Genomic DNA, 110330 nt, shown 5'->3' with positions numbered 1-110330 from the left:
TGGGAAAGTGATAGCAATACGTCCGCACTCAGATGCCGAACATTTGTTCGATGTGTACTTCTGCCACCAACTACTTCGGACCATTGACCTGAATGACCCTGAGTGCAGTCCATAATGCGTCAACCATGTCCCCGTACATGTGTCCACCATGTCTCCGGTCCGTACACAATCGTTGAAAAGGAACCAAAAAACTTGCCCCTGCATCCGGCCCGACTGCGTCGGGTCCCCTCGCTACATCGCCGTTCCAGGGGCCCGCGCTGACGGGCCATCCATGGCCCGGCAGCGCTCTCGCGACATCCATGTCGCTCAACCCCTTCCACGACGATTCCACTCGGCCTCCTGAAGGGGCACTGGCCCCGCCCCGCCATTCGGAGTCAGGCAACAGTGCAGCGTGCGCTCACAAATTGCTTACCTTTCCGTCTCGGTCGCAGCCCTCGTAGCCTGGGCTTCAAACCCAGGGCCACGCCGACATTCCCGGTGAAATGCCCAAGTGATGCACTGGCTACCGCCCTCCCCGGGCTGAAGCCCGGGCTACGGCCGACCACGCCCACGCCCACGCCTCTGGGCGGATGAATTCGCCCCTACGGGTTTGCGCCATTGGCCGGGTGCACGATCACCGTGGCGGTGATGCCGGCGGCGAGGAGTACGCCCTCGGGCACCTTGTCGATGTGGATGCGCACCGGCACCCGCTGGGCCAGGCGCACCCAGTTGAAGGTGGGGTTCACGTCGGCCACCAGCTCGCGGCTCTGGGGGTTGTCGCGGTCGTAGATGGCGCGGGCGATGCTCTGCACGTGGCCTTCCAGGCGCTCGCCGCTCATCAGTTGCAGCTCCGCCGGGTCGCCCACGGCGATGTGCGGCAGCTTGGTTTCCTCGAAGTAGCCGTAGACCCAGTAGGACGCCTCGTCCACCACCGCCAGCTTGGCCTCGCCGATGCGCGCGTAGTCGCCGGCGTGCACGGTCAGGTTGGTCACGTAGCCGTCCACCGGCGCGCGCACGTCGGTACGGGCCAGGTTCAGCCGGGCCGCCTCCAGGTTGGCCTGGGCCTGCTGGTAGTCCGCCTCGGCGGCCAGCGCGGTGTTGCTGGCGTCGTCCAGGCTCTCGCGGGAGACCACCTGCTCGTCCATCGCCGCGCGGCGGTGGGCGCTGAGCCGGCGCATGTCCAGCACCGCCTTGCGGGCGTTCACTTGGGCTTCGGCCTGTTTCACCGCCAGGCGGTAGTGCTCGGGGTCGATGCGCATCAGCAGGTCGCCCTTCTTCACCCGCTGGTTGTCGGCCACCGGCACCTCCACCACCACGCCGGACACATCCGCCGCGACGTTGATGATGTCGGCGCGCACGCGGCCGTCGCGGGTCCAGGGGCTGTCCATGTAGTTCACCCAGAGGGTGCGGCCGATGAACACGGCCAGGAGCAGGACGAGAAGAGTCGCCAGCAGGCTGAAGACGGATTTGAGGGTCATGGTGGGCTCGATCAACGGTAGACGAACAACGAAAGCCCGCCGAACAGGCAGGCGAACAGGCTCACCCGGAACAGCACCGGGTGCCAGGCGAAGCGGTACAGGCCGGCGGCGGCCAGCACCCGGTCCAAGGCCCAGCAGGCCAGCGCGGTGGCGATGAACAGCAGGGTCAGGGTCGGCATGTAGACGCCATGGAAGGCGATCTCGCGGGGCAGGCTGTCAGGCAGCATGGGCAGGCGCTCCGGCAGGGGCGGAACCGCGCAGGGGCGACTGCGGGTCCAGCAGGGAGGTACGGATGAAGTGCAGGTAGCTGAGCACGCGGCGCAGGCGGGACTGCTCGAAGTCGGCGCCACCGGGCTCCTCGGTGGCGCGCACGGCGTCGATGGCCTGTTCCACCGCCAGCCGGGCCCGCTCCAGGTTGCCCAGCCCCGGTTTCATGAACAGCCGCGCCAGGGCCCGGCCCATGGCCCGCACGGCCTGGCGCCAGGGCTGGTCCTCGGCGTAGCACGGCGCCGCCGGCAGCAGCGCCTGCTCGCGGCGCAGCTCCAGCACCGCGTGGCCCACCTCCAGCACCTGGAAGGTCCAGCGCAGCAGGCCGCGCTGCACCTCGGGCCGCCCGCTGGCGACGCCGTAGGCCTGGTTGAGCAGGTCCCGCGTGCCGCTGTCGAACGCCGCCGGCAGCAGTTCGCCGCGCTCGCTGGTGGCCAGCACCACGCGCTGGCGCAGGTCGCGCTCCAGGCGCCGCCAGAGCCAGGCACTGGTGGGCGGCAGGATCACCGCCGTGACCACCGCTGCCAGGGCCTGGGCGAGGATCAGCGCCAGGTACTCGTTGAGCATGCGCCCCGGGTCGTAGACCGTGAGGTTGGCCGGGATCGCGCCGAAGCTGAAGAACACCAGCAGCCCCAGGCCGTAGCCCGCCCACTGCGGGCGCACCGAGAGGAAGGCGCCGAAGGCGAACACCGGCGCCACCGCCAGGGCCAGCAGCGGGAAGCCGTCCAGGTGCGGCAGCACGAAGAAGGTCACGGTGAAACCGAGGATGGCCGCCAGCACCGTGCCCATGGCCATCTGCATCGCCATCCGCGCCGGATTGGGCGCCGCCGAGACCAGTGCCGCCACGGCGGCGGCGTTGAGCACGAAGCTGCTGCCGCTGGGCCAGGCGGTCTCGATCCAGAACAGGCCGAACACCAGCACCATCAGCGCGGTGCGCGCCCCGGCCACCAGCGCCGCCAGGGAGCTGGCCTTGGCGGCGAAGGACGGTTTCCAGTTCTCCCGCTCGTGGCGGTGGGACGCCAGGGACGCATGGGTGCGGGTGTAGCCCTGCAGCTCATCGGCGAAGCGGTAGAGCAGTTCGGCGGCGGTGTCGAAGTCCAGCCGCTGGGCCTCGTCGGCACCCGCGGCGAGCAGCCGGGCGCGGGCATCGCGGATGCGCTGCTTGAGCTGCTGGCGGCGGTCTTCCAGGCGCTCGGCCAGGGCCAGGGCGTCCTGGTCGGTGAGCGGGCGTTCGCGCCAGGGCCCGAGCACCTCGCGTACGCCGGCCAGGCAGGGCTCCAGGGCCTGCAGCACCGTGCCGTCACCCTGGGCCCGCAGCCGTGCGAGCAGCTGGTGCAGGGCGTGGTAGCGGGTGGTCAGGGCCATGAACTCGCTGTTCAGGCGTGACAGCCGACCGCTGCGCAGGCGCATGTGCGGGTCCTCGAAGCCGGTGGCGCTGCGCAGCGCCTCCAGCCCCACCGCCTGGCTGGCGAAGGCCACGTTGGACGCCTCGAAACGCTGGCGGTCGCCGCCGTCCAGGTGCTCCAGGACGAACGCGGCGAAGGCACCGAAGCGCTGGTAGAGGGCGTTGCGCATGGCGGCGCTGGAGGTCTGCGGGAGGATCAGCGCACTCACCAGGCTGGCGCAGCCGATGCCCAGGGCGATCTCCAGGATGCGCCACAGCGCCTGCATGAATGCCGCCTCCGGGTGGGTGGTGGCGGGCAGGCCGATGAGAGTGGCGGTGTAGCCGGCCAGCACGCAGGCGTAGGAGCGGAAGTCGCGGTAGCGGGTCGCGCCCACGGTGCACAGGCCGATCCACAGCGAGGACACCAGCAGGAACAGCACCCGCTCCTGGGCGAACAGGGCGATCAACGCCACCATCACCGTCAGCCCCACCAGGCTGCCGAGGATGCGGTAGAAGCCCTTCGCCAACACCTGGCCGCTCTGCGGCTGCATGACGATGAACACCGTGATGGTCGCCGTGCTCGGCTGCGGCAGCTCCAGGCGCATGGCCAGCCACAGGGTGACCAGCGCCGCCAGCAGCACCTTGCCGATGTAGACCCAGGTGACGCCGTCGCTGCGCGCCCACTCGAAGAAGGCCCGGCGCCAGGCATCGGCATCCGGCAGGCGCAGGCCGCCGTGGGAAGCGGCCATCAGCGTGCCTCCGGGGTGCGCAGCGGCACCCGCTCGGGCAGCAGGTGGGCGTCGTCCGGCGCCTGGTCCGGCTCGCCCAGGCCGCCGCCGAGGGCGATCACCAGGCCGGCGTGGGCTGCCAGGCGACCGGCGTGGACCTGCTGCGCCACCTCCTGCTGCTGGAACAGGCGGGTCTGGGCGTTGAGCACGTTGAGGTAGTCGGTCAGCCCACCCTGGTAGGCCTGTGTGGCCAGTTCGTAGGTGTGCTGCGCGGCAGCCACCGAGTCATCGGCCAGCTGCTGCTGGCGGGCCAGGCTGCGCACGCGGATGAGTTGGTCGGACACGTCCCGCAGGGCCTGCACCAGGGTGCCGTTGTAGCGCGCCACGGCCGCGTCGTAGGACGCCGAGGCTTCGCCCAGCAGGGCCCGGCGCCGGCCACCGTCGAAGATCGGCAAGGACAGCGCCGGGCCGATGCCGTAGTTGAATTTCTGCTCCTGGAGGAACTCCAGCATGCCGCCGCCCACAGCGTTGTAGCCGACGCTCGCCACCAGGTCGACGTTGGGGTAGAAGTCGGCTTCTGCCGCGTCTACCCCGCGGGCTTCGGCGGCCACCTGCCAGCGGCTGGCCACCAGGTCCGGGCGGTGCCCCAGCAGCTCCACCGGCAGGCGCGCCGGCAGGCCCGGCTGGGCCGCCAGGGACAGGCTCGGGCGGCGCAGCTCGGCCGCCGCACCGGGCCCTTTGCCGGCCAGGGCCGCCAGTTGGTTGCGGCTGAGGGCGATGGCCTCCTCCACCGCTTCCAGGCGGCGGCGGGTCTCCGGCAGGGGCACCTCGGCCTGGCTCACCTCGAACTGGGTGCCGAGGCCCCCGCCCAGGCGCCGCCGGGCCAGGTCGAGAATGGCCTGCTGCTGGTCCAGCAGCGCCTGGACGATGTCCCGCTCGGCGTACTGCAGGGACAGCTGCACGTAGGCGCGCACCACGTTGCCCTCCAGCTCCAGCTGGGCCATGCGCGCCTGGGCGGCGCTCATGCGGGCGAGGTCCTGGTAACGCTCGGCGATGCTGGATTCGCGCCCCCAGAAGTCGAAGGCATAGCTCAGCCCCAGGGCGGCATCGTTGTTCCAGGTGGTGGTGCGGGCCAGCTCGCCAGGGCCGTAGAAATAGTCCGTGGGCCAGCGGTGGCGGCTGAGGGACGCCTTGGCGTCGACCTGGGGCGACTCCACCGCCTCGGCGGCGCCGGCCAGGGAGGCGGCCATGCGCACCCGCGCGCGGGCCTCGGCCAGGCTCGGGCTGCCGGCCAGGGCCTGGTCGACCCAGGCGTCCAGCTGCGGGTCGCCGAAGGCCTGCCACCAGCGCTGCCGGGGCCAGCCGGCATCCTGCCCGGCCTGGGCGATGGCGGCATCCAGCTGCAGGTGGTCGGGGGCCAGGCGTTGTTCGGAGGGGGCGATGCCCTGGGTGGAAAGGCAACCGGCCATTGTTGAAAAAATGACAACGGCGCTGGCGGACCTCAGTCCTCTGGCGAGACGACGCGGCACGGTGGGGTGTCCTGGGATGGTGTGGCTGGATTGGAGCGGAGAGCGGGCACCGACGGGGGCCCGGTGGAGCAGATTCTAGGGATCGGCCCGCACCGGCATAAGCGGGGCATTCGGTGAATGACTATTACCGGATCAGTAACAATCCGCCGGCCCGGCCGCGTGATAATGGCGCCCCCAGCCCTCACCCCGAGCCGCCCCATGGACACCCTGCAGACCATGCGCGCCTTCAGCTGCGTCGCCGACACCGGCAGCTTCACCGCCGCCGCCCAGCAGCTGGGCACCACCACCGCCAACATCTCCCGCGCCGTGGCCCACCTGGAAGGCCACCTGAAGGCGCGCCTGCTCAACCGCACCACCCGGCGCATCGCCCTGACCGAGGCCGGCCAGCGCTACCTGCTGCGCTGCCAGCAGATCCTCGCCTACGTGGAAGAAGCCGAAGCGGAGGCCGGCGACGCCCATGCGCGCCCGGCCGGGCGGCTGCGGGTGCACTCCATGACCGGCATCGGCCAGCACTACGTGATCCGCGCCATGGCCGGCTACCGCCAGCAGTACCCCGACGTGAGCTTCGACCTGACCCTGGCCAACCGGGTGCCGGACCTGCTGGACGAAGGGCTGGACGTGGCCATCGTGGTCGCCACCGAGCTGCCCGACTCGGGGCTGGTGTCCCAGCGCATCGGCGCCACCTACAGCATCCTCTGCGCCTCCCCCGGCTACATCGCCGAGCGTGGCGCACCGCGCACCCCGGCGGACCTGGCCCAGCACGAGTGCCTGCTGCTGATCAGCCCGGTGATGCCCTTCGACCGCTGGCACTTCGTCGGCCCCGACGGCGAACAGATGATCACCCTCGGCAACCCCAGCTTCCAGGTGAACGTGGGCGATGCCATGACCGAGGCCATCCGCTCCGGCATGGGCATCGGCGTCCTGCCGCTGTACTCGGCCATGGACGGGCTGCGCGACGGCTCCCTGGTGCCGGTGCTGCCCCACTACCGCCTACAGTGCCTGAACATCTACGCGCTCTACCCCTCGCGCCAGTACCTGGACGCGAAGATCAAGACCTGGGTGACCTACCTGCGCGAGACCCTGCCCGACGCGCTGCAGGCCGACGAGGTGGAGCTGGCCGGGATTCGCGCCCGCGCCGGTTGAGCGGCGCGGGCGACGGGCTCAGGCGCCCGCCTTCTCCAGCACCAGGTCCGGCGCGGCGGCGGGCTTGAGCAGGGCGTAGAGCACGGCGGTGAGCAGGCTGCCGGCGACGATGGCGAGCAGGTACGGCAGCACGTGGTTGATGGCGTTGGGGATGAGCAGCACGAACAGCCCGCCGTGGGGCGCCATCAGCTTGCAGCCGAAGTACATGGACAGCGCCCCGGTGAGCGCACCGCCGGCGATGCTGGCCGGGATGACCCGCAGCGGGTCCTTGGCCGCGAAGGGAATCGCCCCCTCGGAGATGAAGCACAGCCCCAGCACCAGCGCCGCCTTGCCCGCCTCCCGCTCGCTCTGGGCGAACTTGCGCCGCGCCAGCAGGCAGGCCAGTCCCAGGCCGATGGGCGGCACCATGCCGGCGGCCATGGTGGCGGCCATCGGCGCGTAGCTCTGGGACGCCAGCAGGCCCACCGAGAAGGCGTAGGCCGCCTTGTTGATCGGCCCGCCCAGGTCCACGCACATCATCCCGCCCAGCAGCACGCCGAGGAGGATGGCGTTGGTGGCGCCCATGCCGTCGAGGAAGCGGGTCAGCGCGGCGAGCATGCCGGCCACCGGCGTGCCCACCACGTAGATCATCACCAGCCCGGTCACCAGGCTCGCCAGCAGCGGGATGATCAGGATCGGCTTCAGCGCCTCCAGGCTCTGCGGCAGGTGCAGCCAGCGGTTGATGGCGCGGGCGCAGTAGCCGGCGATGAAGCCGGCGACGATGCCGCCGATGAAGCCCGCCCCCAGGGTGCCGGCCAGCAGCCCGCCGATCATCCCCGGCGCCAGGCCCGGCCGGTCGGCGATGGAATAGGCGATGTAGCCGGCCAGCAGCGGCACCATCAGCTTGAAGGCGGTGTCGCCGCCGATCTGCATCAGCGCGGCGGCCAGGGTGCCCTGCTCCTTGAACGCCTCGATGCCGAAGACGAAGGACAGGGCGATCAGCAGGCCCCCCGCCACCACCATCGGCAGCATGAAGGACACACCGGTGAGCAGGTGCTTGTACAGGCCCTTGGCCTCGCCGCCCTTCTCCGCCGCACGCGGTGCAGGGCCGGAGGAGGCCTCCGCCTGCAACTCGCGGGCTTCGGCCAGGGCGCGCTCCAGGGTCGCCTCGGCCTGTTTGAGGGCCACGCCGGTGCCGCAGCGGTAGACCCGCTTGCCGGCGAAGCGCGCCAGGTCCACCTCGATGTCGGTGGCCAGCAGCACCACGTCGGCGCGGGCGATGGCGTCCGCCGGCAGCGGATCACGGGCGCCCACCGACCCCTGGGTTTCCACCAGCAGGTCGTAGCCCAGGCGCTGGGCGGCCTGCTTGAGGGCCTCGGCGGCCATGAAGGTGTGCGCCACCCCGGTCGGGCAGGCGGTCACCGCCACCAGGCGCGGACGCTGGACGCGGGCGCCGACCTCGGAGGGCTCGCGCAGGGCCGCGCGGGCCTCGGCGCGGCGCAGGAAGTGCTCGGGCGCCTGCAGCGCCTCCACCGGGCTGGAGAGGAACACCCGCTTGCCGCTGAAGCGCGACAGGTCCACCTCGCCGGTGGCCACCACCAGCACCCAGTCGGCGGCGGCCAGGTCGGTGGCGGACAGCGGCGCCCCGCCGGGCATCTCCACGCAGGTGCTCCAGCCCAGGCGGCGGGCGGCGGCGTCCAGCAGGCGGGCGCTGATCAGGCTGGTGACGGCCCCGTTGGGGCACGCCGTGACTAGGGCGAGTTTCATCGGGAGACCTCGTGCTGTGCGGGGGCATCGACCAGGGTGACGGCGCCTTCCAGCGCGGCCAGCTGGGCCCGGTCGTGAATGCCGAAACCGATCTGGGTGACGGCCTGGGCGGCAATGGCGGTGGCGTGGCGCAGGGTCTGCTGCGGCGACCAGCCGCTGAGCAGGCCGTGCAGCATGCCGGCCAGCAGCGAATCCCCGGCGCCGACGGTGCTCGCCACCTGCACCCTGGGCGGACGGGCCGCCAGCACCCCGCCCGGGTTGAACCAGCGCACCCCGTCGGCGCCCAGGGACAGCACCAGGTGCTCGATGCCCATCGCGTGCAGGCGCTGGGCCTCCAGGGCCTGGGCGGCGGCGTCATCCAGGGGGTGGCCGCAGGCGTCCGCCAGCTCCTCCTGGTTCGGTTTCACCAGCCAGGGCGCGGAGTCGAGCCCGGCACGCAGTGCCGCGCCGCTGGTGTCCAGCGCCACCCGGGCACCGAGCCCGCGCAGGCGCTGCAGCAACGTCCGCAGCCAGTCCGGGTCCACGCCCCGGGGCAGGCTGCCGGCCACCACCACCAGGTCGTGGCCCGGCACCAGACGGTCCAGCCGCTCCAGCAGCGCGGCCCTGGCGGCCGCGTCGACTTCGGGGCCGGGGCCGTTGATGTCGGTGATGCGGCCGTCGTCCTCAGCCAGCTTGAGGTTGCTGCGGGTCTCCCCGTCGACGCGGACGAAGGCATCGTGGAAGCCGCGCCGGGCGAACAGCGCCTCGAACGGCTGGGCATTGTCGGCACCGAGGAAGCCGGCCACCGACAGGCTGTGGCCGAGGTCGGCCAGCACCTGGGCCACGTTGAGGCCCTTGCCGGCGGCATGGGCCACCAGGGCATCGCCCCGGTTCACTGCGCCCGGCACCAGCTGGCGCAGGCGCAGGGTGAGGTCCAGCGCGGGGTTGAGGGTCAGGGTGAGGATGCGTGCCATCAGAATCGCTCCGCCAGTTCGCGCACGGCTTCGGCGCTTTCGGCCTGCAGGGCCACGGCGGCCAGCTCCTGGGCGGCCGCCTGGCTCATGGCGCGGATGCGCGCCTTGATTTCCGCAATGCTGCGCGCGGACACGCTCAGCTCGTCCACCCCCAGCCCCACCAGCAGCGGCACCGCCAGCGGGTCGGAGGCCAGTTCGCCGCACACCCCGACCCACTTGCCGTGGGCATGGGCGGCGCGCACGGTCATGTCGATCAGTTGCAGCACAGCCGGGTGCAGCCCATCGGCCTGGGCGGAAAGGGTCGGGTGGCCACGGTCGATGGCCAGGGCGTACTGGGTCAGGTCGTTGGTGCCGATGCTGAAGAAGTCCACCTCGCGGGCCAGCACCGGCGCCAGCAGGGCGGCGGACGGCACCTCCACCATGATCCCCAGCTGCACGTCGGCATGGGGCAGCTCGCCCAGTAGCTCACGGGCCATGTCCCGCGCCTGGCGCCACTCGCCGACGCTGCCGACCATGGGGAACATGATGCGCAGCGGCCGGTCCTCGGCGGCCTGCAGCAGTGCGCGCAGCTGGGTGCGCATCACCTTCGGGCGCTGCAGGGTCAGGCGCACGCCGCGCAGGCCGAGGAAGGGGTTCTCCTCGGTGGGGATGGGCCAGTAGGGCAAGGGCTTGTCGCCGCCCACGTCGAGGGTCCGCGCCACCAGCGGGCGCCCGTCCAGGGCGTCGAACACGCGGCGGTAGTCGGCCTCCTGGGTGGCCAGGTCGGGAGCCTGGGCGTGGGCCATGAAGATGAATTCGGTGCGCAGCAGGCCGATGCCTTCGGCCCCCTGGGCCACGGCCGCCGCCGCGCCCTGGGCGTCGCCCAGGTTGGCGCAGACCTCCACTGCATGGCCGTCGCGGGTCACCGCCGGCTCCAGCTTGTGGGCCTCGGCCTCGCGCAGCAGGCGCTCGCGTTCGCTGCGCTCCTGGCGGGCACGCTCCAGCAGCGCTGCCTCGGGTTCCACCACCAGGCGCCCTCGCCCGCCGTCCAGCAGCAGCATGGCGCCCGGCGCCAGGGCCAGCACCCGCGCCCCCGCGCCCACCAGCGCCGGGATGCCCAGCGCTCGCGCGACGATGGCGCTGTGGGAGGTGGCGCCGCCCCGGGCGGTGAGGATGCCGGCGACCCGCTCGCGGTCCAGGCGGGCCACGTCCGAGGGGGCCATTTCGTCCAGCACCAGCACGTAGGGCTCGCGGGGCTCGGGCACCTCCTCCACGCCGCACAACTGGGCCAGCACGCGCCGGCCGACGTCGCGCAGGTCGGCGGCACGCTCGGCCAGCAAGGCATCCTGCAGGGCTTCCTGCTGCCGGGCCGCCTCGCCGATGACCGCATTCCAGGCGGCGGCGGCACTCTCGCCACGGGCCAGGCGCGCGTCCACGTCCTCCACCAGGGAGGGGTCGGCAAGCATTTCCAGATGGGTGACGAAGATCTCGCGGATGGCCTTGACCTCGCTGCGCGTCACCAGCGCCTCGATCTCGCCCCGCACCTGGGCCAGGGCCTGCTCCAGGCGCTGGCGCTCCTGCGCCGGGGACTCGCCCCGGGCCGGGTAGTCGAAGGCCCGCGCCACGCGGACATGGGCCGGGCCGATGGCGATGCCGGGGGACGCCGACACGGCCGCCAGCACCTCGCCGGGCTGCGGTGCGGTGGGCGCGGCGACGGGCGCCTCAGGCGCTTCCGAGGGCGCCTCGGGTCGCGCTGCGTCCAGCGGCTCCACGGTTTCGCCGAGGCCGGCCAGGATGGCGTCGCGCAGGGCCGGCAGGGCCTCGTCGGCGATCGCCGGTTCGGCCAGCAGCTCCAGCACCTGCCCTCGGCGCACGCCCAGCGCCAGCAGTTTGCTCAGGCTGCGGGCGCTGACGGCAGGCTGGCCGCTGTCGGCGACACGGATGCGGATCTCCCCGGCAAAGGCCTTGGCCGCCTGGGCCAGCTCCTTGGCGGGGCGGGCATGCAGGCCGTGGGCGTTGGCCAGGGGCACGCGCAGGCTCGGCCAGTCGGCGATGGAGTCACCGCCGAGGGTTTCCAGCAGCGCACGGCTGGAGACGGCGTGCACGATCTCGCCACCGCGCCCCTCCACCAGCAGGCTGCACAGGCGCTCCAGCAGCGCCTGGTGGGCATCCCCCAGGCTCGCCAGGCAGAACAGGCCGGCCAGGGGCTGGCCCTGGTACTGCAGGGCCGCCGCCGGGGCGACAAAGGCCAGGCCTGGCCGCTCCACGGCCTGGTCGGTGTCCAGCCACCAGAGGCCGTCGCCCAGGGGCAGCGGCTCACGCTGCAGCAGGGCTGCCGCAAAGCCCTTGTCGACGCACCCGGCGCGGCGCAGCAGGCGGGCGCCTTGCAGGGCCAGTTCGTCGAGGTCTTCGGCCTCGCTGCCGAGGGCGATCAACTGGTCGTCCAGCGCCAGGTCACGGGGGGCGCCCTGGAGCAGTTGGAGGATCGCCTCGGGGCTCTCGGCCGCGCGCAGGGCCTCGCCCAGTTCGCCCTCGCCGAGGGCGCGGGTCAGCAGTTGCAGCAGGCGCAGGTGCTCGTCGGACTTGGCGGCGATGCCGATGGCCAGGTACACGCGCTGGCCATCGCCCCACTCCACGCCGCCGGGGAAATGCAGCAGGCGTACGCCGGTGGCGTGCACCAGGTGGCGGGTCTCGGGGGTGCCGTGGGGAATCGCGATGCCCTGGCCGAGGCAGGTGGAGCCCTGCGCTTCGCGGGCCTCCAGCGCAGCCAGGTAGCCGTCGGCGGCCAGGCCGTCCGCCACCAGCCGCTGCGCCACCTGGCGCAGGGCGTCGGCCTTGTCCGTCGCGGCCAGGCCCATGGACACCTGTCCGGGGGTCAGTTCGAGCATGCGTGCCTCCAAACGGGCCTCGGGGCCCTCTTGTCGTTGTGCCATCTGCATCAGCTTAGGTGCTGCCTTCCGTCACGCCGGGCAGGTGCGTGCGGTCCGTGACCACGCCAGGCAGGACGTGGAAACATCTGGACAAGGGCCTTGCTGAATCGTTTCACTAAGCGTGGGCGGCACGGTAACCGATATCCTTCGCCGCTTGAAGTGCCCGGCGGACGAAATGTGCATCCGCCCGCCGCGCCCCAGTGAGGACCCCGAACGTGAAACTCAGCGACATCGCCCGCCTGGCCGGCGTCTCCCTCACCACCGCCAGCTACGTGGTCAACGGCAAGGCCGAGCAGAAGCGCATCTCCCCCGCCACGGTGGCGCGGGTGCAGGCGGTGGTGGAGGCCCACGGCTTCCGCCCCGACCCCCAGGCCGCCGGCTTGCGCCGGGGGCAGACGCGCACCCTGGGGTTCATCCTCCCGGACCTGGAGAACCCCAGCTATGCGCGCCTGGCCAAGCTGCTGGAGCAGCGGGCGCGTGCCCAGGGCTACCAGGTGCTGATCGCCAGCTCGGACGACGACCCGGCCAGCGAGCGCCAGTTGCTGGAGCTGTTCGCCGCCCGTCGCTGCGATGCGCTGGTGGTCGCCAGTTGCCTGCCGCCCGAGGACCCGACCCTGGCCGACCTGCTGGCCGAAGGGCTGCCGGTGATCGGCGTCGACCGGGTGCTGGACCCGACGCGCTTCGGCTCGGTGGTCAGCGACGACCGACCGGCCAGCCAGCAGCTCACCCACAGCCTGCTGGCGCCCGGCCTGCGCCAGGTGGCGCTGCTGGGCGCGCGCCCGGAGCTGAACATCAGCCGCGAGCGGGAGGCGGGCTTCCGCCTGGCGCTGGAGGGGTTCGCGGGTGAGGTGCGGGTGATGCAGGGCGCGCAGTTCAGCCGCGACTGCGGGCGCCAGATGATGGAGTCCCTGCTGGACGAACAGGCCCACCTGCCGGACGCCCTGGTGACCACCGCCTATGTGCTGCTGGCCGGGGTGCTGGATGTGCTGCGCGAGCGCGGCGCCTGGCCCCGGGCGTTGCGTGTCGGCACCTTCGGCGACACCCAGTTGCTGGACTTCCTGCCCCTGCCGGTGAACGCCATGCGCCAGCAGCACGAACTGATCGCCGATGCCGTCCTGGCCCAGGCCCTGCGAGCCATCGCCGGGGACTACCAGCCCGGCGTCACCGCCGTCCCACGGCAATTGCATGTGCGGCGTAACGGCTGACAGGTCGCTCGGACTTCAGTCCGGGGCATGCCCCAACCTCCGCGCCCTGGGCTGAAGCCCAGGCTACGGGGGCCGGTAAACGACTGCGGGCTCGAGCGCTGGGTAGCCCGGACTTCAGTCCGGGGCATGCCCCAAACTCCGCTCCCTGGGCTGAAGCCCAGGCTACGGGTGCCGGTAAACGACTGCGGGTTCAAGCACGGGGTAGCCCGGACTTCAGTCCGGGGAGTGCCACAACCTCCGCTTCCTGGGCTGAAGCCCAGGCTACGGGTGCCAGTAAACGACTGCGGGTTCGAGCACGGGGTAGCCCGGACTTCAGTCCGGGGAATGCCGCAACCTCCGCTTCCTGGGCTGAAGCCCAGGCTACGGGTGCCGGTAAACGACTGCGGGTTCGAGCACGGGGTAGCCCGGACTTCAGTCCGGGAACGCCCGACCTCCGCACCCTGGGCTGAAGCCAGGCTACGGACGGTCAGGGTTCTTCGAGGAAGAGGGTGACGCGGACGTGGAAGCGGTCGATGCGGGTCCAGTCCTTTTCCAGGGTTTCGCCGGAGCCCATGCCGATCTCGTAGCCGTAGGGCCGGCCGGCGGGATGGGGGGCGTAGACGGACGGGGCCTCCCAGCCGCAGCAGACGAAGCGCAGCGGCTGCATGCCGAAGCGCTGTTCCAGCCGGGCTTCGAGCGCTCGGGCGTCGCGTCCGGGGATGCTGTACTCGGCCACCCGCTGGCGCAGCTGGCCGCCCTCCTCCAGACGGCAGCCGTCGAACTGCAACCCGGGCGCGCTGACGCCGAGGGCCGCCAGGTAGTCGCCGCACCCCGGCTCCTCGCCCCAGGCCAGCAGCGGCAGCAGCGCCACCGCCAGCAGCACACCGCGACGCATCAGAAGATGTAGTCCGTGCTGATGAAGCTGGATTCGCGGTTGCCGAGGATGCGGCTGACCAGCGCCTTGTTGTCCGCGTTGAAGCGGGTCGCCACCAGGGTGCGGATGGAGAAGGTGCGCAGGGCGTCATGCACCGACAGGGTGCCTTCGGCGGAGTTCTTGCGGCCGTTGAAGGGGAAGCTGTCCGGGCCGCGCTGGCACTGGGCGTTGATGTTGATGCGCCCCACCTGGTTGGCGAAGGTGTCCACCAGCCGCCCCACTTCGGCGGGGTCGTTGCCGAAGATCGACAGCTGCTGGCCGTAGTCGGAGTCCAGCACGTAGTCGATCACCGTCTGCAGGTCGCGGTAGGGCACCACCGGCACCAGCGGGCCGAACTGCTCCTCGTGGTAGACCCGCATGGCCGGGGTCACCGGGCACAGCAGCGCGGGGTAGAAGAAGCTCTGGTGACGCCGGCCGCCGCCTTCGTTGACCACCTGCGCGCCCTGCTCCAGGGCATCGCGCAGCAGGCCGTCGAGGTAGTCCACCTTGCCCGGTTCCGGCAGCGGGGTCAGGGCCACGCCGTCGTCCCAGGGCATGCCGGGGCGCAGGCGTGCCAGGCGCGCGCTGAACCGGGTGAGGAAGGGTTCCAGCACGTCCTCGTGGACGAAGAGGATCTTCAGTGCGGTGCAGCGCTGGCCGTTGAACGAGAGCGCGCCGGTGACGGCCTCTTCCACGGCGTTGTCCAGGTCCACCTGGGGCAGCACGATGCCGGGGTTCTTCGCATCCAGCCCGAGGGCGGCGCGCAAGCGGTGCGGGCGCGGGTGCAGTTTCTTCAGGTCGGCGGCGCCGGAGTGGGTGCCGATGAAGGCGAACACGTCCACCTTGCCGCTGGCCATGATGGCGCTGACGGTCTCGCGGCCCTTGCCGTAGATGATGTTGATGACGCCGGGCGGGAAGCTGTCGCGGAACGCCTCCAGCAGCGGGCGCATCAGCAGCACGCCGAACTTGGCCGGTTTGAAGACCACGGTGTTGCCCATGATCAGCGCCGGGATCAGCGTGGTGAAGGTTTCATTCAGCGGGTAGTTGTACGGCCCCATGCACAGCGCCACGCCCAGGGGGACGCGGCGGATCTGTCCGAGGGTGCCCTGCACCAGCTCGAAGCGGCTGGAGCGGCGGTCCAGCTCCTTGAGCGCCTCGATGGTGTCGACGATGTAGTCGCAGGTGCGGTCGAACTCCTTCTCGGAGTCCTTGAGGTTCTTGCCGATCTCCCACATCAGCAGCTTCACCACCGCCTGGCGCTGCTCGCGCATGCGCGCCAGGAAGCGTTCCACGTGGGCGATGCGCTCGGCCACCCGCAGGGTCGGCCAGGCGCCCTGCCCCTTGTCGTAGGCACGCACGGCGGCGTCCAGCGCCTGCAGGGCGGCCTCGGCATCCAGCAGCGGGGTGCTGCCGAGCACCACCTGCTCCTCGCCCTGCGGCCCCTTGAGGTAGACCGGGCTGCGCACCGGGGCCAGGGGGCCGGCCCAGCGGCGCAGTTCGCCATCCACCAGGTAGTCGCGTTGCTCGACGGGCTCGCCCAGGCGCCAGGCCTCGGGAATCTGGTCGGCGTGGGGGAACAGGGTCTCGGCGGTGAACAGGGACATGGCGCGCTCCGGGTAGGGGTTCAGGCCAGCAGGGCCAGGGCTTCGGCGGTGGTGCGGGTGATGCGGTCCCAGTCGCCGGCACGCTGCCAGGCGCTGTCCAGCATCCAGCTGCCGCCCACGCACATGACGTTGGGTTGGGCCATGTACTGGACCAGGTTGTCCGGCCGCACGCCGCCGGTGGGGCAGAAGCGCACCGCCGGGAACGGGCCGCCGAAGGCCTTGAGCGCGGCGACGCCGCCGCAGATCTCCGCCGGGAACAGCTTGAAGCGCCGGTAGCCACGAGCGTGGCCGAGCATGATCTCGGAGGCGCTGCCCACGCCCGGCAGCAGTGGCAGCGGGCTGTGCAACGCGGCATCGAGCAGTTCGGCGGTGCAGCCGGGGCTGACGAGGAACTGGGCACCGGCGGCCTCGGCCTCGGCCAGCATCGCTTCGTCCAGCACGGTGCCGGCGCCCACCAGCAGGTCCGGGCGCTGCGCCCGCAGCAGGCGGATGGCGCCCAGGCCGTGGGCCGAGCGCAGGGTCACTTCCAGCACCTTGAGGCCACCAGCGGCCAGGGCGTCGGCCAGCGGCAGGATGTGGGCTTCGTCTTCGATGGTGATGACCGGCAGGATGCGCGCCTCGGCGCAGAGCCGGTCGATCATCTCCACCTTCTCGGCCATGCTCGGCACGCGGCGAACGGCGGTTCGCGGCTTGTGGATGGTGGTCATGGCATTACTCCCGTTGCGTGAGCCCTTGAGACGGATGGAGCCTCAGGGGCACCAGTAGATCGACAGCGGCCGGCGCAGGAAGGCGCGGATCGGCATGGCCGCCACGTCCTCGCCCTGCAGCGCGGCGGCCAGGGTGTCCAGCTTGCCGCGCCCTTGCAGGGCCAGCAGGGTCAGGCGGCTGCCTTGCAGCAGGGCCAGGGGCAGCGTCAGGCGCTGGTGGGGCACGCTGGGTGCGCGGGTCGCCAGGCACCGGGCGCGGCAGGCCGGGTCCAGGGCCTCGGCCAGGTTCGGGCTGCCGGGGAACAGCGAGGCGGTGTGGCCGTCTTCGCCCATGCCCAGCACCAGCACGTCGATGGGCTGCGGCAGCGCTTCCAGGGCCTGGTCGGCCAGGCGCGCAGCCTCCTCCTGGGTGGCGGCGGCCTGGTAGAGGCCGACGAAGCGGGCCTTGGCGGCTTCGCCCTGGAGCAGGTGGCGCTGCACCAGCCCTTCGTTGCTGTCCGGGTGGCTCACCGGCACCCAGCGCTCGTCGGCCAGGCCGACGGTCACGGCGGACCAGTCCAGCCGCGCCTGCGCCAGGCGTTCGAAGAAGGCCACCGGGCTGCGCCCGCCGGACACCACCAGGGTGGCGCTGCCGCGTGTGGCCAGGGCCTCGCGCAGGGCCTCGGCCACGCGCTGGGCCAGGTGCCCGGCCAGCTCGGCGGCATCCGCCAGGGCTATCGGCTCCACGGCCGGGGGGAATCGGAGGTCAGAGATCGCCATACCAGCTCCTTCCGTCTCGGGTGATCAATGCAATGGAGGCCACCGGGCCCCAGGTACCGGCGGCATAGGGTTTGGGGGCATCGCCCAGCTGCTTCCAGCCTTCGATGAGCTGGTCGCACCACTGCCAGGCGTATTCGATTTCGTCCTTGCGCACGAAGAGGTTCTGGTTGCCCTGCATCACCTCCAGCAACAGGCGCTCGTAGGCATCGGGGATGCGCGCGCTGCGGTAGGTGTCAGAGAAATTCAGTTGCAGCGGGCCGCTGCGCAGCTGCATGCCCTTGTCCAGGCCCTGTTCCTTGGTCATCACCTGCAAGGAGATGCCTTCGTCCGGTTGCAGGCGGATGATCAGCCGGTTGCTGATCAGCGGCCGCTGCTCGGGGGCGAAGATGTAGTGCGGCGGTTCCTTGAAGTGGATGACGATCTGCGACAGCTTCTGCGGCATGCGCTTGCCGGTCCGCAGGTAGAACGGCACGCCGCTCCAGCGCCAGTTGCGGATGTCGGCCCGCAGGGCGACGAAGGTCTCGGTGTCGCTGTGGGTGTTGGCGTTCTCTTCCTCCAGGTAACCCGGCACCGCGCGGCCCTGGCTGCTGCCGGCGATGTACTGGCCGCGCACCACCTGCTGCGCCACCTGGGCGGCGGTGATGGGCGCCAGGGCCTTGAGCACCTTGACCTTCTCGTCGCGGATGCTGTCGGCGGAGAGGTTGCTGGGCGGGTCCATGGCGATCAGGCAGAGCAGCTGCAGCAGGTGGTTCTGCACCATGTCGCGCAGCTGGCCGGCCTCGTCGAAATAGCCCCAGCGCCCTTCGATGCCCACCTGCTCGGCCACAGTGATCTCCACGTGGGAGATGTGGTGCTGGTTCCACTGGGTCTCGAACAGGCTGTTGGCGAAGCGCAGGGCGATCAGGTTCTGCACCGTCTCCTTGCCCAGGTAGTGGTCGATCCGGTAGATGCGGCTCTCCGGGAAGTGCACCGCCACGGCGTCGTTGATCCGCCGGGAGGACTCCAGGTCATGGCCGATGGGTTTCTCCAGCACCACCCGGGTGTTCTGCACCAGGCCCACCTGGGCCAGGCCTTCGCAGATGGCGCCGTACACCGAGGCCGGGGTGGCGAAGTAGGCGATCAGCGGCTCGTCCGCCCCCACCCGCTCGGCCAGCTCGCGGTAGCCCTCGGCGTGGAGGAAGAAGTCCATCGACAGGTATTCCAGCCGCGCCATGAAGCGCACCACCTGGTCGGGGTCGATCTCGCGCTCGGGCACGTGGCGCTCCAGGTGCTCGGCGATGGCGGCCTGGCGGGCGCCGTTCTCGTCGCTTTCACGGGCCAGGGCGAGGATGCGGGTGCGCGGGTGCAGCAGCCCCGCGCGGTCCAGCTGGTAGAGCGCCGGGAACAGCTTGCGCAGGGCCAGGTCGCCAAGGGCGCCGAACAGGGCAAAGGTGCAGGGTTCTACAGTGATGGCAGCCATGATGTTTTGTTCTTCTACAAGGTTGAGAGAGATTTACACCGCCAGAATTCGCAACACAAGAAAAAATGTAGTAATAAACACAACATTTAGTCACGCCCCTGTTACCTCTGGCTGGCGACTGTGGCCCTCAGTACGATAGGCCACCGTTTCCGCAGGCCCTGCTAAGGAACCCCATGGACCGCATGCGCAATCTCCTGGAGCAGATCCAGGGCCGTCTCGACGAACTCAACAAGGCCGAACGCAAGGTCGCCGAGGTGATCCTGCAGGACCCGCAGCAGGCCACCCGCTTCAGCATCGCCGCCCTCGCCCAGGCCGCCCAGGTCAGCGAGCCCACGGTGAACCGCTTCTGCCGCTCCTTCGGCGTCAACGGCTACCCGGAGCTGAAGATGCAGCTGGCCCAGAGCCTGGCCAGCGGTGCGGCCTACGTCAGCCAGTCGGTTTCGGCCGACGACGGCCCCGAGGCCTACACGCGGAAGATCTTCGGCAGCGCCATCGCCTCCCTGGACAGCGCCTGCCAGAGCCTCGACCCGCAGCTGATCAGCCGCGCGGTGGACCTGATGATCCAGGCCCGGCAGATCCACTTCTTCGGCCTCGGTGCCTCGGCCTCGGTGGCGCTGGATGCCCAGCACAAGTTCTTCCGCTTCAACCTGGCCGTCTCGGCCCACTCCGACGTGCTGATGCAGCGCATGCTCGCCTCGGTGGCCCACACCGGGGACCTGTTCGTGATCATTTCCTACACCGGGCGCACCCGCGAGCTGGTGGAGGTGGCACGCCTGGCCCGGCAGAACGGCGCCTCGGTGCTCGGCCTCACCGCCGCCGGCTCGCCGCTGGCCAAGGCCAGCACCATCAGCCTCAACATCCCGTTGCCGGAGGACACCGACATCTACATGCCGATGACCTCGCGGATCATCCAGCTCACCGTACTCGACGTGCTCGCCACCGGCGTGACCCTGCGCCGGGGCATCGACTTCCAGCCGCACCTGCGCAAGATCAAGGAAAGCCTCAACGCCAGCCGCTACCCGGCGGACGAAGAGCCGGCCTGAGAGGGCACGGCGTACATTCCGCACCTCGTCCCGGGCTGAAGCCCGGGCTACGTCGTGTGCCACCCTCTTGTTGGGCAGACCCGCCTGGGCGTGATTGATTCGGGTCCGATGGCCAGGCGGTAGCATCACGGGCGTGACACGGTGGCCTGGGTTGTACCCCGTGCCTCGGGCGACGCCCCCGATCAGGAACGTAGCCCGGACTTCAGTCCGGGGAATCCGCGCCAACCGTTCCCGGGCTGAAGCCCGGGCTACGCCGCTCATGCAATGCCCGGGCTACCCCGCAATCCAGGCCTTCAGCGCCAACCTGGCCTTGTCCCCCGGTGCCAAGACCCGCCCCGGTTCGCCGCAGGCGGCGGCCTGCACCGACAGGAACCCCAGGCTCTCCGACCAGCTCACCTCGGGCAGCGGCCGGCTGCCGGGGTGCCAGACCACGGTGTGGGGGTTGTCGCCACCGTCGACGCACAGCCGCCGTTGCCAGCCCGGGTCCTGCAGGGTCAGCGCCCCGCCCCGCTGGAAGCGCCTGTGCACGCCCTCGGTGACCCGCAGCTCTCCGGTTTGCCGACAGGGCTCTCGGGCCAGCAGGTCGTGCCCGTCGGCGCCATCCAGGCCGAGCAGTGCCACCCGCGCCACATCCGACACCCGCCAATAGGCGTGCAGGGCCTGGCTGAGGACGCACGGCTCGCTGTCTTGGTGGGTCGTCACCAGTTCCAGGCTCAGGGCATCCCCCAGGCAGGCCCGCAGCTCCACCTGCCAGTCGTGCAACTGCAGGCGCCACTCCAGGCGCACACCCTGGGCGTCGGCGTCCTTGCCGACCAGCCGCCAGTCGGAGAGCCGCGCCCAGCCGTGGTGGGGCCAGCCGCTTTCCACCGGATGGCGCCCGAACCAGGGCCAGCACACCGGCACGCCACCGCGAATGGCGCCCACGCGCGGCCAGTGACGGGCGCACCAGAGCAGCGGGCGCTCGCCGCGCAGCTGGTAATGCAGCAACTGCCCACCCTGGCGGCTGAAGACCGCCGAGCAGCGGGGATGCTCCACCAGCAGCAGCTCGCGCCCCTGGTGTTCACACCAGCGGAACAGCTGCCCGCTGGCCGGCCGCAGCAGGGCGTCGAGGGGATGTGCGCCGCCCTCCCCCGCCTGCCCTGCGCGGTGCGCCCCGTCGCGCTCAGCAGCCGCCACGGGCCGCTCCCGTCACTTCCACCAGTACTCCACCTGCACGCCGAAGTTGGAGCCGTGCAGCGCATCGCCGAAGGCCCCGGTGTCGGACAGCGCCGAGCCGGCGGCCAGCTCGCTGGCGGCGCGCTGGGCGGCCTCGTTCCAGCTGGCGTAGGTGTAGTAGAGGCGGAACTCCGGACGCTGGGAGAACCCCGGCCCGGACGGCGACCAGGTGGGCGCCACGGTGAACTTGGTGAGCTTGCGGGTGCCGCCGGGGGCCTCCACCTGGTCGCGGCCCAGCTCGGTCACCAGCTTGAACTGGTCGGTGAAGGCGTAGACCGGGCGCACGCCGATGGACAGCCAGTTCTGGTCGTCTCCATCCGGGCGGGTGTCCTTCTGGTAGACCACCTCGAACTGCCCGCCGAAATGCGGCGTCACCTGCCAGTCGAAGAACTCCACCAGGCGCCAGCTCTTGTTGGCGTTGTCCAGGGTCGGGTCGCCGGTGTAACCCAGCGCCGTGCCGGGCCCACGCCCGTATTGCAGGGCCACGGTGTTGACCCCGCCGAGGAAGGCCTGCTGCTTGTGCTGCGCCGAGACCGACCAGCCGCTGTGGGCGCCGGCGCTGTCGGGCTTGTCGATATAGCTGACGCCCAGCTCCACCTCGCCGCCGGGGTTGGTCTGGAAGCCGCCGACGTTGAAGTCGTGGCGGTTGATGTAGGGCTTCTGCTCGTAGTTGTCCTTGCGCGAGAACACGTAGCTGTACTTCAGGTCGCCGATGGCCACTTCGTCGAAGCCGAAGCCGGTGGCGCTCTGGTTCCAGTAGTAGAAGTCGGAGATGTGGATGTCGTTGCGCTTGTAGAAACGGCGCCCCGCCCAGAACGAACCGCCGTTGAGCGCGGGCATGTTGCTCCACTCGGCGTACATCTGGTTCATCCGCGCGAAGCCGTAGTCACCGGTGAACTTCGGCGTGTGCCCGTACTGGTTGTACAGCTGCGCCATGCCCTCGATGCTGACCACCGAGCCATCGTCCAGCTTGAGCAGGTCCTGGCGCAGATCCAGCTCCATGTACTGCTCGCACTCGTTGCCCAGGCGGTACTTCGACTGCGCCCCCGGCAACTGGAAGCAGGACTGCGTGCCCCCTTCGCTGGAACCGCCGGCGCCGCTGCGCACGTACCCGCTGAACTCGACCGCCTGAGCCAGCCCGGAGGCGGCGAACAGCGTGCAGGGCAGTACCCACAAACCTCGGATCTTCGTGTTCATGTCCACTCCATTCTTATTGTTGTGTTGCGATGGAACGTTCCCTTGGCGCCCTCGCAGGGTGGGCTTCAACCCACCACGGGGCGATCGGCAGGGCTGCGACGAAGCACCCTGCCTGCCGTGGCCCGGCGTTGCCGGGCCATGGTTCAACGCCCCTTCAGCTGCGCCACGTTGGCGGGCAGCCCGGGGCTGCTGGAAGGGCCTGCCGGGCGCAGCCGCTCGCCGCTGTTGGCGTCGAACAGCAACACCTTGCTCGGATCGATATGCAGCGTGAGGGTTTCACCTGGCCGAGGAACGGTATCCGGACCGAGGCGGCAGCAGACCTTGGTGCGGTTCAGGCTGGTGAACACCAGGGTGTCCGGGCCGGTGGGCTCGACCACCTCCACCTCGACCCGCACGCCCGGGGCGCCACGGCTGTCCGGCGCGGCGCCGAGGATCTGCTCCGGGCGTATCCCGAGGATCACATCGCGCTCCTCGAACCCCACCCCGCGCTCGCCCAGGGGCAGCTCGCAGCGGTCCTGGCCGCTGTCCAGCAGCGCCCACAGCTGCCCGTCGCGGAGCTGCAGGCGCAGGGGAATGAAGTTCATCGGCGGCGAGCCCATGAAGCCGGCGACGAAGAGGTTGGCCGGGTCGTTGTAGATCTGCTGCGGGGTGCCGAACTGCTGGATGACGCCGTCCTTCATCACCGCCACCTTGTCGCCCAGGGTCATGGCCTCGATCTGGTCGTGGGTGACGTAGACGGTGGTGGTCTTCAGCCGCTGGTGCATCAGCTTGATCTCGGTGCGCATCTCCACCCGCAGCTTGGCGTCGAGGTTGGAGAGCGGCTCGTCGAACAGGTAGATCTTCGGCCGCCGCGCCAGGGCCCGGCCCATGGCGACCCGCTGCTGCTGGCCGCCGGAGAGCTGGCCGGGCTTGCGCTCCAGCAGGTGCTCGATCTGCAGCAGCTTGGCCACGCGGCTCACCTCCGCCTCGATCTCGGCGGGCGGCAGCTTGCGGATCTTCAGGCCGAAGGCGATGTTCTCGCGCACGCTCATGGTCGGGTACAGGGCGTAGGACTGGAACACCATGGCGATGTCCCGGTCCTTGGGGCTCATGCCGCTGATGTCCTGGCCGTCCACGAGGATGGCACCGCCGCTGATGGCTTCAAGCCCGGCGATGCAGTTCATCAGGGTGGATTTGCCGCAGCCCGAAGGCCCGACGAGGATCAGGAACTCCCCCGAGTCGATGGACAGTTCGATGTCCCGGAGGGTGTCCGCCAGGCCGCTGCCGTAGCGTTTGTTCACGTTGCGCAGTTCGAGAGTTGCCATGTCGATCTCCACTAATCAGAAGCGCCGCGAACGGGCGCAGCCGCTTTTCAGCCCTTGACCGCACCGGCCGTGAGGCCGCGCAGGAAGTACTTGCCGGCGAATACGTAGACGAGCAGGGTCGGCAGGCCGGCGATCATCGCGGCGGCCATGTCGACGTTGTATTCCTTGGCCCCGGTGCTGGTGTTCACCAGGTTGTTGAGGGCCACGGTGATGGGCTGGCTGTCGCCGCTGGCGAACACCACGCCGAAGAGGAAGTCGTTCCAGATCTGGGTGAACTGCCAGATCAGGCAGACCATGATGGTCGGCACCGACATGGGCAGCAGGATGCGCCCGAAGATGGTGAAAAACCCCGCGCCGTCGAGCCGCGCCGCCCGCACCAGGGCATCGGGGATGCTCACGTAGAAATTACGGAAGAACAGCGTGGTGAAGGCCAGGCCGTACACCACGTGCACCAGCACCAGGCCGCCGGTGGTGTTGGCCAGCCCCAGCTTGCCGAGGGTGAAGGAGGCCGGCAGCAGCACCACCTGGAACGGCAAAAAGCAGCCGAACAGCAGCGCACCGAAGAACAGCTGCGAGCCACGGAAGCGCCACATGGACAGCACGTAGCCGTTGAGCGCACCGAGCAGCGTGGAGATCAGCACCGCCGGCACGGTGATCATCACCGAGTTCCAGAAGTAGCCGCCGACGCTGGCCCAGGCCTTGGTCCAACCGATCAGGGTGAAGGCATCCGGCAGGGACAGCAGGTTGCCGGCGCGGATGTCGTCGGGGGTCTTGAAGCTGGTCAGCAGCATCACCACCAGCGGCACCAGGTACAGCGCGCAGGCGACGATCAGGGTGGCATGGATGGCCAGGCGGCTGACGCTGAGCGGGGACTTTCCGGCCAGGCTAGTCATGGCGCTTGTTCCTCAGTTCGGAATACAGGTAGGGCACGATGATCGCCAGCACGGCGCCGAGCATGAGCATGGCGCTGGCGGCACCTAGGCCCATCTGCCCACGGGTGAAGGTGTGGGCGTACATGAACATCGCCGGCAGGTCGGAGGCGTAGCCGGGGCCGCCGGCGGTCATCGCCGCCACCAGGTCGAAGCTCTTGATGGCGATGTGGGCGAGGATCATCAGTGCGCTGAAGAACACCGGGCGCAGGCTCGGCAGGACGATGCGCAGGTAGATGGTCGGCAGGCTGGCGCCGTCCACCTGGGCAGCGCGGATGATCGACTGGTCGACCCCGCGCAGGCCGGCGAGGAACAGCGCCATGACGAAGCCGGAGGATTGCCACACGGCGGCGATCACCAGGCAGTAGACGACCCGGTCCGGGTCCACCAGCCAGTCGAGGCGGAAGCCTTCCCAGCCCCAGTCGCGCAGCAGCTTGTCCAGGCCCAGGCCGGGGTTGAGCAGCCATTTCCAGGCGGTGCCGGTGACGATCATCGACAGCGCCATGGGGTACAGGTAGACGGTGCGGATGAAGCCTTCGCGGCGGATGCGCTGGTCCAGCAGCACGGCGAGGAACACGCCGATCACCAGGCTGATGGTGATGAACAGCCCGCCGTACACCAGCAGGTTCTGGCTCGCCACCCACCAGCGGTCGTTCTCCCACAGGCGCTGGTACTGCTGCAGGCCCACCCAGTTGTAGCTGGGCATGAAGCGCGAGTTGGTGAAGGACAGGACGAAGGTCCAGAGGATGTAGCCGTAGAAGCCCACCAGCACGATGAGCATGCTCGGTGCCAGCACCAGCTTGGGCAGCCAGCGCTGCAGCGCATCCAGCGGTGAGGCCTTGGCGAAGACGGCGGTCGAACTCATGGGTCGCTCCGGGTTGGCAGGTGGCGCGCTGAGGCGCGGGAAATTCGGCACGGCCGGGCCCGCAGCGCAGGCAGCGGGGCCTGCGCCGTGGGCGGGTCAGTCGGCGGTTACTGGACGGCCTGGATCGCGGCAGCCAGTTGCTGGGCGGCCTTTTTCGGGTCGGCGGCGGGGTCGTTGAAGAAGTTGGTCACCACATCGAACACCGCGCCCTGCACGTAGCTGGAGGCGGCCATGCCGTGGGACAGGCTGGGCTGCAGGCCGCTGCCGGCAGCGGCGGCCTTGAAGTCCTTCATGGACTGCTGGGCGCAAGCGTCGAAGCTGGACATGTCCTGGTCCAGGCGCACCGGGATCGAGCCCTTCTCCTGGTTGAAGAACTGCTGGAACTGCGGCTCCATCACCGTCCGCGCCAGGTCGTTCTGGGCCTTGCGGTTCTCCGCATCGCTCAGCTTGAACATGGCCAGGGAGTCGATGTTGTAGGCGAAGCTGCCCTGGGTGCCGGGGAACGGCAGGCACTGGTAGTCCTTGCCCGCCACCTTGCCGGCGGCGGTCCACTCGCTCTTGGCCCAGTCGCCCATGATCTGCATGCCGGCCTTGCCGTTGATCACCAGGCCGGTGGCACTGTTCCAGTCACGGCCGGCGGCGTCGGCGTCGATGTAGCCGCGCAGCTTCTTCAGCGCGGCGAAGGCCTGGACCATGGGCTCGCCGGTGAGGGTCGCCTTGTCCTGCTCGACGAAGGCCTTGTGGTAGCCCTCGGGGCCGAGGATGGCGAACACCAGGTCCTCGAACACGGTGCCGTCCTGCCAGGGCTGGCCGCCGTGGGCGACGGGGATGAAGCCGGCGGCCTTGAGCTTGTCCGCGGCGGCGAAGAACTCGTCGAGGGTGGTGGGCGGCGTGGCGCCGGCCTTCTTGAACACCTCGGGGTTGATCCACAGCCAGTTGACCCGGTGCACGTTCACCGGCACCGCCACGTAGTGGCCGTCGTACTTCATGATGCTGGCCACCTGCTTGGGCAGGAGCGTGTCCCACTGGCCCTCCTCGGCCACCTCGTCCATCTCGGTGAGCAGGCCCAGCTCGCCCCATTCCTGGATGTCGGGGCCCTTGATCTGCGCCGCCGAGGGCGGATTGCCGGACACGGCGCGGGTCTTCAGCACGGTCATGGCCGCCTCGCCACCGCCACCGGCGACGGCGAAGTCCTTCCAGGTGTGGCCTTTCTCTTCGACGAGCTTCTTCAGGGTGTCGGCCGCGCGCTTTTCGCCGCCGGAGGTCCACCAGTGCAGGACTTCCACTTCGCCGGCAAGGGCGGACAGGGGGAACAACGAAGCGAGGGAGATGACAGCAGTCAGGCGAGACAGAGCATTCATGGGCAATACCTTGTTGTTCTTATTGGTCATGCAAGTCGGTGCTTGCGCTGACCAGCAGTCTAAACACGCCCCGAAAGGCCCTGGGTAACAAAGGGATTGTCGATGGTCACGGGGCCGTTACAAAGCGCAGTGTGAACGCAAACGCCTGACCGGCTTGGCAAAATCCGCAACCCGACACAGAAGCGCCGCACCTCCACGTTCCCTCCCCCGGCGCCCGTCGGTACGCGACCGGGTGCCCCGCCCCCTGCCAGCACCCCTAGGGGCCCTAGGGGGAATCCCTATATCGAGCCCCCCAGGCGCGACCTATCTTTGCGCTCAATCCGCATCTCACAGGACGTGTCCCGTGCTGGCCTACTCCCTCCTCTGCCTCGCCCTCCTCCTCGGCTTCGCCGGCCTCGGACTCGGCCAGCCCTGGGTCACCGGAGCCGGCCTGGCCCTGGCGGCGGGCGCCGCCGTTGCCTTGCGTCCACGCAGGGCGCCGCCGACTCGCGCCCCTCAGCTGGATGACCTGCCGAGTACGCCGGTGCAGGCCGATTGCGTGCCGCTGCTGACCAGCGTGCTGCCGGCCTGGGGGCAGAACCTCGGCCAGGTGCGCGAACTGGTGTCCAGCAACATCGGCCAGCTGTTCCAGCACTTCTCCAGCCTCGCCCAGCGCCTGGACCAGACGCTGCAACGCTCGGAGAACGTGGTGGGCGGCTCCGGCGTCGCCGACAACCTGCGCCATGCCCAGCAGCGCCTGGACGAGGTCACCACCGCCTTCCACAAATCCGCCGATCGCAAGACCGAACTGCTCAACACCATCGGCCACCTGGACAGCTACGCCACCGAGCTGCAGAGCATGTCCAAGCATGTTCAGGACATCGCCAGCCAGACCAACCTGCTGGCCCTCAACGCCGCCATCGAGGCCGCTCGCGCCGGTGACTACGGGCGTGGCTTCTCGGTGGTGGCCGACGAGGTGCGCAAGCTCTCCAGCCTCTCCGCCGAGACCGGCCAGCGCATGGTGGAGAAGGTCGGCGAGATCAACCAGGCCATCCGCGGCACGGTCAACGCCGCCGCCGAGCTGTCCAGCAGCGAGGAAAACAACCTGCGCTACCTGGACCAGGTGGCCGGGGAAATCATGAAGGACCTGGGCGCCAACCTCGACGAGCTGGCCGAGAGCGCCATCGCCCTGCAGCAGGACGCCCGCACCACCCAGGGCGACATCCAGCAGATCATCGTCGGCATGCAGTTCCAGGACCGCACCGACCAGATGCTCGACCACCTGCAGCACGACATCGAGCGCCTGCGCCAGGCCGTGCAGAGCCAGGACCCGATCCTCGGCGAGCCCCATCGCTGGCTGGCCGAGCTGCGCCGGCAGTTCACCACCGACGAAGAACGCACCGGCCGGCGCGCCAAGCCGGCCGACAACGAAGTCACCTTTTTCTGATCCGGGAGCCACACATGAGCAAGACCATCCTCATCGTCGACGACTCATCCTCGATGCGACAGCTGGTGAAGATGACCCTGGGCGGCGCCGGCCACCAGGTCATCGAAGCCGTCGACGGCCGCGACGCCCTGACCAAGCTCAACGGGCAGAAGATCAACCTCATCATCAGCGACGTGAACATGCCCAACCTGGACGGCATCAGCCTGGTGAAGGAGATCAAGAACAGCAAGGACTACCGCTTCACCCCCATCGTCATGCTCACCACCGAGAGCGAGCAGGCGAAGAAGGCCGAGGGCCAGGCCGCCGGCGCCCGTGCCTGGATCGTCAAGCCGTTCCAGCCGCAACAGCTGCTGGCCGCCGTCGAGAAGCTGGTGGGTTGAGATGCTCACGGTCCATGTGAAAGCCCCGGGGCACCTCGAACTGGAGGGCAGCCTGACCATCTACGAGGTGGCCGACGCCCACGCCGAGCTGACCGCACGGCTGGCCGAGCAGGCGGCCGACCAGCCCTGGCGGCTGGACCTGCACGCCCTGGAGGACCTCGACAGCGCCGGCCTGCAACTGCTGCTGGCGCTGCGCCGGCAGGTGCTCGGCAACGGCGCCATGCTGGTCATGGAAGGTATCCAGGGCGGCCCCCTGGAACTCATCACCCTGCTGCGTCTGGAGCACCTGCTCCCGGCCGCCGCCGCACCCACGGCCTGAGCGGAGACCGCCATGCTCAACGGAGACCAGTGGAGCCAGCTGCTGCAGGGGTTCATCGAGGAAGCCCGCGACCTCAGCCAGCAGGCCGAGGGATACCTGCTGCAGCTGGACCAGCAGCCCGACGACGCCGAAGCCATCAACGGCCTGTTCCGCGCCATGCACACCCTCAAGGGCTCGGCCGGGCTGTTCTCCCTGACCCCGCTGGCCAGCTTCACCCACCACCTGGAAAACCTGCTGATGGCGGTGCGCGACGGCCAGCGCCGCCTGGAGCCGTCGCTGGTCTCGCTGATGCTGCGCTGCCTCGACGAGATCGTCTCGATGATCGCCCTGATCGATGCGGAAACCGGCGAGCTGCCGGTGGACGAGGCGCACCAGGCCGAGCTGCTGGCCGCCCTGGCGACGCACCTGGGCGAACCCTTGAGCACTGCGCCCGAAGCACCCGAAACGCCGGCAGCCGCCCAGGAGGCGCGCGGCAGCGGCGCCTGGCACCTGTCGCTGCGCTTCGACGGCGACCTGCTGCGCAACGGCTTCGACCCGATGTCGTTCATCCAGTACCTGGGGCGCCTGGGCACGGTCACCGCCCTGGAAGTGCTCGACGACAGCCTGCCGCCCTTCGCCGAAATGGATCCGGAAACCTGCTACCTGGGCCTGGAGATCGACCTGGACACTCCGGCGAGCAAGGCCGAGATCGAGGACGTCTTCGAGTTCATCCGCGACTTCTGCACCCTGCGCATGCTGCCGCCGGCCAGCACCCTGGACGACTGCCTGCGGCTGATCCAGGCCCTGCCGGAAGCCGACGAGCGCATCGGCGGCATCCTCGTCGCCGCCGGCCTGCTCACCGAACACGAACTGCAGCAGGGCCTCGCTGTCCAGGCCAGCGCCCCGGCGGAGAAACCGCCCCTGGGCGCGGTGCTGGTGGAACAGGGCCTGGTGGCGCCCCAGGCGGTGGACGCCGCCCTCGCCCGCCAGCAGAAGACCCGCCGCGACGGCGAGCGCCGCGCGCCGAATACCGAAAGCACCCTGGTGAAGGTGGCGGCCCACAAGCTCGACGAACTGATCAACCTGGTGGGCGAGCTGGTGATCAGCGCCGCCGCCGCCCGCATGCAGGCCCAGGAGCATGGCAACCCGCAGTGCCAGGAGAGCGCCCAGACGGTGAACCAGCGCGTGGAGCAGATCCGCGAGGCGGCGCTGAAGCTGCGCATGATCGAGATCGGCGACACCTTCAACCGTTTCCACCGGGTGGTGCGCGACGTCAGCCAGCAACTGGGCAAGGACATCCGCCTGGAGATCCGCGGCGCCGACACCGAGCTGGACAAGACGGTGATCGACAAGCTCGCCGATCCCCTCACCCACCTGGTGCGCAACGCCATCGACCACGGCATCGAACCCGCCGAACAGCGCCTGGCCGCCGGCAAGAGCGCCGAGGGCCACCTGGGCCTGAACGCTTTCCACGAGTCCGGGATGATCGTCATCGAGGTCAGTGACGACGGGCGCGGACTGAACACCGCGCGCATCCGCGAGAAGGCCATCGAGCGCGGCCTGCTGGACCCGCAGGCCAACCCGCCGGAACACGAGGTGCAGCGGCTGATCTTCGCCGCCGGTTTCTCCACCGCCGACAACGTCTCCGACCTCTCCGGCCGGGGGGTCGGCATGGACGTGGTGCGCAGCGCCATCGAGGCCCTGCGCGGCAGCATCGAGATCGACTCGCGGCCCGGCCAGGGCTGCGTCTTCCGCATCCGCCTGCCGCTGACCCTGGCCATTATCGACGGCTTCCTGGTGAGCCTGGGCGGCGAGCATTTCGTGGTGCCGCTGAACCTGGTCACCGAATGCCTGGAGCTGGACGAGGCGCGCCTCGGCCGCCGTGCCTACGGCCACATCGAACTGCGCGGCCGGCCCCTGCCCTGTATCGACCTGGCCGCCCACTTCGACCTGCCCAGCAGCCCCCACGGTCGCCGCAACATCGTGGTGGTCAGCCTCGGGCGGCGCCAGGCCGGGCTGATCGTCGACGAGCTGCACGGCGAGCTGCAGACGGTGATCAAGCCCCTCGGCCTGCTCTTCGAACACCTGCGGGGCATCAGCGGCTCCACCATCCTCGGCTCCGGCCAGGTGGCGCTGATCCTCGATATCGCCAGCCTGCTCCAGCACCTGCAACAGAACGCGGACGCAGAACCGCGCGCCCTCGCCAATCCCGTACCAGCACGGCCCGATCTCGCGGGCCAGTAGGAGAGCCTCACCATGCAATTCGTCCGCAACATGAAAATCGGGGTCCGGCTGATCGCCGGCTTCTCCCTGGTGGTGCTGCTCACCGCCGCGGTGGGTGGGCTGGGTATCGTCAACCTGTCCAAGGTCAACGACCTCACTGACAAGATGTACCTCGGCGAGGTCGGCGCGCTGAAGACCATGATGAAAGCCAACATGGACCTCATCTACACAGGCCGTCACTTGCGCAGCAACCTGCTGGCCACCACCCAGGACGACCGCCAGCGCACCGCTGACCAGGTGGAAAGCTCGCTGAAAAGCCTGCACCAGAACCTCGACAAGGCCCGCGACAGCTTCAAGAGCGAACAGTCCATCGCCAAGCTGGCGCAGATGGAGGCGAGCCTGAACGAGTACGAGGATGTGGTGCGGCGCATGCTGACCCTGAACCGCAATGCGCCGCTGGCGGAGGCCACCGAGCTGACCGCGCTGATGCCCGAGCTGCGCCAGCACGGCAATGCGGCCGACAAGCTGCTCACTGACCTGGTCGACCAAAAGGACGCCCGCGCCAAGGAGGCCAACGACACCATCACCGAGATCTACCTCGGTTCGCGCACCCAGCTGATCGTCCTGATGGTCATCGCCGCCGTGATCGGCTTCGCCATCGGCATCTTCGTCACCCGCTCCATCACCCGCCCGCTGAACCGCGCGGTGGCGGTGGCCGACAACCTGGCCGAGGGTGACCTGTCCACCGAGATCGAGGTGGACAGCCGCGACGAGACCGGCCGCCTGCTGGCCTCCATGCAGCACATGACCGAGCGCCTGCGTACCGTCATCAGCGACGTGCGCAGCGCCGCCGACTCGCTGTCCTCGGCCTCCGAGGAGGTCAGCGCCACCTCCCAGTCCCTCAGCCAGGCCGCCACCGAGCAGGCCGCCAGCGTCGAGGAAACCACGGCCTCGGTGGAACAGATGTCCGCCTCCATCGCGCAGAACACCGAGAGCGCGCAGATCACCGACGGCATCGCCGGCAAGGCCGCCAACGACGCCGTGCAGGGTGGCCAGGCGGTGGGCGAGATGGTTCAGGCGATGAAACAGATCGCCAACAAGATCGGCATCATCGACGACATCGCCTACCAGACCAACCTGCTGGCCCTCAACGCCGCCATCGAAGCCGCCCGCGCCGGGGACCACGGCAAGGGCTTCGCGGTGGTCGCCGCCGAGGTGCGCAAGCTCGCCGAACGCAGCCAGGTGGCCGCCCAGGAGATCGGCGGCGTGGCCAGCAACAGCGTGCAACTGGCAGAGCAGGCCGGGCACCTGCTGGACGAGATCGTGCCGAACATCCAGAAGACCTCCGACCTGGTGCAGGAGATCACCGCCGCCTCCCGCGAGCAGAGCACCGGCGCATCGCAGATCAACATCGCCATGGGCCAGATGAACCAGATCACCCAGCAGAACGCCTCCGCCTCCGAGGAGCTGGCCGCCACCGCCGAAGAGATGAACGCCCAGGCCGGGCAGTTGCTGGAGCTGATCAACTACTTCCGCCTCGAAGCCAACGCTGCGCGGTCGGCGGCGCCGACACGGGCCGAGCGCCCTGCCGCCGCCGTGCGCGAATTGCGCAGGCCGACCACTGCCGTGGCCCGCAAGCCCCAGCCGGTGGCCGACGAAGGCCACTTCGTGAACTTCAACTGAGGGGGACGGCATGAGCGAACTCCAGGCAGTCCTGGCCAGCGAGGCGGAGGAAAGCGTGCAGCACCTGTCGTTCCGGGTGCGTGACGCGCGCTACGCGCTGCCCATCGACCTGGTGCGGGAGATCATCGAATACGGCCAGGTCACCACCGTGCCGATGATGCCGGTCTTCATCCACGGGGTGATCAACCTGCGCGGCAACGTGGTGCCGGTGATGGACCTGGCAGCGCGCTTCGGCCAGGACCTGAGCGTGCCGAACAAGCGCACCTGCATCGTCATCATCGAGCTGGACCTGGACGAACAGCACCAGCGCATCGGCCTGGTGGTGGACGCGGTGGACGCGGTGCTGGACATCGAGCCCGACCAGGTGGAGCAGGCGCCCCCCTTCGGCGCCGGCATCCGCACCGACTTCATCGCCGGGATGGCGCGGGACGAGCGCGGCTTCACCATCATTCTCGACGTGCGGCGCGTGCTGTCGCTGGAGGATATCCGCCAGTTGAGCCTCGCCCAGCAGGCCGGCTGATGCCCCACCAGCACCTGCCCAAGCTCAGCGACGCCGACTTCCGGCAGTTGCAACAGCTGATGCTGGAGGCTTCGGGCATCCACATGACCGACCAGAAGCGCATCCTCATGGCCGGCCGCCTGATGGGCCGGCTGCGGGCGGTGGGCGCGGGCACCTTCACCGATTACCTGCGCCTGCTCGGCGATCCGGCCAACCAGGACGAGCGACGCCTGGTGGTGGACCTGCTGACCACCAACGAGACCTATTTCTTCCGCGAGCCGCAGCACTTCAAGGTGCTCGGCGAATGGGCCGCCCACCAGCGCAAGCCGCTGCACCTGTGGAGCGCGGCCAGCTCATCCGGCCAGGAGGCCTTCAGCATGGCGATGACCCTCGCCGAACATGCCCGGACCAAGGACTGGTCCATCTTCGCCAGCGACCTCAGCCTGCGCATGCTGGAAAAGGCCCGCAGCGCCACCTACCCCATGGAGCAGGCCGAGCACTTCCCCCCCGGCTGGCTGCAGCGCCACTGCCTGCGCGGCGTGGAGGAAAGCGCCGGGCTGTTCCGCATCAGCCAGGCGCTGCGCCACCGGGTGATGTTCGCCGAACTCAACCTGACCCGGCCGATCCCCCGGGAGATCGGTCCCTTCGATGTGATCTTCCTGCGCAACGTGCTGATCTACTTCGGCCAGGACGAGAAGCGCGGCATCGTCGAGCGGCTGGTGGAGCGCTTGCGCCCGGAGGGCCTGTTCTTCATCGGCCACGCCGAAAGCCTGCACGGCTTCAAGCTGCCGCTGCGGGCGGTCCGCCCCTCGGTCTACCAACGCACATGAGTCCGGCCAGGGGGAACGCCGCCATGATCAAGGTCTTCATCGTCGATGACTCGGCCCTGGTGCGCCAGGTGCTCACCGCCTGCCTCGACAACCACCCCGGCATCCAGGTGATCGGCCAGGCCGCCGACCCGCTGTTCGCCCTGGACAAGATGCGCAAGCAATGGCCCGACGTGCTGGTGCTGGACGTGGAGATGCCGCGCATGGACGGCATCACCTTCCTGCGCAAGATCATGGCCGAGCGCCCGACCCCGGCGATCATCTGCTCGACCCTGACCGAGAAAGGCGCGGCGGTGACCCTGGACGCCCTCGCCGCCGGTGCCGTGGGGGTGTTCACCAAGGCCCGGCAGGGGTTGAAGGACAGCCTGCAGCAGATGTCCGGCGAGTTGATCCGGCAGATCGAGGCCGCCGCCCGCAGCCGCCCGCATGCCATGCCCAGCACCGCCGTGCCGGCCGCCGCCCCTCCCAGGGAGGCGCCCGCTCCCCGTCCCACCGCCCTGTCCACCACCGACCGGGTGGTGGCACTGGGCACCTCCACCGGTGGCACCCAGGCTCTGGAAGTGGTGCTGCGCCAACTGCCGGTGGACTGCCCGGGGATCGTCATCGTCCAGCACATGCCGGAGAAGTTCACCGCCGCCTTCGCCCAGCGCCTGGACAGCATCTGCGCCATCGACGTGCGCGAGGCAAAACACATGGATCGGGTGCGCCCGGGGCTGGCGCTGGTGGCCCCCGGGGGCAAGCACATGCAGCTCAAGCGCAGCGGTGCCCAGTACCTGGTGGAGGTGCTCGACGGCCCGCCGGTGAACCGCCACCGACCTTCGGTGGACGTGCTGTTCCGCTCGGTGGCGCGCCACGCCGGGCACAACGCCATGGGCGTGATCATGACCGGCATGGGCGACGACGGCGCCCGTGGCCTGCTGGCCATGCGCGAAGCCGGCGCCCGCACCGTGGCCCAGGACGAGGCCAGTTGCGTGGTGTTCGGCATGCCCAAGGAGGCGCTGCGCATGGGCGCGGCCCAGGTGACGGAGCCGCTCGGCCGTCTGTCGGAAGTGATCGTGCAGTACGCCCGCGGTCAGCCCAGCGCCCGCGCGCACGAAAGCGCACGCTAGGGCCTTCCGCTCCCCGGCCATCGATGATGGCCGGTTGCTACCGTTCGTCCGGACCAAAGAGGCGAACTTTTGCGAACGGTGCTACTCCGTAGCTGTACGGCCTGCCCTTTTTCAGGGCACGCCGCACGTCTGGAGTACCCGAGTCTCGCAATGAGCAAGGAGCGCCCATGACCTGTCGACTGCTATTGGCCGACGACCACGCCCTGATCCGCGTGGGTGTCCGCGCCATGGTCAACGAACTGGAAGGCTACGAAGTCGTCGGCGAAGCGGAGGATGGCGAACAGGCCGTCGCCATGGCCGAGCGGCTGCGACCCGACATCATCCTCCTGGACATCTCCATGCAGGGCCTCGACGGCCTCGAAGCCCTGCAGCGCCTGGGCCACCAGGTGCCGGAATCCCGCGTGTTGATGCTCTCGATGCACGCCGAGGCGGAGCTGGTGCTGTCCGCCCTGAAGAAAGGTGCCTGCGGTTACCTGCTCAAGGATGCGGCCATGTCCGAACTGCACATGGCCCTGAAGGCCGTGGACCGGGGCCAGTGCTACCTGAGTTCCGCCGTGGCGCAACCGGTGATCGAACAGGCCCTGGCGACCCACGACGAGCTGGACGCCGAGCTGACCCAGCGCCAGGTGGAGATCCTCCGGCTGATCTGCCGGGGCGCCTCGACCCGGGCCATCGCCGACGGGCTGGGTCTGAGCGTGAAGACGGTGGAGGCGCACCGGGCGCAGATCATGAAGCGCCTGGACATCCACGATGTGCCCGGGCTGGTCCTCTACGCGGTGCGCAAGGGCATCATCCGGGCGGACGACTGACCCTCACTGCACCTGGGTGTCGCCCTGTTGGGCGAGCCCGAAGGTCTGCCGCCACCACTGCCCCACCTGGCAGGTGGCCAGGGCGCGGGTGCTGCAGGCACCGCTGGAGAGCGCCTGGCGCAAGCCGTCGATGTCGGCGCGGTTCACGTAGGCAATCGCATCCTCCATGTCCATCGGGTCGCCGAAGCCGCCGGCACGCATCTCTTCCAGCGCCTGGTTGCGGCTCCAGCCCTGCAGCAGGATGCGGTACATGGCCGCCATCAGCCCGGTGCGGTCACGCCCGTGCTTGCAGTGCATCAGCACCGGGCCACGGCCTTCGGCCTGCTGCACCACGCGCATCACCTGCAGCACGTCGTCATCGCTGACCCGGTCGGCGTGCAGCGGGATGCTCACCCGCTCCACCGGGCTGTCGCCCAGCCATTCGCGGTCGTCGTCCTTGATGAAGCTGATCACCGTACGCACCCCCAGGCCATTGAGCTGGGGCAGGTCGCCACGGCTCGGCAAGGCGCTGCGGTAGAGGGTCGGGGTCATGCGGTAGAGGTTGATCGCCGGGTTCACCGGGGTGGCCCAGGTGGGGCCGGGGATCGGGCTGCCGGGGGTGTCCAGGGATAGCGTACGGGCCTGGGCGGCGGTGACGCAGAGCAGCAGGAGCGCTGCCACGGCGGCGAAGGTGAGGGAGAAGTGGGGGCCTCGGGACATGGGCGCTTCCTCGTTCAGGTCGCGCACAGACTGGCCAATGGGCCGTAAAGCGCCCATCAAAAGATCGTGAAAAAAACGTTGACCCACCTGCGGACCGATGGGTGCCACGGAGGGGGGTGGCTGGTCTAGAATCCCTACGCATAAATCCGACTGCGCCCTATCAGTCCATGGATATACAAAGCCGTACCCAGCTCCTGCGTGCCCTGATCGACCAACTCAGCGAGGAACACCCTCGCGATGCCCGCCACCTCGACGGCGACCCCCAGCGGGTGCTGATCGGCCTGCGCGACCTCGATGAACTCGGCCTCATCCACGCCCAGCTCGACTGGTCCGACACCTGTGACGCCCAGGGTCGCCTGCTTGTCGATGCACGGGCCATCACCCTCACCCGCCGAGGCATCGCCTTCCGCCAGGGTTGAGCCCTACTCCACCGCTGACAGTTCGGTGTTGAGCGACATCGAGGTGTAGGGGCGGTCGTCGAAACGCCGGTACTTCTCCAGCCACGCCGCATAGGCCTCGCCGTCCCCTGCGTAGCGACCGCTGCTGCGGTAGCGCAGGCCGTCCACCAGGCGCCGCTCGATCACCGCCGGGTGTGCCGGGTGGCGCTGGGTGGTGAACAGGTACACGGTGCCGTCGCGCTCGTTCTTGATGATGGTCACCTGGTTCGACGAGGAATAACGGATCGCCGGCAGGGTCAGCGCGCGGTTGTAGTCGGCCCGCCATTGCTGCTCGCTGATGGGCGCCGGCAGGCTCGGGGTTGCCTGGGCCTCGGCGGCGTTGTCGCCGGCACCGAACAGCCCGAGCAGGAATGCGAAGATCGTGTCCATGATGTGCCCCTCGTGAGGTCCCTACCTGGGTGAGAGGCGCAGCGCCCTCCCCGGTTCAGTAAATATATGTGCCGCCCGCTTGCGGGCCCCTTCTGCTCAACCGGCCTGAACCAATCCCGCCTCCGGGGTTCGATCTTTCATCACCGCCCGGCAGCCAGGCCGGGTCCCGTCGATGAACCGGAGGCCCCATGCACACCCCCCACGCCCGCAATGCCCTGCTCCCTCGTATTCTGGGCGTCGCCCTGCTGGCCATGGCCATTGCGCTGGTGGTGGGTGGCGGCCAGCTCATCGGCCTCGGCGGCTCCTGGTACTACCTGCTGGCCGGGCTCGGCGTGGGCGCCAGCGCCCTGCTGCTGCTCACCCATCGTGGCCAGGCGCTGCTGGTATTCGCCGCTGTGCTGGCGGGCTCCACTGTATGGGCCTGGTGGGAAGTACGCCTTGACTGGTGGCAACTGGTGCCGCGCCTGGCGCTGTGGTTCGTCGTCGGCCTGGTGCTCTGGCTGCCCTGGGTGCGCAACAGCCTGGCGGATGCCGGGCGCCTGCCGGCCAACGCCCTGCTGGTGGCCCTGGTGCTGGCCGGGGGCACGGCGCTGGCCGCGCAATTCACCGAGCCGCATCGCTTCCCCGGCATGATCGACCGCGCGGCGCCGGCCAGCGCCACGGCGACGCCGCCTGCCCAGCCCGCCGGAGACTGGCAGGCCTACGGTCGCAGCAACGCCGGCGACCGATATTCGCCCCTGGACCAGATCACCCCGGAGAACGTCGACCAGCTGGAGCTGGCCTGGAGCTACCGCACCGGCGACCTGCCCGGCCCCGACGACCCGCAGGAGACCACCGCCGAGAACACCCCGCTGAAGGCCAACGGCCTGCTCTACGTGTGCACACCCCACAGCCAGGTGATCGCCCTCGACCCGGACAGCGGCCGGGAGATCTGGCGCTTCGATCCGAAGATCAGCACCCAGGACGCCGACAGCTTCAAGGGCTGGGCTCACATGACCTGCCGCGGCGTCGCCTACCACCAGCAGGACACCCCCGGCAGCGGCCAGCGCTGCGAACGCCGGCTGTTCCTGCCCACCGCCGACACCCGCCTGATGGCCCTGGACGCCGACGACGGCAAGCCCTGCGAGGCGTTCGGCGACAAGGGCTCCATCGACCTCACACGAGGCATCGGCCGCTTCACCCCCGGCGGCTACTACTCCACCTCGCCGCCCGGCGTCAGCCGCGACCTGGTGATCATCGGCGGGCACGTGACCGACAACGTCTCCGAGGACGAGCCCTCCGGCGTGATCCGCGCCTACGACGTGCGCGACGGCCACCTGGTGTGGAACTGGGACCCGGGCCGCCCCGACGACACCGCGCCGCTAGCCGAGGGCCGCACCTACACCCGCAACTCGCCGAACATGTGGTCGGTCATGAGCCTGGACGAGGAGCTGGGCCTGCTCTACCTGCCCATGGGCAACCAGACGCCGGACCAGTGGGGCGGCCGCCGCACCCCGGCCTCCGAGACCTACAGCGCCGGCGTCACCGCCCTGGAGATCGCCACCGGCAAGGTGCGCTGGACCTTCCAGATGACCCACCACGACCTCTGGGACATGGACGTCGGTGGCCAGCCCACCCTGGTCGACCTGCCGGGGCAGAAGCCCGGCGACGCCCCGCGCCCAGCGCTGATCGCCTCCACCAAGCAGGGCAGCCTCTACGTGCTCGACCGGCGCACCGGCCAGCCCATCGTCCCGGTGAAGGAAACCCCGGTGCCCCAGGGCGCCGCCAAGGGCGACTTCACTGCCCCCACCCAGCCCATGTCGGCCCTCAACCTGATGCCGCCGCCCCTGCGCGAGCGGGACATGTGGGGCGGCACACCGTTCGACCAGATGCTCTGCCGCATCCAGTTCCGCTCCCTGCGCTACGAGGGCATCTACACCCCGCCCTCCGAGCAGGGCAGCCTGGTCTATCCGGGCAATTTCGGCGTGTTCGACTGGGGCGGGATCGCTGTCGACCCGGTGCGCCAGGTCGCCTTCCTCAACCCCAACTACATGGCCTTCACCTCCCGGCTGATCCCCGCCAAGCACGCCCGGGACGAGCCGGCGCGCAAGAGCGAGATCGAAGGCGTGCAACCCAACACCGGCGCGCCCTTCGGCGCCGTGCTGGCGCCCCTGCTCTCGCCCCTCGGCCTGCCCTGCCAGAGCCCGCCCTGGGGCTACGTGGCCGGGCTGGACCTGACCACCCTGGAGATCGCCTGGAAGCACAAGAACGGCACCGTGCGCGACAGCTCCCCGCTGCCGTTGCCCTTGCCCATGGGCGTGCCCAGCCTGGGCGGGCCCATCGTCACCGCCGGGGGCGTCGCCTTCCTTGCCGGCACCCTCGACCAGTACCTGCGGGCGTACGACCTGCGCACCGGGGAGCAGCTGTGGCAAGGCCGCCTGCCCGCCGGCGGCCAGGCCACCCCCATGACCTACACCGGCAAGGACGGACGCCAGTACGTGCTGGTGGTGGCCGGCGGCCACGGCTCGCTGCACACCCGCCAGGGCGACTACGTGCTGGCCTTCGCCCTGCCCCGGCGTTGACCATGGGGCGCCTGCTCGGCCTCGCGGCCCTGGCCTTGCTCACGGGCTGCACGCTACGGCCGCCCGCCCCGCTGCAACTCGTGGTGGGCTGCAGCGGCCCCACCTGCCCGGGCCTGCTGCGCTATGCCTTCGATCCCCAGACGGGCCGCCTGGAGGCGAGCCCGGCGCAGCGTCTGCCCCTGGCCAATGCCACCTGGCTGGTGGTCGCCCCTGGCCGGCCCCTGCTGTTCGCCGTCGACGAGCAGCCCCTGGGGCGCGTGAGCAGCCTGGGCATCGGCGCCCGGAACGAGCTGACGGTGCTCGACAGCGTCGACAGCGGCGGCGCCGAACCCACCTACGCCAGCCTCAGCGAGGATGGCCGTGCCCTGTTCGTCGCCCACTACGCCAGCGAACCCCGGCCCGGCGGCAGCCTGTCGTTGCTGCCGGTATCGGATGAGGGTCGCCTGGGCCCGGTGCGACAGCGCTGGCACCAGCCCTTCGAGCAACCGGGTTCGCTGCGACAGGGTTCCTCCCACCTGCATGCCGCTGTGGCCATCGACCGGCAGCTGCTGGTCACCGACCTGGGGGCGGACCGGGTGTATGCCTTCGACTACCGCAGCACCGCGAAGGGCCCGACGCTGATGCCTGCCGATCCCCCCTACCTGGCCGTACCGACGGGCAGCGGCCCACGCCACCTGGTGTTCGACGCCCGTGGCCGGCACGGCTACCTCAGCCTGGAACTCGGCAACCAGGTCGCCCTGCTGGAGCGCCAGGGCATACGGCTCACCTACCGCGGGCAGGTGGACCTCGACCCCGCACCGGCTGCCGGCGACAACCGCCTGGGGGCCCTGCACCTGTCGCAGGACGGGCGCTTCCTCTACGTGGCCCGGCGCGGGGTGCACAACCAGATCGTGGCCTACCGGGTGCGCGAAGATGGCGGCCTGGACGAACTCCAGCGCCACGACAGCGGCGGCGAAGAGCCGAGGGAGTTCACCCTCTCCCCCGACGGACGCTTCCTGCTGGTGGCCAACCAGCGCAGCGACCGCATCACCGTCCTGCGCCGCGACCCGGCCAGCGGGCGCCTGCAGGACGTGGTGCAGCAGCTGCAGACACCGGCGCCGGCCACCTTGCGCTTCCTGCCCTGATCAGGCAGCGCGGGCCACGCTGCCGCACAGCTGGGCACAGGCCTCGCAGGCATCGGCACAGGCCAGGCACCAATCCGGGTCATGGCGCTGGCACTCCTGGGCGCAGAGCCGGCACAGCGTCGCGCAGAAGTGGCCGAACGGCGCCGCCTGGGGGCTCTCCGCCGCCACCAGCTCGGTCATCACCAGGCAGGTGTCCGCGCATTCGCGGCCTAGTTCGACGCAGCGTTCGAGGTCCTCGCCGCTTTCGTCCAGGCGGCTTTCGCTGACCAGCCGGGAACAGGCTTCGATGCAAGCCCGGCAGGCTTCAAGACAGGCTTCGCGTGGTGTTTCCATGGGCATTCTCCTGGGTTCGATACAGGTTCGGTGCCTGCAACACTCCCGGGTTCCCGTCGGCCGACCGGCTGTCACGCCACGCAGGGCCAGGGACGTCTAGCATTCAGACGTGATGGGATTCACACTTCGCTTCCCTTCTGGAGAGCCTGCATGGACACCCCGACCGACCGCCCAAGCCCCTGCGCCCACTGCCGTGACGGCAACGCACTCGACTTCGACTTCAGCATGGCGTTCCAGCCCATCGTGGACCTGCGCGACGGCAGCCTGTTCGCCTACGAAGCCCTGGTGCGCGGGCTCGACGGCCAGGGCGCGGGCAGCGTGCTGGAGCAGGTCACCGACGCCAATCGCTACGCCTTCGACCAGGCCTGCCGGGTGAAGGCGGTGGAGCTGGCCGCGCGCCTGGACGTGCCCTGCTTCGTCAGCATCAACTTCCTGCCCAATGCCGTTTACCAGGCTGCCACCTGCATCCGCGCCACCCTTGAGGCCGCACGCCGCTTCGGCTTCCCCACCAGCCGGCTGATCTTCGAGATCACCGAGGGCGAGGAGCTGGTGGACAAGGCCCACCTGAAAAGCATCATCGCCGAGTACCGCAAGCAGGGCTTCAAGACCGCCATCGACGACTTCGGCGCCGGCTATTCCGGCCTCAACCTGCTGGCCGAGTTCCAGCCGGACATCATCAAGCTGGACATGGCGCTGATCCGCAACATCGACCAGGACCCGGTACGCGAGGCCATCGTCCGGGGCATTCTCGGCGTCTGCCAGGCACTGTCCATCGAGGTCATCGCCGAGGGGGTGGAGACCGACGAGGAGCTGGCCAAGCTCCGGGCGTTGGGTGTTCACCTCTACCAGGGCTTCCTGTTCGCCCGACCAGCGTTCGAGCAGTTGCCGGAGGTGAGGTGGCCGGCGGCCTGACCCGCTGCGCAGAAGCCGAGCAGTTCTTCCTCCAGGGCGCGGCCCGGGCTTCATGAACAGTTGCCGGGTGACGCTCTACTAGGCTGTAGCAAGGCCAAGCGACCCCGGACACCCATGAGCAACGTTCAACACGAATCCGAACGCCTCCAGCTGCTGCGCAGCCTGGAAATCCTCGACACACCGCCGGAGCAGGTGTTCGACCGCATCACCCGCGTGCTGGCCAGCGCCCTCGAGGTGCCCATCGCCCTGGTGTCCCTGGTGGACGAGCACCGCCAGTGGTTCAAGTCCCGGGTGGGGCTGGACGTGCAGGAGACGCCGCGCGACGCCGCCTTCTGCGTCCACGCCATCGGCGGCAGCGGCACCCTGGTGGTGGAGGACGCCCGCACCGACGCCCGCTTCCGCGACAACCCCATGGTTGTCGGCGCCCCTCACATCCGCTTCTACGCCGGCACGCCGATCCGCACCCGCGACGGCTTCGCCCTGGGCACCCTGTGTGCCATCGACGACCGCCCCCGGCAGCTCACCGACGAACAGCGCCGGGTGCTGGAAGACCTGGGGGCTCTGGTCGCCCGCGAATTCCACCTGCGCGAGGCGGCCCTCGACTCGCGGCGCCTGGCCCGGGAGGCCGAAGGCCGCTTCGAGATGCTCTTCGAGCGCGTCGGCTCCGGGCTCGCCGTGGTCAGCCCCGAAGGCCGCTGGCTGCGGGTCAACCAGGCGCTGGTCGACGTGCTCGGCTACAGCCGCGAGGAGCTGGCCGGCATGAGCTTCGCGGATGTCACCGTGCCCGAGGACCTGGATGCCGACCTGGTCCAGGTGGAGCGGTTGATCCGTGGCGAGATCGATCGCTACGAGCTGGAGAAGCGCTACGTGCGCAAGGATGGCCGCCCCATCTGGGCGAGCATCACCGTGACCAAGCAGCTCGACCGCCGTGGCGCCCTGGCGCACTTCCTCGCGGTGATCAACGACATCGATGCACGCAAGCACACCGAAGCCCACCTGGCGGAGCTGCAACGCACCCTGGAACAGCGCGTCCACGAACGCACCCAGGCCCTGGCGGAGCGCGAGATGGAGCTGCGCGCGGTGCTGGAGCACACCCAGGACGCCTACGTGGCGATGGACAGCGAGGGCCGCATCAGCGCCTGGAACCGTGCCGCCGAGGCGCTGTTCGGCTGGACCCGGGACGAAGCCATCGGCCAGGCCATGCACGACCTGCTCATACCCGAACCCATGCGCCAGGCGCACCTCGACGGCCTGCAGCACTACCTGCGAACCGGTGAGCACCAGGTGCTGGGCCGGCGCATCGAACTGGACGCCCTGCACAAGGACGGCCGCCTGATGCCCCTGGAGGTGCACATCGACGCCCTGCGGGCCGGCGGCAAGGTGCTGTTCAACGCCTTCCTCCACGAGATCAGCCAGCGCAAGCAGCGCGAAGCCCGTCTGCGCCGCGAAGCCCTGCAGGACCCGCTCACCGGCCTGCCCAACCGCCGCGCGCTGTACGACCACCTGCCGGCGCTGATGGCGCGTGCCGATCGCCACGGCGAGGCCTTCGCCCTGATGTTCCTCGACCTGGACGGCTTCAAGCAGGTCAACGATGCCCTCGGCCACGACGCCGGCGATGCGCTGCTGCGCGAAGTGGCCCGCCGCCTGCGCGCCAGCCTGCGCAGCGCCGACCAGGTCTACCGCCTGGCGGGCGACGAGTTCACCCTGCTGGTCCACCCCCTGGGCGACCGCCCGGCGGTGCATGCCGTGGCGGAGAAGGTGCTGGCCGCCATCCGTACGCCCTACCAGCTGGAGGGCCGGAGCGCCGAGGTGCAGGTGAGCATCGGCGTGGCGCTGTTCCGCCCCGGTGACGGGCGCAGCCACGCCCAGCTGATCAAGGACGCCGACGCGGCGATGTACCAGGCCAAGCAAGAGGGGCGCGACCGCTACCGCATCGCCAAGGCCGACCTGGCCTGGGCCAGCAGCACCTAGCCGCGCGAAACCAGGCGACAGCACCACGCGGATCGTTCAGCATGCGGGCTCCCTCCACGGCACCGACACAGGAGACTCGCCGATGGACCCGACCCGCATCGCCGGCTTCCTGCTGGACCTCGACGGCACCCTGGTGGACACCGAGACCCTCAACCTCGCCTGCTCCCTGCATGCCCTCGAATCCCTGGGCCTGCCGGACGCCGCACAGCTGTGCGAAGGCCTGGTGGGCATCGACTGGCCGGCCTACCGCCAGCGCCTGTTCGACCACTACGGCGAAGACTTCCCGCTGAACGATTTCGGCGCCGCCTACCTGCGCCACAAGACCCTCATGCTGCAGGACGGCCTGCCGCTCAAGCCCGGCGTCGTCCCCCTGCTCAGTGCCATGCGCGAAAGCGGCCGGCCGATGGCCATCGCCACCTCCTCCCACCGCCGCTCGGCCCACGAGCACCTGGCCCTGGGCGGCATCGACGGCTTCTTCGACGTGGTGGTGACCCGCGACGACGTCGACCTGGGCAAGCCCGACCCGGCGCTGTACCTGCTGGCGGCCCAGCGCGTGGGCCTGGCCCCGGCGGACTGCCTGGCGGTGGAGGACTCCATCCCCGGCGTGGCCGCCGCCCATGCTGCCGGCGTACCGACGCTGATGGTGCCGGACATGACCCAGCCCCCCGAAGACACCCGGCGCCGTTGCCTGGCCGTGCTGCCCGACCTGCACGCGGTGCTCGACCTGCTGCGCCGCGAAGGCGTGCTGGGCGGAGCCGGCTGACGCGTCGCAAGGTGAACGAAGCTCCACTCCCTGCGCTCTGAACTGGAGGACGCCGCGATCGGCGCGGCGCACCGGTCCGGAGGAGCGCCATGCACGACCCCGAGTACCTCGACTGGCTGAGCCAGCGCTCGATGCTGGAAAGCGCGCGCCAGCGAGCCCGTCTCTACGCCGGCCAGCCACGCCTGTGGCAGCAGCCCTACGCCCTCACCCGCCCCCGCAGCGTCACCGCCGTGGCTTCGGTGTGGTTCACCGCCTACCCCGCCTCGATCATCGCCCCCGATGGCATGAGCGTGCTCCAGGCCCTGGCAGACGAACGCCTGTGGAGCGCCCTCTCGGAACTGGGGGTGCAGGGCATCCACACCGGCCCGTTGAAGCGTGCCGGCGGCCTCTCGGGCCGCGACTACACCCCGACGGTGGACGGCAACTTCGACCGCATCGGCCTGGACATCGACCCGCGCTACGGCAACGACGAGCTGCAGGTGCACCTCAGCCGGGTGGCCGCCGCGCACAACGCCGTGACCATCGACGACTGCATCCCCGCCCACACCGGCAAGGGCGCCGACTTCCGCCTGGCAGAACGCGCCGTGGGCGACTACCCCGGCCTCTATCACATGGTGGAGATCCCCGAGCAGGACTGGACCCTGCTGCCGGACGTGCCGGAAGGCCGTGACGCGGTCAACCTCCCACCGGACGCGGTGGACGCCCTGCGCGAGCGCAACTACATCGTCGGCCAGCTGCAGCGGGTGATCTTCTTCGAACCCGGGGTCAAGGAAACCGACTGGAGCGCCACGCCACCGGTGGAGGGCGCGGACGGCAAGCGTCGGCGCTGGGTCTACCTGCACTACTTCAAGGCCGGCCAGCCCTCGCTGAACTGGCTGGACCCGAGCTTCGCGGCCCAGCAGCTGATCATCGGCGACGCCCTGCACTCCATCGACGTGCTCGGCGCGCGGGTGCTGCGCCTAGACGCCAACGGCTTCCTCGGCGTGGAGCGCCGCGCCCAGGGCACCGCCTGGTCGGAGAGCCACCCGCTGTCGATCACCGCCAACCAGCTGCTCGGCGGGATGATCCGCAAGGCCGGGGCCTTCAGCTTCCAGGAGCTGAACCTGACCCTGGACGACATCGCCGCCATGTCCCGCGGCGGCGCCGACCTCTCCTACGACTTCATCACCCGCCCGGCGGCCCAGCACGCGCTGCTGACCGGCGACACCGAGTTCCTGCGGCTGATGCTGCAGCAGATGCACGCCTACCAGATCGACCCGGCCTCGCTGATCCACGCCCTGCAGAACCACGACGAGCTGACCCTGGAGCTGGTGCACTTCTGGACCCTGCACGCCACCGACACCTACCAGTACAAGGGCCAGAGCCTTTCCGGGGCGCTGCTGCGCGAGCAGGTACGCGGCGAGATGTACGAGCGTCTGGCGGGGCCGGAGGCCCCCTACAACCTCAAGTTCGTCACCAACGGCGTGGCCTGCACCACCGTCAGCCTGATCACCGCCGCCCTGGGCCTGCGTGACCTGGAGGCGCTGACGGCGGACGACATCGCCCGCATCCGCCGGCTGCACCTGCTGCTGTTGATGTTCAACGCGCTGCAGCCCGGGATCGTCGCGCTGTCCGGCTGGGACCTGGTGGGCGCCCTGCCCCTGGCGGCCGAACAGGTCGCGCCGCTGATGGCCGATGGCGACACCCGCTGGATCCATCGCGGTGCCTACGACCTGGCCGACCTGGCGCCGGACGTGGACCGCTCGACCGAAGGCCTGCCCCGGGCGCGCAGCCTCTACGGCAGCCTGGTGACGCAGCTGCGCGACCCGGACTCCTTCGCCGCCCAGGCCCGCCGGCTGCTTGCCGTACGCCGCGCCTACGGCATCGCCTCCAGCCACCAGCGCCCGTTGCCGGAAACCCGCCATCCGGGGCTGCTGGTGATGGTCCATGACCTGCCGGCCGGGCGCGGCACCCAGATCACCGCACTGAACTTCAGCGGCGAGCCGCTCAGCGAAGTGCTGACCCTGGCGGACGTGCCGCCGGGGCCGGTGGTGAACATCCTGGATGAGCGCCTGGAGGGCGACCTGTCGGAACGGGGGGAGCTGCTGATCGAGCTGGAGGCCTACGAGGGGCGCGCCCTGCGCATCGCCACCAACGCGCCGATGCTCTAGCTCAGGCGCGCTGGTCGATGCGCTCGCGCAGGGTGCGTAGGTCGGCGGCGTCCTGGTGCATGCGCTGGATGATCTCCAGCAGTTGCTGTTTGAGGTGGGCATCACCGATGCGTTCGGCGGCCTTCATCACGGCGATGGCGGCGTCTTCGTTGTTCATGGCGATGGTGTCCAGGAGCTTGCGGCAATCACGTACGGCACGGGTCACGGCGGGGGTCCGAGGGGAAACTGCGCGCATCCTGCCGGAGGGATGTTGCGATCTGATGTCAGGAGCGGCCTGAGGGGGTAGCGAGGCGTCAGACCATGCCTCTCGCACCAGGATGCATGCCTCAAACGCACGGCCTAGGGTCGCGACTTTCTCTGAAGGGTATAGAAGCCAAGCTGATTATCGAGCGCGGCTGAGGTCACCTGTTTCGCCTTCCCAGGCGAGTCACTTTTCTCAATCGTCGGAATGCCGCCCACAGAAAAGTAACCAAAAGGGCTCGCCCCTGCATCCGGGTCCCGCTTCGCGGGACTCCCCTCGCTCCATCGTTGCTTCGGGGGCCGGCGCGATGGGCTATCCATGGCCTGGCGCGCCTCTCGCGGCATCCATGCCGCTCGTCCCCCTGCGCAACAACTCCGCTCGGCCTCCTGAAGGGGCAGTTTCGCTGCCCCACCCTCTCAGCCACACAGAACTTCACAGTGCGCTTTCAGGTCGGGAAACCTCAGCAGGGCGCGCAGGCGAAAAAAAACCGACCCTTGAAGGTCGGTTCCTGCCCAGCAAGGGCACGATCGATGTGGAAACCACGATATGCACGCACCCACTGCCCGTTGGGTGCAGGGGCATGATCGCGCCCCGCGATGACGGGCTGATGACAGTCGCGTTTCAGTCCGGCGAACGCGAGCGGATCGGCAGCGCCTGGAGCTGCTCCAGCATCCACGCATGGGCGTCGCGGCCGGCGTAGCGGGCGTGGCTGTAGAGCCGCAGGGTGTAGCGCGGGATGGCGAAGGGCGCCGGGTAGAGGGCGATGCCGGCCACGTCCCGCAGGGTCTCGGCGGCGTGGCCGGGGGCGGTCATCAGCAGGTCGCTGGCGCCGATGATGAAGGGCGCGGCAAGTACCGACGGCAGCCACAGCGCCACGTCGCGGCGCAGCCCCATGCGGGCCAGCACCTGGTCGATCACCCCGCTCGGTTCGTTCCACGGCGTCACCACCGCGTGGCGTTCGGCCAGGTAGGCGTCCAGGTCGGGCGCGCCCTGCACGCGGGGGTGGTCGCGCCGGGCGATGACCTGGTAGGCGTCGCTGAACCAGTCCAGCGCCTGGATGCCGGCCGGCAACTGGTCCTGCTCTTCGCCGTAGCCCAGGGCGAAGTCGATACGGCCGCTGGCCAGGTCGTCGATGGAGACCTTGCGCTCGGCGTGCACCAGGCGCAGCTGGATGCCCGGGGCGAGGCGCTGCAGGCGCTCCACCAGGGCCGGCATGAGGGCGAAGGCGGTGTAGTCGGTAACGGCGAAGACGAAGGTGCGCTGGCTGCGCGCGGGGTCGAACGGGTCCCACTGTTCCAGCCCCTCGCCGAGGGTGCGCAACGCGGCCGCCACCGGGCCGGCGAGTTGCTCGGCCCGCTGGGTCGGCTGCATGCGGTTGCCCTGGCGCAGGAAGAGTTCGTCGTCCAGGGCCTGGCGCAAGCGGGCCAGGGCATGACTGAAGGCCGAGGCGCTGATGGCCAGTTCGCTGGCGGCGGTGCTGACGTTGCGGTGACGATGCAGGGCGTCGAAGGCCAGCAGCAGGTTGAGGTCGAGGCGGCGCAGCAAGTGATGCACAGCATTCAACTCCTGATGACATAAATGCACTTCATGCAGCTTACCAGCGCCGCTAGCATGGGCGCCCCTTTACTGGAGAGCCCCATGAACATCGAGATTCGCCCCGCCCAACCCGGCGACGCCCAGCAGATCCTGGATTTCATCATCGAACTGGCCGACTACGAGCGCGCCCGCCACGAGGTGATCGCCAGCGTCGAGGACATCCAGCGCACGCTGTTCAGCGAGGACGCGCCGGCCAAGGCGCTGATGTGCCTGTGCGACGGCCAACCCATCGGCTACGCGGTGTACTTCTACAGCTACTCCACCTGGCTGGGGCGCAACGGCATCTACCTGGAAGACCTCTACATCACCCCGGCCAAGCGCGGCGTGGGTGCCGGCCGCGACCTGCTGCGCGCCCTGGCCCGGGAGGCGGTGGCCAATGGCTGCGGTCGCCTGGAGTGGAGCGTGCTGGACTGGAACCAGCCGGCCATCGACTTCTACCAGGCCATCGGCGCCAAGCCCCAGGACGAGTGGGTGCGCTACCGCCTGGATGGCGAGGCGCTCAGCGGCTTCGCCGCCGGCGTCTAGGGCGCGTCAGCGCCTGTCCGGGGCAGACGCAGGGTGACCCGCAAGCCACCCTCGCGCAGGTTGCGCAGGCTCAGCTCGCCGCCGTGGCTATGGGCCAGGCTGCGGGCGATGCCGAGGCCCAGGCCGTAGCCCTGCTGCTGGCCGGCCAGGCGGAAATGCGGTTCGAACACCTGCTCCAGCTTCTGCTCCGGCACCCCCGGGCCCTCGTCGTCCACGTGCAGGACGAAGGCCTCGGGGCCGTCCTCCACCCGCAGGTGGGCGCGCTCGCCGTACTTCAGGGCGTTGTCCAGCAGGTTGCCGATGCAGCGCCGCAGCGCCAGCGGCTTGCCGGGGTAGCGCTCGAGGGCGGCGCCGTCGAGGGTGACGCGACCGTTGGCCAGGTAGGGCTCCACCAGGCCGTGAAGCAGGTGGTTGAGGTCCACCTGCTCGATGTTCTCGTGGATGTCGGTGTCCTTCACGCACTGCAGCGCGCCCTTCACCAGCAGCTCCAGCTCGTCCAGGTCGCGGTTGAACTTGGCCTGCTGGGCCTCGTCCTCCAGCAGCTCGACCCGCAGGCGCAGGCGGGTGATGGGGGTGCGCAGGTCGTGGGAGATGGCACTGAACAGCTGGCTGCGCTCGCTCAGGTAACGGCTGATGCGCTCGCGCATGGCGTTGAAGGCGCGGCTCACCTCCACCACTTCGCTGCCACCGGCCTCGGGCAGCGGGCGCACCTCGGCGCCCAGGTTCATTTCCCGCGCGGCGGCGGCCAGGCGCTTGAGGGGGCGACTCTGCCAGCGCACCAGCAGGCCGATGAACAGCAGCAGGAAGGCGCTGGTGATGAGGATGAAACCCCATTGCTGGGCTGGCAGACCCTGGTCTTCCAGCCCGGCGTAGGGCTCGGGCAGCAGCGAGGCGAGGTACAGCCACTCGTTGGGGCTGATGCGGATCTGCGTCACCAGCACCGGCGGGTCGAGGGGCTCCAGGGTCAGGGCGTAGTGGGCCCAGGAGCGCGGCAACTCGTCCAGCTTGAGGCCGCTGTTGAAGAGCCGCAGGTCCTCCGGGTCGACGAAGTGCAGCGACATCTCCACCGGCTTGCCCAGGCGCTCGCGCAGCACCGCCTCCACCTCGGCGAGCACCGCCTGCTTGCGCGGGGTTTCCGGCAGCACACGCATGGCCAGCGGCTTGTCGTTGAGGGAGACGAAGAAGCGCGTGCCGCCCATGCTGCGCAACTGGTCCAGCACCATGGGCCGGTAGCCCAGGGGCAGCGAGCGGATGTAGCTGACGCTGGCGGCCATGGACTGGCCGAGGCTGCGGGCACTGATCAGCAGGCCCTCCAGCTGGCTGGCGCGCAGTTGGGAGACCCAGATCAGGCTCGACAGGGCCTGGGCCAGCACCACCACCAGCAGGGTGAGCAGCAGCATGCGGGCCAGCAGCGAGCGCGGCACGGCCCTAAGCACGGCGGGAGGAAACCTGGGCGGCGAGCAGGTAACCGGCACCCCGCACGGTGCGGATCAGCCGGGGCGCCTTGCCGGTGTCGCGCAGGCGTTGGCGCAACCGGCTCACGGCCATGTCGACGATGCGCTCCAGGGGCATCACCTCGCGGCCACGGGTGGCGTTGGCGATGGTGTCGCGGTCGAGAATCTGCTGCGGGTGGTCGAGGAACAGCTTGAGCAGGGCGAAGTCGGCGCCGGAGAGGATCACCTCCTCGCCGTCGCGGTGGAACAGGCGGTGGCTGACCATGTCCAGGCGCCAGGCGTCGAAGCTGACCACCTGGGCCTCGCGCTCCTGGCCGAAGCCGACGCGGCGCAGCAGGGCCTTGACCCGGGCCTGCAGCTCGCGGGGGCTGAAGGGCTTGCCGATGTAGTCGTCGGCGCCCAGCTCCAGGCCGATGACCCGGTCGGCCTCGTCGGAGCTGGCGGTGAGCATGATGATCGGAACCTGGGCCAGGCGCGGGTGCTCGCGCACCCAGCGGCAGAGGCTGAAGCCGTCCTCGTCGGGCAGCATCACGTCGAGGATCGCCAGGTCGGCACCGGCCTCGTCCATGGCGGCACGAAAGCCCGCGCCATCGGCCACGGTGCGCACCTGAAAGCCGGCGCGGCTGAGGAAGGCTTGCAGCAGTTCGCGAATTTCCTGGTCGTCATCCACCAGGAGGATGTGCTTTCCGGAAGGGCTCATGTCGGCCGTCCTTTGTTGTTATCGGTCATGTCCGTTTGGATGCGAGGCGTTGAGGCCGCAATCTTTCATCCCGCTGTCGGCGTCGGCGCATCGCCATCGGCGGACCGATGAAGCGCGGTCCACCCTACAACAGGTCGCCTGCCGGGAACGTGCCTCGCGTCCGCTTCCCGTGATTGCGCCTCACGCCCGCATCGCCTGCTGCAGCGCCACGCCGGCACCTTCCAGGCCCGGGTACTCGGCCGTCACCAGCCACACGGGGATGCCCTCCAGATAACCGCTCATGCAGCCCTTGCTGGCGAAGGCGCGGGCGAAGCCGCTGGCCTTGAAGAACTCGGCGAAGCGCGGCACCACGCCGCCCACCACATAGACCCCGCCCCGGGCGCCGAGGGCGAGGACGTTGTTGCCCGCGACGCGGCCGAGCCAGGTGCAGAACTGCTCCAGCACCGCCCTCGCCTCGGGGTCGCCGGCCAGGGCCGCCGAGGTGATGGCCGCCGGGCTGTCCAGGTGCGGCGCGCTGCCATCCAGGGCGCAGCTGGCGCGGTAGAGCTGCAGCAGGCCGTTGCCGCTGAGGACGTTCTCGGCGCTGACATGGCCGAGGCGCTGGTGCAGGTGCTGCCACAGGGCGGCCTCGCGGAGGCTGCCCACCGGCAGGTCGACGTGCCCGCCCTCCCCCGGCAAGGCCGTCCAGCGGCCCTCGCCCAGGGGCAGCAGGGTGCCGACGCCAAGCCCGGTGCCGGGCCCGATCACCACGGCGGGGCGATCCGCTTCGGGGGTGCCGGGGCACACCTCCTGGCGCTCCTCGGGGCGCAGGCGGGTCATGCCCAGGGCCATGGCGGTGAAGTCGTTGACCAGCAGCAGGCGCTGGATGCCCAGGCGCTGGCAGAAGGCGGTCCGGTTGAGCCGCCAGTGGTTGTTGGTGAAGCGGAAGTCTTCCCCGCCCACGGGGCCGGCACAGGCCAGGCAGACGGCCTCCAGCTCGGCGAGGGGCAGGTCGAGCCCGGCCAGGTAGTGCTGGATGGCCGACTCGGGGTCCGGGAAATCAGCGGTGGCCAGCACCTTCACGGCGTCGAGGCGCTGTTCCCGCCACAGGGCGAAGCGGGCGTTGGTCCCGCCGATGTCACCGACCAGCGCCAGGCTCACTTGAGGCCCTCCAGGCTGCGGGTGAAGGCACTGGCGCCCTCTTCGGCGGAGCTGAAGGCGGCCCGCATGAAGGCGAACAGCTCACGGCCACAGCCGACTTCGGCCTGGTGCATGGGCGGCGCGGGCTCGCGGGCGGCGAACTCGGCGGCGTCCACCTTCAGTTCCAGGGTGCCGGCCACGCCATCGACGCGAACGATGTCGCCGTCGCGCACACGGGCCAGGGGGCCGCCGTCATAGGCTTCGGGGGTGACGTGGATGGCGGCGGGGATCTTGCCGGAGGCACCGGACATGCGCCCGTCGGTGACCAGTGCGACCTTGAAGCCACGGTCCTGCAGGACGCCGAGGAAGGGGGTCATCTTGTGCAGCTCGGGCATGCCGTTGCAGCGCGGCCCCTGGAAGCGCATGACCGCCACCAGGTCGCGGTCCAGCTCGCCGGCCTTGAAGGCATCGGCCAGGGCCTGCTGGTCGTGGAAGACCCGCGCCGGGGCCTCCACCACACGGTGTTCGGGGGCGACGGCAGAGACCTTCATCACCCCGCGGCCGAGGTTGCCCGTCATCACCCGCAGGCCGCCCTCCGGGGAGAACGGCCGCGCAGCGGGCCGCAGGATGTTCTCGTCCAGGCTCGCGGCGGCGCCTTCGCGCCAGACCAGGCGGCCGTCCTCCAGGAAGGGCTCCTGGGTGTAGCGCCGCAGGCCACGGCCGGCGACGGTCTCGACATCTTCATGGAGCAGGCCGGCATCCAGCAGTTCGCGCACCAGGAAGGCGACGCCGCCGGCGGCCTGGAAGTGATTGATGTCGGCCTTGCCGTTCGGATAGACGTGGGCCAGGGTCGGCACCACTTCGGACAGCTCGGCCATGTCCTGCCAGTCCAGCTGGACACCGGCAGCGCGGGCGATGGCCGGCAGGTGCAGGGTGTGGTTGGTGGAGCCGCCGGTGGCGTGCAGGGCGACCACGGCGTTGATCAGCACGCGCTCGTCGACGATGTGCCCCAGCGGCACGAACTGGCCGGCCTGGCGGGTCAGGCGGGTCACCTGGCGCGCGGCTTCGGCGGTCAGGGCCTCGCGCAGGGGCGTGCCGGGGTTGACGAAGGAGGCGCCCGGCAGGTGCAGGCCCATGATCTCCACGAGCATCTGGTTGGTGTTGGCGGTGCCGTAGAAGGTGCAGGTGCCGGGGCTGTGGTAGGCCTGCATCTCCGCCTCCAGCAGCTCGTCGCGGGTGGCCTTGCCTTCGGCGTAGCGCTGGCGGACCTCGGCCTTCTCCTTGTTGGAGAGGCCCGAGGGCATGGGGCCGGCGGGTACGAACAACGACGGCAGGTGACCGAAGCGAAGGGCGCCCATCATCAGCCCGGGGACGATCTTGTCGCACACGCCGAGGAACAGCGCGGCGTCGAACATGTTGTGGGACAGGGCGATGGCGGTGGACATCGCGATCACTTCGCGGCTGGCGATGCCCAGCTCCATGCCCGGCTCGCCCTGGGTGACGCCATCGCACATGGCCGGTACGCCGCCGGCCACCTGGCCGACGGAGCCGATCTCGCGCAGAGCCTGGCGCAGCACCTCGGGGTAGGTCTCGTAGGGCTGGTGGGCGGAGAGCATGTCGTTGTAGGCGGTGACGATGGCGACGTTGGCCGAGTCCATCAGCCGCAGGCGCTGCTTGTCGATGCCGCCGCAGCCCGCCACGCCGTGGGCGAAGTTGGCGCACTGCAGGCTGCCCCGCTGCGGGCCCTTGCTGGCCGCTTCCTGGATCATCGCCAGGTAGCGTTCGCGGGTCGGTCGGCTGCGGGCGATGACCCGCTCGGTGACTTCCAGGATGCGAGGATGCATGTCAGGGGCTCCAGGGGATATCTTGTTTTAATTGCATCAAGATAACGCAGAGAAACAAAATATCACCACATGCGCATGGGTATTTTGTTATTCGAACAACATTTTCAGCTTCAGTCTGTCGTTCTGGTCTGACCGCACACCCCGGCCGAGGTGCCGGTCTGGCGACGGACGCGCGATCCGGGCCGCGCGCCCCTGCAGAGCGGATGGAGCGGCGCCAGGGGTCAGCCCCGGCGCGGCGTTTCAGCGGGGGAAGATTTCCTTGAAGAAGCCCTGCATGTCGGCCCAGGAGTTCTCGTCGGCCACCTTGCTGTAGGCCAGGTCCGGGCCTTTCTCGCTGCCGTGGCCGGCGTGGCTGAGGCGGTCGGCATCGGGGTTGGTGAAGCCGTGCTTGGCCTTGGGCTGGAGGACGAAGCGGTAGTTGGCCTCGGCGGCGTCCATCTCGTCCTTGAAGGCGGCGACGTCGGCCTTGGTGACCATGCTGTCGAGCCCGCCGTGCTCCACCAGGATGCGCGCCTTGACGCTGCCCTTGGTGGCGGGGGTGGCGGTGGCGAGGGCGCCGTGGAAGCTCACCACGCCGGCCAGCGGGACGCCCTGGCGGGCCATGTCCAGCACCACCTTGCCGCCGAAGCAGTAGCCGATGGCGGCCAGGCGGCTGTTGTCGGTCAGGGGCTGCTGCTTGAGCAGGTCGAGGCCGGCGAGGAAGCGCGCCTTGGCGGCGGGGGCGTCCTTGAGGGCGGCCTGCATGAAGGCGGCGGCGTCGGCCGGGTGCTCGGTGTTCTTGCCCTCGCCGTACATGTCGATGGCCAGGGCGCTGTAGCCCAGCTTGGCGAGGTCGCGGGCACGGCGCTTGGCGTAGTCGTTCAGGCCCCACCACTCATGCACCACCACCACGCCCGGGCGCTTGCCCTCGATGGCGTCGTCGTAGGCGTAGTAGCCCACCAGGGCGGTCCCGTCGGCGGCCTTGTAGTGGAGCTCCTTGGTCTTGACCTCGGCCTGGGCGATGCCCGCGAAGGCCAACAGAGCGAACAACAACGACAATCTGGGCATTTCGATTCCTCTCCGGGTTCAGCGAAGCTGGGCAGCGTGCAAGTGTCGCGGTTTTTCCGGGCTTTCGCCAACCGCCATTGCCAGGTGAAATAGCGCTCCCCCATGCCTTGCCGAGGTTGCCATGCGTCGTTCGTCGGTCCTTCTGCTGTTCGCCCTCGCCTGCCCCTGGGCCCTGGCCGATGGGCCACGGGCGGGGAGCCTGGAACTGGGACCAGCCTGGAGCCGGGCCTCGACCTGGGACGCCACGGCGCGGGAGGTCTACCTGGACATCCACGACCGGGGCGGCGATGGCGACCGGCTGAGCGGTGCCAGCTCGCCCCTGGCCTGGCGGGTGGACCTGCAGACCACGGTGCGCATCGGCGAGGCCCGCCGGGTGATGACCCTGGTGTCGTTCGGCATCCCCGCCGGGGGCACGCTGGCGCTCAAGCCGGACGGCAGCCACCTGACACTGGTGGGGCTGCGCCAGCCGGTGACGCCCGGCCAGCGCATCCCGCTCGTCCTGCGCTTCGAGAAGGCCGGCGAGGTGCGCGTGGAGGCGACGGCGCAGTGACGGCTCAGGCGAGGTAGCGGCCGATCTCGATCAGGTTGTCGTCCGGGTCGCGAACGTACACCGACTCGATGGGCCCGAGGGCGCCGGTGCGGCGCACCGGCCCCTCCTCCACCGCCACGCCTTCGGCGGCCAGGTGGGCCCGCAGGCGATCCAGGGGCCAGGTGGTGACCAGGCACAGGTCGATGGCCCCCGGCAGCGGGTGCGCGGCCTTGGGCTCGAACTCCCGTCCGGCCTGGTGCAGGTTGAGCTTCTGCTGGCCGAAGGCCAGGGCGCTGCGGCCCTCGCCGAACACCTCGTGACGCATGCCCAGCACGCGCTGGTAGAAATCCACGGTGCGGGGGATGTCGGCGACGGTGAGGACCAGGTGATCGATGCGTTCCAGCATGGCTCAGTGCCTGTCGAGGAGGTGGAAACGGGGTAGCGAGAGCCCCCAGCGGATGGCGGCCAGGCGGGTGCCGAGCACCACGGCCATGGCGATGCCGGTGTCGAGCCAGCGCGGCAGCCCGACGGCCAGCAGCCCGATGAACACCAGGGAGCCGGCGATGCAGGCGATGGCGTAGATCTCCTTCTGGAAGATCAGCGGGATCTCGTTGCAGATCACGTCGCGCATCACGCCGCCGGCGACGCCGGTGATGACGCCCATGATCACCGCCGTGCTCAGGGGCACCTGGTGCTGCAGGGCGACCTCGGTGCCGTAGACGGTGAACACGGCCAGGCCGAAGGCATCGGCCACCAGCAACCCGGTCTCGTGGATGGGCCGGGTGAGGCGGACCCAGAGCACGGTGCCCACGGCGGCCAGGGAGGCGACGAGGATGTAGGTGTCGTCACGGATCCAGCTGACCGGGTGGTTGCCGAGAATGACGTCGCGCAGGGTGCCGCCGCCCAGGGCGGTGATGATGGCGATCACCAGCACGCCGAACAGGTCCATGGACTTGCGCCCGGCCATGAGCGCGCCGGTGATGGCGAAGACGGCGACGCCGAAGAGGTCGGACAGGTAGAAGAGCTGCTCCATGGACCGATCAGTTCCCCACCGGGGTGCGCATGGTGACGAATTCCTCGGCGGCGGTCGGGTGCACGCCGATGGTCTCGTCGAAGATGCGCTTGGTGGCGCCGGCCTTGAGCGCCACGGCCAGGCCCTGGATGATCTCGCCCGCCTCGGGGCCGACCATGTGGCAGCCGAGCACGCGGTCGCTCTCGGCGTCCACCACCAGCTTCATCAGGGTGCGCTCCTGGTTGTCGGTGAGGGTCAGTTTCATGGCGCGGAAGCGGCTCTCGAACACCTTGACCTTGTGCCCACGGCCACGTGCCTGCTCTTCGGTCAGGCCGACGGTGCCGATGTTGGGCAGGCTGAAGACGGCGGTGGGGATGTTGTCGTAGTCCACCGGCTGGTACTCGGCCGGGCGGAACAGGCGGCGGGCAACGGCCATGCCTTCGGCCAGGGCCACCGGGGTGAGCTGCACGCGACCGATGACGTCGCCCAGGGCGAGGATCGAGGGTTCGGTGGTGCGGTACTCGTCGTCCACCTTGATGAAGCCGCGCTCGTCCAGCTCGACGCCGGTGTTCTCCAGGCCGAGGTTGTCCAGCATCGGTCGCCGACCGGTGGCATAGAACACGCAGTCGGTCTCCAGGCTGCGGCCATCCTTGAGGGTGGCGAGCAGGCTGCCATCGGCCTGCTTCTCGATGCGGGTGATGTCGGCGTTGAACTGCAGGTCGAGGCCCTTGCGGGTCAGCTCGTCACGCAGGTGGGTGCGCACGGCGCCGTCGAAGCCACGCAGGAACAGGTCCTGGCGATAGAGCAGCGAGGTCTTGGCGCCCAGGCCGTGGAAGATCGAGGCGAATTCGACGGCGATGTAGCCGCCGCCCACCACCAGCACGCGCTTGGGCAGTTCGCGCAGGTGGAAGGCTTCGTTGGAGGTGACGGCATGCTCGCGGCCGGGAATGTCCGGCACCTGGGGCCAGCCACCGGTGGCGATGAGCAGGTGCTGGGCCGTGAAGCGCTGCTCACCGACCGCCACGGTGTGGGCGTCGAGGATGCGCGCATGGCCTTCCAGCAGGGTGACGCCGGCGTTGACCAGGAGGTTGCGGTAGATGCCGTTGAGGCGGTGGATTTCCTTGTCCTTGTTGGCGATCAGGGTCGCCCAGTCGAACCCGGGCTCGCCGACGGACCAGCCGTAGCCGCGCGCCTGCTCGAAGTCTTCGGCGTAGTGGGCGCCGTACACCAGCATCTTCTTCGGCACGCAGCCGACGTTGACGCAGGTGCCGCCCAGGTAGCGGCTTTCCGCTACCGCGACGCGGGCACCGAAACCGGCGGCGAAGCGAGAGGCACGTACGCCGGCGGAACCGGCGCCTATGACGAAGAGGTCGAAATCGTAGGCCATGGCAGGGGGTCTCCAGAAACAGGCGGCCAGCATACCTGAACCCGTGCCCCTGACCAGTTGCCGCGCCTATCCTTGAGCCTGGTACGCCGAAGGAGGAGCACCATGCGCCCTACCCTCACCCACCTTGCCCTGCACGTGCCCGAGCTGGAGCCGTGCATCGCCTTCTACGAACGCTATTGCGGCATGCGGGTGATCCACTCGCGCGCCGGCAAGGGCTCGCGTATCGTCTGGATGGCGGAGCCGGGCCAGGAGCACCGTTTCATCTTCGTGATCATGCCCGGCGGGCTCCCGCGTGACCTGGCCGCCGACGACTACAGCCACTTCGGCTTCGCCCTGGAAAGCCGCGAGGCGGTGGATGCCCTGGTCGCCCGCGCGGCGGCCGAAGGCTGCCTGGTGTGGGCACCCCGGGACGAGCCATTTCCGGTGGGCTACTACTGCGGCCTGCGGGACCCGGCGGGCAACTATGTGGAGTTCAGCTACGGGCAGCCACTGGGGCCGGGCTCGGAGGGGATGGTGATTCCCTGAGACAGGCTTCCCGGGCTGAAGCCCGGGCTACGTGGAGAGCGGATACGACAAGGCCGCCCGGAGGCGGCCTTGGGTGACGCGGTGGAGCCTATCAGTAGGCCTTGCCGGTCTTGTAGAGGTTCTCGAAGCAGTAGTTGGTCGCGTCGATGTAGCCTTCGGCGCCACCGCAGTCGAAACGCTTGCCCTTGAACTTGTACGCCAGCACGCAGCCGTCCTGAGCCTGCTTCATCAGGGCGTCGGTGATCTGGATTTCGCCGCCTTTGCCCGGCTCGGTCTCTTCGATCAGCTTGAAGATGTCCGGGGTCAGGATGTAGCGGCCGATGATCGCCAGGTTGGACGGAGCGTCTTCCGGCTTGGGCTTCTCGACCATGCTGTTCACGCGGTAGATGTCGTCGCGGATCATCTCGCCGGCGATCACGCCGTACTTGGAGGTTTCCTCCGGCGGCACTTCCTGGATGGCAACGATGGAGCAGCGGAACTGGTTGTATAGCTTGACCATCTGGGTCAGCACGCCGTCGCCGTCGAGGTTCAGGCACAGGTCGTCCGCCAGCACCACGGCGAAAGGCTCGTCGCCGATCAGCGGACGGCCGCTGAGGATGGCGTGGCCCAGGCCCTTCATTTCCACCTGGCGGGTGTAGGAGAAGCTGCACTGGTCGATCAGGCGGCGGATGCCGACCAGGTACTTCTCCTTGTCGGTGCCCTTGATCTGGTGTTCCAGCTCGTAGCTGATGTCGAAGTGGTCTTCCAGGGCGCGCTTGCCACGGCCGGTGACGATGGAGATCTCGCTGAGACCGGCGTCCAGCGCCTCTTCAACCCCGTACTGGATCAGCGGCTTGTTCACCACCGGCAGCATTTCCTTGGGCATGGCCTTGGTGGCGGGCAGAAAACGGGTACCGTAACCAGCGGCCGGGAACAGGCATTTCTTGATCATGTTGAACCTTGAATAAGGTGGGTGTGGGCTGAATGCGGCGAAGTCTAATCACGCCGCTGTCGCCTTACAATGCCCCGCAGGTGGGCGTCCGACGCCGCGATAGAGGAATCCCAGGTCGGCCAGTTGCAACGGGTCGTAGAGATTCCTGCCATCGAAGATGACCGGCACCTTCATCAGACCGCGAATCCGCTCGAAGTTCGGTTGGCGGAACTGCTTCCATTCGGTCACCAGCACCAGGGCTTCGGCCTGTTCCACCGCCTGGTAGGGGGACTCGCCCAGCCACAGCCGGCCGCTGGCGAGGGCGTCCGGGTAGCGGGCTGCGACGGCCTCCCGCGACGCTGGGTCGCAGCCGCGCACGAGGGCGCCGGCGGCCAGCAGGGCGTCTATCAGCACCAGGCTGGGCGCTTCGCGGATGTCATCGGTGCCCGGCTTGAAGGACAGCCCCCACACCGCCACCACCCGCCCGTGCAGGCGCCCTTCGAAATGCGCCACCAGCGCCTGGAACAGCAGGGCCTTCTGCTCGGCATTGCGCGCCTCCACGGCCCGCAGGATGCCGGGGTCGATCCCCTCCTGTTCGGCGCAGCGGATCAGCGCTCGCACGTCCTTGGGGAAACACGAGCCGCCGTAGCCGCAACCGGCATAGAGGAAGTGCGTGCCGATGCGCCGGTCACTGCCCACGCCGCGCCGCACCTCCTCGATGTCGACGCCCAGGCGGGCACAGAGCCCGGCCATCTCGTTCATGAAGGAGATGCGCGTGGCGAGGAAGGCGTTGGCGGCGTACTTGGTGAACTCGGCAGCGCGGGTGCCCATGCAGAGGATGCGGTCGTGGTTGCGCGAGAACGGCGCGTAGAGGCGCCGCAGCAGTTCGCGGGCCGCCGGGTCGTCGGTGCCGATGACGATGCGATCGGGGCGCATGAAGTCATCGAGGGCAGCCCCCTCCTTGAGGAACTCGGGGTTGCTCGCCACCTGGATGCGAAAGGCCTTGCCCCGGGCGGCGAGTCGCCCGTTGATGCACGCGGCGACCCGCTCGGCGGTGCCGACGGGCACGGTGGACTTGTCCACCACCAGGCACGGGCGCTGCAGCACCCGCCCCAGTTCGTCCGCCACCGCGAGCACATGGCTCAGGTCGGCGGAGCCGTCCTCGCCGCTGGGGGTGCCCACGGCGATGAAGGCGACGTCTGCCTGCTCCAGCCCCTCGGCCAGGCGCGCGGTGAAGTCCAGCTGCCCGCTCTCCAGGTGCTGCGCCAGCAGGGGCGCCAGGCCCGGTTCATGGATCGGTGACTCGCCCCGACGCAATTGCGCCAGGCGCGCCGGGTCGCGCTCGACACAGCGCACCCGGTTGCCCATTTCAGCAAAGCACGCCGCCGTCACCAGCCCCACATAGCCCGCCCCGATCACGCATATCCGCATGGCTGCACCTCCGCTGTCGTTGCAGGGATTGCAACGGACTCCGGTGGCAGGGGCGTGACAGCGAGGTGACGGCGAGGTTATCCGGAGCCGCCCTCGTCGACGGGCTGCAGCTCGACTTCGACCAGGCCTTCCACCGGCTCTTCCGGTGGGCCGCCACCGAAGTCGCCCAAGGCTTGCCAGTGCTCGTCGAGGCCGGCGCTGATGGCGGCGAGGTGGTCGATCATGCGGCGTCCGGCCTGGCGCGCTGCGTCATCCTCGCTGCGCATCAGTTCGAAGGACATTTCGGTCATGGCGGCCGACAGGTGGGTGAGGCTGCGGGTGGTGAGGCCGAGCAGGCGGATCAGATGCTGTTCACGGGTGTCCATTCCACGTCTCCTGGTTCCTTCAGGCAGTCTCAGGCTAGACCATCCGCTGCCGTGCACCGTTCGACCGTGCGTCGCCTGGCGGGGTTCACCGGGTGGAACTTGATCGGGCCAGCGCAGGTCAGGTGTTCAAGCCCGCTGTCGCCGCGAACTGCCGCAGCGACCCTCGCAACCGATTCCCGTCAGGAGAGCCTGATATGCAGCTCCTCATCCGTTCCGTCGGCGAACGTTTCGTCATCGAAGGCGGCATCACCCTGGAGGTGATCAGCATCCACGGCCACCAGGTGAAGTTCGGCATCGTCGCGCCCAAGAATGTCGCCGTGCACCGCAAGGAGGTGTATGAGCGCATCCAGGCCGGCGTGCCCCATCCGCGCAAGATGACGGCCTGAGCGCCGTTCAGCGGGGCATGTAGCCCCGCTGCCAGGGACGCGGCACCCACAACGAGGCAATGGCCAGCAGTGCCGCGAGCCCGGCGCTGAAGGTGAGCGCCAACAGACCCATGCGGAACTCCAGGAATGCGCCCAGCACAGCGCCCGCCAGCATCCCGCCCCAGGGCACCAGCTGGACCCGCCACCCTTCCCGCCGCTCGCCCAGCAGCCAGCGGCCGAGCCCCCGACCGAAACGCGACAAGGCGCCCGTGACGTAGGTGAGCCCGATGGGCAGGCCGTTCACCTGCTCGACCACGGCGTTGAGCATGCCCATGGCCAGGATCGACAGCACCACCGCCGGCACTCGCCAGGCAAAGGGCCAGAGGGCGGCAATGGCCAGGAGCGTGGCGATCACCGCCAGCAGCGGCGCGGCGCGGCGACCGGAAAAACGCGCGACCACGACCCCGAACGCGTTGCCCAGCACGAAGCAGAGCACCGCCAGGGCCAGGCGCCCGAAGGCGGCGAGGTGCCCCTCGCTCAGGGACACGGCCATCCGCGTGGTGTTGCCGCTCATGAAGGAGACGAAGTCGCCGGTGGCGAGAAAGCCGATGGCGTCGGTCATCCCTGCCAGTACGGAAAGCCCGGCCACCAGGCCCAGCCCGACACGTCCACGCACCTTGCGCAAGTGAAAGCGCCGCGCGCTGCCACGGGGGATCGGGGATGGAAGCATGGGGGCACCTCACTGCTCAGTGCGACGGCCGGGACTGCCTGGCCGCGGAACGGGAGGTCGAATTGTCCGCTGCCCGCCGTGGCCGTCAAGTCCGGGGGGCCGGGTGCCCTCCGGCGGCAGCCCGGCGGGCACGCCGCATCGCACGCCGCGCCCGGGGGAAATACCCCCATTCCCGGGGCAGCACGGGCCAGGCCAGCCGCAGGACGCCGGCAAGCAACCGCAACCGGCGCTGGTCCCATTCCGTCCACCGCAGCCCCAGGCGTTCCCGCAGCACAGGCGGCAAGGTGCCCCGCGCCACCCAGCGCACGCCACCCACCAGCAGGGGTTGCAGGCACCACCACAACGGGCCGCGCATCCAGGGATAGGGCGCGGGCAAGCGCCCGGTCGAGCCGAAGTACCAGGTGGTGATCTCCGTCGCCTGCAGGCGCTGTTCGAGCATCTGCTGCCAGTACACCCGGAATGCCGCGTAGTTCGCCGGCACCTCCCCCATCGGCAGGCCGTAGAGGGCGTACCAGTGGACGGACTCCTGGTAGAGGCGCTCGCATTGCTGTTCGTCCAGGGGCGTGCCGAGCCATTCCTGCAAGGCGATCTGCGCTTCGAAGAAGGTGGCGTGGGCCCAGTAGAACAGCTCGGGGCTGAGGGCGTGATAGGGGCGTCCCTGCCCGTCCCGGCCCTTGATATCACGGTGGAAGGCGCGCACCTGGCGCGCGGTACCGGCAGCCAGCTCACCGTCGTAGACCACGCCGAGGATGGGCGGGATGGAGCGCAGCAAGCGGTTCCAGGGGTTGGCGAACAGGTCGGAATGCTGGAGCACGCCGGCAGCCAGCCCCGGATGCATGTTCTGCAGGATGCCGGTGCGACCGATCAGCAGCAGGCCCCGCAGATCCCCGAAGTAGCGCCAGGTCAGGGAATCCGGCCCCAAGGGGCTCGGCTGGGCGGGTGGAACGGAGTCAGGTGCGTGCATGGAGGCGGCTCCGGCAGGTGCTTGGAAACGCCTTCACGCTAATGCGACTATCCGCTCGCATTCAATTCGCGTCCGGAGCCCGCCATGCGCAAGCAGCCCCGTCAGCAACGCTCGCAACAGATGGTCGCCGACCTGGTGGAAGCCTGCGCCCGAGTCATCGCCCGCGAAGGCCTGCCACGCCTGAGCACCAACCTCATCGCCGCCGAGGCCGGGGTCAGCGTCGGTTCGCTCTATCAGTACTTCGACTGCAAGGAGGCGCTGGTCGAGGCGCTGCTCGACCGGATGAGCCAGGACCTGGTGGGCGTCATCCGCGACAACGCCTCGGCCCTGCTGGCGGACGACGTTCACGCTGCGGTGGAACGGCTGCTGCAGGCGGTATTCGCATTCCTCGACCGCAACGCCAGCCTGCACTTGGAACTCGCACGGCACTGGCAGGACCTGCGCACGCTGAGGGTGGTCGACGAGATGGAACAGCACCTGTTCGATTTCTGCCGCCTCTACCTATTGCGCCACCTGCGGGAAATCCCCATCGAGAACCCGCTGCCCACCTTGTACGTGGTCATCAACAGCGCGCTGATGACCATCATCCGCTTCATGAGCCACCCTCACCCACCGCTCACCCGCGCTGAACTGATCGGGGCGTTGAGCGACATGTTCGCGGCCTATGTGAAGAGCCTGGGTGAAGCGGAGTGAGCGCGCGAGCTGCGCGTCAAACCAGGAACAGGCCGACCTGATTGACGACAAACCCCAGAAAGAAGCCAAGGAACCCGGCGGAGAACAGCCTGGACTCCCGACGCCACTTGCGCCGCCGACTCACGACGCCGAGCGCCACGACTCCGGCGGCGGCACCCGGCAGCGACAGCAGGTGAGCAATCCCCAACAGGCCACTACTCCTGACGTCGGGATGCGAGTTGACCCAGACATAGACTGCAAGGCTGAGCCCTGCAGCCAGAACGGCGCCGCCGGCGAAAAATGGCCTGGGATTGGCCAGCACTGCCGTGACGAACGCACCCCCAATGACCGCCAAGTAATACCAGAGGCCGATGAACAGTACGTCGCCCCTGATGTCGATCAGCGCTGCGAACACGGCCACAAAGATCACGCCGATGGCGATATCCAGACTTCGTGCCTTGATGAAATCCCGCATGACTCACATCCCTGTCGTGTATCGGAAGGCCGGGAGTATAAGCACAGGGCCTTTTCACATCAGAGGGGCATCAAGAAGTGCGGACCGCTCCCCAAATTGCGGAGCCAGAAACAACAAGGGCCTGCCCGAAAGAATCGTGCAAGCCCTTGATTTATATGGTGCCCGAAGCCGGGGTCGAACCGGCACGCTGTTGCCAGCGAGGGATTTTAAGTCCCTTGCGTCTACCGATTTCGCCATTCGGGCGGTAGCGCTCAATGCAATACGGAGCCAAGCCCCGTTTTTTGCGAGGGCAGGAATATATACACCCCCTCCCCCGCACGCAAGCATTCGCAAGTCCATGACCGGACAGCAAAAAAGCCCAGCCACAATGAGAACGCCAACACGCTGCGGAAATGAAAAAGCCCCGTAGACGTGAATCTACGGGGCTTCTCATATGGAGGCCGAAGTCGGAATCGAACCGGCGTACACGGATTTGCAATCCGCTGCATGACCACTCTGCCATCCGGCCTTAAATGAAGACGCCGCTTTGAGGCGGCGTCTTCATGACAATCTGGAGCGGGAAACGAGACTCGAACTCGCGACCCCGACCTTGGCAAGGTCGTGCTCTACCAACTGAGCTATTCCCGCTTTGTCTTGGTGACGGGCGCCATTCTATAGGATCGTTAGCAGCCGTCAACCCCTTGATTCAAAAAAGTTTATTTATCTTTCGGCTCGGTGCTCAGGTGCGGCCAGGCGGCCAGCAGGTAATGCAGCATCGACCACAGCGTCAGCGCGGCGGCGATGATCAGCAGCAGGAAGCCGAGCACCACCCAGAAGCTCACCACCGGCGGATTGGCCAGCAGGATGACCAGCGCCAGCATCTGCGCCGCCGTCTTCCACTTGCCGAGGTTGGAGACCGCGACCTGGGCACGCGCGCCCAGCTCCGCCATCCATTCCCGCAGCGCCGAGACCACGATCTCGCGACCGATGATGATGGCCGCCGGCAAGGTCAGCCACAGCGTGTGGTGTTCCTCGACCAGCAGCACCAGCGCCACCGCCACCATCAGCTTGTCCGCCACCGGGTCGAGGAAGGCCCCGAACGGGGTGCTCTGCTCCCAGCGACGCGCCAGGTAGCCATCGAACCAGTCGGTGACCGCCGCGATGGCGAACACCGCGCTTGCGGCCATGTGGCTCCCCGAAAACGGAAGATAGAACAGCAGGATGAAGACGGGAATCAGCAGAACACGCAGAACGGTGAGCAGGTTTGGAATATTCATCGTCACAGCAAGACCGAAAAAGAGGGGGCATTCTACTCGCTGTGCAGGGCCGCATAAATCGACTCGGCGAGCTTTTTGCTGATGCCAGGCGCCTTGGCGATCTCCTCGATACTGGCGCGGCTCAATTCCTGCAACCCACCGAAATGCTTGAGCAGCTCGCGCCGACGCTTCGGCCCTACTCCCGCCACCTCTTCCAGGCTGGAGGTCCGACGGGCCTTGCCGCGTCGTGCACGGTGGCCGGTGATGGCAAAGCGGTGTGCCTCGTCGCGAATCTGCTGGATCAGGTGCAGCGCAGGCGCGTCGGCCGGCAGGGTGAACTCGTTCTCCGGGCCATTGAGGTAAAGCGTCTCGAAGCCCGGCTTGCGGGTCACGCCCTTGGCCACGCCGAGCAGGATGAGTTCCGGCACTGCCAGCTCCTGCAACACCTCCCGCGCCATGGCCAGCTGGCCTTTGCCGCCGTCCACCAGCAGCACGTCCGGCAACTTGCCCTCTCCATCCTTCAACTTGCTGAAGCGTCGGGTCAGCGCCTGGTGCATCGCCGCATAGTCGTCGCCGGCGGTCACGCCCTCGATGTTGTAGCGGCGGTAGTCGGACTTGAGCGCCCCTTCCGGGCCAAACACCACGCAGGACGCCACGGTCGCCTCACCGCTGGAATGGCTGATGTCGTAGCACTCCAGCCGCTGCGGCGGCTCGGCCAGGCCGAGCACCTCGCCGAGCGCTTCGAACTTGTCCGCCATGTGCTGGCGGTTGGCCAAGCGCGCTGCAAGGGCCTGCTCGGCGTTGGTGACTGCCAGTTGCTGCCAGCGAGCGCGGTTGGTCCGTACCCGGTGGCTGATGCTGAGTTCACGCCCACGCGACTCGGCAATGGCTTCGATCAGCGTCGGGAAATCCTCGTGGACGGTATTGACGATCAGCTCCTGCGGCAGATCGCGTTCATGGCTGCCCAGGTAGTACTGCGCAATGAAGGCCACCAGCACGTCCCCCACCTCTTCCTCGATCGCCACCTGGGGGAAGAAATTCTTGCTGCCCAGCACGCGCCCACCCCGGACACTGATGAGGTGCACACAGGCCCCACCCGGGTTGACGATGGCGGCAACCACATCGACGTCGCCAGTGCCCCCCTCGATGCTCTGCTGGTCCTGCACGCGCCGCAGCATCGACACCTGGTCGCGCAACTCGGCAGCCCGCTCGAACTCCAGGTTCATCGCCGCCTGCTCCATGCTGCTGGTCAGCTCGGCCGCCAGGGCATTGCTCCGCCCTTCCAGGAACATCACGGAGTGGCGCACGTCCTCGGCGTACTCGTTCGCCTCCACCAGGCCGACACACGGCCCCTTGCAGCGCTTGATCTGGTATTGCAGGCATGGCCGGGTGCGGTTGCGGAAGTAGCTGTCCTCGCACTGGCGCACGAGGAACGCCTTCTGCAGCAGGTTCAGGCTTTCACGGATGGCCCCCGCACTGGGGTAAGGCCCGAAGTAGCGCCCCTTCTGCTTCTTCGCCCCGCGATGGATGCTCAGCCGCGGGAACTCGCCATCGGAGAGGTGCACATATGGATAGGACTTATCGTCCCGCAGCAGGATGTTGTAAGGCGGCCGCCATTCCTTGATGAGCGTCTGCTCCAGCAGCAGCGCTTCCGTCTCGTTGGCGGTGATGGTGGTCTCGACCTGCGCGATGCGGGCCACCAGGGCAGCCGTCTTGGGCGCCAGACCGGTCTTGCGGAAGTAGCTGGCGAGGCGCTTCTTGAGGTTCTTGGCCTTGCCGACATAAAGCAGCTTGCCGCCCTCGTCGAACATCCGGTAAACCCCCGGACGCCCACTGCAGGCGGCAAGAAAATCACTTGCATCGAATGTGGGTTGCATCAGCTGACGGCGTCCACCATGCCGTGGCGAACCGCCAGCAGAGCCAGCTCGACATCGCTGGAGATGGAGAGCTTGTCGAAGATCCGGTAGCGGTACGTGTTCACCGTCTTCGGCGACAGGCACAGCTTGTCGGAAATGGTCTGGACCTTCTGGCAGTTGGCGATCATCAGCGCGATCTGGATTTCCCGCTCCGACAACAGGTCGAACGGCGAACCACTCGTCTGCGGCTGGAAGGACTTCAGCGCCAACTGCTGGGCGATCTGCGGACAGATATAGCGCTGCCCGGCGAAGACCTGGCGAATCGCCTGGACCATCTCTTCAAGCGCAGCGCCCTTGGTGAGGTAGCCCGCCGCACCGGCCTGCAGCAGCCGGGTCGGAAACGGATCCTCTTCGCACACCGTCACCGCCACCACCTTCAGATCGGGGTAGCTGCGCAGCAGCTTGCGGGTCGCTTCGAGACCGCCGATGCCGGGCATCTTCACATCCATCAGCACCACGTCGGGCTTGAGCTCGCGCGCCTTCTTCAGCGCTTCCTCGCCGCTCTCGGCCTGCCCCACCACCTGCAGCCCATCGATGTCCGAGAGCATGCGGCTGATGCCTGTTCTAACCAGATCGTGGTCATCGACCACCAGTACCCTAATCAAGCGACACCTCGCAGTGCACCGCCCGCCAAACTGGGGAGCGTCACATGGAAAGGCCGATACATTAGCAAGTCGGAGCGCTCAGACCTAGCGCGACCGCCACCGTCAAATCACAAGCGCCAGGAAAACATAAGCAGCAAGGACTGACAATCGAGTCCGCCTATCACCACCGGAGGAGTCCGCCGCAGCGGGCGTCCTCACCCAAGGGAAAATCGCCTCTGGAACTTCAGCGTAGGACGCCCTGACAGGGCGAGTCAGGCGCCTTGACGACCGGCTACGGGCAGACCGGAAACTGCCGAAGCGCCAGGTACAGAAATCGCCTATCGCAATGCCATCACGCTTTAGGAAATAAAGAGACCAACGGCGCCCCCAAAATCACGACCGCCGAAAAGCAGAGCAAAGCCACTGGAAGCGCAGCCACAAAAGAGCCAGCAGTGCCCAGCCGGCAAGCGTCAGCGCCGCACGGTACTGGTGGAGCCGCAGCCTGGAGAACGCCACCGAAAAGCCAGGACGCAGTAACTGAAAGGGCTGGAAGCACATCGAGAACTACGTCATCGACGCATGAAAGAAAACCCGCAACGCCCCGATAGACCCGAGCCACTGCCGATTGACACCCCCTTCCCCACGCCCTAACGTTGCCGCGCTGCCCAACCTGGGCAGTCGGGATTGGCGTCCCGAACGAGGACAGGTGCATGAACGTTGTTCAGGCACCTTGCATGGTTGCACCCGCGTTATGGGGCGTGCCGTGCAGGGCATCTTCGGATGCACCGTTCGTTCTCGACGGTTACGCCAACCTGCATGGCCCGCTCCACCCTGATTGGCGTCAGGAGGCGGTCAGTCGACCCATCGAGAACAACTATGACTTCTGCAAAACTCAGTTCGCTCTACAAAAACGATCTCCATCACCTGACCCTCTACGAAGCAGCCTATGTGCGCCAACGCGCCTTGCTCGGCATGCTCGGCTTCCTGTCCAACATTCCCGACCACGGCACGCCATCCCCCGAACTGCTGGGCGGCGCATTCGCCTGCCTGGAGTACCTCGCCGAAGATGCAGCCCGGCTCTACGAGGCCGCTCAGAACGAGGCGAAAAATCACCCGACAGGCTGACCAAGTCAGCCTCACCTGGCCCCCGCGCCGACGGCGACCGGCACCGCGACCCGGTGGCCGGCGCAGCGAGTCGACGACGCGGAGCTGGCCCAGGTGGAGCAGGACCTGGCCGACGCCCAGGAAGCGCTGGGCGGCCACCGCGCCACCATCGCCGCCAACGAGCAGCGCCAGGCCCGGGCCGCCGAGCTGGTATCGGTAGCCGGCCTGGCCGCCCGCCGCGAGCAGAAACTGGCAGAGGATCGGAAGCGCCTGCAGGAGTGGTCCGAGAAGCTGCGCGATGCAGAAGCGGCCGCCGGTGCATTGAGCGCCCTGGTCTGCCCGTGCTGCGACGAGTCGCTGATCCTGGTGGACGGCAAGCTGCAGCGCCATCGCCCGGGAGATCCTGCCGCCGCTGCCCGCGTCGAGGAGTACCGCGGCTATCTGGAGAGCGCGCAGCGCGCCGTCGACAACAGCCACCGCGACCTCACCGAATCGCAGCAGGCGGTCCTGCAGATCAAGGAACTCAAGGCCGCCCTTGGCCACGAGGTTGGCCAGGACGCCCTGGCCGTGGCTGAACAGACGATCAACGAGCTGCGCCAGCAGCGTGACGGCCTGCGCGCAAAGGTGGAGGCCCTGGCGGACGTATCCCGCGCCCTGGCCGAACGCGATGAGGTAATCGCCAAGGCCGCCGCGCACCATGCCGACATCACCCAATGGCTGCAGATCGGCGAGGCCCTGGCGCCCAGCGGCATCCCCGCCGCCCTGCTGGCCGAGGCGCTGGCACCGTTCAACGACTCCATGGCCGTGGCCGCCCGCCTGGCACGCTGGCAGCCCGTGGCGATCACAAACGACATGGTGCTGACCTACGGCAGCCGGGCCTACGGCCTGCTGTCCGAGTCGGAGCGCTGGCGCGTCGACGCCGTAGTCGCCCTGGCCATCGCCCAGCTGTCCGAACTGCGCCTGGTCATGCTGGACCGGTTCGACGTGCTGGATCTGCCGTCACGTACCCAGCTGATCCGCATGCTGATGGAGCTGGCGAAGCTGGAGACCATCGACACAGTGATCGTCTGCGGCACGTTGAAGGAACCGCCCAAGCTGCCGCAGACGATCGCCGTCCACTGGATCGAAAACGGCGTCATCGGCACGCCCAACGCCAGCCAGGCCGCGTAACACCCTCCCCCCGCCCCATGCCCGGCCGCCCAGTGCGGCTTGGGAAATTCTTCAAAAAAGAACAACAGCAACCCTACCGGATCGGAGGTGAGCATCTATTCAATATCGGTCAGGTGAAAAAAACAGCGAGATAGAGCTTGGGACAGCCCTATCAGCTAGATGTTAGCTGTAGGGGCTGGCCTCTCGAAAAAAACAGATTGGTTAGTTGCTTGAATCACAAAAATGAATCTTTCATTGCAAGCCTCAGAATCTCTTCGAACATAAGAAACCTCACACTCACCAAATATATCCACATCAGGCCTTTGATATACGAAATCCATAACAATACCCTCATCCTTATCTAGCTTAGGCCTAGAAATCTCGCTTACCCCTCCAATGCTTGGACTTAGCTTTAAACGGACATCCCAAACCACATGCCCACGATTAGCAAGAACTGTTTGTGTATTAATAATTCCTTCAGTCGATTGCCATCGATTTCCAGTCTCGAACGAAAAAGAAGGCGAAATAGCTTTCTTCCGAGCTTCTTCCTGAATCTCTACAGCACGCATCTGCGCCTGTATTTGCTGCGTGGCTGCCGATGCCATGATCGCTTGCTGTTCAACTGAATTTCTCAGTTCTTCTGCCTGCAACAAAAGAGCCTTAGTACCCTGCTTCAATTCCACACCTTGCTGAAAAAATCCTAAAATCAACCATAGAATTGCGAGCGGCCCAAAAATTCCGGCAAAAAAATCACCAAGAGCATTTAACTCCATTGTTTGAAGCTGAGGCAGCCGATCTCCTATCAGCCAATAGGCAAATCCCAAGTACAGCAAACTAATAACAATACCTATCATCGAAAGTAATCGACTCATTCCTACTCCTTGAATCGGCAACAGGCCGGGCGAACCGAACCTACCCCACTTCATTTCAAAGCGCCACTACGGTGCGGCGTTGCCGTGCCTCAAATAAGGAACCCGCCGCATGACCTTGCGAGCCCCCATCGTTGCCGCCTACGGCATGGGAACCAACAGCACCGCCCTCCTGGTGGAGATGGTGCGCCACGGTGAGCCGGTGGACGCCATCCTCTGTGCTGACACCGGCGGCGAGCGCCCCAGCACCTACGCCTACCGCGACATGTTCTCCGCTTGGCTGGTGGCCCATGGCTACCCAGCCATCACCATCGCGAAGAAAGGCGGCCGGCAGGAGACTCTGGAAGAAGACTGCCTTCGCCGCGGTGCACTTCCCGCCCTCGCCTACGGCCGCAAGACCTGCTCGCTGCGCTTCAAGCAGGAGCCACAGGAGAAGTGGTTGAACAACTGGCCGGTGGCCAGAGAAGCCTGGGGGGCGGGCCTACGAGTGGTGAAGCTGATCGGCTACGACATGGACGAGCCGCATCGCGGCCAGCCCTTCGAGGACGAGAAGACGGTCAACCGATATCCGCTCCTCGAATGGGGATGGGGCCGTGAAGAGTGCGTGCGCGCGATCGCCGCCGCCGGCCTCCCCCAGCCCGGCAAGAGCAGCTGCTTCTTCTGCCCTGCCATGACCAAGCCCGAGATCCTGCAGTTGCGTGCTGAAGAGCCGGAACTGCTGATCCGCGCGCTGAACATCGAGGCCACAGCCAAGCGCGCAGGCAATGCCGACACCGTCAACGGCCTCGGCAGGCGCCTCAACTGGGCTGAATACCTGGAGCTGGTGGAGGAGGCAGAAGCCAACGACCCCGGCGCATTCTTCCTGCGCCAGCAGGACTTCCCCAACCCTCCCCAGTGCGGCGGCTGCTACGACGGCTGCTCGCTAGACGCTGACGAACAGGAACCCGCAGCATGATCAAGCGCACCCTCTACCACTTCCACTTCTGCTGCGGCCTGGGCGGCGGCGCCAAAGGGTTCAACCGCGCCAAGCCCGTCGTGGGCAACCTGCAGGCAAATTGGGAATGCCTGGGCGGTATCGACGTTGACCCCGCCGGCCTGCGCGACTTCGAGCGCCTGGCTGGCGTGCAGGGGACTCTGATGGATCTCTTCACCCGCGACCAGTACGTGCGGTTCCACGGGAAGGAGCCGCCGCCCGGCTGGTGTGAAGCGACGCCTGACGACATCCGCCGCGCAGCGCGTGGCCGCCGGCCTGACGCGGTGTTCATCTCCAGCCCCTGCAAGGGTGCCAGCGGGCTGCTGTCGGAGAAGATGAGCCTGACGCCGAAGTACCAGGCTCTCAACGAGCTGACCCTGCGCTGCATCTGGCTGATGGGCGAGGCCTGGGCGGATGACCCAGTGCCGCTGATCGTGTTCGAGAACGTCCCGCGCCTGGCCACCCGTGGCCGGCACCTGCTGGACCAGATCAACAGCCTGCTGGGCGGCTTCGGCTATGCCGTGGCCGAGACCACCCACGACTGCGGCGAGCTGGGCGGCCTGGCGCAGTCCCGGAAAAGGTTCCTGCTGGTGGCACGCCACGTCGAGAAGGTCCCGCCCTTCCTCTACGAGCCGGAGAAGAAGAGCCTACGCGCCGTGGGCGACATCCTCGGCCGCATGCCCCTGGCGGGGGACATCGAGGCCGCCGGGCCGATGCACCGGGTTCCGTCGCTCCAGTGGAAGACCTGGGTGCGCCTCGCCCTGGTGCGCGCCGGCAGCGACTGGCGCAGCCTCAACGAGCTAGCGATCGAGGATGGCTACCTGCGCGACCTGGTGATCGTGCCGGCCTACCGCAGTGGCTACATGGGCGTGCACGGCTGGGATGACAGCATGGGCACCATCGCCGGCCGCAGCAGCCCTACCAATGGGGCGTTTTCCGTTGCAGATCCGCGCTACGAGGCGTCGGCCCGCTGGAACTACGGCCAGCAGTACGGCGTTCTGGACTGGCGCGAGACCTCCGGCACCATCACCGGGCAGAAGTCGCCAGGGCAAGGGAAGTTCGCGGTGGCCGACCCGCGCGGCCAGAGCTTCGGGAAGTACCCGGTCACCGAGTGGAACGACCACGCCGGCACCGTCATCGCGGCCAGCACAACCGGTCAGGGTGCGTTCGCTGTCGCAGATCCACGCCCGACCGGGGTGCGACACAACAACGTTTTCCGCGTCGTCAGCATGGACCAGCACGCCGGCACGGTCACCAGCGGACACGGCCCCAGCTCGGGCGGTCAGGCAGTGGCCGACCCCCGGTACCACAACTGGCACCCCGGCGCGTCGAGCCGGAAGCTGAACGTGGTGCCGTGGACTGGCACCGCCGGTACCGTCACCGGCTCCCAGCAGGTGGCCAGCGGCGCGCTGTCAATTGCTGACCCGCGTGCGCTGCATCGCACCAAGGGGGATGCCTACCTCACAGGTGGCCACTACGGTGTGGTTGGCTTCGACCAGTCGGCCGGCGCTGTCTCCGCCAGCGCGCGCTGCGACAACGGCCGCTGGAGCGTCGCCGACCCGCGCATGCCGGCGGCGGACGAGCGCCTGACCTGCATCATCCAGTCGCTCGACGGCACCTGGCACCGCCCTTTCACAACGCTGGAACTGGCCGCCCTGCAGAGCCTGGTGGACCCTGAAGAGCAGTTGGAGCTGGACGGGCTCAGCGACAGCGACTGGCGCGAGCGCATCGGCAACGCCGTACCGCCGGCGGCAGCCGAGGCAATCGCCCATGTCATGGGCACCACCCTGCTGCTGGCCGAGCTGGGCGAGACGTTCATGCTCAGCAGCATGCCGATCTGGGTGCGGCCGGTGGCCGTGGGGCTGAGCGTTGCGCCGCAGGACTCGTCGCTGTGAGCTGGTACGACAGAGCCTGGCAGCACATGCACCAGCAGGCCCTGGCAGACGAACTGGACGCCCAGGCGATCGCCAAGGCCATCGACGACAGCTACCCGTGGGTCAAGCGATCCGGCTGGTCCTACAAGGGCTGGCTGGCGGCGCGCCATAGCTTCTTCCCAACCCACGGCCTTCCGCTGCGCCGGGCCGAAACGCCCGGGGCCGGACCTCTTTTCGGAGTGAGACATGATCCGTCCGATCCACTATTTCCCGCACCGCGCCCGCTACCAGAACTGCATGGACTGCCCCAACGACTAAGGCGCCCCCAAAGCACTACCGGCCGCCCTAGAGCCGGGAGCGCCGCCAGCGATATCCCAGCGTGGTATTCGATGGCATAATTTAGTTTCGTTGCGTGCAGTGATTCAGGGATACGATGAGGCGCAGGACTTTAAAAGACGATATCTATTATCGTATCGCCAGCAAAAGGGCGTTAGCGGCAAGCCGCTCATCTCGAAAATTCAACCCAAACAAGCCTGCCCATGCAGTCAGGGTTCTGGGTAGACAGAAAATTATTGCGCCTCCAATTATTTCTTTTTTTGCACACAAAGACTACAAAGCCTTCTTTGATTTCATTAGGACTTTGAAAATGGCAGCAGCCAAATCAAAAGTCGTAATTGATCTTTCGCAAGTATCGGAAGTCAAAGCTGCGGCGATGCTTATCTTCTACGCGGTAGTAGAACGACTTCAGATTCGCTACGGCAAGAGTCATGTCAAAACAATCGACTGTAAGACTCAGTTTATTTCGGCAATCTTTTATCGATTTGGATTCTGGAGCCTAACCCAAGAATCTAGATCAAGGCGTAATTTCAAAATAAGCGGCAACCTTGAAATTTGCTCAACCTCTTACAAAGACAAAGAGGCTGGGGATACAAGTCAATTGCGCCGAGTTATCGAATACGTGCAGAACTCTATCCTGGAGTCCGGCATGAATGGCGAAGAGGGAGTAAAAGCATTTGCAGCGATTACTGAGTCTTGCAGCAACGTTTGGCAGCATGCATATGACGATGCATTTTACAGCGACCCGCCATCTGACGACGATAAAAACTGGTGGGTCGCCGTTGAGAAAATTGGCACCCAGCTCTTTATTGCAGTCTATGACTCAGGAGTGGGCATCCCGGTAACGTTATCCAAAAAGCCTTGGTATGGTGAGTTGATTGCTGAATTACTTACCAAACTGGGTTGGTCTGGGGCAAATGACGGACTCGCTATCAGAGCTGCAGTTGAATACGGGAACTCTAGATTCAAGAAAGGCGGTAGAGGAAAGGGCCTAGCCGAAGCAAAAGATTTTGTCGCAGCGAATCCCGACGGAACTATGCTGATCTATAGCGGGTCTGGATCTTACGAATTCAAGGCAGGCAAGCCAGAACTGCTTGAGCTGCTGCCGTCTCCGATGATGGGGACGCTAATACAGTGGAACTTAAAACTCGGGTCATCATCATGACTAGCATTTACACCTTAGATGTAGCAGAAGAATTCTCCGACATGCCATATGGTAGAAATTCCAAAGATGGAAAATTCAACGGCGAAGCGTTCAGAAAGAGTCTTCTGCTTAAATATCTAAAGGAATACGACAAAGTTAGAGTCGACTTAAACAAAACACTGGGATGCGGATCATCCTTCGGTGACGAGGCATTTGCGGGACTAATCATGTACGAAGGATTCAGCACCGAGGAAGTCTTACATAGAATTGAAATTGTATATAAATATGAAAGTGTCGTTAACACAATCAAGAAATATATCCTGGACGCCAAACCAGTAGAACAATAAATATTCAGGGAACGAATATGTTGTCAGTACCGTTCTGGCTCGCAATGGCTGGGTGGGCATTTACCTATTTAAATTCGCGCCTTCTCGCTAGACAATCAGAAGCGAACGGCATCGTGACTGCTGTTGATAAACTTCTGCAGGACATTTCAGACGAGAATTACAAATTCTGGCGCGATGCAGATTCCGAATCGGAAGAGCATGTCATGAAATGCCAGCTCTTTCATGCCTTTATCAATTTCCGTTGCAACATGATTGAAATACGAATTGCCGCGCTGCATGAAAAGTGCAGTAACAGGGTCTTCTTCGACGCAAATGCAGACAATTTCAAGAATGAAGCGGTGGAACTTATTGGCAAGATTAGGAGTTTCGCTACGCTTGATTCTGAAAGGAGTTCAGAGCTTGATCCACATCTCAGGCAGAAGAAAGTTCTGCTTCTTAACAAATCAACACTCCAGTTACACGATGTAATTTCAACATTTATCTTAGAGCGCTATAGGTCAATAGTTGACTTGCGTGGATTGCGTAAGTAACTGTTTGCCATTGCATTCAAGACCCGGCTAAGGCCGGGTTTTTTCTACCCGCAAGATTCTCTTCATTCCTCCCAAATTCTGCTCTGCGCACCGCGCCGGAGGGTTTCCCCATGCCCAAAGTTCAGCAACCCCGCGACATCCCCATGCCTTTCAAGGCCCAGATGGTTCTCGGCATCCTCAACGATCTGAAGTGGGTAACGCGCCGCCCCGTGAAGGGCGTGGCAGCAATATGGCTGATCGACTTCAGCCCCGACTTCGTTGCCAGTAAGGCTAACGACCTTTGCCCCTACGGCCAGCCCGGCGACCGCTTGTGGGTCCGCGAGGCCTGGTCTACGCATGCATGCCTGGACAAGGTGCCGCCACGCGACCTGGTGTACCAGTACGTCGTCTACCTTGCCGACGGTCAGCCGCGAAAAGGCAAGTACCGGCCGGCTATGTTCATGCCGCGCTGGGCCTCTCGCATCGTGCTGGAGGTACTCGCAGTGCGAGTGGAACGACTACAGGACATCACCGAAGCCCAGGCGATTGCCGAGGGAATTCTGCGCGCCGGGTCCGGCTGGCTGGGCTACGAGGGCGGCCCATGGTTCGCCAGCCCCATCGGAGCATTTCGCAGCCTCTGGGAGAGCATCCACGGGACTGACAGCTGGGACGCCAACAACTACGTGTGGGTGATCGAGTTTCGACGGCTGCAGCCGGGCCCGGCTGGGGCTAGTGAGACATGACCGCCCTTCCCTTGCCGCGACGGCTCGCCCTCGTGACGAAAGACCAGGACGGCCCTTTCCTAGAGGTGGTCGACTCCAGCGAGTTCGACGCCGGCGGATTGCTGCCGCTGGGCACCGAGCTGTGCCGCCTGGATGACGCGGTGCTGCTGCGCGACCAGGCCGCGGCCCTGGCCAAGGAGAACCAGGAGCTGAGGGAGAGACTGCAACTGCGCACCAGGCGCGTGCGCGACTTCAGCGCCGAGCGAAGCAATGCCACCTGCATGATCGGCCAGTGGTTACGGGCCTACCGCAACAAGACCTACTGACCCCCATCACCACAGCCTGCCGGCCATGCCGGCGGGGAGGACCTCCCATGGAAAGCGAAATCCTGTCCGACGAAGAGTTGGCCGAGATTACCGGCTACAAGGCCCGCGGCTGGCAGCGCCGCTGGCTTCGAGAACGCCACTGGCATTTCGTCGAGAGCCGTGGCGGACGCCCCCTGGTGGGGCGCCAGTACGCGCGCATGAAGCTCGGTCTGGTCCAGGTCGTCAATGGACTGCAGCCGCCGCCCCTGCCGACTCCCGCCTGGACTCCCGACTTCACACGGATGAATTGAAATGCGCCCCCGCAACAGAGAGAACCGCAAGCTGCCGCCGAACCTCTATGTCCGGCGGCGCAAGCGGAAGAATGGAGACGTCTGGGTCGCCTACTACTACCGCGGCTCAGACGGCAAAGACGTGTTTCTCGGCAACGACCTGGACATGGCCCGCATCAAGTGGGCCGAGTTCGAGGCCACCGAGAAGCCCAAGGATCTACGCATCATGGGCGCGATCTTCGATCGCTACCTCCGGGACATCGTGCCGAAGAAGGCGCCCCGCACCCAGGAGGACAACAAGAAGGAGATCAAGCAGCTCCGGATCGTATTCGATGAGGCTCCGATCGACGCGCTTACCCCAGCGATGATCGCCCAGTACCGAGACGGCCGGTCAGCAAAAGTCCGCGCCAACAGGGAGATCGCGACGCTTTCGCATGTGTTCAACATCGCCCGGGAATGGGGGCTCACGACGAAGGAGAACCCGTGCCGTGGGGTGCGTAAGAACAGGGAGAAGCCTCGCGACTACTACGCCAAGGACACGGTGTGGGATGCGGTGTATGCCAGGGCTGTTCCCGAGCTTCGGGACGCAATGGACCTTGCCTATCTCACCGGACAGCGCCCGGCAGACGTCATCATGATGCGGAAAACCGACATCGACGGCGACTACTTCGAGGTCAAGCAAGGGAAGACGGGCCACAAGGTGCGCGTATTGATGAAGATCGACGGGGTGCTGACAAGTCTGGGCGTGCTGGTGGCCCGCATCCTGGCGCGCAATGAAGGCTTCGGCAGCCCGTACCTGATCCTCAGCGACAGAGGGCGGCACGTCAGCCCGAGCATGCTGCGGGACCGGTGGGAGGCAGCACGGGAGGCAGCTCAGAAGGCCGCGATCGAGGCCGGTGACCCGGAGCTGGGGGCGCTGATCCGTGAATTCCAGTTCAAGGACATCAGGCCGAAGGCTGCGACCGAAATCAACGACCTGAAGGAGGCCAGCCGTCTCCTGGGACACACTGAAGAGGAGATCACGAAGACCGTCTACGTCAGGCGAGGAGCGATCGCCAAGCCGGCGAAATAGCTGTGAGTTTTGGGACTGCACCCCATTTATTCTGGGACTCGCCCCGATTCTCACAGCCTGCCGGCAACCGTCAGCCGGTGCCAGAAAATGAAAAAGCCCTGATAAATCAGGGCTTTGAATATGGCGGAAGCGGTGAGATTCGAACTCACGGATAGTTTCCCATCGGCGGTTTTCAAGACCGCTGCCTTCAACCACTCGGCCACACTTCCGCATTTGCGGGCGGCAATAGTACCCGAACGCAACACGCTGTCAAACTCTGTCACGTGGGACGTTCGTGCGCTCTGTTATCATTTCGCCCGACTGCGGTCACGGACCTTACAAACTTGCAGGAGTCATGCAAATGAGCGATCACGATTACGCAATCAGCCAGGCGCAGGCCGGCGACCTCGAAGTCAGCCGGGTGCTGCGCAACACCTATGGCCTTCTGGCGCTGACCCTGGCCTTCAGCGGCCTGGTCGCCTACGTCGCGCAGCAGATGCGCGTCGGCTACCCGAGCATCTTCGTGGTGCTGCTGGGCTTCTACGGTCTGTTCTTCCTGACCGTGAAACTGCGCAATTCCGCCTGGGGCCTGCTGTCCACCTTCGCCCTGACCGGCTTCATGGGCTACACCCTCGGCCCCATCCTCAACCGCTATCTGGGCATGCCCAACGGCGGTGAAGTAGTAGCCTCGGCGTTCGCCATGACGGCGCTGGTGTTCTTCGGCCTGTCGGCCTATGTGCTGACCACCCGCAAGGACATGAGCTTCCTGGGCGGCTTCATCACCGCTGGGTTCTTCGTCCTGATCGGCGCCATGCTGGCCAGCTTCTTCTTCGACATCAGCGGCCTGCAACTGGCGATCAGCGCTGGCTTCGTGGTGTTCTCCTCGGTCTGCATCCTGTTCCAGACCAGTGCGATCATCCACGGCGGCGAGCGCAACTACATCATGGCGACCATCAGCCTGTACGTGTCGATCTACAACCTGTTCGTCAGCCTGCTGCAGATCTTCGGTGTGATGAGCGGCGACGACTGATCCCGCAGCCTCAAGGAAAGCCCGCTTCGGCGGGCTTTTTCTTGCCTGCAAAACGACGGCCCAAGCCTTATCATGGCGCCCTGCATTCAAGACGATCTGCTCCATGAAATTCGCCATCGCCCTCTTCTCCCCGCCCCACTCGCCAGCCTCTCGCCGGGCGCTGCGCTTCACCGAAGCCGTGCTCGCGGCCGGCCATGAGGTTGTGCGGCTGTTCCTCTACCAGGACGGCGTGCACAGCGCCTCGGCCAACATCGTCGCACCGCAGGATGAAACCGATACGGCGCGGGAATGGCAGGCACTGGTCGCAGCTCATCAACTGGACGGCGTGGTGTGCATCGCCGCTGCGTTGCGTCGGGGCGTGCTGAATGCCGAGGAGGCGGCGCGGTACGGCCGAGAGGCGGCCAACCTGGCGGGTGGATGGACACTTTCCGGCCTCGGGCAGTTGCACGAAGCCGCTCAACTGGCAGACCGGCTGGTCTGCTTCGGGGGGGACTGATGGCCAAGTCCATGCTCATCATCAGCCGTCGCGCGCCAGGCTCTGGCCCCAGCGCCCGCGAGGCGCTGGACATCGCGCTGGCCGGTGGTGCCTTCGATCTGCCGCTGGCCATGCTGTTCATGGATGACGGTGTCTACCAGCTGACGCCTGACCAAGCTCCCCACCATATTCAGCAGAAAGACCTCAGTGCCAATCTGCAGGCCTTGCCGCTGTTCGGGATCGAGGATCTGTTCGCCTGCACCTACAGCCTGCAGGAACGCGGGCTGGATGCTTCGCACCTGGCCCTGCCTGCCCAGCCACTGGATGACGAGGCGCTGCGCGCCCTCATCGCACGTCATGACCTGGTGGTGACCCTCTGATGAGTACGCTGCATATCCTTTCCCACTCACCGTTCGGTGACAGCCGCTTTGCCAGTTGCCTGCGCGTGCTCGGACCGAGCGATGCCCTGCTGCTGACGGGTGAGGCAGTCCAGGCCCTGCGCCAAGGCTCCGCCCCCAGGCTGAAGCTGGACCAGCTCCCTGCCCAGGTGGCGCTGTTCGCCCTGGAGGAGGACATTTTGGCCCGCGCCCTGACCGACCTCCCCAGCCATTGCACCACCTTGGACTACCCGCGCTTCGTGGCGCTGTGCCTGGACTACGACAAGGTGAACAGCTGGCTATGAACACCCTGGAGCATGACGGCCGCAACCTTGCACTGGACAAGGACGGCTATCTGGAAAACCTCTCCGACTGGAGCCCGGCCGTCGCCGAAGCGCTGGCCCGCAGGGAGGAACTGGTACTGACACCAGCCCATTGGGAAATCCTCGAACTGTTGCGCGCCTTCTACGACGAGTTCCAGCTGTCACCGGCCAATCGCCCGCTGATCAAGTACGTCGCCCAGAAACTGGGCCCGGAAAAGGGCAACAGCCTGCACCTCAATCACCTCTTCAAGGGCGCTCCCGCCAAGCTTGCCGCCAAGCTCGCCGGCCTGCCCCGACCGACGAATTGCCTATGACGCCCGCAGCCCCGACTGAACACCCGTTCGCCCAGTTCGTCCGTATCCTCGGCAAAGGCAAACGCGGCGCCCGTGGCCTGACCCGGGAAGAAGCTCGCGATGCCATGGGCATGCTGCTGGACGGCGAAGTGGAAGAGGCCCAGCTCGGCGCCTTCCTGATGCTGCTGCGGCACAAGGAGGAAAGCGCCGAAGAGCTGGCGGGTTTCACCGAAGCCTTCCGCGCACGCAATGACGCCCCTCGCCTGCCAATCGACCTGGATTGGCCCAGCTATGCGGGCAAGAAACGCCATCACCCCTGGTTCCTGCTGGCGGCCAAGGCCCTGGCCCAGGGTGGGTACCGCATCCTGCTGCATGGTGGCGGCTTGCACACGGCGGGACGGGTCTATACGGAACAGTGCCTGGAGTGCCTGGGCATTCCCGACTGCGCAGACTGGTCGGCTGTCGAAGCCGCACTGGTCCGTCACAACATCGCCTTCATTCCCCTGGGGGCCTGGGCGCCGCGTCTGCAACGGATGATCGACCTGCGCAACGTGCTCGGGCTGCGCTCGCCCATCCACTCACTCGCACGCGTGCTGAACCCGCTCCAGGCCCGCTGCGGCCTGCAGAGCATCTTCCACCCGGGCTACCAGGCCGTGCATCGCGAGGCGAGCCGCCTGCTGGGCGACACCTCGGTGGTGATCAAGGGCGAAGGCGGCGAGATCGAGGTCAACCCTGACAGCGCCTGCACCCTGTTCGGTACCCGCGATGGCGAGGTATGGGACGAGGAATGGCCGGCGCTTTCCGCACTGCGCCATGTAAAGCCTGAGCGCCTGGCCGTCGACCAACTGCTGGGCCTATGGCACGGAAGCCGGGACGACAGCTACGGCCAGCTGGCTGTCACGGCCACCATGGCGCTCGCCCTGCGCGGCCTGGGCCACGACCGGGACGCGGCATTTGCCGAGGCCGAGCGGCTGTGGGCGCAACGCAATCCATCGATACCGTCGATAACCTGAACCCGGATTCTTCATCCCTCTGCCCGCCTCATCGCCTCTAGACTGGCGCCTCGCATTTCAACGAGGTCAGGACAATGGGATTGCTGGTCGACGGCACATGGCACGACACCTGGTACGACACGTCCGGGGATGGGCGCTTCAAGCGCGAGGACGCCCGGCGCCGCAACTGGATCACCCGTGACGGCGAGCCAGGTCCGAGTGGTGTCGACGGCTTCAAGGCAGAGGCCGGGCGCTATCACCTCTACGTATCCCTGGCGTGCCCCTGGGCTCACCGCACCCTGATCGTGCGTCGCCTGAAAGGGCTGGAATCGCTGATCGGTGTTTCAGTGGTGAGCTGGCTGATGCGGGAAAACGGCTGGACCTTCGACCGGGCACAGGGCTCAACCGGCGACGCGCTCCATGGCCTGGATTTCCTGCACCAGCTCTATACCCGGGAAGACCCGACCTACAGCGGCCGGGTGACCGTGCCGGTACTCTGGGACACGCAGCAGCAGCGGATCGTCAGCAACGAGTCATCCGAGATCATCCGGATGTTCAACAGCGCCTTCGATGAACTGACCGGCAACACGCTCGATCTCTACCCTGCCCCGCTGCGGACCGATATCGACGCCTGGAACGAACGCATCTACCCGGCGGTGAACAACGGTGTCTACCGGGCCGGCTTCGCCACCACCCAGACAGCCTATGAAGAGGCGGTGACCACGCTGTTCGGGGAGCTGGATGCCCTGGAGGCGCGACTGGGTGAGTCCCGCTACCTGGCGGGCCAGCACCTCTCCGAGGCCGATTGGCGACTGTTCACCACCCTGATCCGCTTCGATGCGGTCTACCACGGGCACTTCAAGTGCAACCTCAAGCGCCTGGCGGACTACCCCAATCTTTCAGGCTGGTTGCGGGAGCTGTACCAATGGCCCGGGATTGTGGAGACAGTGGACTTCACCCATATCAAGGGCCACTACTACGCCAGCCACCGGACCATCAACCCGACCGGGATCATCCCCCTCGGGCCCGAACTCGACCTGCTGAGCGCCCACGCTCGCGATCACCTGCCGGGGCGCGGCATTGCTCAGTCCGCCTGAGCGCCTTCGAACCAGGCGAGCTGGTCACGCAGCTTGACCACCTCGCCGACGATCACCAGCGTCGGCGCGTGGACTTCGTGCTCGGCAACCAATTGCGGCAGGTTGCCCAGGGTACCGGTGAACACCCGCTGGTTGCGGGTGGTGCCTTGCTGCACAAGCGCCGCCGGCGTGTCCGCTGAGCGGCCATGGCGCACCAACTGCTCGCAGATGATCGGCAGCCCCACCAAGCCCATGTAGAACACCAGCGTCTGGCCGGGCGAAGTCAGGTCAGCCCAGGGCAGGTCGCTGCTGCCGTCCTTCAGGTGCCCGGTGACGAAGCGCACCGACTGCGCATGGTCGCGGTGGGTCAGCGGGATGCCGGCGTAAGCGGCGCAACCGGAGGCAGCGGTGATGCCCGGCACCACCTGGAAGGGGATGCCATGGGCGGCCAGTTCGCCGATCTCCTCGCCACCCCGGCCGAAGATGAACGGGTCGCCACCTTTCAACCGCAGCACCCGCTTGCCCTGCTTGGCCAGGTCGATGAGCAGGCGATTGATCTGCTCCTGGGGGACGGCATGGTCCGCGCGGCGCTTGCCTACGTAGATCCGCTCGGCGTCACGCCGACACATCTCGATGATGGGCTCGGCCACCAGGCGGTCGTAGAGCACCACATCCGCCTGCTGCATCAGCCGCAGGGCGCGGAAGGTGAGCAGGTCCGGGTCACCCGGGCCAGCCCCCACCAGGTACACCTCACCCAGAGGCTTGGGCGCACCACCCGCGACTCGCTCGGCGAGCATTCGCTCGGCTTCGGCGGGCTGCCCAGACAGCACGCGTTCGGCGATAGGCCCCTGGAAGACGTCCTCCCAGAACACCCGGCGCTGCTGCACGTCGGGGAACAGCTGCTTGACCTGCTGGCGGAAGCGCTTGGCCAGGCCGGCCAACTGGCCATAGGCGGATGGGATCCAGGTCTCGATCTTGGCGCGGATCAGCCGGGCCAGGACGGGCGCATCCCCCGCACTGGACACCGCGACGATCAACGGCGAGCGGTCGACGATGGCGGGGAAGATCACGCTGCACAGGGCCGGCGCATCCACCACGTTGACCGGCACGCCGCGCGCCTGGGCATCGCGGGAAATCTGCGCATTGAGCGGCTCGTCATCGGTGGCGGCAATGACCAGCACCGCGCCCTCCAGGTCACCCGAGGCATACCCACGGCGATGCACCAACCCCTGGGACTGCTCGACCAATGCCACCAGCTGGCTGTCGATCTCCGGCGCCACAACCCGCAGGCAGGCGCCGGCGTCCGTCAGCAGGCGCGCCTTGCGCAGGGCGATCTCTCCGCCCCCGACGACAAGCACATGACGACCCTGGAGGTTGTGGAACAGCGGTAGGAAATCCATGGAAAAGCCCTGGGTGAATCGGGAAGAAACAGCCCGCGTCGGCAGAGGCCGAGACGCGGGCTGGACAGGCTGGCAGACGCCGGTGCGGGCGCAGGCAATCAGCCGATGATGTCGATGCCGCCCATATAGGGCTTGAGCACCTCGGGCACGCGAATGCTGCCGTCCGCCTGCTGGTAGTTCTCCAGCACGGCCACCAGGGTCCGGCCTACGGCCAGGCCGGAGCCGTTGAGGGTGTGGACCAGCTCCGGCTTGCCGGTTTCCGGGTTGCGGTAGCGCGCCTGCATGCGGCGGGCCTGGAAGTCACCGCAGTTGGAGCAGGAGGAAATCTCGCGGTACTTGTCCTGGCTCGGCACCCAGACTTCGAGGTCGTAGGTCTTGGTGGCGGAGAAGCCCATGTCACCGGTGCACAGGGCGAGCACGCGGTACGGCAGCTCCAGCAGTTGCAACACGCGCTCGGCGTTGCCGGTCATGGATTCCAGGGCTTCGAAGGACTTGGACGGCTCGACGATCTGCACCATCTCGACCTTGTCGAACTGGTGCTGGCGGATCATGCCGCGGGTGTCACGGCCGGATGCACCCGCCTCGCTGCGGAAGCACGGGGTGTGGGCGACGAACTTCAGCGGCAGTTGCTTGGCGTCGAGAATCTCGCCCGCCACGATGTTGGTCAGGGACACTTCGGCAGTGGGGATGAGGTAGAAGTCGGCCTCGTTCTCGCGGCTGATCTTGAACAGGTCTTCCTCGAACTTCGGCAGCTGGCCGGTACCCTGCAGCGCGGGCGCCTGGACCAGGTAGGGGGTGTAGGCCTCTTCGTAGCCATGATCGCCGGTGTGCAGGTTGATCATGAACTGAGCCAGGGCACGGTGCAGACGGGCGATAGGGCCGCGCAGCAGGGCGAAGCGGGCACCGGAGAGCTTGGCGGCGGTTTCGAAGTCCAGCCAGCCATGCTGCTCGCCCAGGGCGACGTGGTCCTTGATCTCGAAATCGAAGCTGCGCGGGGTGCCCCAGCGACGAACCTCGACGTTGCCCTCTTCATCCGCGCCCACCGGAACGGACTCATGGGGGATGTTGGGGATGGTCAGCAGCAGGCCATCCAGTTCGGCCTGGATGCGGTCGAGTTCACGCTTGCCCTCTTCCAGCTCGCCGCCCATGCGGTCCACATCGGCCAGCAGCGGTGCAATGTCCTCACCGCGCTGCTTGGCCTGGCCGATGGACTTGGAGCGGGCATTGCGCTCGGCCTGCAACTGCTCGGTGCGGGTCTGCACGGCCTTGCGCTGGTTTTCCAGGGATTCGAGGCGCGCCACGTCCAGTTGGAAGCCACGGGCGGCGAGGCGCTGGGCCACGTCCTGGGTCTGGGTGCGTACCAGTTTGGAGTCGAGCATGTGAGGTTCCCGTCTATCAGAATTTGGTCAAAGTCAGGCCTGCCCAGGTCGCAAGCAGACCACCCAGCACGCTGACTGCCGCATAGCCGAGGGCCAGGGGAACCTGGCCGCTCTCCAGCAGGCGCAACGTGTCGAGGGAAAACGAAGAAAACGTCGTCAGGCCGCCGAGAAATCCGACGATCAAGCCTGCACGAAGCTCGATCGGCACCTCCGGCCGCTGCAGGAACAGGCCATAAAGGAAGCCGATGAGCAGGCAGCCGACGATATTGACGGCAAGAGTACCGAGGTAGAAGTGCCGAGGCCAGTGCGCCGAGACCCAGTTGGCCGTGGCGAAGCGCAGCAGGGTGCCGGCAACACCGCCCAGGGAGACGGAGAGCAGCAAGGGCAGCGGCGTCATGGGCGTCTCTTCCTCGGGCTACGGGCATCGAGCGTGGCGAGGTGCTCGAGCTTGTCGCGGATCTTGAGTTCCAGGCCTCGGGGCACCGGCTCGTAGTAACGACGCGGCTCGAGGTCTTCGGGGAAGTAGTCCTCCCCGGCGGCATAGGCATCGGGCTCGTCGTGGGCGTAGCGGTATTCGTCCCCGTAGCCGAGCTGCTTCATCAGCTTGGTCGGCGCGTTGCGCAGGTGCAGCGGCACCTCGCGGGAGCCGTTCTCGGCCACGTCGCGCATGGCGGCCTTGAAAGCCGTGTAGACCGCGTTGCTCTTGGGCGCGCAGGCCAGGTAGACGATGGCCTGGGCCACGGCCAGCTCGCCCTCGGGGCTGCCGAGGCGCTCCTGCACATCCCAGGCGGCGAGGCACAGGCTGAGCGCCCGTGGGTCGGCGTTACCAATGTCTTCGCTGGCCATGCGTACCACGCGACGGGCGATGTAGAGCGGATCGCAACCGCCATCGATCATCCGCGCGTACCAATAGAGCGCGCCGTCGGGACTGGAGCCGCGCACGGACTTGTGCAAGGCGGAAATCTGGTCGTAGAAGGCCTCGCCACCCTTGTCGAACCGTCGGCGGCTGTCGCCCAGCAGGTTCTGCAGCAATTCGGGGGCGATCTCGCTGCCATCTTCTGCGAGGTCAGCAGCGTTCTCCAGCAGGTTGAGCAGCCGGCGACCGTCGCCATCCGCCGCTGCGACGAGAATGGAAAAGGCTTCATCCGAGAGGCTCAGCTTGCGCTTGCCCAGCCCCTTCTCCTCATTGAGCGCCCGCCCGACGAGACGGCGCATCGCCGGCTCGTCGAGGCTCTTGAGCACGTAGACCCGAGCACGGGACAGCAGCGCATTGTTCAGCTCGAAGGAGGGGTTCTCGGTGGTGGCGCCGATGAAGATCAGCGTGCCGTCTTCCACGTAAGGGAGGAACGCATCCTGCTGGGACTTGTTGAAGCGGTGCACTTCATCGACGAAGAGGATGGTGCGCCGACCATACTGGGCGGCCTGCTGGCGGGCCATCTCGACGGACTGGCGAATCTCCTTCACGCCGGAGAGCACGGCGGAGATGGTCTCGAAATGCGCATCGCTGACCTGGGCCAGGAGCTTGGCCAGGGTGGTCTTGCCCACCCCAGGGGGCCCCCAGAAGATCATCGAGTGAAGCGCGCCCTGCTCCAGGGCCTCCCGCAGGGGCTTGCCCGGCGCCAGGAGGTGCTCCTGCCCGACGTACTCGTCCAGCGTGGTGGCGCGCAGACGCGCGGCCAGTGGCTGGGCGAGGGGTTCGCTGCGGAACAGGTCCATGGGACGCGGTGGGCTCCGTTATTCCTGGATGACGTCGGCGCCTTCGGGGATCTTGAAGTCGAACTGCGCGGCATCGAGTTTCTGGTTCATCTTCACCCCGAGGAACAGGATGTTGGTGCGCTGGCCGACGCTGTCGATCAGTTGCATGTCGTTGATCACGCCATTGCGGAAGGACAGGCGCAGGGTGTCGAACAGGGTGTCCTTGGCCTTGGGCTTGAGGATGAAGTCGACCACGTCACCGCCTTCCTTGTGGGTGATCTCGAAGTTTTCGCTGATCTTCGAAACATCGCCGGACAGCAGCAGGGCCGGGGTGTGGGTCAGGCGCTGGTCCAGGGTCTGGATGGTGACCTGCTGCAGGTCCGGGTCATACAGCCAGACCTTCTCGCCATTGGAGACGAGCAGCTGCTCCATGGGCTCGTCGGTGTGCCAGCGGAACAGTCCGGGTCGCTTGAGCGCCAGTTCGCCGGAGGTTTCCTGGAGCTGGGTGCCGGAGCCGTCCAGGGTCAGCTGGGAAAAACGGCCGGTGATGGTCTGGGCCTTGTTGAGCATTTCGGTCAGGCGGGAAATGGCCACCTGGTCGTCTGCCTGCACCTGGGAGGCGACAAAGCCGAGGGCAGCGACGAGCAGCATGCGGATCAGGCGCATGGGAATCCTCTTGAGTGAACCGTTCAGGGTTAATCGCGGATCGGCGCGGGAGCGACCACGTCGCGCGAGCCGTTGGAGTTCATCGGAGTGACCACACCGGCCATCTCCATGGCTTCGATCATCCGGGCAGCGCGGTTGTAGCCGATCTTCAGCTTGCGCTGGACTGCCGAGATGGAGGCACGGCGACTTTCGGTAACGAAACGTACGGCTTCGTCATACAGCGGGTCATCCTCGCTGCCCTCGCTACCACCCTCACCACCCTCGAAGCTCCCGGAGGCGCCACCGCCCTCCTCCACACCGGCGAGGATGTCTTCGATGTAGTCGGGTGCGCCGCGCAGCTTCCAGGCTTCCACCACACGGTGCACTTCGTCGTCGGAGACGAAGGCGCCATGGACACGGATCGGCAGGCCGGTGCCCGGCGGCAGGTAGAGCATGTCGCCGTGGCCCAGCAGCTGCTCGGCGCCGCCCTGGTCGAGGATGGTGCGGGAGTCGATCTTGCTGGAGACCTGGAACGCCATGCGGGTGGGGATGTTCGCCTTGATCAGGCCGGTGATCACATCCACCGACGGACGCTGGGTGGCGAGAATCAGGTGGATGCCCGCTGCCCGCGCCTTCTGGGCGATACGGGCGATGAGTTCTTCGACCTTCTTGCCGACGATCATCATCATGTCAGCGAATTCGTCGACAACCACGACGATGGTGGGCAACTGCTTCAGCAGGGGTGCTTCATCTTCCATGCTCTCGCGGCGATACAGCGGGTCGGGCAGCGGTGTGCCGGCCTCTTCGGCGTCCTTCACCTTGCGGTTGAAGCCCGCCAGGTTACGCACCCCCATCGCGGCCATCAGCTTGTAGCGGCGCTCCATCTCGGCGACGCTCCAGCGCAAGGCGTTGGCCGCTTCCTTCATGTCCGTCACCACAGGACAGAGCAGGTGCGGGATGCCTTCATAGATGGAGAGTTCGAGCATCTTGGGGTCGATCATGATCATCCGCGCTTGCTCCGGCGTGGACTTGAAGAGGATCGACAGGATCATGGCGTTCACGCCCACCGACTTACCGGAGCCGGTGGTACCGGCCACCAGCAGGTGAGGCATCTTGGCGAGGTCGGCGATGACCGGCCGACCGCCGATGTCGTGCCCCAGGGCCAGCGTGACCGGTGATTTGGCGTCGTCGTACTCGGTGGACGACAGCACTTCGGAGAAGCGCACGATCTGCCGGTCTTCGTTGGGGATCTCGATACCGACGGTGGTCTTGCCGGGAATGACCTCGACCACGCGTACGCTGATCACCGCCAGGGAACGGGCCAGGTCCTTCGCCAGGTTGGAGATACGGCTGACCTTGACGCCAGCCGCCGGCTGGATTTCGAAGCGGGTGATCACCGGGCCCGGGTGGACGGACTCCACCATGACCTCGACGCCGAACTCCTTCAGCTTGATCTCCAGCAGGCGCGACATGGCCTCGAGCGACTCCGGCGAGAAGCTCTTCTGCTTCTTCTCGGCCGCGTCCAGCAGGGAGATGGGCGGCAAGGTTCCTTCCACTGCACTGTCGATAAACAGCGGGACCTGCTTCTCCTTCTGGACGCGCTTGCTGGGCTCGGCAGGCTTGGGTGGCGGCGGCGGCGCAATGGTGGGCGCTGGGCGACTTTCCCGCTCGGTCATGTGCTTGGCAAGGGACTCCTCGCGCTCGATCAGGCGCTCCTTGACCTTGGCCTGCTCGCGGGTGTCCTTGACGACCGGGGCTGCCACCTCGGTGACGCGGTCATCGACCTCGCGGAGCTTGGCAACCAGCTGCTTGCGCTCCATGCGGGCGTTCCACCAACGGGTGATCAGGCTCTGGATCAGCTCCACCAGATCAAGGGTGATCTTGCCGGTCAGGTCCATCACCTTGAACCAGGACAGGTCGGTGAACACGGTGAGGCCAAACAGAAACAGGGCAAAGAACAAAAGCGTACTGCCCTGCACGTTCAACGCATTGACCGAGAGATGGGCGAGGCTCTCGCCCAACGCGCCACCGGCAGAAGCCGGCATGCCGACGCTGTCCTGGAAGTGGATATCGGCCAGCGCAGCACCGGCCAGTACCAGAAAGACCAGGCCAATCAATCGCCAGGAGAACAACCAGCCGCTCCAGTCGATGGGCTGGTGACGGTGGCGGAAGACCTGCAACGTCTTGATTCCCAGCAACAACGGGAAGACATAGGCGAAATAGCCCAGCGCCATGAACAGGATGTCGGCGGACCAGGCGCCCAGGCGGCCAGCGGCATTCTGGACCTGCTCGACGTTGCTGGTGTGGGTCCAGCCCGGGTCGGTGGAGTCGTAGGTGAGCAGCGCCATCCAGAGATAGAGGCACAAGGCGCCCAGCGCAATCAGCGCTCCCTCTTTCAAGCGGGAGTGCAATTGCTGTCGCCAGACTGGAATCTGGGCAGAGGGGGTGGAATTCTTCAAACGCCTGGTTTCCTGCGCCATTGGCGCGTCCAAGATTCGATCAGGGGCGAAAAAGACGCCCATTGTACGGGTTTAACGCTCGGACGCCACAGCGCACACGGCGCTGCGGGTGCGTTTTGCTGACGCTTCCTGCTTCGGTGTAGCATAGCCCGCAGCGTCTTGCGCAGTGCTCAATTGGAGCACGCATTCTCTTTTGTGACAAAGACTTATGAGGCCTTTTTATGAGCGACGTCAAGCATTCACGCCTGATTATCCTGGGCTCCGGCCCAGCCGGTTATACCGCTGCCGTGTATGCTGCACGCGCCAATCTCAAGCCCACCGTCATCACCGGCATCCAGCCTGGCGGGCAACTGACCACCACCACTGAGGTGGACAACTGGCCCGGCGATGTCGAGGGACTTACCGGCCCGGCGCTGATGGAGCGCATGCAGAAGCATGCCGAGCGCTTCGACACCGAGATCCTCTACGACCACATCCACACCGCCGAGTTGCAGCAACGCCCCTTCATCCTCAAGGGCGACAGCGGCACCTACAGCTGTGACGCGCTGATCATCGCCACGGGCGCCTCCGCCCAGTACCTTGGCCTTCCATCCGAGGAAGCATTCGCCGGCAAGGGCGTTTCGGCCTGCGCCACCTGCGACGGCTTCTTCTATCGCAACCAGGTTGTCTGCGTGGTGGGCGGCGGCAACACCGCCGTCGAAGAGGCGCTCTATCTGTCCAACATCGCCAAGGAAGTGCACCTGATCCACCGCCGCGACAAACTCCGCTCGGAGAAGATCCTGCAGGACAAGCTCTTCGAGAAGGCAGCCAACGGCAACGTCCGCCTGCACTGGAACCAGACCCTGGACGAGGTGCTGGGAGACAAAACCGGCGTCACCGGCGTACGCCTGAAGAGCACCGAGGACGGTTCCACCCAGGAGCTGCAGCTGGCAGGCGTGTTCATCGCCATCGGCCACAAGCCGAATACCGACCTTTTCCAGGGTCAACTGGAAATGCGCGACGGCTACCTGGTGATCCGTGGTGGCTCAGAGGGCAATGCCACGGCGACCAGCATCGAGGGCATCTTTGCCGCCGGCGACGTAGCCGACCACGTCTATCGCCAGGCAATCACCTCGGCAGGCGCAGGCTGCATGGCGGCCCTGGACGCCGAGAAATTCCTCGACGACAGCCACTGACGATGAGGTCGGGCGGCCATGCCGCCCTCCCCTTCCATGCTGACCTGGCTCAATCGCGAAACCTACGACTTCCCTCCCCTGGAGCGCGCACTGCGTGAGCCCAACGGCCTGCTCGCGGCAGGTGGCGATCTGAGCGCGGAGCGCCTCCTCGCCGCCTATCGCCACGGTTGCTTCCCCTGGTTCCAGGAGGGGCAGCCGCCACTCTGGTGGTCACCCGACCCACGCACCGTCCTATCCCCCCACGAAGTCCACGTATCACGCAGCCTGGCGAAAATCCTTCGCCAAGGCAGATTCGAGGTGAGCTTCGACACGGACTTCGCAGCCGTGATCCGAGGTTGCGCTGGCCCTCGCAGCTATGCAGACGGAACCTGGATCACCGACGCCATGCAGCAGGCCTATATCGAGCTGCACCAGAGGGGCTTCGCCCACTCGGTGGAAGTCAGGCTGAACGGCGAACTGGTGGGCGGCCTCTATGGCCTGGCCATCGGCAAGCTGTTCTTTGGCGAATCCATGTTCAGCCGGGCAGACAATGCTTCGAAGGTCGGCTTCGCCACGCTGGCCACCCACCTCGTCAAGTGGGGATTCGTATTGATCGACTGCCAGATGCCCACCTCGCACCTCCAGAGCCTGGGCGCCTACGCCATCCCCCGCAGCGAGTACGCCCGCTACCTCCAGCTGTATCTGGACCAGCCGAACACCGCCGACTGGACCGTCGCCTAGGCGAGTCGCCAACCCTGACATACACTTGCGGAAGGCTTTTCCGAGGTTCCGCCATGACCGAGTTGGCCCGCTTGAAGTTCTATGCCACTCAGCCACACCCATGCAGCTATCTGCCCGGGGAGCAGGCCACTACGCTGTTCCTCGACCCCAGCCAGCCCATGGACGTGGACGTCTATGCCGAGCTCTCGGAAATGGGTTTCCGCCGGAGCGGAGACCACCTCTACCGCCCCCACTGCCAACGCTGCACCGCCTGCGTTCCTGCCCGAATCCCCGCCGCACCGTTCAGCCCCGACCGCCAGCAGCGCCGCATCCTCAAGCGGAACGCGGATATCGAAGTACGCGGAGTGAAACCCTCCTTCACCGAGGAGTACTACGCGCTCTACGTGCGCTACATCGAGGAACGCCATGCCGACGGCGACATGTACCCTCCGAGCCGCGACCAGTTCTCGACCTTCCTGGTCCGCGATCTTTCGTTCTGCCGCTTCTTCGAGTTCCGCCTGCAAGGACGCCTGGTCGCAGTAGCCGTTACCGACGTCCTGCCGAACGGTCTTTCCGCCGTCTACACCTTCTACGACCCTTCGGAAGAACGGCGCAGCCTGGGCCGTTTTGCGATTCTCTGGCAGATCGGCGAAACCCTGCGCCTGGGCCTTGAAGCCGTCTACCTCGGGTACTGGATCAAGAACTGCCGCAAGATGAATTACAAGACCCAGTACCGTCCAATCGAGCTCTTCGTGAACCAGCGCTGGGTCACTCTGACCTGAAGCCCTTGGCGAGCGGTGGCATTTTCGGGCACAATGCACGCCGTTTTTGCCAGGCGCCGATTGCACCCGGCCATTCTTTGATACCGAGGGCTCTACTGCATGTCGAAAGAAGACAGCTTCGAAATGGAAGGCACTGTCGTCGACACCCTACCCAACACCATGTTCCGCGTGGAGTTGGAAAACGGGCACGTCGTCACCGCGCACATTTCCGGCAAGATGCGCAAGAACTACATCCGCATCCTGACCGGTGACAAAGTTCGCGTCGAGCTGACTCCCTATGATCTGAGCAAAGGCCGCATCACCTACCGCGCCCGCTGATCGGATCCAGAAAAAAGCCCGGCAATCGCCGGGCTTTTTCGTTTGCCTGACTATCAGGCCATTTCGGCCGTCGTCTCGAACTCGAAGGCCAGTTCATCCCCCTTCACATCGACGTGCACCACGCCGCCGTGATCGGCCAACTCGCCAAACAGGATTTCCTCCGCCAACGGACGCTTGATCTTGTCCTGGATCAGGCGAGCCATGGGGCGAGCTCCCATCTGTACGTCGTATCCGCGCTCACCGAGCCATTCCCGCGCCTCGTCACTGACAACCAACTGGACACGCTTGTCCTCCAGCTGGGCCTGCAATTCGGTGAGGAACTTGTCGACCACGTTCTTGATGGTCTCCATCGACAGACGACCAAACTGGATGATGGTGTCCAGGCGATTGCGGAACTCGGGCGTGAAGCTCTTCTTGATCACTTCCATCGCATCGGACGAGTGGTCCTGCTGGGTGAAACCGATGGACGCTCGCGCAGCAGTCTCGGCGCCGGCGTTCGTGGTCATGATCACGATCACGTTGCGGAAGTCAGCCTTGCGCCCGTTGTTGTCGGTGAGGGTGCCGTGGTCCATGACCTGCAGCAGCAGGTTGAAGACCTCGGGATGCGCCTTCTCGATCTCATCCAGCAAGAGCACGCAATGCGGCATCTTGGTGATGGCCTCGGTCAGCAATCCGCCCTGGTCGAACCCGACGTAGCCGGGAGGCGCACCAATGAGACGCGAGACGGTGTGCCGCTCCATGTACTCGGACATGTCGAAGCGCACGAGCTCGATCCCCAGCGCTTTCGCCAGCTGGCGTGCAACCTCGGTCTTGCCCACGCCGGTAGGGCCGGCGAACAGGAAGGAACCGACCGGCTTGTCCGGGGACTTCAGACCAGCACGGGAGAGCTTGATGGCCGTCGACAGCGAATCGATGGCAGCATCCTGGCCGAAGACGGTGAGCTTGAGGTCACGTTCGAGATTGCGCAGCAGCTCCTTGTCGGAACTGGTGACGTGCTTGGGCGGAATGCGCGCGATCTTCGCGACGATATCTTCCACCTGAGCCACCTCGATCCGAGCCACGCGCTTCTCTTCCGGCTGCAGGCGCTGATAGGCGCCCGCCTCATCGATCACATCGATGGCCTTGTCAGGCATGTGGCGATCGTTGATGTAGCGAGCCGCCAGCTCTGCTGCAGCACGCAGCGCTTCATCGCTGTACTCGATGTGGTGGTGCTGCTCGAAGCGCGGCTTGAGCCCTTTCAGGATGCCGATGGTGTCCTCGACGGAGGGCTCGACCACATCCACCTTCTGGAAGCGCCGCGCCAATGCCCGATCCTTCTCGAAAATGCCCCGGAACTCCTGGAAAGTCGTCGAGCCAATGCAACGGATTTCACCCGAGGACAGGAGCGGCTTGAGAAGGTTGGATGCATCCATCACCCCTCCGGATGCCGCACCCGCACCAATGATGGTGTGAATCTCATCGATGAACAGGATGGCATGGGGGCGCTTGCGCAACTCGTTCAGCAGAGCCTTGAAACGCTTCTCGAAGTCGCCACGATATTTCGTCCCGGCCAGCAACGCACCGAGATCCAGGGAGTAGACGACACTGTCGGCCAGCAACTCCGGCACCTGGTTGTCCACGATGCGCTTGGCCAGCCCCTCGGCGATGGCGGTCTTGCCGACGCCAGCCTCACCGACCAGCAACGGATTGTTCTTGCGACGACGCGCCAGGATCTGCGCTACACGCTCAACCTCATTCTCGCGCCCCACAAGCGGGTCGATGCGCCCTTGTCGGGCAAGCTCGTTCAGGTTGCTGGCATAGGCATCGAGCGGATGGCCTGCCGAAGAAGACTCGCCGCCTTCCTCATCCTGCATTTCCTGCTCGCTTTCGTGCTGCTCGCCATGACCCGGAACCTTGGAGATGCCATGGGCGATGTAGTTGACCACATCGATACGGGCGACACTCTGCTGCTTGAGCAGGAAGACGGCCTGGCTCTCCTGCTCGCTGAAGATGGCGACCAGTACGTTGGCCCCGGTGACTTCACGCTTGCCGGAGCTCTGAACGTGGAAGACTGCACGCTGCAGAACGCGCTGGAAGCCGAGCGTCGGCTGGGTTTCACGATCCTCGTCGTGCTGAGGGATCAGCGGCGTGGTGGAGTCGATGAACTCCTGAAGGTCACGCCGGAGCTTATCCAGGTTGGCGCCACAGGCGCGGAGGACGGCGGAAGCAGCATCATTGTCCAACAGGGCCAGCAGCAGGTGCTCGACCGTCATGAACTCATGACGTTTTGCGCGTGCTTCCTTGAAGGCAAGATTGAGGGTGACTTCGAGCTCGCGGTTCAACATAGCTTCACCTCATACCCAAGTGGCCGGATTAACCGTCCTTCTCGATCTCACAGAGCAGCGGATGCTGGCTCTCTCTCGCGTATTGATTCACCTGCATAGCCTTGGTTTCAGCAATATCGCGCGTATACACACCACATACGGCCCGCCCTTCGGTATGGACGGTCAGCATGACCCGCGTCGCCACTTCGCGGTCCAGGTTGAAGATGGTTTCCAGCACCTCGACCACGAAATCCATCGGCGTGTAGTCATCATTGAACATCACCACCTTGTACATGGATGGTGCCTTCAGGGCAGGCTTGGCTTCCTGAAGCACCAGACCGGCATCATCACCGCCGATGTGCTCGGGGTGATCCTGATTGAATGTTAGTCGAATCTGGCTGCTTGCATGCATGCTGGAAAAAGCTTCTTGGCCGATGGAAAGGAACGCCCCATGGAGTTTGACCCGCTTCTCAGCCGGTCGCCGCATCGCCTTGACTAAAGGCAAAAGGGTGTTACAAACAAGGGATACCCACCTACGGGTATCAAGGGTTCCGCACCTTCGTCCGCCCGGTCGGGCCTGGCGCGGGGTCGTAGTGGATGATACTCCAGTGATGGAGTCCTTTGCAGAGGGATATCAGCATGGTTAGCGGTAAGGTCAAGTGGTTCAACAACGCCAAGGGGTATGGATTTATCCTCGCTGAAGGCCGAGATGAGGACCTGTTCGCCCATTACTCGGCGATCCAGATGGAGGGCTACAAGACCCTCAAGGCTGGCCAGCCGGTAAGCTTCGACATTATCCAGGGCCCCAAGGGCCTGCATGCCGTGAATATCAGCCCTGTCACGGCGGCCAGCGATACCCATGGCACCGCTGCAGTTGCCACTGCCAAAGGTAGCGCCGTCGAAGCCTGACCCTGAAAGCTGGGGAAACGAAAAGGCCGGTCAAGTTGACCGGCCTTTTTTTGTTGCACGTCTATCGATCACATGTGCGTGATGATGGCGTCGCCGAACTCGGAGCAGGACTGCAGCTTGGCACCGTCCATCAGACGCTCGAAGTCGTAGGTGACGGTCTTCGCCGCAATGGCACCGTTCACGCCCTTGATGATCAGATCCGCAGCCTCGCCCCAACCCATGTGGCGGAGCATCATTTCGGCGGAAAGAATCACCGAACCCGGGTTCACCTTGTCCAGGCCTGCGTATTTAGGCGCAGTGCCGTGGGTCGCCTCGAACATCGCCACCGAGTCGGACAGGTTGGCGCCCGGAGCGATACCGATACCCCCCACCTCAGCCGCCAAGGCATCGGACAGGTAGTCGCCGTTGAGGTTGAGGGTCGCGATCACGTCGTACTCGGCCGGGCGCAGCAGGATCTGCTGCAGCATGGCGTCGGCGATGACGTCCTTCACCACGATGTTCTTGCCGGTGCGCGGATTCTTGAACTGCATCCACGGCCCACCATCCAGCAGTTCGGCACCGAACTCCTGGCGCGCAATCTCGTAGCCCCACTCTTTGAAGGCGCCTTCGGTGAATTTCATGATGTTGCCCTTGTGCACAAGGGTCACGGAGCTGCGGTCATTGTCCACCGCGTACTGCAGGGCCTTGCGAACCAGGCGCTTGGTGCCTTCCTCGGAAACGGGCTTGATACCGATACCGCAGTTCTCGGTGAAGCGGATCTTCTTCACGCCCATTTCCTCGGTGAGGAACTTGATGACCTTCTCGGCCTCGGGGCTACCCGCCTTCCACTCGACACCCGCATAGATGTCTTCGGAGTTCTCGCGGAAGATCACCATGTCCACGTCGCCGGGCTTCTTGACCGGGCTCGGCACGCCTTCGAACCAGCGCACGGGGCGCAGGCAAACGTAAAGATCCAGTTCCTGGCGCAGGGCCACGTTGAGGGAACGGATGCCACCGCCCACCGGCGTGGTCAGCGGGCCCTTGATGGATACGACATAGTCGCGCACGGCCTCCAGGGTTTCCTTGGGCAGCCAGGTGTCCTGATCGTAGACCTGGGTGGCCTTCTCGCCGGCATAGACCTCCATCCAGGCGATCTTGCGCTCACCGCCATAAGCCTTGGACACGGCAGCGTCCACGACCTTGATCATTACAGGGCTGATGTCGACACCAATACCATCGCCCTCGATGAAGGGAATGATGGGGGTATTCGGTACGTTCAGGGACATATCCGCGTTAACGGTGATTTTGTCACCGACTGCCGGAACCTGGATCTTTTGGTATCCCATGCTGAGCTCCATATTGTGGTTTGAGAATGCTCTTGCGGCCCGTGAGCCTACTCCAAACGGGCGGTCATCGACCATATCTTCCTTAGTCGAAACATCGTGCCAGAGCCAGCCAACCGAAAGGAATGGTACACTGCGCGCCGTGACCTCATGGTCACCTGGGTCGAGCAGTCTGGGACCAGGCTCAACTGACCCTGAAGCGGCCAGACCACCATCATGATCGGGCCGAGCAACGCTCTACTGGCGCTCCATTACCCCTCCGCGGCAATTCTCGGCACTGCTCAACATCGGATCCGTTTGAGCGACTGCATCTACCGGTGCGCTACGAGAGTCTGTGCGCGTCCAGCATAGAAGAGAGTCAAACGTTAATGCCCAACCGTCCGAAGATTACCTACACCTTCACCGACGAAGCCCCAGCGCTCGCCACCTACTCCCTCCTCCCCATCGTCAAGGGATTCGCCGCCTCCGCCGGCATCGACGTGGAGACCCGCGACATCTCCCTCGCCGGACGCATCCTCGCCACCTTCGCCGACACCCTCCCTGCCGACAAGCGCATCGAGGATGACCTGGCCTACCTGGCGACCCTTGCGACCGCCGCTGACGCCAACATCATCAAGCTGCCGAACATCTCCGCATCGGTACCGCAGCTGAAGGGCGCCATCGCAGAACTCCAGGCACTGGGCTACAACATCCCCAACTTCCCTGAAGATCCGCAGAGCGAAGAAGAGAAGGAAATCCGCGCGCGCTACACCAAGGTGCTGGGCAGCGCCGTGAACCCGGTCCTGCGCGAAGGCAACTCCGACCGCCGCGCCCCGGCAGCCGTCAAGGCGTACGCCCGCAAGCACCCGCACTCCATGGGCAAGTGGAGCATGGCCTCCCGCTCCCACGCCGACTACATGCGTGGCGGCGACTTCTTCTCCAGCGAGCAGTCCATCACCATGGCCAAGGCCGGTGACGTTCGCATCGAATTCGTCGGCAAGGACGGCCAGGTCGAGCTGAAGAAAAAGCTGGCCCTTCAGGACGGCGAAGTGCTCGACAGCATGTTCATGAGCTGCAAGAAGCTCCGTGCCTTCTTCGAACAGACCCTGCAGGACTGCAAGGAAACCGGCGTCATGTGGTCCCTGCACGTCAAGGCCACCATGATGAAGGTCTCCCACCCCATCGTGTTCGGCCACGCCGTCAGCGTTTACTACAAGGACGTCTTCGACAAGTACGGCGACCTGTTCAAGGAACTGGGCGTCAACCCGAACAACGGCATCAGCAGCGTCTACGACAAGATCAAGGCCCTGCCCGCCTCCCAGCAGGAAGAGATCCTGCACGACATCCACGAGGTCTACAGCCACCGCCCCGAAATGGCGATGGTCGACTCCGTCAAGGGCATCACCAACCTGCACATCCCCAGCGACGTGATCGTCGACGCCTCCATGCCGGCCATGATCCGCAACTCCGGCCAGATGTGGGGCAAGGACGGCAAGCAGAAAGACACCAAGGCCGTGATGCCGGAAAGCACCTACGCCCGCATCTACCAGGAAATGATCAACTTCTGCAAAACCAACGGCGCGTTCGACCCCACCACCATGGGCAGCGTACCGAACGTCGGCCTGATGGCGCAGAAGGCCGAGGAATACGGCTCCCACGACAAGACCTTCGAAATGACCGCCGACGGCACCATGCGCGTCGTCGCTGCCGACGGCACCGTCCTGATGCAGCACGAAGTGGAAGCCGGCGACATCTGGCGCGCCTGCCAGACCAAGGACGCCCCGATCCGCGACTGGGTCAAGCTGGCCGTCACCCGTGCCCGCCAGTCCAACACCCCGGCCATCTTCTGGCTGGACCCGGAGCGCGCCCACGACCGCGAACTGCAGAAGAAGGTCGAGCTGTACCTCAAGGACCACGACCTGACCGGCCTGGACATCCGCATGATGGGCTACAACGAAGCCATCCGCGTCTCCATGGAACGCATGATCCGCGGCCTGGATACCATCTCGGTGACCGGTAACGTCCTGCGTGACTACCTGACCGACCTGTTCCCCATCATGGAGCTGGGCACCTCGGCCAAGATGCTCTCCATCGTCCCGTTGATGGCGGGCGGCGGCATGTACGAAACCGGCGCCGGCGGTTCCGCGCCCAAGCACGTGCAGCAACTGGTGGAAGAGAACTACCTGCGCTGGGATTCCCTCGGCGAGTTCCTGGCCCTGGCCGTCTCCCTCGAAGAGACCGGCATCAAGACCGGCAACGCCAAGGCCAAGCTGCTGGGCAAGACCCTCGACGAAGCCACCGGCAAACTGCTGGACAACAACAAGTCTCCGTCCCGCAAGGTCGGCGAGATCGACAACCGCGGCAGCCACTTCTACCTGGCGCTCTACTGGGCCCAGGCCCTGGCCGCCCAGGACGAAGATGCCGAACTCAAGGCCCACTTCGCCCCGGTCGCCAAGGCCCTGACCGACCAGGAAGCCGCCATCGTCGCCGAACTCAACGGCGTACAGGGCAAGCCTGCCGAAATCGGCGGCTACTATCGCTCCAACCCCGAGCTGACCAGCCAGGTGATGCGCCCCAGCGCCACCTTCAACGCGGTCATCGACGGACTGGTCGCCTAAACGACCTGCAGTACCAGAAACCCCGGGCATGTCCCGGGGTTTCTTTTTCCGGCGCAGCCCTGCGAACATGTCGCCCCCTCAGAAGGAGCCACACCATGACCTGGCAACCCCACATCACCGTCGCCACCGTGGTCGAAGACCAGGGCCGCTTTCTCCTGGTCGAGGAAGAAGCCGACGGCCGGGCCGTCCTGAACCAGCCCGCCGGCCACCTCGAAGCCGACGAGACGCTGCCCCAGGCCGCCCTGCGGGAAACCCTCGAAGAGACCGGCTGGGAGGTTGAACTCACCGCCGTCACCGGCATCTACCTGTACACCGCCCCCAGCAATGGCGTGACCTACCAGCGCGTCTGCTTCGCCGCCCGCCCCCTGCGTCATCGCCCCGACCTGGCACTGGACGACGGCATCATCGGCCCGCGCTGGCTCACCCGTGACGAGCTGGCAGCCCAGCAGGACCGCTGGCGCAGCCGCCTCGTCCTGCGCTGTGTCGACGACTACCTGGCGGGTGAGCGCTTTCCCCTGGCCCTGATCCGCGACCCGGCCTGATCGCCCCCATTCGCCGCAACTGGTAGAATCCCGTTCTTTTTTTGCAGCAGCAACAGATTCCTATGTCCGATAAAGCCAACACCCGCGTCATCGTCGGCATGTCCGGCGGCGTAGACTCCTCGGTTTCCGCTCTCCTGCTGATGGAACAGGGCTACCAGGTGGAAGGCCTGTTCATGAAGAACTGGGACGAGGACGACGGCACCGAGTACTGCACCGCCAAGGAAGACCTGGCCGACGCCCAGGCCGTCTGCGACCGCATCGGCATCAAACTGCACACCGCCAACTTCGCCGCCGAGTACTGGGACAACGTGTTCGAGCACTTCCTCGCCGAATACAAGGCCGGCCGCACGCCGAACCCGGACATCCTCTGTAACCGCGAGATCAAGTTCAAAGCCTTCCTCGACTACGCCCTGATGCTCGGCGCCGACCTCATCGCCACCGGCCACTACGTGCGCCGCCGCGATATCGACGGTCGCACCGAGCTGCTCAAGGGCCTGGACCCGAACAAGGACCAGAGCTACTTCCTCCACGCCGTCGGCGGCAAGGAAATCGCCCGTACCCTGTTCCCCGTCGGCGAACTGGAGAAGCCGGAAGTCCGCGCCATCGCCGAGAAACACGGCCTGGCCACCGCCAAGAAGAAGGACTCCACCGGCATCTGCTTCATCGGTGAACGCCGCTTCAGCGACTTCCTCAAGCAGTACCTCCCCGCCCAGCCGGGTGACATCGAGACCACTGACGGCGACGTCATCGGCCGCCACCACGGCCTCATGTACCACACCATCGGCCAGCGCCAGGGCCTGGGCATTGGCGGCATGAAGGACGCCAGCGACGAGCCCTGGTACGTCCTCGCCAAGGACGTCGCCCGCAACGTCCTCGTGGTCGGCCAGGGCAACGAGCACCCATGGCTGTTCTCCCGGGCCCTGCTCGCATCCGAGATCTTCTGGGTCAACCCCATCGAACTGGACGCCCCGCGCCAACTCACCGCCAAGGTGCGCTACCGCCAGGCCGACCAGGCCTGCACCCTGGAGAAGACCGCCGACGGCTACCGCGCCGTCTTCGCCGAGCCCCAGCGCGCCGTCACCCCCGGCCAGTCCGTGGTCTTCTACGACGGCGAGGTGTGTCTCGGCGGCGGCGTGATCGAGAGCGCCGAGCCCTGGTACAGCGAGGAACGCACCTGATGGCCCCGCTGAACGAACAACTCATTGCCCTCGGCGGCGTCTTCGAAGCCGCCGCCCTGGTCGACCGCATCGCCAAGACCGGGCAGATCAGCGAAGCCCCCCTCGCCTGCATGATCGGCAGCCTGCTGGTGCGCGACCCGAAGAGCACCCTGGACGTGTACGGCGGCGACGACATCAACCTGCGCGACGGCTACAAGGCCCTGGTCAGTGCACTCGAACGCGAGCCCGCCAGCCTCCAGCGCGAGCCCCTGCGTTACGCCCTGTCGCTGCTCACCCTCGAACGCCAACTGGCCAAGCGCGACGACATGCTCGACCAGATCGGCAGCCGCCTCGACCAGATCCAGCAGCAGGTGCAGCACTTCGGCCCGGCCCACGACAACGTCGTCGCCTCCTGTGCCTCGCTCTACCAGGACACACTCAGCACCTTCCGCCAGCGCATCCAGGTGCATGGCGACATGCGCTACCTGCAGCAATCCACCAACGCCGCCAGGATCCGCGCCCTGCTGCTCGCCGGCATCCGCTCAGCCCGCCTCTGGCGCCAGCTCGGCGGCCACCGCTGGCAGTTGCTGTTCAGCCGTCGCAAGCTGCTCGCCGAACTCTATCCCCTGCTACGAGGGTGAGCCCAGCGACCGGTCGCCGGAAGGTGACCGGTCGGGCACGGCGACCGGGTCGGTTTTCATGTATGATGTGCGCCCTTTTCGTTGACCGACCTGCCCGAGACCCCCTCCATGCAGCTCTCTTCGCTCACTGCGGTTTCCCCCGTCGATGGCCGCTACGCCGGCAAAACCAGCGCCCTGCGTCCGATCTTCAGTGAATACGGCCTGATCCGTTTCCGCGTCCAGGTCGAAGTGCGCTGGCTGCAGCGCCTCGCCGCCCACGCCGGCGTTCCGGAAGTGGCGCCCTTCTCCGCCGAAGCCAACGCCCTGCTGGACAAGCTCGCCGAAGACTTCCAGCTCGAGCATGCCGAGCGCATCAAGGAAATCGAACGCACCACCAACCACGACGTGAAGGCCGTGGAGTACCTGCTCAAGGAGCAGGCCGCCACGCTGCCGGAACTGGCCAAGGTCAGCGAGTTCATCCACTTCGCCTGCACCAGCGAGGACATCAACAACCTGTCCCACGCCCTGATGCTGCGCGAAGGCCGCGACCAGGTGATCCTGCCGCTCATGCGCCAGCTGACCAACGCCATCCGCGATCTGGCCGTGCGCTTCGCCGACGTCCCGATGCTGTCCCGCACCCACGGCCAGCCCGCCTCGCCCACCACCCTCGGCAAGGAAATGGCCAACGTCGTCTACCGCCTGGAGCGCCAGATCGCCCAGGTGGCCGCCGTCCCGCTGCTCGGCAAGATCAACGGCGCCGTCGGCAACTACAACGCCCACCTGTCCGCCTACCCGGACATCGACTGGGAAGCCAACGCCCGCGAGTTCATCGAAGGCGACCTGGGCCTGACCTGGAACCCCTACACCACCCAGATCGAGCCCCACGACTACATCGCCGAACTGTTCGATGCCGTCGCCCGCTTCAACACCATCCTCATCGACTTCGACCGCGACGTCTGGGGCTACATCTCCCTCGGCTACTTCAAGCAGAAGACCGTTGCCGGCGAGATCGGCTCCTCCACCATGCCGCACAAGGTCAACCCGATCGACTTCGAGAACTCCGAAGGCAACCTCGGCATCGCCAACGCCCTGTTCCAGCACCTGGCCAGCAAGCTGCCGATCTCCCGCTGGCAGCGCGACCTGACCGACTCCACCGTGCTGCGCAACCTCGGCGTCGGCTTCGCCCACAGCGTCATCGCCTATGAAGCCAGCCTCAAGGGCATCGGCAAGCTGGAGCTGAACGCCCAGCGCATCGCCGAAGACCTGGACGCCTGCTGGGAAGTCCTCGCCGAGCCGGTGCAGACCGTCATGCGTCGTTACGGCGTCGAGAACCCCTACGAGAAGCTGAAGGAACTGACCCGCGGCAAGGGCATCAGCCCCGAAGCCCTGCAGACTTTCATCGACGGCCTGGCCATCCCTGCCGAAGCCAAGGCCGAACTGCGCAAACTGACCCCGGCTGCCTACATCGGCAACGCCGTGGCCCAGGCCAAGCGCATCTGACGGGCAACCGCCTCCATACGCCCGGCCGTGCCGGGCGTTTTTATTTCACAGGTTCACTGCCATGACTTCCGATCTTCCCCTGCAAATCCTCGGCGGCATCTCTGCCCGCGAATTCCTCCGTGACTACTGGCAGAAGAAGCCGCTGCTGATCCGCCAGGCCATCCCAGGCTTCGAAAGCCCCATCTCCCCCGATGAGTTGGCCGGCCTGTCCCTGGAAGAGGAAGTCGAGTCGCGCATCATCCTCGAACACGGCGAGCGCCCCTGGGAGCTGCGTCGCGGCCCCTTCGCCGAGGACACCTACCAGAACCTGCCCGAGCGCGACTGGACCCTGCTGGTGCAGTCCGTCGACCAGTTCGTCCCGGAAGTCGGCGAACTGCTGGAACACTTCCGCTTCCTGCCCAACTGGCGCATCGACGACGTCATGATCAGCTACGCCGCCCCGGGAGGCGGTGTCGGCCCGCACTACGACAACTACGACGTCTTCCTGCTCCAGGGCCACGGCCACCGCCGCTGGCGCATCGGCCAGATGTGCGACGCCGACAGCGCGCTGCTGCCCCACGGGGATCTGCGCATCCTCGCCGAATTCATGGGCACCGATGAGTGGGTCCTGGAACCCGGCGACATGCTCTACCTGCCGCCGCGCCTCGCCCACTTCGGCACCGCCGAAGACGACTGCATGACCTACTCGGTCGGCTTCCGCGCCCCCAGCGCCGCCGAAGTGCTCACCCACTTCACCGACTTCCTCGCCCAGTTCATCCCGGACGAGGAGCGCTACAGCGACGCCGACATCCAGCCGGTCGAAGACCCGCACCAGATCCAGCAGGACGCCCTCGACCGCCTCAAGGCCCTGATCGCCGAGCACATGAGCGACGAGCGCCTGCTGCTGACCTGGTTCGGCCAGTTCATGACCGAGCCGCGCTACCCCGAACTGGTCACTGGCATCGAAGTCGATGAAGAAGCCTTCGTCGGCGCCATCGAAGACGGCGCCGTGATCATCCGCAACCCCAGCGCGCGTATGGCCTGGTCGGAAGTGGACATCGGCCTCGTGCTGTTCGCCAGCGGCCAGAGCCGCCTGCTGCCCTCCTCCCTGCGCGAACTGCTGCGCCTGGTGTGCTCCAGCGATGCACTGCACATCGAGAACCTCGGCCGATGGCTGGCCGACGAAGACGGGCGTAAGCTTCTGTGGGAACTGATCAAGCAAGGAAGTCTGGAGTTTGCCGATGAGTGAGATTCACGTCCGAATCGCCGACTGGCAGAAGGACAACGCTGACTTGCGACGCATCCGCGAGGCGGTCTTCATCGCCGAGCAATCCGTGTCGCCTGAACAGGAGTGGGATGCCGAGGATGCCGACGCCGTGCACTTCCTCGCCCTCGAGCACGAGTACGCCATCGGCACCGCGCGCCTGTTGCCCGACGGCCACATCGGTCGCGTTTCGGTCCTCAAGGATTGGCGCGGCCTGCATGTCGGTGATCGCCTGCTCGAAGCGGTGATCGCCGAAGCGGAGCGCCGCGGCCTCAAGCAGCAGATGCTCTCGGCCCAGGTCCACGCCACGCCGTTCTACGAGCGCCATGGCTTCCGTGTGGTCAGCGAGGAATTCATCGAAGCCGGCATCCCCCACGTGGATATGGTGCGCGACAGCCAATAGAGGTCCCCATGGAATCGAACGTCCCGGAAAACGAAGAGATCGAGGCCGAACTGCCTGCCATCGAATTCCATTCACCGGGACGTTTCGATGTCCATAACCCGGTTCCGGACCTGCGCGAACCCGCCCCCTGGGAACCCGCTCCCTTCGTGCTCGGCCAGCACGACGCCCTGCAGCGCTTCGCCAAACCCGAGGAAGCCCGCCCTCACGCCCTGGCGCTCCTGCAACAGGCCCAGCGCAGCCTCAACCTCTACACGCCCGACCTGGAAGCCTGGCTCTATCACCACAGCAGCATCCAGACGGCCTGCACCCGCTTCCTCCTGGCCAACCCGCGCAACCGCCTGCGCATCCTGATCCGCGACGTGACCCGCCCGGTGAAGGAAGGCCACCGCCTGCTCAACCTCGTGCGCCGCCTGTCCAGCAACAGCCAGATCCGCCGACTCAACCCGGACCACGCCAGCGAAGAGTGTGCCTACCTGCTGGCGGACGACCGTGGCCTGCTGATGCGCCCGGAGCTGGACAGCTTCGCCGGCTACGCCCTGTACAACGACCCCGGCCGCTGCCGCCTGCGCCAGGTCCAGTTCGACCAGGCCTGGGACCAGAGCGTCAGCGCCCCCGACCTGCGGAGTTTCCTGCTATGACGCCACGCGCCCTGCTCGCCGCCCTTTGCCTGGCCCTGAGCCTGCCCCTGCAGGCCGCCACTGAAGTCATCCCGCTCAACTACCGCACCGCCGAGGACGTGATGCCGGTGGTGCAGTCGGTGATCGGCAACGAAGGCCGGGTCAGCGCCTACGGCAACCAGCTGATCGTCAATGCCTCCCCGCAGAAGATCCAGGAACTGCGCGGCGTGCTCGACAAGCTCGACACCGCCCCGCGCCGCCTGCTGATCTCGGTGGACACCAGCGACAGCAACTACCAGGACGACCGGGGCTACAGCGTCAACGGCTCGGCCAGCGTCGGCGGCGTCGACGTCCAGGCCGGCCGTGGCGAAGTCAACGGCCGCGACCAGGTGCGCATCATCCGCCGCAGCACCGACAGCCGGGGCGGCGGCGTCCAGCAGGTCCAGGCCACCGAGGGCTACCCCGCCCTCATCCAGGTCGGCCAGAGCGTGCCCATCACCAGCGCCAGCACCGGGCCCTATGGGCAGGTCTACACCAACACCGAATACCGCAACGTCACCCGCGGCTTCTACGTCACCGCCAGCGTCACCGGGCAGACCGTGCACGTCAGCCTCAGCAGCAACCGCGACCGCCTCAGCCAATCCCAGCCGGGCGCCATCGATATCCAGAGCACCGATACCCGCGTCAGCGGCCGGCTCGGCGAATGGATCACCGTCGGCGGCGTCAACGAATCCAGCCAGAGCGACAACAGTGGTTTCCTGCACCGCCAGACCACCCAGGGCAGCGAAAACATGACCCTGCGCCTGAAGGTCGACAGCCTCGACTGAGCCCCCCCAACTGACCATCCAGTCGCACACACGACTTTTGTAGTAGTCACAAAAAAACACTACAAAAACGTTTGACGAACACTTGTTTGAGGCGCATGATGGCCCCGCTCCCGCTAACCAGGGGCCCTGAAACGGGCCTCCGGGCCGTGCTCCAGACCAACGAGCCGACCCGTGTTGTGTAGCCCAAAAGGCAGTGCGACGAGGTTGCGACTGGAACGAGGTTGTCCTGAGGGACGGGGAAGCACCGCGAAACTGGCAGACGAAACTTCACCCCTATTCGTGCGTCAAGGCATCCACGAGCCGAAAGCGCCACGGGTAGCGATCACCGAAGCCGCCTGCACCGTTCGTCTCAACCCCTCCCTCCGAGTTCACACTCGCTCTGGTCACATTCTCAGCGTACTGCGGTGAGCAACCCGCCATGGCCGTCCAGGTCCTTGCACGGGGAAGTTGGTGCTCAACCATACACATTTGAAGGATTGACCATGTCCGCATATCAGAACGAGATCAAAGCCGTTGCCGCGCTGAAAGAGAAGTACGGCAGCAGCTGGAGCGCGATCAACCCCGAGTACGCAGCTCGCATGCGTGTGCAGAACCGCTTCAAGACCGGTCTGGACATCGCCAAGTACACCGCGGCCATCATGCGCAAGGACATGGCCGAGTACGATGCCGACTCCTCCGTCTACACCCAGTCCCTGGGCTGCTGGCACGGCTTCATCGGTCAGCAGAAGCTGATCTCCATCAAGAAGCACCTGAAGACCACCAACAAGCGCTACCTCTACCTGTCCGGCTGGATGGTTGCCGCCCTGCGTTCCGACTTCGGTCCGCTGCCCGACCAGTCCATGCACGAGAAGACCGCTGTCGCCGGCCTGATCGAAGAGCTGTACACCTTCCTGCGCCAGGCTGACGCCCGCGAACTGGACCTGCTGTTCACCGCCCTGGACGCTGCCCGCGCCGCCGGTGACAAGGCCAAGGAAGCCGAAGTACAGGCCCAGATCGACGGCTACGAAACCCACGTCGTCCCGATCATCGCCGACATCGACGCTGGCTTCGGTAACCCGGAAGCCACCTACCTGCTGGCCAAGAAGATGATCGAAGCCGGTGCCTGCTGCATCCAGATCGAGAACCAGGTTTCCGACGAGAAGCAGTGCGGCCACCAGGACGGCAAAGTGACCGTTCCCCACGAAGACTTCCTCGCCAAGATCAACGCCGTTCGCTACGCGTTCCTCGAGCTGGGTGTGGACGACGGCGTGATCGTTGCCCGTACCGACTCCCTGGGTGCCGGCCTGACCAAGCAGATCGCCGTGACCAAGCAGCCGGGCGACCTGGGCGACCAGTACAACTCCTTCCTGGACTGCGAAGAGATCTCCGCTGCCGAACTGAAGAACGGCGACGTCGTGATCAACCGCGAAGGCAAGCTGCTGCGTCCCAAGCGCCTGCCGTCCAACCTGTTCCAGTTCCGTCAGGGCACCGGCGAAGACCGCTGCGTACTGGACTGCATCACCAGCCTGCAGAACGGCGCCGACCTGCTGTGGATCGAAACCGAGAAGCCGCACGTTGGCCAGATCAAGGGCATGGTTGACCGCATCCGTCAGGTCATCCCGAACGCCAAGCTGGTCTACAACA

106 protein-coding genes, 4 tRNA genes and 1 pseudogene (1 of these 111 only partly in view) are annotated in these 110330 nt (G+C 66.8%); 57 read left to right on the top strand and 54 right to left on the bottom strand.

The features are described from left to right. Positions 1-581: 581 nt before the first annotated feature. Genes BM198_RS22970 through BM198_RS22955 form a run of 4 tightly spaced genes read right to left on the bottom strand, consistent with a single transcriptional unit; the run spans position 582 to position 5305 of the window. Positions 582-1457 carry an efflux RND transporter periplasmic adaptor subunit gene (locus tag BM198_RS22970; protein ID WP_044406561.1) on the bottom strand — a complete coding sequence of 292 codons (876 nt, stop codon included), beginning with the start codon at positions 1455-1457 and terminating at the stop codon, positions 582-584. Positions 1458-1468: 11 nt separating this feature from the next. Then, positions 1469-1669, bottom strand: a complete 201-nt coding sequence (locus tag BM198_RS22965; protein ID WP_044406645.1) for a DUF1656 domain-containing protein — start codon at positions 1667-1669, stop codon at positions 1469-1471. 4 nt (positions 1670-1673) lie between these two features. Next, a complete protein-coding gene (locus tag BM198_RS22960) occupies positions 1674-3857 on the bottom strand; it encodes an FUSC family protein (protein WP_074972700.1) in 2184 nt (727 codons plus the stop codon). After that, positions 3857-5305 (bottom strand): efflux transporter outer membrane subunit, encoded by a 1449-nt coding sequence (locus BM198_RS22955; protein ID WP_139233693.1) that lies wholly within the window; start codon positions 5303-5305, stop codon positions 3857-3859. The genes BM198_RS22960 and BM198_RS22955 overlap by 1 nt, the downstream gene beginning before the upstream one ends. Positions 5306-5563: 258 nt before the next feature. On the opposite strand from BM198_RS22955, the gene BM198_RS22950 reads away from it, so the two are divergent. Beyond that, positions 5564-6508: a LysR family transcriptional regulator gene (locus BM198_RS22950; protein WP_044406553.1), complete on the top strand. Its 945-nt coding sequence runs from the start codon at positions 5564-5566 to the stop codon at positions 6506-6508. An 18-nt stretch (positions 6509-6526) separates the two neighbouring features. On the opposite strand, the gene BM198_RS22945 is transcribed toward BM198_RS22950, so the two are convergent. The 3 genes from BM198_RS22945 to ptsP are packed head-to-tail and all read right to left on the bottom strand — an operon-like array spanning position 6527 to position 12074. Continuing rightward, complete coding sequence (locus BM198_RS22945) at positions 6527-8254, bottom strand: fructose-specific PTS transporter subunit EIIC (RefSeq protein WP_074972696.1); 1728 nt, start codon at positions 8252-8254, stop codon at positions 6527-6529. Next, complete coding sequence (gene pfkB / locus BM198_RS22940) at positions 8251-9207, bottom strand: 1-phosphofructokinase (RefSeq protein WP_074972694.1); 957 nt, start codon at positions 9205-9207, stop codon at positions 8251-8253. The genes BM198_RS22945 and pfkB overlap by 4 nt, the downstream gene beginning before the upstream one ends. Next, positions 9207-12074, bottom strand: a complete 2868-nt coding sequence (gene ptsP, locus BM198_RS22935) for a phosphoenolpyruvate--protein phosphotransferase (RefSeq protein WP_074972693.1) — start codon at positions 12072-12074, stop codon at positions 9207-9209. The genes pfkB and ptsP overlap by 1 nt, the downstream gene beginning before the upstream one ends. 257 nt (positions 12075-12331) lie before the next feature. On the opposite strand from ptsP, the gene cra reads away from it, so the two are divergent. Next, complete coding sequence (cra, locus tag BM198_RS22930; protein WP_074972691.1) at positions 12332-13321, top strand: catabolite repressor/activator; 990 nt, start codon at positions 12332-12334, stop codon at positions 13319-13321. Positions 13322-13787: 466 nt separating this feature from the next. On the opposite strand, the gene BM198_RS22925 is transcribed toward cra, so the two are convergent. The 5 genes from BM198_RS22925 to zwf all read right to left on the bottom strand — a co-directional run bounded on the left by BM198_RS22925 (position 13788) and on the right by zwf (position 18742). Then, on the bottom strand, positions 13788-14195 hold the full coding sequence (locus BM198_RS22925) for a DUF4952 domain-containing protein (RefSeq protein ID WP_074972688.1): 408 nt from the start codon (positions 14193-14195) through the stop codon (positions 13788-13790). Next, entirely contained in the window at positions 14195-15817 is a 1623-nt protein-coding gene (locus BM198_RS22920) for an NADP-dependent glyceraldehyde-3-phosphate dehydrogenase (protein WP_074972686.1), read from the bottom strand. The genes BM198_RS22925 and BM198_RS22920 overlap by 1 nt, the downstream gene beginning before the upstream one ends. A gap of 20 nt (positions 15818-15837) precedes the next feature. Next, on the bottom strand, positions 15838-16476 hold the full coding sequence (locus BM198_RS22915) for a bifunctional 4-hydroxy-2-oxoglutarate aldolase/2-dehydro-3-deoxy-phosphogluconate aldolase (RefSeq protein ID WP_044406639.1): 639 nt from the start codon (positions 16474-16476) through the stop codon (positions 15838-15840). A gap of 90 nt (positions 16477-16566) precedes the next feature. Continuing rightward, positions 16567-17283 (bottom strand): 6-phosphogluconolactonase, encoded by a 717-nt coding sequence (gene pgl / locus BM198_RS22910; protein ID WP_074972684.1) that lies wholly within the window; start codon positions 17281-17283, stop codon positions 16567-16569. Next, positions 17270-18742, bottom strand: a complete 1473-nt coding sequence (gene zwf, locus BM198_RS22905; RefSeq protein ID WP_074972682.1) for a glucose-6-phosphate dehydrogenase — start codon at positions 18740-18742, stop codon at positions 17270-17272. Before zwf ends, pgl begins: the two co-directional genes overlap by 14 nt. A 173-nt stretch (positions 18743-18915) precedes the next feature. On the opposite strand from zwf, the gene BM198_RS22900 reads away from it, so the two are divergent. Further along, positions 18916-19785, top strand: a complete 870-nt coding sequence (locus BM198_RS22900; RefSeq protein WP_044406529.1) for a MurR/RpiR family transcriptional regulator — start codon at positions 18916-18918, stop codon at positions 19783-19785. A 273-nt stretch (positions 19786-20058) separates the two neighbouring features. Here the strand turns inward: BM198_RS22900 and BM198_RS22895 are convergent, their stop codons facing one another. The 6 genes from BM198_RS22895 to BM198_RS22870 form a co-directional block, all read right to left on the bottom strand. Beyond that, complete coding sequence (locus BM198_RS22895) at positions 20059-20961, bottom strand: D-hexose-6-phosphate mutarotase (RefSeq protein WP_083422461.1); 903 nt, start codon at positions 20959-20961, stop codon at positions 20059-20061. A 12-nt stretch (positions 20962-20973) separates the two neighbouring features. Then, positions 20974-22197 carry a maltoporin gene (locus BM198_RS22890; RefSeq protein ID WP_074972680.1) on the bottom strand — a complete coding sequence of 408 codons (1224 nt, stop codon included), beginning with the start codon at positions 22195-22197 and terminating at the stop codon, positions 20974-20976. A 143-nt stretch (positions 22198-22340) separates the two neighbouring features. Continuing rightward, positions 22341-23501 (bottom strand): ABC transporter ATP-binding protein, encoded by a 1161-nt coding sequence (locus tag BM198_RS22885; RefSeq protein WP_074972678.1) that lies wholly within the window; start codon positions 23499-23501, stop codon positions 22341-22343. Between the two features lie 47 nt (positions 23502-23548). Then, entirely contained in the window at positions 23549-24394 is an 846-nt protein-coding gene (locus BM198_RS22880; RefSeq protein ID WP_044406521.1) for a carbohydrate ABC transporter permease, read from the bottom strand. Further along, positions 24387-25295, bottom strand: coding sequence for a carbohydrate ABC transporter permease (locus tag BM198_RS22875; RefSeq protein WP_074972676.1), 909 nt, complete (start codon positions 25293-25295; stop codon positions 24387-24389). Before BM198_RS22875 ends, BM198_RS22880 begins: the two co-directional genes overlap by 8 nt. Positions 25296-25402: 107 nt before the next feature. Then, the gene (locus BM198_RS22870) at positions 25403-26656 is read right to left on the bottom strand and encodes an ABC transporter substrate-binding protein (RefSeq protein WP_074972675.1); all 1254 of its coding nucleotides are present in this window, start codon (positions 26654-26656) and stop codon (positions 25403-25405) included. Between the two features lie 343 nt (positions 26657-26999). Between BM198_RS22870 and BM198_RS22865 the strand changes: the two genes are divergently transcribed. The 9 genes from BM198_RS22865 (at position 27000) to BM198_RS22825 (ending at position 35910) form a co-directional block, all read left to right on the top strand. Next, positions 27000-28082 carry a methyl-accepting chemotaxis protein gene (locus tag BM198_RS22865; RefSeq protein WP_074972673.1) on the top strand — a complete coding sequence of 361 codons (1083 nt, stop codon included), beginning with the start codon at positions 27000-27002 and terminating at the stop codon, positions 28080-28082. Positions 28083-28096: 14 nt separating this feature from the next. Next, positions 28097-28462: a response regulator gene (locus BM198_RS22860; protein WP_044406509.1), complete on the top strand. Its 366-nt coding sequence runs from the start codon at positions 28097-28099 to the stop codon at positions 28460-28462. 1 nt (position 28463) lies between these two features. Continuing rightward, positions 28464-28781, top strand: coding sequence for an STAS domain-containing protein (locus BM198_RS22855; protein ID WP_044406507.1), 318 nt, complete (start codon positions 28464-28466; stop codon positions 28779-28781). A 12-nt stretch (positions 28782-28793) separates the two neighbouring features. Continuing rightward, positions 28794-31004, top strand: coding sequence for a chemotaxis protein CheA (locus BM198_RS22850; RefSeq protein WP_074972671.1), 2211 nt, complete (start codon positions 28794-28796; stop codon positions 31002-31004). 12 nt (positions 31005-31016) lie between these two features. Beyond that, complete coding sequence (locus BM198_RS22845; RefSeq protein WP_074972669.1) at positions 31017-32666, top strand: methyl-accepting chemotaxis protein; 1650 nt, start codon at positions 31017-31019, stop codon at positions 32664-32666. A 10-nt stretch (positions 32667-32676) separates the two neighbouring features. After that, the gene (locus BM198_RS22840; RefSeq protein ID WP_074972667.1) at positions 32677-33186 is read left to right on the top strand and encodes a chemotaxis protein CheW; all 510 of its coding nucleotides are present in this window, start codon (positions 32677-32679) and stop codon (positions 33184-33186) included. Further along, a complete protein-coding gene (locus BM198_RS22835) occupies positions 33186-33995 on the top strand; it encodes a CheR family methyltransferase (protein WP_074972665.1) in 810 nt (269 codons plus the stop codon). The genes BM198_RS22840 and BM198_RS22835 overlap by 1 nt, the downstream gene beginning before the upstream one ends. Before the next feature lie 23 nt (positions 33996-34018). Further along, on the top strand, positions 34019-35101 hold the full coding sequence (locus tag BM198_RS22830; RefSeq protein ID WP_074972663.1) for a protein-glutamate methylesterase/protein-glutamine glutaminase: 1083 nt from the start codon (positions 34019-34021) through the stop codon (positions 35099-35101). A gap of 167 nt (positions 35102-35268) precedes the next feature. Continuing rightward, entirely contained in the window at positions 35269-35910 is a 642-nt protein-coding gene (locus BM198_RS22825) for a response regulator (protein ID WP_074972661.1), read from the top strand. A 3-nt stretch (positions 35911-35913) separates the two neighbouring features. Here the strand turns inward: BM198_RS22825 and BM198_RS22820 are convergent, their stop codons facing one another. After that, positions 35914-36609, bottom strand: coding sequence for a dual specificity protein phosphatase family protein (locus BM198_RS22820; protein ID WP_074972659.1), 696 nt, complete (start codon positions 36607-36609; stop codon positions 35914-35916). A gap of 167 nt (positions 36610-36776) precedes the next feature. On the opposite strand from BM198_RS22820, the gene BM198_RS22815 reads away from it, so the two are divergent. Further along, on the top strand, positions 36777-37028 hold the full coding sequence (locus BM198_RS22815; protein WP_074972657.1) for a hypothetical protein: 252 nt from the start codon (positions 36777-36779) through the stop codon (positions 37026-37028). A gap of 3 nt (positions 37029-37031) precedes the next feature. Here the strand turns inward: BM198_RS22815 and BM198_RS22810 are convergent, their stop codons facing one another. After that, positions 37032-37436 (bottom strand): hypothetical protein, encoded by a 405-nt coding sequence (locus BM198_RS22810; protein WP_074972655.1) that lies wholly within the window; start codon positions 37434-37436, stop codon positions 37032-37034. 188 nt (positions 37437-37624) lie between these two features. Between BM198_RS22810 and BM198_RS22805 the strand changes: the two genes are divergently transcribed. Both BM198_RS22805 and BM198_RS22800 read left to right on the top strand, forming a co-directional pair. After that, positions 37625-39997 (top strand): glucose/quinate/shikimate family membrane-bound PQQ-dependent dehydrogenase, encoded by a 2373-nt coding sequence (locus BM198_RS22805; RefSeq protein ID WP_074972654.1) that lies wholly within the window; start codon positions 37625-37627, stop codon positions 39995-39997. Between the two features lie 2 nt (positions 39998-39999). Continuing rightward, entirely contained in the window at positions 40000-41121 is a 1122-nt protein-coding gene (locus BM198_RS22800) for a lactonase family protein (protein WP_074972652.1), read from the top strand. Here the strand turns inward: BM198_RS22800 and BM198_RS22795 are convergent, their stop codons facing one another. Continuing rightward, entirely contained in the window at positions 41122-41454 is a 333-nt protein-coding gene (locus tag BM198_RS22795) for a four-helix bundle copper-binding protein (RefSeq protein ID WP_044406462.1), read from the bottom strand. It lies immediately after the preceding gene. 150 nt (positions 41455-41604) lie between these two features. Here BM198_RS22795 and BM198_RS22790 point away from each other — a divergent pair, with 150 nt between their 5' ends. The 4 genes from BM198_RS22790 to treS all read left to right on the top strand — a co-directional run bounded on the left by BM198_RS22790 (position 41605) and on the right by treS (position 47250). Then, positions 41605-42366 (top strand): EAL domain-containing protein, encoded by a 762-nt coding sequence (locus tag BM198_RS22790; protein ID WP_074972650.1) that lies wholly within the window; start codon positions 41605-41607, stop codon positions 42364-42366. A gap of 114 nt (positions 42367-42480) precedes the next feature. Next, positions 42481-44337 carry a sensor domain-containing diguanylate cyclase gene (locus tag BM198_RS22785; protein ID WP_074972648.1) on the top strand — a complete coding sequence of 619 codons (1857 nt, stop codon included), beginning with the start codon at positions 42481-42483 and terminating at the stop codon, positions 44335-44337. Between the two features lie 82 nt (positions 44338-44419). After that, entirely contained in the window at positions 44420-45100 is a 681-nt protein-coding gene (locus BM198_RS22780; protein WP_074972647.1) for an HAD family hydrolase, read from the top strand. A gap of 89 nt (positions 45101-45189) precedes the next feature. Next, a complete protein-coding gene (treS, locus tag BM198_RS22775) occupies positions 45190-47250 on the top strand; it encodes a maltose alpha-D-glucosyltransferase (RefSeq protein WP_074972645.1) in 2061 nt (686 codons plus the stop codon). A 1-nt stretch (position 47251) separates the two neighbouring features. Here the strand turns inward: treS and BM198_RS22770 are convergent, their stop codons facing one another. Both BM198_RS22770 and BM198_RS22765 read right to left on the bottom strand, forming a co-directional pair. Then, positions 47252-47455 carry a hypothetical protein gene (locus BM198_RS22770; RefSeq protein ID WP_044406437.1) on the bottom strand — a complete coding sequence of 68 codons (204 nt, stop codon included), beginning with the start codon at positions 47453-47455 and terminating at the stop codon, positions 47252-47254. A 657-nt stretch (positions 47456-48112) separates the two neighbouring features. Beyond that, positions 48113-49045 carry a LysR family transcriptional regulator gene (locus BM198_RS22765; RefSeq protein ID WP_074972643.1) on the bottom strand — a complete coding sequence of 311 codons (933 nt, stop codon included), beginning with the start codon at positions 49043-49045 and terminating at the stop codon, positions 48113-48115. Between the two features lie 84 nt (positions 49046-49129). Between BM198_RS22765 and BM198_RS22760 the strand changes: the two genes are divergently transcribed. Then, on the top strand, positions 49130-49612 hold the full coding sequence (locus tag BM198_RS22760) for a GNAT family N-acetyltransferase (RefSeq protein ID WP_074972641.1): 483 nt from the start codon (positions 49130-49132) through the stop codon (positions 49610-49612). On the opposite strand, the gene BM198_RS22755 is transcribed toward BM198_RS22760, so the two are convergent. The 5 genes from BM198_RS22755 to BM198_RS22735 all read right to left on the bottom strand — a co-directional run bounded on the left by BM198_RS22755 (position 49609) and on the right by BM198_RS22735 (position 55776). Beyond that, on the bottom strand, positions 49609-51012 hold the full coding sequence (locus BM198_RS22755) for an ATP-binding protein (protein ID WP_082078228.1): 1404 nt from the start codon (positions 51010-51012) through the stop codon (positions 49609-49611). The two genes, BM198_RS22760 and BM198_RS22755, sit on opposite strands and share 4 nt — an antisense overlap. Before the next feature lie 28 nt (positions 51013-51040). Continuing rightward, positions 51041-51766 (bottom strand): response regulator, encoded by a 726-nt coding sequence (locus tag BM198_RS22750; RefSeq protein WP_069564733.1) that lies wholly within the window; start codon positions 51764-51766, stop codon positions 51041-51043. Positions 51767-51946: 180 nt separating this feature from the next. Beyond that, positions 51947-52906 carry a glucokinase gene (locus tag BM198_RS22745; RefSeq protein ID WP_074972639.1) on the bottom strand — a complete coding sequence of 320 codons (960 nt, stop codon included), beginning with the start codon at positions 52904-52906 and terminating at the stop codon, positions 51947-51949. Next, a complete protein-coding gene (gene edd / locus BM198_RS22740) occupies positions 52903-54729 on the bottom strand; it encodes a phosphogluconate dehydratase (RefSeq protein ID WP_074972637.1) in 1827 nt (608 codons plus the stop codon). Before edd ends, BM198_RS22745 begins: the two co-directional genes overlap by 4 nt. 240 nt (positions 54730-54969) lie before the next feature. After that, on the bottom strand, positions 54970-55776 hold the full coding sequence (locus BM198_RS22735; RefSeq protein WP_074972635.1) for a dienelactone hydrolase family protein: 807 nt from the start codon (positions 55774-55776) through the stop codon (positions 54970-54972). Positions 55777-55897: 121 nt separating this feature from the next. Here BM198_RS22735 and BM198_RS22730 point away from each other — a divergent pair, with 121 nt between their 5' ends. Next, positions 55898-56326, top strand: coding sequence for a copper chaperone PCu(A)C (locus BM198_RS22730; RefSeq protein ID WP_074972633.1), 429 nt, complete (start codon positions 55898-55900; stop codon positions 56324-56326). Positions 56327-56330: 4 nt separating this feature from the next. Here BM198_RS22730 and BM198_RS22725 read toward each other — a convergent pair whose 3' ends face one another. The 3 genes from BM198_RS22725 to gorA are packed head-to-tail and all read right to left on the bottom strand — an operon-like array spanning position 56331 to position 58704. After that, positions 56331-56711, bottom strand: coding sequence for a VOC family protein (locus tag BM198_RS22725; protein ID WP_074972631.1), 381 nt, complete (start codon positions 56709-56711; stop codon positions 56331-56333). Between the two features lie 3 nt (positions 56712-56714). Beyond that, a complete protein-coding gene (locus BM198_RS22720; RefSeq protein WP_044406412.1) occupies positions 56715-57338 on the bottom strand; it encodes a trimeric intracellular cation channel family protein in 624 nt (207 codons plus the stop codon). A gap of 7 nt (positions 57339-57345) precedes the next feature. Then, positions 57346-58704, bottom strand: a complete 1359-nt coding sequence (gorA, locus tag BM198_RS22715) for a glutathione-disulfide reductase (RefSeq protein WP_074972629.1) — start codon at positions 58702-58704, stop codon at positions 57346-57348. Positions 58705-58806: 102 nt separating this feature from the next. Here gorA and BM198_RS22710 point away from each other — a divergent pair, with 102 nt between their 5' ends. Continuing rightward, positions 58807-59229: a VOC family protein gene (locus tag BM198_RS22710; RefSeq protein ID WP_074972627.1), complete on the top strand. Its 423-nt coding sequence runs from the start codon at positions 58807-58809 to the stop codon at positions 59227-59229. A 91-nt stretch (positions 59230-59320) separates the two neighbouring features. Here BM198_RS22710 and galU read toward each other — a convergent pair whose 3' ends face one another. From galU to BM198_RS22695, 3 genes are all read right to left on the bottom strand, one after another. Further along, a complete protein-coding gene (galU, locus tag BM198_RS22705) occupies positions 59321-60160 on the bottom strand; it encodes a UTP--glucose-1-phosphate uridylyltransferase GalU (protein ID WP_074972625.1) in 840 nt (279 codons plus the stop codon). Between the two features lie 48 nt (positions 60161-60208). After that, complete coding sequence (locus BM198_RS22700) at positions 60209-61570, bottom strand: UDP-glucose dehydrogenase family protein (protein WP_074972623.1); 1362 nt, start codon at positions 61568-61570, stop codon at positions 60209-60211. A 77-nt stretch (positions 61571-61647) separates the two neighbouring features. Then, a complete protein-coding gene (locus BM198_RS22695) occupies positions 61648-61935 on the bottom strand; it encodes a hypothetical protein (RefSeq protein ID WP_044406399.1) in 288 nt (95 codons plus the stop codon). Positions 61936-62129: 194 nt separating this feature from the next. On the opposite strand from BM198_RS22695, the gene BM198_RS22690 reads away from it, so the two are divergent. Then, positions 62130-62321 (top strand): carbon storage regulator, encoded by a 192-nt coding sequence (locus BM198_RS22690; protein WP_044406396.1) that lies wholly within the window; start codon positions 62130-62132, stop codon positions 62319-62321. 7 nt (positions 62322-62328) lie between these two features. Here the strand turns inward: BM198_RS22690 and BM198_RS22685 are convergent, their stop codons facing one another. Then, positions 62329-63030, bottom strand: coding sequence for a YoaK family protein (locus BM198_RS22685; protein WP_074972621.1), 702 nt, complete (start codon positions 63028-63030; stop codon positions 62329-62331). A gap of 85 nt (positions 63031-63115) precedes the next feature. Then, positions 63116-63994 carry an oxygenase MpaB family protein gene (locus BM198_RS22680; RefSeq protein ID WP_083422460.1) on the bottom strand — a complete coding sequence of 293 codons (879 nt, stop codon included), beginning with the start codon at positions 63992-63994 and terminating at the stop codon, positions 63116-63118. Between the two features lie 84 nt (positions 63995-64078). On the opposite strand from BM198_RS22680, the gene BM198_RS22675 reads away from it, so the two are divergent. Next, positions 64079-64687 carry a TetR/AcrR family transcriptional regulator gene (locus BM198_RS22675; protein ID WP_074972617.1) on the top strand — a complete coding sequence of 203 codons (609 nt, stop codon included), beginning with the start codon at positions 64079-64081 and terminating at the stop codon, positions 64685-64687. Between the two features lie 16 nt (positions 64688-64703). Here BM198_RS22675 and BM198_RS22670 read toward each other — a convergent pair whose 3' ends face one another. From BM198_RS22670 to gacA, 7 genes are all read right to left on the bottom strand, one after another. Next, complete coding sequence (locus BM198_RS22670) at positions 64704-65141, bottom strand: hypothetical protein (RefSeq protein ID WP_074972615.1); 438 nt, start codon at positions 65139-65141, stop codon at positions 64704-64706. A gap of 156 nt (positions 65142-65297) precedes the next feature. Then, positions 65298-65384, bottom strand: a tRNA-Leu gene (locus BM198_RS22665). Between the two features lie 191 nt (positions 65385-65575). After that, positions 65576-65649: transfer RNA gene (locus BM198_RS22660), tRNA-Cys, on the bottom strand. Positions 65650-65692: 43 nt separating this feature from the next. Beyond that, positions 65693-65768 (bottom strand) — tRNA-Gly (locus tag BM198_RS22655). A gap of 68 nt (positions 65769-65836) precedes the next feature. Continuing rightward, positions 65837-66397: a CDP-diacylglycerol--glycerol-3-phosphate 3-phosphatidyltransferase gene (gene pgsA, locus BM198_RS22650; protein WP_044406387.1), complete on the bottom strand. Its 561-nt coding sequence runs from the start codon at positions 66395-66397 to the stop codon at positions 65837-65839. 32 nt (positions 66398-66429) lie between these two features. Further along, complete coding sequence (gene uvrC, locus BM198_RS22645; RefSeq protein ID WP_069561179.1) at positions 66430-68253, bottom strand: excinuclease ABC subunit UvrC; 1824 nt, start codon at positions 68251-68253, stop codon at positions 66430-66432. Next, positions 68253-68897, bottom strand: a complete 645-nt coding sequence (gacA, locus tag BM198_RS22640; RefSeq protein ID WP_044406381.1) for a response regulator transcription factor GacA — start codon at positions 68895-68897, stop codon at positions 68253-68255. Before gacA ends, uvrC begins: the two co-directional genes overlap by 1 nt. Before the next feature lie 855 nt (positions 68898-69752). Here gacA and BM198_RS22635 point away from each other — a divergent pair. After that, on the top strand, positions 69753-70001 hold the full coding sequence (locus tag BM198_RS22635; RefSeq protein WP_074972613.1) for a hypothetical protein: 249 nt from the start codon (positions 69753-69755) through the stop codon (positions 69999-70001). Positions 70002-70094: 93 nt separating this feature from the next. After that, positions 70095-71150, top strand: coding sequence for a coiled-coil domain-containing protein (locus BM198_RS22630; RefSeq protein WP_074972611.1), 1056 nt, complete (start codon positions 70095-70097; stop codon positions 71148-71150). A 155-nt stretch (positions 71151-71305) separates the two neighbouring features. On the opposite strand, the gene BM198_RS29835 is transcribed toward BM198_RS22630, so the two are convergent. After that, positions 71306-72001, bottom strand: coding sequence for a hypothetical protein (locus BM198_RS29835; protein ID WP_139233692.1), 696 nt, complete (start codon positions 71999-72001; stop codon positions 71306-71308). A gap of 109 nt (positions 72002-72110) precedes the next feature. Between BM198_RS29835 and BM198_RS22625 the strand changes: the two genes are divergently transcribed. The 9 genes from BM198_RS22625 to BM198_RS22595 all read left to right on the top strand — a co-directional run bounded on the left by BM198_RS22625 (position 72111) and on the right by BM198_RS22595 (position 79570). Then, positions 72111-72953 carry a hypothetical protein gene (locus BM198_RS22625; RefSeq protein WP_074972609.1) on the top strand — a complete coding sequence of 281 codons (843 nt, stop codon included), beginning with the start codon at positions 72111-72113 and terminating at the stop codon, positions 72951-72953. Then, entirely contained in the window at positions 72950-74866 is a 1917-nt protein-coding gene (locus tag BM198_RS22620) for a DNA cytosine methyltransferase (RefSeq protein WP_074972607.1), read from the top strand. Before BM198_RS22625 ends, BM198_RS22620 begins: the two co-directional genes overlap by 4 nt. Before the next feature lie 412 nt (positions 74867-75278). Continuing rightward, positions 75279-76346 (top strand): hypothetical protein, encoded by a 1068-nt coding sequence (locus tag BM198_RS29830; protein ID WP_139233691.1) that lies wholly within the window; start codon positions 75279-75281, stop codon positions 76344-76346. Next, positions 76343-76672, top strand: a complete 330-nt coding sequence (locus BM198_RS22615; protein ID WP_074972605.1) for an STAS-like domain-containing protein — start codon at positions 76343-76345, stop codon at positions 76670-76672. Before BM198_RS29830 ends, BM198_RS22615 begins: the two co-directional genes overlap by 4 nt. Positions 76673-76689: 17 nt before the next feature. Further along, positions 76690-77202 (top strand): hypothetical protein, encoded by a 513-nt coding sequence (locus BM198_RS29825; RefSeq protein WP_139233690.1) that lies wholly within the window; start codon positions 76690-76692, stop codon positions 77200-77202. A gap of 110 nt (positions 77203-77312) precedes the next feature. Next, entirely contained in the window at positions 77313-77924 is a 612-nt protein-coding gene (locus tag BM198_RS22610; protein ID WP_074972603.1) for an ASCH domain-containing protein, read from the top strand. Between the two features lie 32 nt (positions 77925-77956). Then, a complete protein-coding gene (locus tag BM198_RS22605; RefSeq protein ID WP_139233689.1) occupies positions 77957-78229 on the top strand; it encodes a hypothetical protein in 273 nt (90 codons plus the stop codon). Between the two features lie 47 nt (positions 78230-78276). Beyond that, a complete protein-coding gene (locus BM198_RS22600; protein ID WP_069561062.1) occupies positions 78277-78519 on the top strand; it encodes a DUF4224 domain-containing protein in 243 nt (80 codons plus the stop codon). A 1-nt stretch (position 78520) separates the two neighbouring features. Beyond that, entirely contained in the window at positions 78521-79570 is a 1050-nt protein-coding gene (locus BM198_RS22595) for a tyrosine-type recombinase/integrase (protein WP_074972598.1), read from the top strand. A 121-nt stretch (positions 79571-79691) separates the two neighbouring features. On the opposite strand, the gene BM198_RS22590 is transcribed toward BM198_RS22595, so the two are convergent. Continuing rightward, positions 79692-79779 (bottom strand) — tRNA-Ser (locus BM198_RS22590). A gap of 131 nt (positions 79780-79910) precedes the next feature. Between BM198_RS22590 and BM198_RS22585 the strand changes: the two genes are divergently transcribed. From BM198_RS22585 to BM198_RS22555, 7 genes are all read left to right on the top strand, one after another. Beyond that, positions 79911-80579 (top strand): Bax inhibitor-1/YccA family protein, encoded by a 669-nt coding sequence (locus BM198_RS22585; protein WP_044406370.1) that lies wholly within the window; start codon positions 79911-79913, stop codon positions 80577-80579. Positions 80580-80682: 103 nt separating this feature from the next. Beyond that, a complete protein-coding gene (gene tusD / locus BM198_RS22580; protein WP_074972596.1) occupies positions 80683-81075 on the top strand; it encodes a sulfurtransferase complex subunit TusD in 393 nt (130 codons plus the stop codon). Further along, positions 81075-81434, top strand: a complete 360-nt coding sequence (gene tusC, locus BM198_RS22575; protein ID WP_074972594.1) for a sulfurtransferase complex subunit TusC — start codon at positions 81075-81077, stop codon at positions 81432-81434. Before tusD ends, tusC begins: the two co-directional genes overlap by 1 nt. Continuing rightward, on the top strand, positions 81434-81736 hold the full coding sequence (tusB, locus tag BM198_RS22570) for a sulfurtransferase complex subunit TusB (RefSeq protein ID WP_074972592.1): 303 nt from the start codon (positions 81434-81436) through the stop codon (positions 81734-81736). The genes tusC and tusB overlap by 1 nt, the downstream gene beginning before the upstream one ends. Then, positions 81733-82068, top strand: coding sequence for a TusE/DsrC/DsvC family sulfur relay protein (locus tag BM198_RS22565; protein WP_069561068.1), 336 nt, complete (start codon positions 81733-81735; stop codon positions 82066-82068). Before tusB ends, BM198_RS22565 begins: the two co-directional genes overlap by 4 nt. Next, on the top strand, positions 82065-83060 hold the full coding sequence (locus tag BM198_RS22560) for a glycosyl transferase family protein (protein WP_074972590.1): 996 nt from the start codon (positions 82065-82067) through the stop codon (positions 83058-83060). The genes BM198_RS22565 and BM198_RS22560 overlap by 4 nt, the downstream gene beginning before the upstream one ends. Positions 83061-83134: 74 nt before the next feature. Further along, on the top strand, positions 83135-84136 hold the full coding sequence (locus BM198_RS22555; protein ID WP_074972588.1) for a glutathione S-transferase family protein: 1002 nt from the start codon (positions 83135-83137) through the stop codon (positions 84134-84136). Here BM198_RS22555 and cysG read toward each other — a convergent pair. The 6 genes from cysG to ftsK form a co-directional block, all read right to left on the bottom strand. Beyond that, positions 84124-85515, bottom strand: a complete 1392-nt coding sequence (gene cysG / locus BM198_RS22550) for a siroheme synthase CysG (protein ID WP_074972586.1) — start codon at positions 85513-85515, stop codon at positions 84124-84126. The genes BM198_RS22555 and cysG overlap by 13 nt on opposite strands. Before the next feature lie 98 nt (positions 85516-85613). After that, positions 85614-86894 carry a serine--tRNA ligase gene (gene serS, locus BM198_RS22545; protein ID WP_044406343.1) on the bottom strand — a complete coding sequence of 427 codons (1281 nt, stop codon included), beginning with the start codon at positions 86892-86894 and terminating at the stop codon, positions 85614-85616. A gap of 16 nt (positions 86895-86910) precedes the next feature. Beyond that, positions 86911-87291 carry a fluoride efflux transporter CrcB gene (crcB, locus tag BM198_RS22540; protein WP_074972584.1) on the bottom strand — a complete coding sequence of 127 codons (381 nt, stop codon included), beginning with the start codon at positions 87289-87291 and terminating at the stop codon, positions 86911-86913. After that, a complete protein-coding gene (locus BM198_RS22535; RefSeq protein WP_044406337.1) occupies positions 87288-88610 on the bottom strand; it encodes a replication-associated recombination protein A in 1323 nt (440 codons plus the stop codon). The genes crcB and BM198_RS22535 overlap by 4 nt, the downstream gene beginning before the upstream one ends. Before the next feature lie 18 nt (positions 88611-88628). Continuing rightward, positions 88629-89255 carry an outer membrane lipoprotein periplasmic chaperone LolA gene (gene lolA / locus BM198_RS22530; protein ID WP_074972582.1) on the bottom strand — a complete coding sequence of 209 codons (627 nt, stop codon included), beginning with the start codon at positions 89253-89255 and terminating at the stop codon, positions 88629-88631. Between the two features lie 29 nt (positions 89256-89284). Continuing rightward, a complete protein-coding gene (ftsK, locus tag BM198_RS22525; protein ID WP_139233688.1) occupies positions 89285-91714 on the bottom strand; it encodes a DNA translocase FtsK in 2430 nt (809 codons plus the stop codon). Positions 91715-91914: 200 nt separating this feature from the next. On the opposite strand from ftsK, the gene trxB reads away from it, so the two are divergent. From trxB to infA, 4 genes are all read left to right on the top strand, one after another. Further along, entirely contained in the window at positions 91915-92868 is a 954-nt protein-coding gene (gene trxB / locus BM198_RS22520) for a thioredoxin-disulfide reductase (RefSeq protein ID WP_074972577.1), read from the top strand. Positions 92869-92904: 36 nt separating this feature from the next. Then, the gene (gene aat / locus BM198_RS22515) at positions 92905-93588 is read left to right on the top strand and encodes a leucyl/phenylalanyl-tRNA--protein transferase (protein WP_074972575.1); all 684 of its coding nucleotides are present in this window, start codon (positions 92905-92907) and stop codon (positions 93586-93588) included. Between the two features lie 53 nt (positions 93589-93641). Next, positions 93642-94349 carry an arginyltransferase gene (locus tag BM198_RS22510; protein ID WP_044406323.1) on the top strand — a complete coding sequence of 236 codons (708 nt, stop codon included), beginning with the start codon at positions 93642-93644 and terminating at the stop codon, positions 94347-94349. A 99-nt stretch (positions 94350-94448) separates the two neighbouring features. Continuing rightward, a complete protein-coding gene (gene infA, locus BM198_RS22505; protein ID WP_002553999.1) occupies positions 94449-94667 on the top strand; it encodes a translation initiation factor IF-1 in 219 nt (72 codons plus the stop codon). Positions 94668-94720: 53 nt separating this feature from the next. Here infA and clpA read toward each other — a convergent pair whose 3' ends face one another. Further along, positions 94721-96991 carry an ATP-dependent Clp protease ATP-binding subunit ClpA gene (gene clpA, locus BM198_RS22500; RefSeq protein WP_074972572.1) on the bottom strand — a complete coding sequence of 757 codons (2271 nt, stop codon included), beginning with the start codon at positions 96989-96991 and terminating at the stop codon, positions 94721-94723. 28 nt (positions 96992-97019) lie between these two features. Further along, the gene (gene clpS / locus BM198_RS22495; protein WP_044406310.1) at positions 97020-97382 is read right to left on the bottom strand and encodes an ATP-dependent Clp protease adapter ClpS; all 363 of its coding nucleotides are present in this window, start codon (positions 97380-97382) and stop codon (positions 97020-97022) included. A gap of 227 nt (positions 97383-97609) precedes the next feature. Here clpS and cspD point away from each other — a divergent pair. Further along, a pseudogene (gene cspD / locus BM198_RS22490) lies at positions 97610-97868 on the top strand (cold shock domain-containing protein CspD); the annotation flags it as partial. A 79-nt stretch (positions 97869-97947) separates the two neighbouring features. Here the strand turns inward: cspD and icd are convergent. Beyond that, the gene (gene icd, locus BM198_RS22485; RefSeq protein ID WP_044406307.1) at positions 97948-99204 is read right to left on the bottom strand and encodes an NADP-dependent isocitrate dehydrogenase; all 1257 of its coding nucleotides are present in this window, start codon (positions 99202-99204) and stop codon (positions 97948-97950) included. Between the two features lie 365 nt (positions 99205-99569). On the opposite strand from icd, the gene BM198_RS22475 reads away from it, so the two are divergent. From BM198_RS22475 to BM198_RS22430, 10 genes are all read left to right on the top strand, one after another. Then, on the top strand, positions 99570-101798 hold the full coding sequence (locus BM198_RS22475; protein ID WP_074972571.1) for an NADP-dependent isocitrate dehydrogenase: 2229 nt from the start codon (positions 99570-99572) through the stop codon (positions 101796-101798). A gap of 95 nt (positions 101799-101893) precedes the next feature. Beyond that, positions 101894-102340 carry an NUDIX hydrolase gene (locus BM198_RS22470; protein WP_044406298.1) on the top strand — a complete coding sequence of 149 codons (447 nt, stop codon included), beginning with the start codon at positions 101894-101896 and terminating at the stop codon, positions 102338-102340. Between the two features lie 62 nt (positions 102341-102402). After that, positions 102403-103518, top strand: a complete 1116-nt coding sequence (gene mnmA, locus BM198_RS22465; protein WP_074972570.1) for a tRNA 2-thiouridine(34) synthase MnmA — start codon at positions 102403-102405, stop codon at positions 103516-103518. Continuing rightward, positions 103518-104138 carry a high frequency lysogenization protein HflD gene (gene hflD / locus BM198_RS22460; protein ID WP_044406292.1) on the top strand — a complete coding sequence of 207 codons (621 nt, stop codon included), beginning with the start codon at positions 103518-103520 and terminating at the stop codon, positions 104136-104138. The genes mnmA and hflD overlap by 1 nt, the downstream gene beginning before the upstream one ends. Positions 104139-104246: 108 nt before the next feature. Continuing rightward, positions 104247-105617 (top strand): adenylosuccinate lyase, encoded by a 1371-nt coding sequence (gene purB / locus BM198_RS22455; RefSeq protein WP_074972568.1) that lies wholly within the window; start codon positions 104247-104249, stop codon positions 105615-105617. A 61-nt stretch (positions 105618-105678) separates the two neighbouring features. After that, on the top strand, positions 105679-106845 hold the full coding sequence (locus BM198_RS22450; RefSeq protein ID WP_044406286.1) for a ribosomal protein uL16 3-hydroxylase: 1167 nt from the start codon (positions 105679-105681) through the stop codon (positions 106843-106845). Beyond that, positions 106838-107263: a GNAT family N-acetyltransferase gene (locus BM198_RS22445; protein WP_044406283.1), complete on the top strand. Its 426-nt coding sequence runs from the start codon at positions 106838-106840 to the stop codon at positions 107261-107263. Before BM198_RS22450 ends, BM198_RS22445 begins: the two co-directional genes overlap by 8 nt. Before the next feature lie 8 nt (positions 107264-107271). Next, positions 107272-107901, top strand: coding sequence for a DUF7931 domain-containing protein (locus tag BM198_RS22440; protein ID WP_074972566.1), 630 nt, complete (start codon positions 107272-107274; stop codon positions 107899-107901). Beyond that, positions 107898-108707: a secretin N-terminal domain-containing protein gene (locus BM198_RS22435; RefSeq protein WP_074972564.1), complete on the top strand. Its 810-nt coding sequence runs from the start codon at positions 107898-107900 to the stop codon at positions 108705-108707. The genes BM198_RS22440 and BM198_RS22435 overlap by 4 nt, the downstream gene beginning before the upstream one ends. Before the next feature lie 482 nt (positions 108708-109189). Beyond that, positions 109190-110330, top strand: the 5' portion of a protein-coding gene (locus tag BM198_RS22430; RefSeq protein WP_044406275.1) for an isocitrate lyase. 455 nt of this gene lie beyond the right edge of the window; 1141 of the gene's 1596 nt are visible here — the first part of the coding sequence; the start codon lies at positions 109190-109192; the stop codon falls past the right edge of the window.

It is taken from the genome of Metapseudomonas otitidis, assembly GCF_900111835.1.
Classification (GTDB): domain Bacteria; phylum Pseudomonadota; class Gammaproteobacteria; order Pseudomonadales; family Pseudomonadaceae; genus Metapseudomonas; species Metapseudomonas otitidis.
This window is presented reverse-complemented; position numbering and strand designations above follow the sequence as displayed.

What these genes read in the sequence shown, in the direction of transcription:
- BM198_RS22970 (WP_044406561.1), bottom strand. Translation starts at nt 1,457, where the DNA reads ATGACCCTCAAATCCGTCTTCAGCCTGCTGGCGACTCTTCTCGTCCTG.
- BM198_RS22960 (WP_074972700.1), bottom strand. Translation starts at nt 3,857, where the DNA reads ATGGCCGCTTCCCACGGCGGCCTGCGCCTGCCGGATGCCGATGCCTGG.
- BM198_RS22955 (WP_139233693.1), bottom strand. Translation starts at nt 5,305, where the DNA reads ATGGCCGGTTGCCTTTCCACCCAGGGCATCGCCCCCTCCGAACAACGC.
- BM198_RS22950 (WP_044406553.1), top strand. Translation starts at nt 5,564, where the DNA reads ATGGACACCCTGCAGACCATGCGCGCCTTCAGCTGCGTCGCCGACACC.
- BM198_RS22945 (WP_074972696.1), bottom strand. Translation starts at nt 8,254, where the DNA reads ATGAAACTCGCCCTAGTCACGGCGTGCCCCAACGGGGCCGTCACCAGC.
- pfkB (WP_074972694.1), bottom strand. Translation starts at nt 9,207, where the DNA reads ATGGCACGCATCCTCACCCTGACCCTCAACCCCGCGCTGGACCTCACC.
- ptsP (WP_074972693.1), bottom strand. Translation starts at nt 12,074, where the DNA reads ATGCTCGAACTGACCCCCGGACAGGTGTCCATGGGCCTGGCCGCGACG.
- BM198_RS22925 (WP_074972688.1), bottom strand. Translation starts at nt 14,195, where the DNA reads ATGCGTCGCGGTGTGCTGCTGGCGGTGGCGCTGCTGCCGCTGCTGGCC.
- BM198_RS22920 (WP_074972686.1), bottom strand. Translation starts at nt 15,817, where the DNA reads ATGTCCCTGTTCACCGCCGAGACCCTGTTCCCCCACGCCGACCAGATT.
- BM198_RS22915 (WP_044406639.1), bottom strand. Translation starts at nt 16,476, where the DNA reads ATGGCCGAGAAGGTGGAGATGATCGACCGGCTCTGCGCCGAGGCGCGC.
- pgl (WP_074972684.1), bottom strand. Translation starts at nt 17,283, where the DNA reads ATGGCGATCTCTGACCTCCGATTCCCCCCGGCCGTGGAGCCGATAGCC.
- zwf (WP_074972682.1), bottom strand. Translation starts at nt 18,742, where the DNA reads ATGGCTGCCATCACTGTAGAACCCTGCACCTTTGCCCTGTTCGGCGCC.
- BM198_RS22900 (WP_044406529.1), top strand. Translation starts at nt 18,916, where the DNA reads ATGGACCGCATGCGCAATCTCCTGGAGCAGATCCAGGGCCGTCTCGAC.
- BM198_RS22890 (WP_074972680.1), bottom strand. Translation starts at nt 22,197, where the DNA reads ATGAACACGAAGATCCGAGGTTTGTGGGTACTGCCCTGCACGCTGTTC.
- BM198_RS22885 (WP_074972678.1), bottom strand. Translation starts at nt 23,501, where the DNA reads ATGGCAACTCTCGAACTGCGCAACGTGAACAAACGCTACGGCAGCGGC.
- BM198_RS22880 (WP_044406521.1), bottom strand. Translation starts at nt 24,394, where the DNA reads ATGACTAGCCTGGCCGGAAAGTCCCCGCTCAGCGTCAGCCGCCTGGCC.
- BM198_RS22875 (WP_074972676.1), bottom strand. Translation starts at nt 25,295, where the DNA reads ATGAGTTCGACCGCCGTCTTCGCCAAGGCCTCACCGCTGGATGCGCTG.
- BM198_RS22870 (WP_074972675.1), bottom strand. Translation starts at nt 26,656, where the DNA reads ATGAATGCTCTGTCTCGCCTGACTGCTGTCATCTCCCTCGCTTCGTTG.
- BM198_RS22860 (WP_044406509.1), top strand. Translation starts at nt 28,097, where the DNA reads ATGAGCAAGACCATCCTCATCGTCGACGACTCATCCTCGATGCGACAG.
- BM198_RS22855 (WP_044406507.1), top strand. Translation starts at nt 28,464, where the DNA reads ATGCTCACGGTCCATGTGAAAGCCCCGGGGCACCTCGAACTGGAGGGC.
- BM198_RS22850 (WP_074972671.1), top strand. Translation starts at nt 28,794, where the DNA reads ATGCTCAACGGAGACCAGTGGAGCCAGCTGCTGCAGGGGTTCATCGAG.
- BM198_RS22845 (WP_074972669.1), top strand. Translation starts at nt 31,017, where the DNA reads ATGCAATTCGTCCGCAACATGAAAATCGGGGTCCGGCTGATCGCCGGC.
- BM198_RS22840 (WP_074972667.1), top strand. Translation starts at nt 32,677, where the DNA reads ATGAGCGAACTCCAGGCAGTCCTGGCCAGCGAGGCGGAGGAAAGCGTG.
- BM198_RS22835 (WP_074972665.1), top strand. Translation starts at nt 33,186, where the DNA reads ATGCCCCACCAGCACCTGCCCAAGCTCAGCGACGCCGACTTCCGGCAG.
- BM198_RS22830 (WP_074972663.1), top strand. Translation starts at nt 34,019, where the DNA reads ATGATCAAGGTCTTCATCGTCGATGACTCGGCCCTGGTGCGCCAGGTG.
- BM198_RS22825 (WP_074972661.1), top strand. Translation starts at nt 35,269, where the DNA reads ATGACCTGTCGACTGCTATTGGCCGACGACCACGCCCTGATCCGCGTG.
- BM198_RS22820 (WP_074972659.1), bottom strand. Translation starts at nt 36,609, where the DNA reads ATGTCCCGAGGCCCCCACTTCTCCCTCACCTTCGCCGCCGTGGCAGCG.
- BM198_RS22815 (WP_074972657.1), top strand. Translation starts at nt 36,777, where the DNA reads ATGGATATACAAAGCCGTACCCAGCTCCTGCGTGCCCTGATCGACCAA.
- BM198_RS22810 (WP_074972655.1), bottom strand. Translation starts at nt 37,436, where the DNA reads ATGGACACGATCTTCGCATTCCTGCTCGGGCTGTTCGGTGCCGGCGAC.
- BM198_RS22805 (WP_074972654.1), top strand. Translation starts at nt 37,625, where the DNA reads ATGCACACCCCCCACGCCCGCAATGCCCTGCTCCCTCGTATTCTGGGC.
- BM198_RS22800 (WP_074972652.1), top strand. Translation starts at nt 40,000, where the DNA reads ATGGGGCGCCTGCTCGGCCTCGCGGCCCTGGCCTTGCTCACGGGCTGC.
- BM198_RS22795 (WP_044406462.1), bottom strand. Translation starts at nt 41,454, where the DNA reads ATGGAAACACCACGCGAAGCCTGTCTTGAAGCCTGCCGGGCTTGCATC.
- BM198_RS22790 (WP_074972650.1), top strand. Translation starts at nt 41,605, where the DNA reads ATGGACACCCCGACCGACCGCCCAAGCCCCTGCGCCCACTGCCGTGAC.
- BM198_RS22785 (WP_074972648.1), top strand. Translation starts at nt 42,481, where the DNA reads ATGAGCAACGTTCAACACGAATCCGAACGCCTCCAGCTGCTGCGCAGC.
- BM198_RS22780 (WP_074972647.1), top strand. Translation starts at nt 44,420, where the DNA reads ATGGACCCGACCCGCATCGCCGGCTTCCTGCTGGACCTCGACGGCACC.
- treS (WP_074972645.1), top strand. Translation starts at nt 45,190, where the DNA reads ATGCACGACCCCGAGTACCTCGACTGGCTGAGCCAGCGCTCGATGCTG.
- BM198_RS22760 (WP_074972641.1), top strand. Translation starts at nt 49,130, where the DNA reads ATGAACATCGAGATTCGCCCCGCCCAACCCGGCGACGCCCAGCAGATC.
- BM198_RS22755 (WP_082078228.1), bottom strand. Translation starts at nt 51,012, where the DNA reads ATGCTGCTGCTCACCCTGCTGGTGGTGGTGCTGGCCCAGGCCCTGTCG.
- BM198_RS22750 (WP_069564733.1), bottom strand. Translation starts at nt 51,766, where the DNA reads ATGAGCCCTTCCGGAAAGCACATCCTCCTGGTGGATGACGACCAGGAA.
- edd (WP_074972637.1), bottom strand. Translation starts at nt 54,729, where the DNA reads ATGCATCCTCGCATCCTGGAAGTCACCGAGCGGGTCATCGCCCGCAGC.
- BM198_RS22735 (WP_074972635.1), bottom strand. Translation starts at nt 55,776, where the DNA reads ATGCCCAGATTGTCGTTGTTGTTCGCTCTGTTGGCCTTCGCGGGCATC.
- BM198_RS22730 (WP_074972633.1), top strand. Translation starts at nt 55,898, where the DNA reads ATGCGTCGTTCGTCGGTCCTTCTGCTGTTCGCCCTCGCCTGCCCCTGG.
- BM198_RS22725 (WP_074972631.1), bottom strand. Translation starts at nt 56,711, where the DNA reads ATGCTGGAACGCATCGATCACCTGGTCCTCACCGTCGCCGACATCCCC.
- BM198_RS22720 (WP_044406412.1), bottom strand. Translation starts at nt 57,338, where the DNA reads ATGGAGCAGCTCTTCTACCTGTCCGACCTCTTCGGCGTCGCCGTCTTC.
- gorA (WP_074972629.1), bottom strand. Translation starts at nt 58,704, where the DNA reads ATGGCCTACGATTTCGACCTCTTCGTCATAGGCGCCGGTTCCGCCGGC.
- BM198_RS22710 (WP_074972627.1), top strand. Translation starts at nt 58,807, where the DNA reads ATGCGCCCTACCCTCACCCACCTTGCCCTGCACGTGCCCGAGCTGGAG.
- galU (WP_074972625.1), bottom strand. Translation starts at nt 60,160, where the DNA reads ATGATCAAGAAATGCCTGTTCCCGGCCGCTGGTTACGGTACCCGTTTT.
- BM198_RS22700 (WP_074972623.1), bottom strand. Translation starts at nt 61,570, where the DNA reads ATGCGGATATGCGTGATCGGGGCGGGCTATGTGGGGCTGGTGACGGCG.
- BM198_RS22695 (WP_044406399.1), bottom strand. Translation starts at nt 61,935, where the DNA reads ATGGACACCCGTGAACAGCATCTGATCCGCCTGCTCGGCCTCACCACC.
- BM198_RS22690 (WP_044406396.1), top strand. Translation starts at nt 62,130, where the DNA reads ATGCAGCTCCTCATCCGTTCCGTCGGCGAACGTTTCGTCATCGAAGGC.
- BM198_RS22685 (WP_074972621.1), bottom strand. Translation starts at nt 63,030, where the DNA reads ATGCTTCCATCCCCGATCCCCCGTGGCAGCGCGCGGCGCTTTCACTTG.
- BM198_RS22680 (WP_083422460.1), bottom strand. Translation starts at nt 63,994, where the DNA reads ATGCACGCACCTGACTCCGTTCCACCCGCCCAGCCGAGCCCCTTGGGG.
- BM198_RS22675 (WP_074972617.1), top strand. Translation starts at nt 64,079, where the DNA reads ATGCGCAAGCAGCCCCGTCAGCAACGCTCGCAACAGATGGTCGCCGAC.
- BM198_RS22670 (WP_074972615.1), bottom strand. Translation starts at nt 65,141, where the DNA reads ATGCGGGATTTCATCAAGGCACGAAGTCTGGATATCGCCATCGGCGTG.
- pgsA (WP_044406387.1), bottom strand. Translation starts at nt 66,397, where the DNA reads ATGAATATTCCAAACCTGCTCACCGTTCTGCGTGTTCTGCTGATTCCC.
- uvrC (WP_069561179.1), bottom strand. Translation starts at nt 68,253, where the DNA reads ATGCAACCCACATTCGATGCAAGTGATTTTCTTGCCGCCTGCAGTGGG.
- BM198_RS22635 (WP_074972613.1), top strand. Translation starts at nt 69,753, where the DNA reads ATGACTTCTGCAAAACTCAGTTCGCTCTACAAAAACGATCTCCATCAC.
- BM198_RS29835 (WP_139233692.1), bottom strand. Translation starts at nt 72,001, where the DNA reads ATGAGTCGATTACTTTCGATGATAGGTATTGTTATTAGTTTGCTGTAC.
- BM198_RS22625 (WP_074972609.1), top strand. Translation starts at nt 72,111, where the DNA reads ATGACCTTGCGAGCCCCCATCGTTGCCGCCTACGGCATGGGAACCAAC.
- BM198_RS22620 (WP_074972607.1), top strand. Translation starts at nt 72,950, where the DNA reads ATGATCAAGCGCACCCTCTACCACTTCCACTTCTGCTGCGGCCTGGGC.
- BM198_RS29830 (WP_139233691.1), top strand. Translation starts at nt 75,279, where the DNA reads ATGAGGCGCAGGACTTTAAAAGACGATATCTATTATCGTATCGCCAGC.
- BM198_RS22615 (WP_074972605.1), top strand. Translation starts at nt 76,343, where the DNA reads ATGACTAGCATTTACACCTTAGATGTAGCAGAAGAATTCTCCGACATG.
- BM198_RS29825 (WP_139233690.1), top strand. Translation starts at nt 76,690, where the DNA reads ATGTTGTCAGTACCGTTCTGGCTCGCAATGGCTGGGTGGGCATTTACC.
- BM198_RS22610 (WP_074972603.1), top strand. Translation starts at nt 77,313, where the DNA reads ATGCCCAAAGTTCAGCAACCCCGCGACATCCCCATGCCTTTCAAGGCC.
- BM198_RS22600 (WP_069561062.1), top strand. Translation starts at nt 78,277, where the DNA reads ATGGAAAGCGAAATCCTGTCCGACGAAGAGTTGGCCGAGATTACCGGC.
- BM198_RS22595 (WP_074972598.1), top strand. Translation starts at nt 78,521, where the DNA reads ATGCGCCCCCGCAACAGAGAGAACCGCAAGCTGCCGCCGAACCTCTAT.
- BM198_RS22585 (WP_044406370.1), top strand. Translation starts at nt 79,911, where the DNA reads ATGAGCGATCACGATTACGCAATCAGCCAGGCGCAGGCCGGCGACCTC.
- tusD (WP_074972596.1), top strand. Translation starts at nt 80,683, where the DNA reads ATGAAATTCGCCATCGCCCTCTTCTCCCCGCCCCACTCGCCAGCCTCT.
- tusC (WP_074972594.1), top strand. Translation starts at nt 81,075, where the DNA reads ATGGCCAAGTCCATGCTCATCATCAGCCGTCGCGCGCCAGGCTCTGGC.
- tusB (WP_074972592.1), top strand. Translation starts at nt 81,434, where the DNA reads ATGAGTACGCTGCATATCCTTTCCCACTCACCGTTCGGTGACAGCCGC.
- BM198_RS22565 (WP_069561068.1), top strand. Translation starts at nt 81,733, where the DNA reads ATGAACACCCTGGAGCATGACGGCCGCAACCTTGCACTGGACAAGGAC.
- BM198_RS22560 (WP_074972590.1), top strand. Translation starts at nt 82,065, where the DNA reads ATGACGCCCGCAGCCCCGACTGAACACCCGTTCGCCCAGTTCGTCCGT.
- BM198_RS22555 (WP_074972588.1), top strand. Translation starts at nt 83,135, where the DNA reads ATGGGATTGCTGGTCGACGGCACATGGCACGACACCTGGTACGACACG.
- cysG (WP_074972586.1), bottom strand. Translation starts at nt 85,515, where the DNA reads ATGGATTTCCTACCGCTGTTCCACAACCTCCAGGGTCGTCATGTGCTT.
- serS (WP_044406343.1), bottom strand. Translation starts at nt 86,894, where the DNA reads ATGCTCGACTCCAAACTGGTACGCACCCAGACCCAGGACGTGGCCCAG.
- crcB (WP_074972584.1), bottom strand. Translation starts at nt 87,291, where the DNA reads ATGACGCCGCTGCCCTTGCTGCTCTCCGTCTCCCTGGGCGGTGTTGCC.
- BM198_RS22535 (WP_044406337.1), bottom strand. Translation starts at nt 88,610, where the DNA reads ATGGACCTGTTCCGCAGCGAACCCCTCGCCCAGCCACTGGCCGCGCGT.
- lolA (WP_074972582.1), bottom strand. Translation starts at nt 89,255, where the DNA reads ATGCGCCTGATCCGCATGCTGCTCGTCGCTGCCCTCGGCTTTGTCGCC.
- ftsK (WP_139233688.1), bottom strand. Translation starts at nt 91,714, where the DNA reads ATGGCGCAGGAAACCAGGCGTTTGAAGAATTCCACCCCCTCTGCCCAG.
- trxB (WP_074972577.1), top strand. Translation starts at nt 91,915, where the DNA reads ATGAGCGACGTCAAGCATTCACGCCTGATTATCCTGGGCTCCGGCCCA.
- aat (WP_074972575.1), top strand. Translation starts at nt 92,905, where the DNA reads ATGCTGACCTGGCTCAATCGCGAAACCTACGACTTCCCTCCCCTGGAG.
- BM198_RS22510 (WP_044406323.1), top strand. Translation starts at nt 93,642, where the DNA reads ATGACCGAGTTGGCCCGCTTGAAGTTCTATGCCACTCAGCCACACCCA.
- infA (WP_002553999.1), top strand. Translation starts at nt 94,449, where the DNA reads ATGTCGAAAGAAGACAGCTTCGAAATGGAAGGCACTGTCGTCGACACC.
- clpA (WP_074972572.1), bottom strand. Translation starts at nt 96,991, where the DNA reads ATGTTGAACCGCGAGCTCGAAGTCACCCTCAATCTTGCCTTCAAGGAA.
- clpS (WP_044406310.1), bottom strand. Translation starts at nt 97,382, where the DNA reads ATGCATGCAAGCAGCCAGATTCGACTAACATTCAATCAGGATCACCCC.
- icd (WP_044406307.1), bottom strand. Translation starts at nt 99,204, where the DNA reads ATGGGATACCAAAAGATCCAGGTTCCGGCAGTCGGTGACAAAATCACC.
- BM198_RS22475 (WP_074972571.1), top strand. Translation starts at nt 99,570, where the DNA reads ATGCCCAACCGTCCGAAGATTACCTACACCTTCACCGACGAAGCCCCA.
- BM198_RS22470 (WP_044406298.1), top strand. Translation starts at nt 101,894, where the DNA reads ATGACCTGGCAACCCCACATCACCGTCGCCACCGTGGTCGAAGACCAG.
- mnmA (WP_074972570.1), top strand. Translation starts at nt 102,403, where the DNA reads ATGTCCGATAAAGCCAACACCCGCGTCATCGTCGGCATGTCCGGCGGC.
- hflD (WP_044406292.1), top strand. Translation starts at nt 103,518, where the DNA reads ATGGCCCCGCTGAACGAACAACTCATTGCCCTCGGCGGCGTCTTCGAA.
- purB (WP_074972568.1), top strand. Translation starts at nt 104,247, where the DNA reads ATGCAGCTCTCTTCGCTCACTGCGGTTTCCCCCGTCGATGGCCGCTAC.
- BM198_RS22450 (WP_044406286.1), top strand. Translation starts at nt 105,679, where the DNA reads ATGACTTCCGATCTTCCCCTGCAAATCCTCGGCGGCATCTCTGCCCGC.
- BM198_RS22445 (WP_044406283.1), top strand. Translation starts at nt 106,838, where the DNA reads ATGAGTGAGATTCACGTCCGAATCGCCGACTGGCAGAAGGACAACGCT.
- BM198_RS22440 (WP_074972566.1), top strand. Translation starts at nt 107,272, where the DNA reads ATGGAATCGAACGTCCCGGAAAACGAAGAGATCGAGGCCGAACTGCCT.
- BM198_RS22435 (WP_074972564.1), top strand. Translation starts at nt 107,898, where the DNA reads ATGACGCCACGCGCCCTGCTCGCCGCCCTTTGCCTGGCCCTGAGCCTG.